Annotated in this window: 102 protein-coding genes, 1 tRNA gene and 1 pseudogene (2 of these 104 only partly in view); 47 read left to right on the top strand and 57 right to left on the bottom strand. The window is 72.5% G+C overall.

Annotation, left to right across the window (positions count from 1 at the left end):
• Both FZ103_RS15245 and FZ103_RS15250 read right to left on the bottom strand, forming a co-directional pair.
• A protein-coding gene (locus FZ103_RS15245; protein WP_156001989.1) for a glycerophosphodiester phosphodiesterase family protein crosses the window boundary here: on the bottom strand, positions 1-369 show its 5' end (the start). It extends 576 nt beyond the left edge of the window; 369 of the gene's 945 nt are visible here — the first part of the coding sequence; it begins with the start codon at positions 367-369; its stop codon lies off the left edge, out of view.
• A 351-nt stretch (positions 370-720) separates the two neighbouring features.
• Positions 721-1,698, bottom strand: a complete 978-nt coding sequence (locus FZ103_RS15250) for a mechanosensitive ion channel family protein (RefSeq protein WP_156001992.1) — start codon at positions 1,696-1,698, stop codon at positions 721-723.
• A gap of 395 nt (positions 1,699-2,093) precedes the next feature.
• On the opposite strand from FZ103_RS15250, the gene FZ103_RS15255 reads away from it, so the two are divergent.
• Complete coding sequence (locus FZ103_RS15255; RefSeq protein WP_156001995.1) at positions 2,094-3,296, top strand: hypothetical protein; 1,203 nt, start codon at positions 2,094-2,096, stop codon at positions 3,294-3,296.
• 254 nt (positions 3,297-3,550) lie between these two features.
• Here FZ103_RS15255 and FZ103_RS15260 read toward each other — a convergent pair whose 3' ends face one another.
• The 7 genes and pseudogenes from FZ103_RS15260 to FZ103_RS15290 form a co-directional block, all read right to left on the bottom strand.
• The gene (locus FZ103_RS15260; protein ID WP_186356354.1) at positions 3,551-3,973 is read right to left on the bottom strand and encodes a hypothetical protein; all 423 of its coding nucleotides are present in this window, start codon (positions 3,971-3,973) and stop codon (positions 3,551-3,553) included.
• A 66-nt stretch (positions 3,974-4,039) separates the two neighbouring features.
• Positions 4,040-5,092, bottom strand: coding sequence for a hypothetical protein (locus tag FZ103_RS15265; RefSeq protein WP_156002001.1), 1,053 nt, complete (start codon positions 5,090-5,092; stop codon positions 4,040-4,042).
• 537 nt (positions 5,093-5,629) lie between these two features.
• A complete protein-coding gene (locus FZ103_RS15270; RefSeq protein WP_186356355.1) occupies positions 5,630-6,808 on the bottom strand; it encodes an NlpC/P60 family protein in 1,179 nt (392 codons plus the stop codon).
• 202 nt (positions 6,809-7,010) lie between these two features.
• Positions 7,011-8,742: pseudogene (locus FZ103_RS15275) on the bottom strand (bifunctional 3'-5' exonuclease/DNA polymerase).
• A gap of 57 nt (positions 8,743-8,799) precedes the next feature.
• The gene (locus FZ103_RS15280; protein ID WP_156002369.1) at positions 8,800-9,705 is read right to left on the bottom strand and encodes a 2-hydroxyacid dehydrogenase; all 906 of its coding nucleotides are present in this window, start codon (positions 9,703-9,705) and stop codon (positions 8,800-8,802) included.
• 129 nt (positions 9,706-9,834) lie between these two features.
• Positions 9,835-10,659: an RNA methyltransferase gene (locus FZ103_RS15285; protein WP_156002004.1), complete on the bottom strand. Its 825-nt coding sequence runs from the start codon at positions 10,657-10,659 to the stop codon at positions 9,835-9,837.
• Positions 10,660-10,719: 60 nt separating this feature from the next.
• On the bottom strand, positions 10,720-11,247 hold the full coding sequence (locus tag FZ103_RS15290; protein WP_156002007.1) for a hypothetical protein: 528 nt from the start codon (positions 11,245-11,247) through the stop codon (positions 10,720-10,722).
• 334 nt (positions 11,248-11,581) lie between these two features.
• On the opposite strand from FZ103_RS15290, the gene FZ103_RS15295 reads away from it, so the two are divergent.
• The 20 genes from FZ103_RS15295 (at position 11,582) to FZ103_RS15390 (ending at position 33,699) form a co-directional block, all read left to right on the top strand.
• Entirely contained in the window at positions 11,582-13,291 is a 1,710-nt protein-coding gene (locus FZ103_RS15295) for a substrate-binding and VWA domain-containing protein (RefSeq protein ID WP_186356356.1), read from the top strand.
• A gap of 269 nt (positions 13,292-13,560) precedes the next feature.
• A complete protein-coding gene (locus FZ103_RS15300; RefSeq protein ID WP_343233548.1) occupies positions 13,561-15,345 on the top strand; it encodes a substrate-binding and VWA domain-containing protein in 1,785 nt (594 codons plus the stop codon).
• A gap of 280 nt (positions 15,346-15,625) precedes the next feature.
• A complete protein-coding gene (locus FZ103_RS15305) occupies positions 15,626-16,210 on the top strand; it encodes a hypothetical protein (protein WP_343233549.1) in 585 nt (194 codons plus the stop codon).
• Positions 16,211-16,282: 72 nt separating this feature from the next.
• On the top strand, positions 16,283-18,367 hold the full coding sequence (locus FZ103_RS15310; protein ID WP_156002010.1) for a hypothetical protein: 2,085 nt from the start codon (positions 16,283-16,285) through the stop codon (positions 18,365-18,367).
• A gap of 236 nt (positions 18,368-18,603) precedes the next feature.
• On the top strand, positions 18,604-19,254 hold the full coding sequence (orn, locus tag FZ103_RS15315) for an oligoribonuclease (RefSeq protein ID WP_156002013.1): 651 nt from the start codon (positions 18,604-18,606) through the stop codon (positions 19,252-19,254).
• Between the two features lie 73 nt (positions 19,255-19,327).
• Positions 19,328-19,403, top strand: a tRNA-His gene (locus FZ103_RS15320).
• A gap of 711 nt (positions 19,404-20,114) precedes the next feature.
• Positions 20,115-21,587 (top strand): hypothetical protein, encoded by a 1,473-nt coding sequence (locus tag FZ103_RS15325; RefSeq protein ID WP_186356358.1) that lies wholly within the window; start codon positions 20,115-20,117, stop codon positions 21,585-21,587.
• A gap of 78 nt (positions 21,588-21,665) precedes the next feature.
• Positions 21,666-22,460, top strand: a complete 795-nt coding sequence (gene cpaB, locus FZ103_RS15330; protein ID WP_156002015.1) for a Flp pilus assembly protein CpaB — start codon at positions 21,666-21,668, stop codon at positions 22,458-22,460.
• Complete coding sequence (locus FZ103_RS15335; protein ID WP_156002018.1) at positions 22,460-24,160, top strand: AAA family ATPase; 1,701 nt, start codon at positions 22,460-22,462, stop codon at positions 24,158-24,160. Before cpaB ends, FZ103_RS15335 begins: the two co-directional genes overlap by 1 nt.
• A complete protein-coding gene (locus FZ103_RS15340) occupies positions 24,157-24,582 on the top strand; it encodes a TadE/TadG family type IV pilus assembly protein (protein WP_156002021.1) in 426 nt (141 codons plus the stop codon). Before FZ103_RS15335 ends, FZ103_RS15340 begins: the two co-directional genes overlap by 4 nt.
• A gap of 55 nt (positions 24,583-24,637) precedes the next feature.
• Entirely contained in the window at positions 24,638-25,993 is a 1,356-nt protein-coding gene (locus FZ103_RS15345; RefSeq protein WP_156002024.1) for a CpaF family protein, read from the top strand.
• A complete protein-coding gene (locus FZ103_RS15350; RefSeq protein WP_156002027.1) occupies positions 25,993-26,922 on the top strand; it encodes a type II secretion system F family protein in 930 nt (309 codons plus the stop codon). The genes FZ103_RS15345 and FZ103_RS15350 overlap by 1 nt, the downstream gene beginning before the upstream one ends.
• A gap of 50 nt (positions 26,923-26,972) precedes the next feature.
• Positions 26,973-27,872, top strand: coding sequence for a type II secretion system F family protein (locus FZ103_RS15355; protein WP_156002029.1), 900 nt, complete (start codon positions 26,973-26,975; stop codon positions 27,870-27,872).
• 107 nt (positions 27,873-27,979) lie between these two features.
• On the top strand, positions 27,980-28,201 hold the full coding sequence (locus FZ103_RS15360; RefSeq protein ID WP_156002032.1) for a hypothetical protein: 222 nt from the start codon (positions 27,980-27,982) through the stop codon (positions 28,199-28,201).
• Positions 28,202-28,220: 19 nt separating this feature from the next.
• Positions 28,221-28,913: a pilus assembly protein TadG-related protein gene (locus FZ103_RS15365; RefSeq protein WP_156002035.1), complete on the top strand. Its 693-nt coding sequence runs from the start codon at positions 28,221-28,223 to the stop codon at positions 28,911-28,913.
• A 197-nt stretch (positions 28,914-29,110) separates the two neighbouring features.
• The gene (locus tag FZ103_RS26065; protein WP_343233550.1) at positions 29,111-29,968 is read left to right on the top strand and encodes an OmpA family protein; all 858 of its coding nucleotides are present in this window, start codon (positions 29,111-29,113) and stop codon (positions 29,966-29,968) included.
• A gap of 15 nt (positions 29,969-29,983) precedes the next feature.
• Positions 29,984-30,535, top strand: coding sequence for a hypothetical protein (locus FZ103_RS25170; RefSeq protein ID WP_222936768.1), 552 nt, complete (start codon positions 29,984-29,986; stop codon positions 30,533-30,535).
• Between the two features lie 104 nt (positions 30,536-30,639).
• The gene (locus tag FZ103_RS15380) at positions 30,640-31,233 is read left to right on the top strand and encodes a C40 family peptidase (RefSeq protein ID WP_156002374.1); all 594 of its coding nucleotides are present in this window, start codon (positions 30,640-30,642) and stop codon (positions 31,231-31,233) included.
• Positions 31,234-31,440: 207 nt separating this feature from the next.
• Positions 31,441-32,988: a hypothetical protein gene (locus FZ103_RS15385; RefSeq protein WP_156002038.1), complete on the top strand. Its 1,548-nt coding sequence runs from the start codon at positions 31,441-31,443 to the stop codon at positions 32,986-32,988.
• A gap of 273 nt (positions 32,989-33,261) precedes the next feature.
• A complete protein-coding gene (locus tag FZ103_RS15390) occupies positions 33,262-33,699 on the top strand; it encodes a hypothetical protein (protein WP_156002041.1) in 438 nt (145 codons plus the stop codon).
• Positions 33,700-33,763: 64 nt separating this feature from the next.
• On the opposite strand, the gene FZ103_RS15395 is transcribed toward FZ103_RS15390, so the two are convergent.
• Positions 33,764-34,366 (bottom strand): SMI1/KNR4 family protein, encoded by a 603-nt coding sequence (locus FZ103_RS15395; protein WP_156002044.1) that lies wholly within the window; start codon positions 34,364-34,366, stop codon positions 33,764-33,766.
• A 143-nt stretch (positions 34,367-34,509) separates the two neighbouring features.
• Between FZ103_RS15395 and FZ103_RS15400 the strand changes: the two genes are divergently transcribed.
• Complete coding sequence (locus tag FZ103_RS15400) at positions 34,510-35,283, top strand: MerR family transcriptional regulator (RefSeq protein WP_156002375.1); 774 nt, start codon at positions 34,510-34,512, stop codon at positions 35,281-35,283.
• On the opposite strand, the gene FZ103_RS15405 is transcribed toward FZ103_RS15400, so the two are convergent.
• The 3 genes from FZ103_RS15405 to FZ103_RS15415 form a co-directional block, all read right to left on the bottom strand.
• Entirely contained in the window at positions 35,280-35,468 is a 189-nt protein-coding gene (locus FZ103_RS15405) for a hypothetical protein (protein ID WP_156002047.1), read from the bottom strand. The two genes, FZ103_RS15400 and FZ103_RS15405, sit on opposite strands and share 4 nt — an antisense overlap.
• 253 nt (positions 35,469-35,721) lie before the next feature.
• The gene (locus tag FZ103_RS15410) at positions 35,722-35,925 is read right to left on the bottom strand and encodes a hypothetical protein (protein ID WP_156002050.1); all 204 of its coding nucleotides are present in this window, start codon (positions 35,923-35,925) and stop codon (positions 35,722-35,724) included.
• A complete protein-coding gene (locus tag FZ103_RS15415; RefSeq protein ID WP_156002053.1) occupies positions 35,922-36,233 on the bottom strand; it encodes a hypothetical protein in 312 nt (103 codons plus the stop codon). Before FZ103_RS15415 ends, FZ103_RS15410 begins: the two co-directional genes overlap by 4 nt.
• 153 nt (positions 36,234-36,386) lie before the next feature.
• Here FZ103_RS15415 and FZ103_RS15420 point away from each other — a divergent pair, with 153 nt between their 5' ends.
• On the top strand, positions 36,387-36,653 hold the full coding sequence (locus tag FZ103_RS15420) for a GntR family transcriptional regulator (protein ID WP_156002056.1): 267 nt from the start codon (positions 36,387-36,389) through the stop codon (positions 36,651-36,653).
• Between the two features lie 68 nt (positions 36,654-36,721).
• Here FZ103_RS15420 and FZ103_RS15425 read toward each other — a convergent pair whose 3' ends face one another.
• The 7 genes from FZ103_RS15425 to FZ103_RS15455 all read right to left on the bottom strand — a co-directional run bounded on the left by FZ103_RS15425 (position 36,722) and on the right by FZ103_RS15455 (position 47,267).
• On the bottom strand, positions 36,722-37,303 hold the full coding sequence (locus FZ103_RS15425; RefSeq protein ID WP_156002059.1) for a hypothetical protein: 582 nt from the start codon (positions 37,301-37,303) through the stop codon (positions 36,722-36,724).
• Positions 37,304-37,648: 345 nt separating this feature from the next.
• A complete protein-coding gene (locus FZ103_RS15430; protein ID WP_186356359.1) occupies positions 37,649-39,367 on the bottom strand; it encodes an ABC transporter family substrate-binding protein in 1,719 nt (572 codons plus the stop codon).
• A gap of 64 nt (positions 39,368-39,431) precedes the next feature.
• Positions 39,432-41,582 carry an ABC transporter ATP-binding protein gene (locus tag FZ103_RS15435; RefSeq protein WP_156002062.1) on the bottom strand — a complete coding sequence of 717 codons (2,151 nt, stop codon included), beginning with the start codon at positions 41,580-41,582 and terminating at the stop codon, positions 39,432-39,434.
• 18 nt (positions 41,583-41,600) lie between these two features.
• Positions 41,601-42,503 carry an ABC transporter permease gene (locus tag FZ103_RS15440; protein WP_156002066.1) on the bottom strand — a complete coding sequence of 301 codons (903 nt, stop codon included), beginning with the start codon at positions 42,501-42,503 and terminating at the stop codon, positions 41,601-41,603.
• Between the two features lie 82 nt (positions 42,504-42,585).
• On the bottom strand, positions 42,586-43,569 hold the full coding sequence (locus FZ103_RS15445; RefSeq protein WP_156002069.1) for an ABC transporter permease: 984 nt from the start codon (positions 43,567-43,569) through the stop codon (positions 42,586-42,588).
• A gap of 408 nt (positions 43,570-43,977) precedes the next feature.
• The gene (gene mgrA, locus FZ103_RS15450) at positions 43,978-45,057 is read right to left on the bottom strand and encodes an L-glyceraldehyde 3-phosphate reductase (RefSeq protein ID WP_156002072.1); all 1,080 of its coding nucleotides are present in this window, start codon (positions 45,055-45,057) and stop codon (positions 43,978-43,980) included.
• A 140-nt stretch (positions 45,058-45,197) separates the two neighbouring features.
• Entirely contained in the window at positions 45,198-47,267 is a 2,070-nt protein-coding gene (locus tag FZ103_RS15455) for a PhoX family phosphatase (protein WP_186356360.1), read from the bottom strand.
• A gap of 716 nt (positions 47,268-47,983) precedes the next feature.
• Here FZ103_RS15455 and FZ103_RS15460 point away from each other — a divergent pair.
• Positions 47,984-48,451 carry an ATP-binding protein gene (locus FZ103_RS15460; protein ID WP_156002378.1) on the top strand — a complete coding sequence of 156 codons (468 nt, stop codon included), beginning with the start codon at positions 47,984-47,986 and terminating at the stop codon, positions 48,449-48,451.
• Between the two features lie 227 nt (positions 48,452-48,678).
• Here the strand turns inward: FZ103_RS15460 and FZ103_RS24900 are convergent, their stop codons facing one another.
• The 3 genes from FZ103_RS24900 to FZ103_RS15470 all read right to left on the bottom strand — a co-directional run bounded on the left by FZ103_RS24900 (position 48,679) and on the right by FZ103_RS15470 (position 53,859).
• Positions 48,679-48,825, bottom strand: a complete 147-nt coding sequence (locus FZ103_RS24900) for a hypothetical protein (RefSeq protein WP_186356361.1) — start codon at positions 48,823-48,825, stop codon at positions 48,679-48,681.
• A gap of 679 nt (positions 48,826-49,504) precedes the next feature.
• Complete coding sequence (locus FZ103_RS15465; protein WP_186356362.1) at positions 49,505-52,795, bottom strand: efflux RND transporter permease subunit; 3,291 nt, start codon at positions 52,793-52,795, stop codon at positions 49,505-49,507.
• Between the two features lie 716 nt (positions 52,796-53,511).
• On the bottom strand, positions 53,512-53,859 hold the full coding sequence (locus FZ103_RS15470) for a helix-turn-helix transcriptional regulator (RefSeq protein WP_156002075.1): 348 nt from the start codon (positions 53,857-53,859) through the stop codon (positions 53,512-53,514).
• Positions 53,860-54,002: 143 nt separating this feature from the next.
• Here FZ103_RS15470 and FZ103_RS15475 point away from each other — a divergent pair, with 143 nt between their 5' ends.
• The 6 genes from FZ103_RS15475 to FZ103_RS15500 all read left to right on the top strand — a co-directional run bounded on the left by FZ103_RS15475 (position 54,003) and on the right by FZ103_RS15500 (position 60,408).
• The gene (locus FZ103_RS15475) at positions 54,003-54,914 is read left to right on the top strand and encodes a cation diffusion facilitator family transporter (protein WP_156002078.1); all 912 of its coding nucleotides are present in this window, start codon (positions 54,003-54,005) and stop codon (positions 54,912-54,914) included.
• Positions 54,915-55,180: 266 nt separating this feature from the next.
• Complete coding sequence (nhaA, locus tag FZ103_RS15480) at positions 55,181-56,440, top strand: Na+/H+ antiporter NhaA (protein ID WP_156002081.1); 1,260 nt, start codon at positions 55,181-55,183, stop codon at positions 56,438-56,440.
• 180 nt (positions 56,441-56,620) lie between these two features.
• Complete coding sequence (locus FZ103_RS15485; RefSeq protein ID WP_156002084.1) at positions 56,621-58,048, top strand: TrkH family potassium uptake protein; 1,428 nt, start codon at positions 56,621-56,623, stop codon at positions 58,046-58,048.
• Positions 58,049-58,099: 51 nt separating this feature from the next.
• A complete protein-coding gene (locus tag FZ103_RS15490; RefSeq protein WP_186356364.1) occupies positions 58,100-58,768 on the top strand; it encodes a TrkA family potassium uptake protein in 669 nt (222 codons plus the stop codon).
• Between the two features lie 161 nt (positions 58,769-58,929).
• Positions 58,930-59,940 carry a metal ABC transporter substrate-binding protein gene (locus FZ103_RS15495; protein WP_156002087.1) on the top strand — a complete coding sequence of 337 codons (1,011 nt, stop codon included), beginning with the start codon at positions 58,930-58,932 and terminating at the stop codon, positions 59,938-59,940.
• Positions 59,941-60,174: 234 nt separating this feature from the next.
• Entirely contained in the window at positions 60,175-60,408 is a 234-nt protein-coding gene (locus FZ103_RS15500; RefSeq protein ID WP_156002090.1) for a DUF397 domain-containing protein, read from the top strand.
• A gap of 149 nt (positions 60,409-60,557) precedes the next feature.
• Here the strand turns inward: FZ103_RS15500 and FZ103_RS15505 are convergent, their stop codons facing one another.
• The 4 genes from FZ103_RS15505 to FZ103_RS15520 all read right to left on the bottom strand — a co-directional run bounded on the left by FZ103_RS15505 (position 60,558) and on the right by FZ103_RS15520 (position 64,525).
• Positions 60,558-61,379, bottom strand: a complete 822-nt coding sequence (locus FZ103_RS15505) for a helix-turn-helix transcriptional regulator (RefSeq protein ID WP_156002094.1) — start codon at positions 61,377-61,379, stop codon at positions 60,558-60,560.
• 257 nt (positions 61,380-61,636) lie between these two features.
• The gene (locus FZ103_RS15510; protein ID WP_343233551.1) at positions 61,637-62,182 is read right to left on the bottom strand and encodes an ATP-binding protein; all 546 of its coding nucleotides are present in this window, start codon (positions 62,180-62,182) and stop codon (positions 61,637-61,639) included.
• A gap of 429 nt (positions 62,183-62,611) precedes the next feature.
• On the bottom strand, positions 62,612-63,370 hold the full coding sequence (locus FZ103_RS15515) for a glycerophosphodiester phosphodiesterase family protein (protein WP_186356365.1): 759 nt from the start codon (positions 63,368-63,370) through the stop codon (positions 62,612-62,614).
• A 399-nt stretch (positions 63,371-63,769) separates the two neighbouring features.
• Positions 63,770-64,525: an amidohydrolase family protein gene (locus tag FZ103_RS15520; RefSeq protein ID WP_156002100.1), complete on the bottom strand. Its 756-nt coding sequence runs from the start codon at positions 64,523-64,525 to the stop codon at positions 63,770-63,772.
• 269 nt (positions 64,526-64,794) lie between these two features.
• Between FZ103_RS15520 and fabG the strand changes: the two genes are divergently transcribed.
• From fabG to FZ103_RS15535, 3 genes are all read left to right on the top strand, one after another.
• Positions 64,795-65,553, top strand: a complete 759-nt coding sequence (gene fabG, locus FZ103_RS15525) for a 3-oxoacyl-ACP reductase FabG (protein WP_156002103.1) — start codon at positions 64,795-64,797, stop codon at positions 65,551-65,553.
• A gap of 42 nt (positions 65,554-65,595) precedes the next feature.
• Positions 65,596-66,801 carry an acyl-CoA dehydrogenase family protein gene (locus FZ103_RS15530; protein WP_156002106.1) on the top strand — a complete coding sequence of 402 codons (1,206 nt, stop codon included), beginning with the start codon at positions 65,596-65,598 and terminating at the stop codon, positions 66,799-66,801.
• Between the two features lie 112 nt (positions 66,802-66,913).
• A complete protein-coding gene (locus FZ103_RS15535; protein ID WP_156002109.1) occupies positions 66,914-68,059 on the top strand; it encodes an acyl-CoA dehydrogenase family protein in 1,146 nt (381 codons plus the stop codon).
• A gap of 116 nt (positions 68,060-68,175) precedes the next feature.
• On the opposite strand, the gene FZ103_RS15540 is transcribed toward FZ103_RS15535, so the two are convergent.
• From FZ103_RS15540 to dhaM, 8 genes are all read right to left on the bottom strand, one after another.
• Positions 68,176-69,186, bottom strand: coding sequence for a low specificity L-threonine aldolase (locus tag FZ103_RS15540; protein WP_156002113.1), 1,011 nt, complete (start codon positions 69,184-69,186; stop codon positions 68,176-68,178).
• 103 nt (positions 69,187-69,289) lie between these two features.
• A complete protein-coding gene (locus FZ103_RS15545; RefSeq protein WP_156002116.1) occupies positions 69,290-70,282 on the bottom strand; it encodes a serine hydrolase in 993 nt (330 codons plus the stop codon).
• Between the two features lie 291 nt (positions 70,283-70,573).
• Positions 70,574-71,182, bottom strand: coding sequence for an energy-coupling factor transporter transmembrane component T (locus FZ103_RS15550; RefSeq protein ID WP_156002119.1), 609 nt, complete (start codon positions 71,180-71,182; stop codon positions 70,574-70,576).
• Positions 71,179-71,931, bottom strand: coding sequence for an energy-coupling factor ABC transporter ATP-binding protein (locus tag FZ103_RS15555; protein WP_156002121.1), 753 nt, complete (start codon positions 71,929-71,931; stop codon positions 71,179-71,181). Before FZ103_RS15555 ends, FZ103_RS15550 begins: the two co-directional genes overlap by 4 nt.
• Positions 71,928-72,614 (bottom strand): biotin transporter BioY, encoded by a 687-nt coding sequence (locus FZ103_RS15560; RefSeq protein WP_186356366.1) that lies wholly within the window; start codon positions 72,612-72,614, stop codon positions 71,928-71,930. The genes FZ103_RS15555 and FZ103_RS15560 overlap by 4 nt, the downstream gene beginning before the upstream one ends.
• A 197-nt stretch (positions 72,615-72,811) precedes the next feature.
• Positions 72,812-73,876, bottom strand: a complete 1,065-nt coding sequence (locus FZ103_RS15565) for a lactonase family protein (protein WP_156002124.1) — start codon at positions 73,874-73,876, stop codon at positions 72,812-72,814.
• 78 nt (positions 73,877-73,954) lie between these two features.
• Positions 73,955-77,905, bottom strand: coding sequence for an ATP-dependent RNA helicase HrpA (gene hrpA / locus FZ103_RS15570; RefSeq protein WP_156002127.1), 3,951 nt, complete (start codon positions 77,903-77,905; stop codon positions 73,955-73,957).
• Between the two features lie 182 nt (positions 77,906-78,087).
• Entirely contained in the window at positions 78,088-78,495 is a 408-nt protein-coding gene (dhaM, locus tag FZ103_RS15575) for a dihydroxyacetone kinase phosphoryl donor subunit DhaM (protein WP_156002130.1), read from the bottom strand.
• Positions 78,496-78,566: 71 nt separating this feature from the next.
• Between dhaM and dhaK the strand changes: the two genes are divergently transcribed.
• Positions 78,567-79,565, top strand: coding sequence for a dihydroxyacetone kinase subunit DhaK (gene dhaK / locus FZ103_RS15580; RefSeq protein ID WP_156002383.1), 999 nt, complete (start codon positions 78,567-78,569; stop codon positions 79,563-79,565).
• 113 nt (positions 79,566-79,678) lie between these two features.
• Here dhaK and FZ103_RS15585 read toward each other — a convergent pair whose 3' ends face one another.
• A complete protein-coding gene (locus FZ103_RS15585) occupies positions 79,679-80,158 on the bottom strand; it encodes a hypothetical protein (RefSeq protein WP_156002133.1) in 480 nt (159 codons plus the stop codon).
• Between the two features lie 307 nt (positions 80,159-80,465).
• Between FZ103_RS15585 and dhaL the strand changes: the two genes are divergently transcribed.
• Positions 80,466-81,092, top strand: coding sequence for a dihydroxyacetone kinase subunit DhaL (gene dhaL / locus FZ103_RS15590; protein WP_343233552.1), 627 nt, complete (start codon positions 80,466-80,468; stop codon positions 81,090-81,092).
• Positions 81,093-81,163: 71 nt separating this feature from the next.
• Here dhaL and FZ103_RS15595 read toward each other — a convergent pair whose 3' ends face one another.
• From FZ103_RS15595 to FZ103_RS15615, 6 genes are all read right to left on the bottom strand, one after another.
• The gene (locus FZ103_RS15595) at positions 81,164-82,180 is read right to left on the bottom strand and encodes an LCP family protein (RefSeq protein WP_156002139.1); all 1,017 of its coding nucleotides are present in this window, start codon (positions 82,178-82,180) and stop codon (positions 81,164-81,166) included.
• 147 nt (positions 82,181-82,327) lie between these two features.
• Entirely contained in the window at positions 82,328-83,206 is an 879-nt protein-coding gene (locus FZ103_RS15600; protein WP_156002142.1) for a polyphosphate polymerase domain-containing protein, read from the bottom strand.
• A complete protein-coding gene (locus FZ103_RS15605) occupies positions 83,203-83,664 on the bottom strand; it encodes a DUF4956 domain-containing protein (protein WP_343233553.1) in 462 nt (153 codons plus the stop codon). Before FZ103_RS15605 ends, FZ103_RS15600 begins: the two co-directional genes overlap by 4 nt.
• A complete protein-coding gene (locus tag FZ103_RS26070; protein ID WP_343233554.1) occupies positions 83,664-83,816 on the bottom strand; it encodes a DUF4956 domain-containing protein in 153 nt (50 codons plus the stop codon). Before FZ103_RS26070 ends, FZ103_RS15605 begins: the two co-directional genes overlap by 1 nt.
• A gap of 258 nt (positions 83,817-84,074) precedes the next feature.
• The gene (locus FZ103_RS15610) at positions 84,075-84,401 is read right to left on the bottom strand and encodes a hypothetical protein (protein ID WP_156002145.1); all 327 of its coding nucleotides are present in this window, start codon (positions 84,399-84,401) and stop codon (positions 84,075-84,077) included.
• 122 nt (positions 84,402-84,523) lie between these two features.
• On the bottom strand, positions 84,524-84,949 hold the full coding sequence (locus FZ103_RS15615) for an Hsp20/alpha crystallin family protein (protein ID WP_156002148.1): 426 nt from the start codon (positions 84,947-84,949) through the stop codon (positions 84,524-84,526).
• 119 nt (positions 84,950-85,068) lie between these two features.
• On the opposite strand from FZ103_RS15615, the gene FZ103_RS15620 reads away from it, so the two are divergent.
• The gene (locus tag FZ103_RS15620) at positions 85,069-85,863 is read left to right on the top strand and encodes a DnaJ C-terminal domain-containing protein (protein WP_156002151.1); all 795 of its coding nucleotides are present in this window, start codon (positions 85,069-85,071) and stop codon (positions 85,861-85,863) included.
• The gene (locus FZ103_RS15625) at positions 85,860-86,144 is read left to right on the top strand and encodes a MerR family transcriptional regulator (protein ID WP_156002154.1); all 285 of its coding nucleotides are present in this window, start codon (positions 85,860-85,862) and stop codon (positions 86,142-86,144) included. The genes FZ103_RS15620 and FZ103_RS15625 overlap by 4 nt, the downstream gene beginning before the upstream one ends.
• Positions 86,145-86,317: 173 nt before the next feature.
• Here FZ103_RS15625 and FZ103_RS15630 read toward each other — a convergent pair whose 3' ends face one another.
• Entirely contained in the window at positions 86,318-87,634 is a 1,317-nt protein-coding gene (locus FZ103_RS15630; RefSeq protein WP_343233555.1) for an MFS transporter, read from the bottom strand.
• 315 nt (positions 87,635-87,949) lie between these two features.
• Complete coding sequence (locus FZ103_RS15635; protein ID WP_156002157.1) at positions 87,950-88,486, bottom strand: NUDIX hydrolase family protein; 537 nt, start codon at positions 88,484-88,486, stop codon at positions 87,950-87,952.
• A gap of 269 nt (positions 88,487-88,755) precedes the next feature.
• Between FZ103_RS15635 and FZ103_RS15640 the strand changes: the two genes are divergently transcribed.
• The gene (locus tag FZ103_RS15640) at positions 88,756-89,841 is read left to right on the top strand and encodes an S-(hydroxymethyl)mycothiol dehydrogenase (protein WP_156002160.1); all 1,086 of its coding nucleotides are present in this window, start codon (positions 88,756-88,758) and stop codon (positions 89,839-89,841) included.
• Positions 89,842-89,886: 45 nt separating this feature from the next.
• Here the strand turns inward: FZ103_RS15640 and FZ103_RS15645 are convergent, their stop codons facing one another.
• The 4 genes from FZ103_RS15645 to FZ103_RS15655 all read right to left on the bottom strand — a co-directional run bounded on the left by FZ103_RS15645 (position 89,887) and on the right by FZ103_RS15655 (position 93,937).
• Positions 89,887-91,065 (bottom strand): aminotransferase class I/II-fold pyridoxal phosphate-dependent enzyme, encoded by a 1,179-nt coding sequence (locus FZ103_RS15645; RefSeq protein ID WP_186356368.1) that lies wholly within the window; start codon positions 91,063-91,065, stop codon positions 89,887-89,889.
• 216 nt (positions 91,066-91,281) lie between these two features.
• Positions 91,282-92,484 carry a glycosyltransferase family 4 protein gene (locus FZ103_RS15650; RefSeq protein ID WP_156002163.1) on the bottom strand — a complete coding sequence of 401 codons (1,203 nt, stop codon included), beginning with the start codon at positions 92,482-92,484 and terminating at the stop codon, positions 91,282-91,284.
• Positions 92,481-92,966, bottom strand: a complete 486-nt coding sequence (locus tag FZ103_RS24905; RefSeq protein ID WP_186356369.1) for a hypothetical protein — start codon at positions 92,964-92,966, stop codon at positions 92,481-92,483. The genes FZ103_RS15650 and FZ103_RS24905 overlap by 4 nt, the downstream gene beginning before the upstream one ends.
• Complete coding sequence (locus FZ103_RS15655) at positions 92,963-93,937, bottom strand: sulfotransferase (RefSeq protein WP_255430037.1); 975 nt, start codon at positions 93,935-93,937, stop codon at positions 92,963-92,965. Before FZ103_RS15655 ends, FZ103_RS24905 begins: the two co-directional genes overlap by 4 nt.
• Positions 93,938-94,489: 552 nt before the next feature.
• On the opposite strand from FZ103_RS15655, the gene FZ103_RS15660 reads away from it, so the two are divergent.
• Genes FZ103_RS15660 through FZ103_RS15670 form a run of 3 tightly spaced genes read left to right on the top strand, consistent with a single transcriptional unit; the run spans position 94,490 to position 96,540 of the window.
• Positions 94,490-95,107: a DJ-1/PfpI family protein gene (locus FZ103_RS15660; protein WP_156002166.1), complete on the top strand. Its 618-nt coding sequence runs from the start codon at positions 94,490-94,492 to the stop codon at positions 95,105-95,107.
• The gene (locus FZ103_RS15665) at positions 95,104-95,619 is read left to right on the top strand and encodes a MarR family winged helix-turn-helix transcriptional regulator (protein ID WP_394350108.1); all 516 of its coding nucleotides are present in this window, start codon (positions 95,104-95,106) and stop codon (positions 95,617-95,619) included. The genes FZ103_RS15660 and FZ103_RS15665 overlap by 4 nt, the downstream gene beginning before the upstream one ends.
• Before the next feature lie 42 nt (positions 95,620-95,661).
• Positions 95,662-96,540 carry an alpha/beta fold hydrolase gene (locus FZ103_RS15670; protein WP_156002169.1) on the top strand — a complete coding sequence of 293 codons (879 nt, stop codon included), beginning with the start codon at positions 95,662-95,664 and terminating at the stop codon, positions 96,538-96,540.
• Positions 96,541-96,558: 18 nt separating this feature from the next.
• Here the strand turns inward: FZ103_RS15670 and FZ103_RS15675 are convergent, their stop codons facing one another.
• Positions 96,559-97,485: a LysR family transcriptional regulator gene (locus FZ103_RS15675; protein ID WP_156002171.1), complete on the bottom strand. Its 927-nt coding sequence runs from the start codon at positions 97,483-97,485 to the stop codon at positions 96,559-96,561.
• Between the two features lie 127 nt (positions 97,486-97,612).
• Between FZ103_RS15675 and FZ103_RS15680 the strand changes: the two genes are divergently transcribed.
• From FZ103_RS15680 to FZ103_RS15695, 4 genes are all read left to right on the top strand, one after another.
• Positions 97,613-99,007, top strand: a complete 1,395-nt coding sequence (locus tag FZ103_RS15680; RefSeq protein WP_156002174.1) for a CitMHS family transporter — start codon at positions 97,613-97,615, stop codon at positions 99,005-99,007.
• Between the two features lie 83 nt (positions 99,008-99,090).
• A complete protein-coding gene (locus FZ103_RS15685; protein WP_186356370.1) occupies positions 99,091-100,428 on the top strand; it encodes an acyclic terpene utilization AtuA family protein in 1,338 nt (445 codons plus the stop codon).
• Positions 100,425-100,793: a hypothetical protein gene (locus FZ103_RS15690; RefSeq protein WP_156002177.1), complete on the top strand. Its 369-nt coding sequence runs from the start codon at positions 100,425-100,427 to the stop codon at positions 100,791-100,793. The genes FZ103_RS15685 and FZ103_RS15690 overlap by 4 nt, the downstream gene beginning before the upstream one ends.
• A 54-nt stretch (positions 100,794-100,847) precedes the next feature.
• Positions 100,848-101,684, top strand: a complete 837-nt coding sequence (locus FZ103_RS15695) for an oxygenase MpaB family protein (protein WP_343233556.1) — start codon at positions 100,848-100,850, stop codon at positions 101,682-101,684.
• 24 nt (positions 101,685-101,708) lie between these two features.
• Here the strand turns inward: FZ103_RS15695 and FZ103_RS15700 are convergent, their stop codons facing one another.
• Positions 101,709-102,704 carry an oxygenase MpaB family protein gene (locus FZ103_RS15700; protein WP_186356371.1) on the bottom strand — a complete coding sequence of 332 codons (996 nt, stop codon included), beginning with the start codon at positions 102,702-102,704 and terminating at the stop codon, positions 101,709-101,711.
• Positions 102,705-103,287: 583 nt separating this feature from the next.
• Between FZ103_RS15700 and FZ103_RS15705 the strand changes: the two genes are divergently transcribed.
• The gene (locus tag FZ103_RS15705) at positions 103,288-104,532 is read left to right on the top strand and encodes a cytochrome P450 (protein WP_156002183.1); all 1,245 of its coding nucleotides are present in this window, start codon (positions 103,288-103,290) and stop codon (positions 104,530-104,532) included.
• Here the strand turns inward: FZ103_RS15705 and tnpB are convergent.
• From tnpB to FZ103_RS15740, 7 genes are all read right to left on the bottom strand, one after another.
• The gene (tnpB, locus tag FZ103_RS15710; RefSeq protein WP_156002187.1) at positions 104,505-105,884 is read right to left on the bottom strand and encodes an IS607 family element RNA-guided endonuclease TnpB; all 1,380 of its coding nucleotides are present in this window, start codon (positions 105,882-105,884) and stop codon (positions 104,505-104,507) included. The two genes, FZ103_RS15705 and tnpB, sit on opposite strands and share 28 nt — an antisense overlap.
• Complete coding sequence (locus FZ103_RS15715) at positions 105,881-106,456, bottom strand: IS607 family transposase (protein ID WP_156002190.1); 576 nt, start codon at positions 106,454-106,456, stop codon at positions 105,881-105,883. The genes tnpB and FZ103_RS15715 overlap by 4 nt, the downstream gene beginning before the upstream one ends.
• Before the next feature lie 142 nt (positions 106,457-106,598).
• Positions 106,599-107,834 carry a cytochrome P450 gene (locus FZ103_RS15720; protein WP_156002388.1) on the bottom strand — a complete coding sequence of 412 codons (1,236 nt, stop codon included), beginning with the start codon at positions 107,832-107,834 and terminating at the stop codon, positions 106,599-106,601.
• Between the two features lie 53 nt (positions 107,835-107,887).
• Positions 107,888-108,511, bottom strand: coding sequence for an ATP/GTP-binding protein (locus tag FZ103_RS15725; protein ID WP_156002192.1), 624 nt, complete (start codon positions 108,509-108,511; stop codon positions 107,888-107,890).
• Complete coding sequence (locus tag FZ103_RS15730; RefSeq protein WP_156002196.1) at positions 108,492-108,857, bottom strand: DUF742 domain-containing protein; 366 nt, start codon at positions 108,855-108,857, stop codon at positions 108,492-108,494. The genes FZ103_RS15725 and FZ103_RS15730 overlap by 20 nt, the downstream gene beginning before the upstream one ends.
• Positions 108,854-109,273: a roadblock/LC7 domain-containing protein gene (locus FZ103_RS15735; protein WP_156002199.1), complete on the bottom strand. Its 420-nt coding sequence runs from the start codon at positions 109,271-109,273 to the stop codon at positions 108,854-108,856. The genes FZ103_RS15730 and FZ103_RS15735 overlap by 4 nt, the downstream gene beginning before the upstream one ends.
• Positions 109,274-109,421: 148 nt before the next feature.
• Positions 109,422-110,870, bottom strand: coding sequence for a sensor histidine kinase KdpD (locus tag FZ103_RS15740; RefSeq protein ID WP_156002202.1), 1,449 nt, complete (start codon positions 110,868-110,870; stop codon positions 109,422-109,424).
• 1,268 nt (positions 110,871-112,138) lie between these two features.
• Between FZ103_RS15740 and FZ103_RS15745 the strand changes: the two genes are divergently transcribed.
• Positions 112,139-112,964 carry the 5' portion of a cytochrome P450 gene (locus tag FZ103_RS15745; protein WP_156002205.1) on the top strand. 506 nt of this gene lie beyond the right edge of the window, so 826 of the gene's 1,332 nt are visible here — the first part of the coding sequence; the start codon lies at positions 112,139-112,141; its stop codon lies beyond the right edge, outside the window.

Consider the following 112,964-nt stretch of genomic DNA (forward strand, 5'->3'; position numbering starts at 1 on the left):
GGCGACCGCGTAGGAGTCGCGGCCGGGGAAGACCTCTTCGGCGTCGGTGGTGCGCTCCAGGGTGGTGTCGTGCATGAGGACGAGTTCGCCGTCGGCGGTGCGCTGGACGTCCAGCTCCACCGTGGTGGCGTCGAGCCGGTGCGCGGCGTCGACGGCCGCCAGCGTGTTCTCCGGCGCATACGCCGAGGCGCCGCGGTGGGCGATGTCGAGGACGGCCGGAACCCGCTGCTTGGGGAGGCCGGCGGCGCCCGCCTGGGGCGTCGCCGGCGGGGCGGCGGATGCGGGGGAAGCGGGCGCCGCGGCTGCGACGCCGCCGCCCGCCAGGGCCAATGCCAGGGCCGCGACCGCGAACCCGGACAGTCGGAACATGTCACTCCCTCGCTTCGGTGCATCACTGACCGTCCAAGACTGACCCCGAACGGTTGCGCCCGGGTTGCGCCGAGGAGAGCCCGCCGTGCCGCGTCCGCGAACTCCGCCGCGCAGGCGATCGCCGGCGCGGCACCGCCGAAACCTTCGGTGACAGGCCGGTTGCGCAGTGTGCGCATCCTAGTGAGGGGCGACCCGCGGGGCCAGCACCCGCCGGACACGGGAGCGCCGCCGGGGAGGACCTCGGGTTCGGCCGCGGCACAGGCTCCCCGGCGCCTGCTGCGTGCGGGCGGCTGCGCGGCGCCGGGGAGGGACGGGCGGAGGGGTGAGTGAACCGGCCGCCGCCCGGAGCCGCTAGGCGCCGGCGGGGTTGACGGGCATCGGGTAGGCCATCCGGATGCCGGCCTCGTCGAAGTGGCGCTTGAGGTGGCCCCGCAGGTCGCGGCCCAGTGCCCACTGCTCGCCGGGCTTGGTCTTGGCGGTGACGCGGAAGGTCACGGCGCCGTTTGCGATCCCGACCACGCCGTTGGCGGTGGGACGCTCCAGCAACTTGCCGGCCTGCTCGGGGTCCTCGGCGAACGCGTCGAGGCTGCGCTCGACGACCTCGCGCACGTGCCCGACGTCGGCGGAGGCGTCCAGCGGCATCTCGACGACCGCGTTCGCCCAGTCCTGGTTCATGTTGCACACGCGCATGATCTGGCCGTTGCGCACATACCACAGGCCGCCGTTGAGGTCGCGGACCTTGGTCACGCGCAGGCTGACGCCCTCGACGGTGCCCACGGCGTCGCCGACGTCCACGGTGTCACCGACCCCGTACTGGTCCTCGATCAGCATGAAGATGCCGGACATGAAGTCCTGCACCAGGCTCTGGGCGCCGAAGCCGATGGCCAGGCCGAGCACCCCGGCGCTCATCAGGATGGGCCCGAGGTTGATCCCCAGCTCGCCCAGCACCATCACGATCGCGACACCGAGGATGACGAACGAGGCGACGCTGCGCAGCACCGAGCTGATCGTCTCGGCCCGCTGCTCCTGGCGCTCGTTCCTGGTCCCGTTGCCCTTCGCGAGCACCCGGGTGCCCAGCTTCCCGTTGCCGATGCGCCGGTGCGAGGCGGCCATGCGCTTGATGGAGTGGTCGATGAGGCGCCCGGCGACAGCGCGCAGGATCACGGCGATGAGCAGAATGAGCACGATCTGCAGGCCGCCGGAGATGAAGACCCCCGAGTTCTCCGAGAGCCAGTCGACGAGGGGGCCGCCCTGGGCCACCAGCGCCGCGTGCCCGCCACCGCCGACCAGCGACGGTGCGGCCGCGTCCAGCGTGTGCTCCCCTGCCATGTGCTCTCCTTCGAATGCGCGGTTCCGCGCCCGCCGGACCGCTGCCGGCTGGGCGGGGGATCGGGGGACAGGTCACCGGCCATCGTGCCATAAGCCCATCTACCAGCCAAAATATTGCCATGATCGAGCAAGCCGGAGCACGCCGCGAAGCTGACCGGCACCGCGGTCGGCCGGCGGGCGCCGAGCGGCCGGGACCCTGTCCCTGCCCGGTCACCGACCGCAGCGCCCACTCCCCTCCCAAGGCCCGCGCGCGGAATCGGCACACGACACGCGTACCGCTTCTTGTGAGCGAATGATTACTCTCCGTGCGATTTTATTGAGTGGTGGCATGCGGGGCGCTGACGCCCCGGCCGGCCACCGACATGCGCTTGGCAAACCGATGGAGAGGTCCGAGCATGCGCAATCACCGGAAGCGATGGATCGCGCTGGCAGGTGCCGCCACGCTGTCCGCGGCGGGCCTGTTAGGGGCCGCCGGGCCCGCGGCGGCGGGCGGACCCGGCGAGCGGCCGGCGGCCCAGCAGCAGGGCTCCACGTACACCATCGACGGGTTCGAGGTGCGGTACCTGCCGCCGGGACTCCAACGGCTGGGAATCCACGCCGTCTCCGCGGCGGACGCCGACGGGCGCTCCTCGGCGATCTCCTGGGTGGCCTCCGACCGGGTCCACGGCCGGGTCACCGTGGTCCGCTCGGCGCGGATCGGCGACGTGGAGGACCTGCGCGCGGCCCGCTACGGCCACCTTGAGGACGCGTCGCTGAAGCGGACGCGGACCAACGGGGCCGCCGCCTACCTGTCGGAGCGGACCGGCGAGATGTTCTGGGTCCCCGAACGCGGCGTGGGCGTGGGGACCTACCTGCGGCCCGCCCGCTGGGACTCCGGGGAGCTGGCCTCCTTCTCCGCGGGGGTGCGGCAGCGCACCGAGCCGGGGGATCCCGGCCAGGACGCCCAGCCCGGCGGGCAGGAGGGCGCAGCGGACGACGGGGCGCCCTCGGGCCCGGTCGGCGGCGCGCAGGGCGGCGACACCGCCGCGGGCACCGAGCAGGGAGGCGCCGCCGGATCGGCTGAGGAGCCTGCCGGTGCAGCGGGGACGCAGGCTCCGCCGGAGGAGAGCGTGCCGATCCGGCGGATCGCGCCGCAGCGGGCCGCGGATCCCTCGCCCGGCGCCGCGGTGGCGGCGCCCGAAGAGCCTCCCCAGACTGGCGCGCAGCCGCCCGCTGCGGCCTCCGGCGATTCGGGCGGGGCGCCGCCCGGTACCGGGGCCGGCGGGAGCGGATCCGCCGGCGCGGAGCCTGCCGGGACCGGCCCGGACGGGCCCGCCTCCGGCATGTCGCCGATGGCCGTGCGCACCTGCCTGGCCGAGGAGCTGCTGCTGAAGGAGTCCGATGCGCGGCCGGCCGAGGTCGCCGCGGACAGCGGCGAACTGCTGAAGCTGTGGCGCTCGGTGGGCTCCGACACCCAGCACGAGGCGGCACGGGTCTGCGCCGCGCGCTTGGGAGCCGAGACGCGCCAGGTGCAGCAGGTCGTCTCCGCCCTGGACACCCGGCTGGACGAGGCGGTCGGCCCGCGGCAGGGCGCCCGGCAGTCCGAGCACGCACGTTAGCGAGCCGCCTTTGCGGCGCCTGGCAGGCGCGGGACCCTGCGCAGGTCGGCTGGTGCGGCGCGAGGCCGCCGGTGCGGGCGCGATCCGCGCCGTTCTCCTGCGCCGACCCGCGCCCTCGGGCCGGGCTGCGGCAGCGGGGCGCTCGGAGACCGGACCCGGGGCTTCGGCCGGCCGCCGGTGCGGCGGCGACCGGCGGGACGGGGCCGCCCCCTGCCGGCACCGGTCGCCCGCGGCGTCGGGCGCCGCCTCGCGCGTCAGCCGTCCGCAGGCTGCAGCGTCGCGCTGACCTCGCCGAGCCGGATGCGCCCGCCGCTCATCCCCTGCGCCCAGGCGCCGATCCGCACGACGAAGTCGGCCACGTCGAAAGGGCGCAGCAGTTCGGCCTCCGACAGCGGAACCAGGTGGGGTTCGGCGGCCGGGCGGCCCTTCTCGTCGGCGAGCATCCCGCTCACCTTGGCCCGGGTGGCGCGCCAGGCGGTCGATCCCCGCGCCATGAACGGGTTGAGAGAGGGCGCCGCGAACTCCGGATCACCCAGCGCGCCGGCCAGGTCGAGCACCCACTCCCCCACGCGCACTCCGACGCGCGGCGGGGCGTCGCCGCGCACGAAGACGCCGTAGGGGAGGTTGTCCGCGCCGTATCCGGCCCCATCGGCTCCGGGCACCCACGTGGTCCGCACGGTCCTCCTCACCCCTCGCCCCCGAGCACCCCGGCCCCGCAGGCCTGCGCACCGGCCCGGGCCGGCTCACACCTCCCAGGCCCCCAACAGCCCCAGCGCGGCGGCCTCGCGTACCGGATCGCCCGTACTGCGCGCGCCGTAGCCCACGAGCAGCTCCCGGGTGCGCAGGGCGGTCACCGGTTGCAGTCCGGCGGCCAGGCGGGCCAGCCAGGCGGCGTCGGTGCCCGCCAGCAGGTCGGGAACGCTCTCGTAGTCGCCTTCCACGACGGCGGCGGTGGCCAGCAGCAGGTTCAGGTAGCCGTAGCGCACCGCTCCGGTGGCGGGGTCGGCGCTGCCCACCGCCTGGGGCAGGCCGCCGCTCGCCACGAAGGGGACGTCGCGCTCCACGCAGGCGGTGACGAAGGCGCCGAGTTCGCGGACGCCGGGCACGAGCTCGGGCCGGGGGCCGCCGCAGCGGATCTTGGCGCCCAGGGGCCGCGCGCCGCTGAGGACGTCGACGGCGTCGAGCCAGCCGGGTTCGCGGACCGGCTCGAAATAGACGATGCGGCCCGCGGCGCCGATGTCGCCGTTGCGGAACAGGGCGGCCACCAGGCGCAGGTCGTCGGCGCGGGCGCGGATCTCGTAGTGGGACACCCGCACCCGCGAGTCGCGCTGGGGCACCTCGCCGGCCATCCCCTCGTCGGTGTCGATGACCAGTGCCGCGTCGATCGGGTCGCTGCCGTCCAGCCGCTTGAGCAGGTCGCCCCACCGGCTCGCCGGGCACAGCAGGCGGTGGGAGAGCATGGGGTGGCCGACGATCCGGTCCGAGCGGTGCCGCTCCACCGCCTGGACCATGGGAAGCGGTCCCGCCGCGGGGCCGGGCGCCCAGGCTCCGCCCGCGGACCGAGCGGGGGGCGGCAGGAGCCCGGCGTCGTCGATGAGCCCGCGCAGCAGGATCTGCGCCGCCGTCTGCTCCTCGGCCAGGGCCAGCGCCCCGTACCCGCCGTCGGCCGCGTCGTAGGCGCGGTAGCCCGCGAAGTCCCCGGCCGGATCCGGCGGGCGGGCGGGCGGTTCGGCGGCGGGCGCCCCGCCGCGGAGCCGCACCGCCGTGTCCTCGGGCCTTCCGATGTATCCCTCCATGGCCCTCCTCCCCTGCTGTGCGGCCCGCAGGCCCCATTCGGCACCGTCCGGGCGCCCGTGTCGGATATGGGCGTCGGTCATGCCTGTATGGCTACTTCTACCCAGCTTTGCCAGCTGAGCGCCCATGGAGAGGAGTAAGAGTGGAATAACCGAGAAATGCGGCTTCTGCCCTGTTTAGCGGCTTGGCCGGGGTGAACTCCGCCCTTGCCAAAACGGCCGGGCACTGCTTACCTTGATCCAGAAGTCGATGGGCCGCTTCCATTCGGGCGCCATCGCCAATGGACCACATGCAGGGCTGGTTTCGCTGGCTCCCCCTCCCTCAGTGACTTGCCCTGCGCCCTCTCCTGTGGAGTCCAGCCACCCCCTCCCGGCTGGGCTCATACGACAGGAGCGAAGGGGCGGTGCCGGCGCGGCGCCGCCCCTTCATCGTCCTCACTCCCGCCGGACCGGCGCACGGCGCAGGCGGCGTACCGCACCGAGGGGCGGGTGCGAAGGCGGCGCGGGCCGCCGTGCGGTCCGGGCCCGCCGGCGGCGGAATCAGCGGTGCACGCGCACGACGCCGGCCATGTTGTCCATGCGGACGTCGGTGATGCGCACGTCCAGCCCCGTGCGGGGCGACTCCAGCATGCGCCCGTCGCCGAGGTAGATGGCGACGTGGGAGATGTAGTCGGGCGCGGTGGGGTCGTTGCGCCAGAAGATCAGGTCGCCGCGGCGGGCATCGGCGAAGTCGAGCTGCTCGCCGGCGAACCACTGGTTGTGGGTGACGCGCGGAACGGACACGCCCGCCTGCTTGAACGCCCACTGCACGAGACCGGAGCAGTCGTAGCCGCCCTCGGACATCGACTCGCCGCCCCACACGTAGGGCACGCCGATCCGCGTCTTGGCGGCCTCGATCGCGGCTTCGAGGGTGGCGCGGTCCAGCGCCTCGCCGGGCGCTCCGGCGGGCCGGGGCCGGGGGTCCTCGGCGAGGAGCTGCAGCGACGCCTCGTCGCCCAGGGCCGTCTTCAGGTCTTCCTGCAGCCGCCACAGGTCGGCCTCGGGCGCGGAGACGATCAGGGCGTTGCCCCGCGGGAAGCCCAGCCGCTCGGCCAGGTTCCGGGAGATCAGCGCGTCGATCCCGGCGACTCCGGAGGTGGCGTGGGTCCACACCTCGCGCGTCACCTTCCCCTCGGCGCCGGCCAGGTCGACCCGGCTGCCCACGTCCAGGCCGCGCTGCTTGCCGGCCTCGTCGGACAGGGCTACGCGGCCCTCGGCGATGCCGCGCCAGATGTCGTCGGATTCGGCGGAGGGCTCGGGTGCGTAGTTGCGGAAGCTGGAGGGGTCGACGCCGAGCACGGCCGTGCTCTCGCCGTCGACGTTCATCCTGGCGGCGTCGACGACCTCGACCGAGTCGACGCCCTTGAGGCCGGCGACCCGCTCGATGCTGCGCTGGGGGATCGACCGGGGCAGAACCGCGAAGTACTCGCGCGAGCGGGCCTTTGCGAAGTCGGCCACCTCGACGTCGTCGCGCAGCTCGCCGGTGTCGCCCACGGGCGGGGAGGACGCGGGGTCGCCGGGTTGCTGCCGGTGCTCGGCGCCGGCCAGCTGCTCCTCGACGGACGGCCGCTGCTGGACCTCGGGCGAGGGGGCGGCCCACACCGGAGCGGCGCCGAAGGCGGTGAACGCCACCGCGAACGCCGCAGTCGTCCCCGCGCACGATTTCCACCGATGCCGCACGTGTACCCCGCTCTCCTGCTATCCGCCGCCGACCGAAGACGTTGCCGACCTTTCGGTCGGCTATAAGCATGGTGTCCCCTCGGTGCCGATTTCAAGCGTCCGAATCGTTAACTGCGGGCGTGTTCGGATCGCCCGCCAGGTCAGCGCCGCCGAACGCGGCAGGAGGGATTTCCACGGCGGCGCGCGGTCGTCGACACAGGGCTCAAGCCTGCGAATAGCGGTCGACGACGGCGATGTCGAGCGGGAAACGGACGGGGGTCCGGCCGAACATCAGCGCCGCCGCCTCGTCCGCGGCGGCGCGCAGAGTCTCGACCGCGGGCTCGGCCAGCGCCCGCGGCACGTGCAGGACCAGCTCGTCGTGCTGGAAGAACACCAGCCGGGCGGCCGGGCCGGAGGCGTCGAGGCCGGCGAGCCCGCGCCGCACCGCCGCCATGAGCACCAGCGCCCATTCGGCGGCCGTGGCCTGGATGACGAAGTTGCGGGTGAAGCGGCCGCGTTCGCGCGCCGCCCGGTCGCTGCGGGCCCGCCCCGGGTCGTCCTGCGCGCCGGCCGGCTCCTGCCAGGCCGGCGGCGGGCAGGTGCGGCCCAGCCAGGAGCGCACCAGCCGCCCCTGCTCGCCGTCGCGCGCGGCGGAGTCGACGTAGTCGACGGCGCGGGGATAGGCCTGGCGCAGCCGCGGCAGCAGTGCGGCTGCGTCGCCGCTGGTCTGCCCGTACATCGCGGCCAGCAGCGCGATCTTGGCACGCTGGCGGTCGCCGCCGAAGGAGCGGGCCAGCCGCGCGTAGAGGTCGTCGCTGCCGGCCGCCGCCGCGAGCGCGGAGTCGCCGGAGACAGCGGCCAGGATGCGCGGCTCCAGCTGGCCGGCGTCGGCGCACACGAGGGTCCGGCCCGGGTCGGCCACCACGGCGCGCCGGAGGGCCTTGGGGATCTGCAGGGCCCCGCCGCCGCGCGCGGCCCAGCGCCCGGAGACCACGCCGCCGACGACGTAGTCCGGACGGAACCGCCCCTGGGAGACCCAGGTGTCCAGCCAGGCCCATCCGTGCGCGGAGTGCAGGCGGGCAAGCTCCTTGTAGCGCAGCAGCAGCGGCACCACCGGGTGGTCGACGCGCTGGAGCACCCAGGCGCGCGTGGAGGGGACCGGGTGTCCGATCGCCTCGAAGGCCCGCAGCAGCTGTGCCGGGGAGTCGGGGTTGACGCTGCGCCCGAACGCCTCGCGGATGCGGGCGGCGAGGTCGGCCAGGACGGGCGGGCGCGCCCCGGCGGACGGGCGCGGGCCGAGGTGCTCGGTGAGGACCGCGTCGTGGATGTCGGCGCGCCAGGGGACGCCCTCGTGGGTCATCTCGGCCGCGGCCAGCGCTCCGGCCGACTCGACGGCGGCCAGCAGCGCGAAGCGCCCGGGGCGGGGCAGCTCGGCGATGCGGCGCTGCTGGTCGGTGTAGACCTCGACCAGCGCATCGAGCGGATCGGTACCGGGCGGCAGTGTCGATCGGTCGGCGTCGAACAGGGCGGGCTGGGGGTGCGCCCCCTCGGCGGCGGCGGGCGCGGGGTCGGGCGGGACCTCGCGGCCGTGCAGGCGCGCCCAGGCCGCCCCCCAGCGAGTGCGCCTCTCCGAAGCGCCCGCGGTAGCCCAGCAGCAGCGCCTCGACCAGGGAGACGTCGTGGCAGCGGGCGATGCGCACGCCGCGCTCCAGCAGCGGCGGATAGAACCGGGCGGCGTCGGCGAGGATCCAGCGCACCGGAGACGAGGAGGCGCCGTCCTTTCCGGCCTGGGGCCGCGGGCGATGCGGCGCGGGGGAGGCGGCGCACCGCTCGTAGTCGGCGACGGCTCCGGCGAGGTCGCCGACCCGCCGCGCGGCGCCGCGCGAGCCCGGCCCGGCGGCCACCTCGCGCAGGCGGCCACCGCCTTCGGTCTCCGCCACCGCCGCGATCCGCATACCCGCAAGTCTGCGCCACGGCGGTGACGAATTCGCCGCGCGGGACCGCCGCGCCGCTCAGCTCCCTGCGCGCACGACGTTGGCCAGCGGCTCGCCCGCGGCCCAGCGCCGCAGCTGCTCGTCGACGAAGCGGCGGGCGCGCGGGTAGAAGGTGTCGGCGCCGCCGGCCACGTGGGGGGTGATGAACACGCCCGGCGCCTCCCACAGCGGGTGGCCGGCGGGCAGCGGTTCGGGGTCGGTGACGTCCAGGGCCGCGCGGATCCGCCCCTTCTCGGCCAGCAGCGCGGCGGTGTCCAGCAGCGCGCCGCGGCCCACGTTGACGACCAGGGCGTCGTCGGGCAGCAGCGCCAGTTCCGCGGCGCCGAGCAGGCCCTCGGTCTCGGGGGTGTGCGGCGCGGTCAGCACCGCGATCGAGGCGTCGGGCAGCAGCCGGTGCAGCTCGTCGATGCCGTGGACGCCCTGATCGGGGCGGGCGCGGCGGGCCACCCGCACGACGTCGCACTCGTTGGGCGCCAGACGCGCCTCCAGGGCGGCGCCGATGCTGCCGTAGCCGACGATGAGGACCCGGGAGTCGGCCAGCGAGCGCGTGTAGTGCGGGGCCCAGCGCTGCGCGGCCTGGTCGCCGGCCCAGCGCGGCAGGTCCCGCTGCGCGGCGAGGATGAGGGCCAGGGCGTGCTCGGCGGTGCTGGCGTCGTGCAGGCCGCGCCCGTTGCACAGCTCCACGCCGTCGGGCAGGTGCTCCAGCGCCCGCTCGTAGCCCGCGGTGAGCAGCTGGACGACGCGCAGCCGGGGCATCCGCCCGATGAGATCCAGCCGCTGGTCGCGGCCGTAGGGAACCACGTAGAACCCGACCTGCGACAGGTCGGCGGCGGGCTCGCCCGCGCCGCCGTAGACGTCGCCGGCGAGCCCCGCCGGCGCGTTCTCCAGGTTCTCGGCCCAGGGCACCAGTACGCGTTCGGCCATCTCTCCCCCACTGCTCGTCGTGGCTGTCATCGCCCGGTCCGGGGCGGACCGCGCCCGCTGTGCCCCACTTCTAGCACCTCGCCGCACTCCGCGGCGGGCGCGGTGGGCGGGGACGGGGCCGCGGGCCCCTCAGCCCGGCCGTGCGGACGGGCGCATCAGCTCGTAGCAGGCGATGGCCGCGGCGGCGGTGACGTTGAGCGAGTCGACCGCGCGCCCGGACATCGGGATGCGCACGCCGGTGTCGGCCTGCTCCAGCCAGCGCGAGGACAGGCCGTCGCCCTCGCTGCCCAGCAGGAGCGCCACCGCTTGGCCGCCGGCGTGCTCCAGCGCGTCGGCGAGCGCGGCGGCCTGCGGGTCGGGGGTCAGCGCCAGCAGGTGGAAACCGCGGCTGCGCAGCTCGTCCAGGCCGCCGTACCAGTCGGCCAGCCGGCTGTAGGGCTGGGTGAAGACCGCGCCCATGGAGACCTTGATCGAGCGGCGGTAGAGCGGATCGGCGCAGCGGGGTGCCAGCAGCACGGCGTCGACGCCCAGCCCGGCGGCGCTGCGGAAGATCGCGCCCACGTTGGTGTGGTCGAGGACGTCCTCCAGGACGACGACGCGGCGGGCGCCGTCGAGCACCTCGCCGGGTGGTGGCAGCGGGCGGCGGTGGAACGACGCCAGTGCGCCGCGGTGCACGTCGAAGCCGGTCAGCCGCTCGACGACGGAGTCGTCGACCACGTAGGCGGGGGCGTCGACCGCTGCGGCGAGGTCGCTGAGCGCGGAGAGGCGGCGCCGGGTGAGCAGCAGCGAGCGGGGCGCGTATCCGGCGGCGAGCGCCCGCCGGATCACCTTGTCGCCCTCGGCCATGAACAGCCCGTGTTCGGCCTCGATGCTCTTGCGCAGGTTGACGTCGCGCAGCCGGACGTAGTCGGCCAGGCGCGCGTCGTCGGGGTCGGGCACCTCGATGACGTCCATGGCCACCGATTATCGGCCGCCCGCGGCGGCCGCGCCGACCGGGCCGACGGAGGGGGCCCGCTAACCGAGCGGGGCGGTCACCGGGCGCAGGCGCTGCCAGCGGGCCTCCTGGCAGGAGTCGGACCGGTCGACCCGGGTGTGGACTCGCTGCCCCTCCCAGGTGCCGGTGATGACGGCCTCCTGGGGCCCGTAGGACTTCTCGGTGCAAACCGCGCCCTCGGCGACCTCGGCGAAGGGGTCGTCGGGTGCGCCCTCGGCCGAGGCGGCGGCCCACTCCGCCGCGACCCGGGCCAGCTCGGCGCAGGCGGCGGGATCGGTCGCGGGGTCGCCCTCACAGGTGAGGTTCTGGATGTAGGCGCGGTGCTCGTCGACGACCTGGATGCGCAGCTGCCCCACCGGGGGCTCCGGGGCGGAACCCACGTCGCTGACGGCGTTGACCGCGGATTCGGTCGCGGGCGGGGGTTCGGGAGCCATGAGGGAACCGCCGACGGCGATGCCGTAGGAGAGGGCTCCGCCCAGGCAGAGGGCGCCCAGGACCGCGGTCCCGACGGAACCGATCACCCCGCGGCGGGGTTTCTGCTTCACCATAGCCGCCACTCTAGGAAGTCGACCAACTACACGGCGCGACTGCGGGACGCGAGTCCGCAACGCCTCCTGCCATCCGCGCTACCCGTGGATGCGCCCGTCGCACCGGGGAACAGGCATCCCGGCGCCGCGCGGGCCGGAGCACTCCGGCCGCAGTGGCGCATGCGTCGCAAGGTACGCAAGATACCGGTCTGAACCGACTACGCATACTAGCCATGTCCGGTAAGAGTGGCCACGCCGGGCTTCCGGTTCGGTCCAGCCTCGACTGTGGCACTTCTCTCCCGCGTTACCTACCAGTAAGGTCACGGCCAAGCACCCGCTCACCCCCGGAGACCACGTGCCCAACGGCCGACACCGCCTGCCCTCGCGCACCCGCACCGCGCTGACCTCCCCCCTGGGGATCACGGCCGCGGTGCTGGCGCTCATCGCCGCGCTGAGCGTGGCCGTGCCCGTCGCCGTGCGCTTCGCCGGGTGCGGCGAGACCCGCTATCTGCGCGTCGCCGCCGCGCTGAGCATCGCACCGGTGCTGCAGCAGGCCGCCGACGAGTTCAACCGGGCCGGACGCGAGTACTCCGGGGTGTGCGTCTTCGCACAGGCCGCCGAGGTGCCGCCGCACCGAGTCATGACCGAGCTCTCCGGCGGGCCCACCGGCCGCTCCACGATCGCGCCCGACGTGTGGGTGCCGGAGTCCTCGGCCTGGATCGAACTCGCCCGCGTCTCGGAGTCGGGCGCGCGCACCATCGACACCGATCCGCGTTCGCTGGTCTCCACGCCCGTCGTCGTCGCCGCTCCCGCCGGAACGGCGGAGTTGCCCGAGCCGGGCGCCGCGCACTGGGAGATGATGCTGCCCGAGGAGCGCCCCGGCGAGCGCCCGCTGGTGATGGTCGACCCCAACCGCGGCACCCCCGGTATGGCGGCGATGCACGCCGTCCGCCGGCACCTGGGCACCGGCGACGCGGCCGACACCGCCATGACCGACTTCGTCCGCGACGCCCAGCCCGACACCGCGTTCGGCGAGATCGATCTGGACGCGGTCTACCCCGTGCCCGCCGGCCCCGCTCCCCTGGCCGTGGTGCCCGAGCGGGCCGTCGTGGAGTACAACCGGGGCGGGCCGCAGACCCCGCTGCAGGCGCTGTATCCGCAGGAGGGGACGGTGAGCCTGGACTACCCTTTCGCCGCGACCAGCGACGACCCGGCCATGCGGGCCGCGGCCGAGGACCTGTGGTCGATCCTGCGCACCGATCCCTACCGCGAGCGGCTGCGGGAGATGGGCTTCCGCGAGCCCGACGGCACCGCCCCGGCGGCGCTGCACGGCGTGACCGGCATCGTCCCCGAGCCGCCGAAGACCCACGGCCTGCTGACCGGCGACGCGCTGCTGTCGGCGGTGGAGGACTGGAACCGGCTGTCCATGCCCTCGCGGTCGCTGGTGCTCGCCGACGTCTCCCGGTTCATGCGGGCCGATCTCGACGGCGGCGACACCACGCGGCTGGAGGTCACCCGCGAGGCGGCGATGCTGGGGCTGTCGCTGTTCCCCGACAACACCGAGCTGGGGCTGTGGCTGCTGTCCAGCCGGCTGGGCGAGTCCGGGCGCGAGGAGGTCGAAGGGCTGGCCCGGCTGGGCAGCGCCGACCGGGGCGACGGAGCCACCCGCCGCGAGGAACTCCAGGAGATCGCCGAGGGCATCGAGCCCGAGGGCGGCGAGCCGCGCCTGTACGACAACATCCTCGCCGCCTACGAGACCGTTTCGGACTCCTATCGCGAGGACCGCATCAACAGCGTCATCGTGCTGACCGCCGGGCGCGACGGCGGCTCCAGCGAGATCTCCCACGACGAGCTCGTCGCCGCACTGCAGGACGGCTTCGACCCCGAGCGCCCCGTCACCCTGTTCATCATCGCCTTCGGCGACCAGCCCGACCGCCAGGAGCTGGCCGACATCGCCGCGGCAACCAGCGGTACCCTTTCGGTCACCGACGATCCGGGCGAGATCGGGGACATATTCCTCAGCTCGATCTCCCGCCGGCTGTGCGTTCCCGACTGCGGCCGATAAGCAGCCCCCCGGTGAACGGCGCGCGACACTGGAGTAACCTCGTTGGCGCTTACGATCGGGTAACGGTGTTACGCGCGGTATCACCTCCTCACGCCGCGCGAGGCCGCTTCGCGGCGTCGCGCGAAGCCCGGCCCACTGGGGCGTTCGCGCCCGAACCATGATCATCGGACACCCGAAATGGGACTTCACGCCCTTTAGAGGTTCTTTAATCCGTGATGTGGAGTTCAGTACCGTTCTGATCCACACCCCCCGCCAGGTAACAGACCCCCGTGAGGAAGACTTTGGGACGCCACCGCGGAAACAACGAAGACGGCGCGGACCTCTGGGACCGCAGTGAGCGCCGGCCCTCCGGCCGCAGTCGGCGCCGCAGGCGGCGCGGGCGCGCCTTCACCGCGCTCGCGGCAGCCTTCGCCATCATCATCGGCCTCGGTATCACCGGCTGGTACGTGCTCGACACCAGCGGCGGCTGCGGCGGGCAGGACGTCCCCCTCAGCGTCGCGGCCAGTCCCGAGATCGCCCCGGCGCTCACGGAGATCGCCGCCGGGTTCAACGAGAACAACGACGGCGTCGACGGGCGGTGCGTGGAGGTCGAGGTGCGCGCCGCGGAGTCGGCCGACATCACCTACGGCATCACCGGCTCGGGCCCCACGGCCGGGGAGACCGAGTCCGACGTGTGGATCCCCGACTCCTCGCTGTGGTCCAACCTCGTCCGCGAGGACTCCGGCGACTCCGCCGCCACCGACACCGGAACCTCGGTGGCCTCCTCTCCCCTGGTGCTGGCGCGTCCGGCCGAGGCCGACGCGCCCGAGGACCGGCCCTCCTGGGACGCGCTCGTGCCCACCTCCGCGCCCACCTCCGACGCCGAGGGCCGGCAGGTGCAGCTGGTCGACCCCATCCGCAGCTCCTCGGGCATGGCCACGCTCGCCCTGGTCGCCGGCGCGATCGGCGAGGAGGAGGAAGGCCGGCCGCAGCTGGTCGCCGCCCTCCAGACCCTGCAGCGCAGCGTCGCGCCCGACCAGGAGGCGGCCTTCAACACCCTGGCCGAGAACCCCGAAGCCTCCAGCGTGCTCGTGCTCTCCGAGCAGGCCGCCTGGGAGTACAACCAGGACCACAGCGACGCCCCGGCGCAGGTCGACTATCCCGAGGGCGGCACGTACATGCTGGACTACCCCTATATCGACCGCACCTCCGACCCGGTGGTCTCGCGCGCGGCCGACCTGTTCCGCGAGGCGCTGACCCGCAAGAAGGCCCAGCAGGTGCTGCTTCAGGACGGTTTCCGCACCGGCGAGGGCGAGGCCGACCCGAAGGTGCTCACCGAGGACGCCGGCTTCCAGACATCGCCCCCCGAGCAGCTGCCCACCCCCTCCACCGAGAACGTGCAGCAGCTCACCCAGGCCTGGAACCGGCTCAACCTCGACTCCCGGATGCTGACGATCGTCGACGTCTCCGGCTCCATGCTCGAAGAGGTGCCGGGCACGGGGATGAACCGGATGCAGACGCTCGCCGCCGCCGGCACCCAGGGTCTGGGCCTGTTCCCCGACGACTCCGAGCTGGGCATGTGGCGCTTCTCGGTGGGAATCAACGGCGACCTCGACTACGAGGAGGTCCTGCCCATCCGCGAGCTGACCGCCGAGGTCGACGGGGGCGCCACCCAAGAGGATGCGCTCGCCAACGCCTTCAACACCATGCAGCCCGTCCCCGACGGCGACACCGGCCTGTACGACACCTACCTCGCCGCCTACCGGCAGATGTCGGACACCTACAAGGCCGACCGGGTGAACTCCATCCTGATGCTCACCGACGGCAACAACGACGACCCCGACAGCATCAGCCTCGACAAGCTGATCGCCACGCTGAAGGAGGAGTCCTCGCCCGTCCGGCCCATCCCGATCTTCACGATCGCCTTCGGCCCCGACATCGACCCGGAGCCGCTGAACAAGATCGCCGAGGTGACGGGCGGAGCCGCCTACACCACCGAGGACCCCACCCAGATCGGCAGCATCTTCCTGGAGGCGTTCTCCCACCGGCTCGACCCCTCCGGCCAGACCGGCTGAGCCCGCCCGCTGCAGGGCACGCGCGCCCGTCCCGATCCCGCCCGCGGCGGGATCGGGGCGGGCGCTCGCTTTGCGAAAGCAAGCGCGACGGATAGACCATCCTTTCCCACCGCGGAGCCCCTATGGACTTCGCCCCTCGCTTCGCGTACTCAAAGGGGGTCGGTATGCGCGGGAGCGGTGAGAGGTGGCTGCTGTGGTCAACGCTTGGATGCCGGGAGCCAAACGAGTCCCCTGCACAAGCCCGGCGGGGGCGCATCTCCAGGGCGGTGCGCCGCGCGCCGTGTGGCTGACCACCGAGTCGGACCCGGGGGCCCTCTCGGCCAGGGCGGTGGCCCAGCGCCTCGTCGGCGACGGCCGCAGCGGGCACCTCGTGTGGAACCCCCGCACCGGCGAGACCGTGCAGCTGCTTCCGGCCACCGCGCCGGCCGGCGGCGAGCTGACCGCGGGTTCCCCCGATCGCGCATGCGAAGGGCGCGTGTGTGTTGTCATCAGAGTGATCGGATGGTCCCATGTCCCGTTCACCGACGCCCCACTGCATGAGCTGACCCCGATCCTGCGCTGGCTGGACTCCTGGGAGATCCCCCGGCGCTGGCCTGCGGGCGCGCCGCCTGCCGTCCTGCCGGTCCGGCGCTCGCGCGCGCAGGAGGAGCGCTTATGGGCGCGCGGCGGCCACTTCGGCCTCTCCCAGGTGCCCGGGGCGCAGGTCGCGGCACCCGGGGCCATCTCACCCCACCGGGTGCTCGCCCCGACCGATCCGCCCCCCGACCGGGCGCGGTCGCTGGCCTCACCCGAGCCGCCCGCGCTGTCGGCGATCGAGCACACGGCCAACGGGGAGCGCCACTACGCCAGCGCGGCGAGCGGCTGACCGCGCGACGGGCACCGGGCGGCGGGCGCCTGCCGGTCGGGGCCGCTCCGCGCACCCTTTAGTCTGTCCGCCATGGGTGGATCGATCGAGCCAGGCTGGTACGCGGATCCGCAGGGCGGGCAGGACCTTCTCCGCTGGTGGAACGGCGACGAATGGACGCAGCACGTACGTTCGCTCGCCGAGCTCCAGGGGGCCGGCGCGGACGCAGACGACGAGGACACCGCTGATCTCAGCGGCTCCCGCGGCGCAGCGGACGACGAGGCCACGGCCCCCGACCTCGGACCCTCGGCGCCGCCTGCCGCCGACGGACCCGGCACGATCCGCCTCGATCCCGGTGGGCGGCCCGGCTCCGCTCCCGGCGGCCCCGCCCAGTCCGGGCACCCCGCCGACCCCGGCCCGGCCATCGGCGACGATCCCGCCACCATGCGCATCGACCCAGGCGGGCCGTCCGCCTCCGCGCCCGGCGGCCCCGCCATCGGCGACGATCCCTCCACCATGCGCATCGACCCGGCACAGCCTGCCCCCGGAGCCGGCTACGACGAGGACGAACCCACCGCCGACCTCACCGGCGGCGGATCCACCATGCGCATCGACCCAGGCGGGCCGTCCGCCTCCGCGCCCGGCGGCCCCGCCATCGGCGACGATCCCTCCACCATGCGCATCGACCCGGCACAGCCCGCTCCCGGAGCCGGCTACGACGAGGACGAACCCACCGCCGACCTCACCGGCGGCGGATCCACCATGCGCATCGATCCTCCGTCCGCATCCGGCCAATCCCACTCCGCGGTCGCCCCCGGCCACGGCGGCGACGAGCGCACCGACGACCTGTCCGGCCACGCCCCCGCCGACGCCACCGCGCGCTTCGACCCCGACGCCACCGCCCTGCCGGGCGCGGGCGGGCCGCGGGGCGAGGAGCGCCCTTCCGAAGCGCCGGGCGCTCCGGCGGCGGGCTCGACGATGCGCATCGACCCCTTCCAGGACAACGACGAGCCCACAGACGACCTGGCCGGCCAGCGGGGCGACGGCGCGCAGAGCGGCGACGCCCCCCGCACCGCGGTGTTCGACCCGAACGACCCGGGCTTCACGCTGGCCGCCGGTGCGGGGGCGGCCGGTGCCGCGGACGCGGCCGGAGCCGGGGCGCAGAGCGCGGCCGAAGGCGGGAAGAAGAAGCGGTTCAGCTTCAACAAACTGCTCGGCGACCTCAAAGAGGGCTGGTCGGAGATCTCCGAGGAGCGCAAGCAGCGCAAGCAGGCCGAGGAGGAAGAGGCGCGCAAGCGCGCCGCCGAGCAGGCCAAGCGCGCCGAGGAGGAGAACGCGCGGCGGGCCGCCGAGGGCCCGCGGCAGAGCCCGCAGGCCGGGCACGGCCCGGGTGCCGCCGCGCCGGGTGCGGCCGAGTCCGGCGGGGCGCCCGAGCAGCCCGCGCCGGCACCGGAGCAGCCCGCGCCCGAGCGCCCCCAGTCGGGTCCGCAGCAGCCGCCCTCGGGTCCGCAGCAGCCCTACACGCCGGGCAGCGGGGCCGCTCCCGGTTTTCCGCCCGCGCCCGCCCAGCCGTCGGGTCCCCAGCAGGGCTACAGCGCACCGCCCCCGCCTGCCCCGCACTCCGGGCCGCAGCAGGGCTACAGCGCACCGCCCCCGCCTGCCCCGCACTCCGGGCCGCAGCAGGGCTACAGCGCACCGCCTCCGGCCTATCCCGGGCCCTCCGGCCCCCAGCAGGGCCGCGGTCCGGGCGGCTACCCGCCGCCGGGGTACCCGCCTCCGGGTTCGCAACCGCCCGCCGCACCGCCGCCCCCGGCCGGGCGGCGCCGCGGGAAGGGACCCCAGCCGCCGGCACCGCAGGGCTATCCGGGCGGCCCGCCTCCGGCGTACCCGCCGCACGCCCAGCCGCCGCGGGCGCAGGGCCCGGGCGGCTACCAGGCGGGCGGCCCCGGCGCTCCGCAGCCCTGGGGCGGTCCCGGCGGCGGCCAGGCACCGTGGGGCAGGCCCGGTGCGCCTGCACCGCAGGCCCGGCAGCCGCGTCAGCGCAAGAAGAAGAGCGGCTGCGGCGGCTGCCTGGGCTGCTTCCTGTTCCTGGTGCTGGCGCTGGTGGCGGCGGTACTCGTCGTCGGCTACCTGCAGTACGCCGGCATCTTCGACTTCATGCGCTACATCGACATGTGATCCCCGGGGTGCGGACGGTCGCGGCAGGCGACCGGCCCCTCTCCGCTCGCGGCGGCGGTGCGGGCTCGCGGGGCGAGGGCAGCCGGTTCGCGCCGCATGCGCGGTGCACCGCCGCCGGGCGGCGGGCCGGCGCGGTCCCTCCCGCACGCCCAACACCGGTGACATGACGTTTCCGAGCCGCCGGGGGCCGGATATCGCGGGTCGTCCGCACGGTGAAACGGCTTAAGCTGGCCGGTATGAACGACTGCTTGGTGTGGATCGACTGCGAGATGACGGGGCTCGACCTCAAGAACGACGCGCTGATCGAGGTGGCCTGTCTGATCACCGACGGCGAGCTGAACCAGCTCGACGAAGGCGTCGACATCGTCATCAAGCCGCCGCAATCGGCGCTGGACCAGATGGGCGAGTTCGTCACGCAGATGCACACCACGTCGGGGCTGCTCCAGGCCCTCGACAGCGGCGTCACCGTGGAGGAGGCCGAGGACCGCGTCCTGGAGCACATCCGGCGCTATGTGTCCGAGCCCAAGAAGGTGCCGCTGTGCGGCAACTCCATCGCCACCGACCGCCTCTTCATCGCCCGCGACATGCCGCGGATCGACGACTTCCTGCACTACCGCATGGTCGACGTCTCCAGCATCAAGGAGCTGCTGCGGCGCTGGTACCCCCGGATCTACTACGCCAGCCCGGAGAAGCACGGCGGCCACCGGGCGCTCGCCGACATCACCGAAAGCATCCGCGAGCTGCGCTACTACCGGGCCGCGGCCTTCGTCGCCCCGCCCGGCCCCGACAGCGCGACCGCGCGCTCCATCGCCGCCGACATCGTCTCCGGGGGCACCGGGCTCGCGGAGCAGCAGTCCGCCTCCGAGGGCGCCGGGGCGGAAAACTGACCGGAGCACCCCCGCACGTGGGCTAGAATCGTCTCGGAACGCAGGCACGGGTTTCCCGGTCCGCGTGCCCATGGTGGGTGTAGCTCAGTTGGCAGAGCACTTGGTTGTGGTCCAAGAAGTCGGGGGTTCAAGTCCCCTCACTCACCCCAGCCGGAAGGCCCCGGTCATCGCCGATGACCGGGGCCTTTCGCATGCGCCGGTCGTGACCGCTTCGCCTGTGTGGACGGCGCGAGTGGGCAGGCTCCCACAGGTTTTCCACAGGGGCGCATCCGGCCCTGCCGCGGACTGGGCGAGCGCGGCTACGATACAGATCCGGTTGGAAACACTGAGCTACCTACCGGTCCGCCGTCCGCCTCGGCCCCACGTGAAAGGAGTCCGCATGGAAGGTCACGCCGCCGCGCACCGGCCCGTTCCCGCGGGCGCTCCCGGCTCCGCGGCCGCGCCCGGACGCTGCCGCACGCTGCCTGGCCGCCCCGCCGGGGCGGGCCGGCCGGGCCGCAGGCGGAACGACGCCGCACACGTGAATCGCCCGGAATCCGCCAACGAGAAAAGCGAATAGCGCACCCGGAACACTCACCCCGGGTTTTCGCCCCTCCGAATGGGAACGCGCCTATTGCCTTGTCCGGCCATTGATCATTTCCGCCCCACCGCCTGCCGAGAGCCGACCGGCCCGCGGATCCGCCGATCCCTGCGGGCATCGGCACCGCCGCCCGCCCGCAGAGAGCGGACTCTAACCCCATTGATCAGAGGCGCACCGTTACCATATGCCGGGACAGTGCACACATGCCCCTTCACCGTCGCACTGCCGAAAAGCCGATCTTCGGCCCATATCCAACCCCCCACCACCGGGAGCCTGTCACGTGAGCCATGACCGGACCAGGTCCGCAAGCGCTGTCGCCCTCCTCGCCGACATCCCGAGCACGGGACACCTCGGCGGCGTGCAGGCGCAGCGCTTCACCCTGGACGGTCCCGACCTCGCCGCGCAGTCCGGCGTGTTCGTCGACTACGCCCGCCACCACGCCGCACAGGGCACCAAGATCGTGGCGCTGTACCCCGACTGGCGCGGCGAGCGCGCACGCCGCGCCGTCGCCTTCGCCCGCGGGGCGCTGCGCGACGACTCCGTGGCGGCCGTCGGCCTGGGCCTGTCTCCCCTGGCGCTGTCCCTCATCGCCGACCAGCTGGCCTACCTGAGCCCCTACCTGCCGGCCGGCATGATCGCGGGCCTGGCCCAGGAGCTCCCCCGCTACACCCTGGCCGGCGGGTGGCTGCGCAGCGTCGCCAACCTCGCCGCCATCCCCACCTCGGTGCCCCAGCACCTGGGCTCGTTCGCTCCCGGTGTCACCTACCTCGCGCTGTGCTCCCCGATCCCGCAGGTGGCGCGGGTGCCCAAGGGCGAGCCCGCCACCCGGCTGCCGTTCCGGCCGCAGGATCCGGTGCAGGTTCTCCACTCCAGCGGCGGCAACGTCGACACAGCGGCGTTCGAGGCGCAGTTCCTGCCCGCACTGGGGGCCGTGGCCTCCCGCCGCCTGCCCGCGCAACCGCTCGGGCCGATCTACTGGGGTTCGCCGAAGTATGTCGAGTTCGTCGCTTTCAGCGCCCACCCCCGCGCCTTGACCGAGCCAGCCCGCACCGTCCGGCCCGCGCCCTGCGCATGGTGCGCGGAACCCACCGTCACTCCGGTGTGCCGGTTCTGCGGCGCCGCCAACACCGTGCCCGCCCAGCGCCCGCACAGCGGGGCGCCCGCCGCGATCCCGAGCGCGCCGGCCGCGCCCGCGCCCGCAGCCGCCCCCGCGTCCTACGCGCACCCGCCCGCCGGTCCCCGCCCGGGCCCGCCCCAGACCCCGGCGCGGCCCGCGCCACCCGCGCCGCAGCCCGACCCCGCCCGCGCCTCCTCCCCAGTCGGCGGCCGCCCCGAGGGCACCCCGCCCCCCGGCGGCGGACAGCCGCCGCAGCCGCACCGGCCGCGGCCCCCCGCTCCGGTCGAGGACGAGGACCTGCCGGTGCCCCAGGCGCTGCCGCCCCTGCCCGAGGACCCCGACGGTCCTCCGCCGGGCGGGCACGCGCCGTCGGCGGCGGCCCACCCGGGCGCCGCACCGCCCCGGTCCGCGCCGCCCGCGTTGCGGCTGCATGCGCCGCCCGGATCCACCGGGCGCCCGGTCTCGGCCCTGCCGTCCGCGGGCGGAGGAGCCGGTGCTCCGCCGCCGTCCGGGCCCGCCGCCGACCACGCCCCTGATCCTCCGGCCGGCCGCGAAGCGCGGCATCCGGCGTCCGCCGAGGAGAGCAGCGATCCGCGGTGGGCGCCGGGCGTGTCCGTCCCCCGTGCCCCCCGATGAGCGCCACGGGGCTGCCCCGCCCCGGCGCCGAGCCCCCCAGCGGCCTTCCGGCCCCCGTCCGCCTAGAAACGGAGCGCCATGAACCCTCGTCAACGGCGCGGCATCCTGCTCATGATCGTCGCCGCCCTCGGCGGCATCGCCGTGTTCGCCACGGTCGTCTCCTACGTGAACACGCTCAACAGCGAACTCGGCAGCTACCGCACGGCGCTGCGCCTGACCCAGGACGTGCAGCCGTACCAGGAGATCACCCCCGACATGCTGGAGGAGTACGAGGTCCCCGCGCGCTTCTTCGACCCCGAGACCTTCATCGGCGGCTTCGATGAGATCACCGAGGAGGCCGGCCGGCTGCCGGTGGCCTCCAGCGCGCTGCGCGAGGGCGAACTGCTGCAGCGCAGCATGGTCATCGCCGCACCGGACCTGGCCGAGGGCGAGCGCGAGATCGCCATCATGGTCGACGCCGAGACCGGCGTGGCCGGCAAGGTGGGCCGCCAGTCGCGAGTGGACGTCTACGCCACCTTCAACGCGGGCGAGGGACAGCCCCAGCCGTGCGCCTACCGGGTGCTGACGAACATCGAGATCCTCGACATCGGCGACGTCGGCTCCACCATCGACGAGACCACGGGCGACACCGACAGCGTCGTCCCGGTGACCTTCAGGCTCACTCCCGACCAGGCGCTGAACCTCACCTACGCCGAGGCGTTCGCCTCCAGCCTGCGACTGGCCGCCGTCAGCCCCAAGGGCGCCGGCGACCCCGGCGGCGCGGAGTTCTGCGCCGCGGACCAGCTCGACCAGATCCAGGCCCAGTCCGACGCACCGGCCGAGGCCGAGTCCGGCGAGCAGACCGAGCAGCCAGAACAGACCGAGGGCAGCTGATGGCCGACTACCAGGTGATGCTCGGCGTCCCCTCGGCCGAGCTGGAGGACGTGCTGCGCGCGCGCTTCGACGGCCTGCTCGACACCGAGGTGGTCGGCGTGCACCGCACCTCCGCGGAGATCGCCGACAGCGCCGGGCAGGTACCCACGCTCGACGTGGTCCTCGTCCACGAGCGGCTGGGGCCCCAGCCGGTCTTCGACCTCATCCGCGACCTCTCCCGCAGTCGGCCGCAGCTCGCCGTCATCCTCGTCGTCGACGAGGTCGACGCCGACACCTTCACCGACGCGATGGAGGCCGGCGCGCGCAGCGTGCTGCCCGCCGACGCCTCGGCCGACCAGATCGGCCAGCGCGTCACCGCCGCCGCCGACTGGTCGCGCACGCTGCGCCGCCACCTGGAGGCCGCCTCGCTCGACGTCCCGATGGACGGCCGCAAGGGGTCGATCGTCACCTTCAGCGGCGCCAAGGGCGGCGTGGGCACCACCACCAGCGCCATCCACCTGGCGCGGGCCGCCGCCCGGTCGGGCCGGGTGGTGTGCCTGGTCGACCTCGACCTGCAGTCGGGCGACGTCCCCGGCTACTTCGACCTCAAGCACCGGCGCAGCATCGCCGACCTCGTCGAGGCCGCCGACGACATCAGCGCCTCCATGCTGGCCGAGACCCTCTATGTGCACCCCGAGGGGGTGCACATCCTGCTCGCGCCACACGACGGCGAGCGCGGCGAGGACGTCACCGGGCGCGCCACCCGCCAGATCCTCACGGCGCTGCGGTCGCGCTACGACCTGGTCCTCGTCGACTGCGGCACCGCGACGACCGAGGCCAGCGCGATGGCGGTGGAGCTCGCCGACGCCGCGGTGCTGCTGGTCACGCCCGACCTCCCCGCACTGCGGGCGGCCCAGCGGGTGGTGGCCATGTGGGGCAGGCTGCAGATCCGCGACTCCCACAACGTCACCGCGCTGCTGATGCGCCACAGCCGCAAGAACGAGATCCAGCCGGACTTCGCCCGCAAGCTGCTGGCCACCCCCATCCTGCGCACGGCCGTCCCGGCCGCCTACCGGGCGGTGGAGGAGGCGTCCAACACCGGCGACCCCGCGCGCATCACCGACGAGAACCTGCTGCGCGCCTTCGCCCAGGTCGCGGCGGAGCTGGGGCTGCTGCACCGGCCCGACTCCCCCTACGACCGCGACGCACCGGCAGAGCCCGCCCAGCACGCGCCGCCCGGATCCTCCGCTGCGCACGCCGAACCCGCCGGACCGCTGGAACGCCGCGCCCGGGCCTGGCGGCGGCGCGGCGACTCCGGAGCGCTGTTCGTGGAGTTCGCCTCCACGCTGCCGTTCGTCGGGCTGGCGCTGCTGCTGACGTGGCAGATCCTGCTTGTGGGGCTGACGGGCATGTTCGCCTCGCACGCGGCCAACGAGGGCGCGCGCCAGGCGGCGATCGACCCCTCCGACCACGAGGCCATCACCGAGGAGGCCGCCAAGCGCATCAGCCCGCCCTGGAACGACGACGACACCCTGCACGTGGAGGTCGTCGACACCGGCGCCGGGCAGGCCGTGCGCGCCAGCATCGCCACCCCGGTGTTCCTGCCCGGCGTGGACGGCCCGTGGGAGATCAGCAGCCAGGCGCTGATCATCGGCGAGGACCCGGGCGAGCCCGCACCGAGCGAGGAGCCCGCCCCCGAGGAGGAGGCCGGCGGCCTATGAGCGGTCCGAGGGGGTGGCCACCCGTGCGCCCGGGCGGACGCGAGGCGCCCGCGGTGCCGCGGCGCACGCGCCGGCGGCGCCGCGGCGACCGGGGCTCGCAGATCCTGGAGTTCGCCGCCTACTTCCCGCTGTTCCTCCTCGTCGCCACGATCGCACTGGAGACCTTCTTCGCGTTCATCGCCGCCGAGCGGATGGAGCACGCGGCCCGCGCCGCCGCCCGGGCGGCGGGCCGCGAGGGCGTCTCCGGCGCCGAGTCCACCGCGCGCGCCGCCCTGCCCGCGTGGCTGAACCAGGCCGACGTGGAGGTGGGCGGCAACGGGCGCGGCGGGTACTACACCGAGATCACCGTCGACTTCCCCCTGATGTTCCCCACTCCCGGCTTCGACCTCGACCTCTCCCGGCGCGTGGAGATGCCGCTATGACCGCCGCGGCCCGCGCGTGCCTCCCCGCGCCGCCGTCCGACCGCAGGTAGGACCCATGGGACTCAAAGACCGCCTCACCGACGACCACGCCAACGAGCACCAGACCGACCAGATCGCGCACTGGCGGCAGCGGCTGCTGCGCGAGGTCAACCTGGACGACATGGCCATGCTCACCCTGGAGCAGCGCCGCGCGCGGCTGGAGAAGGTCGTCGGGCACATCATCTCCCGCGAGGGACCGGTGCTCAGCGACCGCGAACGCGGCGGGCTGGTGCGCCGCGTCGTCGACGAGGCGCTGGGGCTGGGCGTGCTGGAGCCGCTGCTGGCCGACGAGAGCATCACCGAGATCATGGTCAACGGCCCCGACAACGTCTACGTCGAGCAGCGGGGGCGCGTGCACCGCATCGACACGGCCTTCACCAGCGAAGAGCAGCTGATGCAGACCATCGACCGGATCGTCTCGCAGGTGAACCGGCGCATCGACGAGTCGAGCCCGATGGTCGACGCGCGGCTGCCCAGCGGCGAGCGCGTCAACGTGATCATCCCGCCGCTGTCGCTGAGCGGCCCGGTCATCACCATCCGACGCTTCCCCAAGCCGTTCACCATCGAGGAGCTGGTGGCCAAGGGCAGCGTCGACGGCACCACCGCGGTGCTGCTGGCGTCGCTGGTGCGGGCGCGGTTCAACGTGATCATCTCGGGCGGGACCGGCACCGGTAAGACGACGTTCCTCAACGCGCTCTCCAGCTTCGTGCCCGCCGACGAGCGGGTCATCACCATCGAGGACTCCGCCGAGCTGCAGCTGCAGCAGGAGCACGTCATCCGGTTGGAGGCCCGCCCGCCCAACATCGAGGGCGCCGGCCAGGTCACCATCCGCGACCTGGTCCGCAACTCGCTGCGCATGCGCCCGGACCGCATCATCGTCGGCGAGGTCCGCGGGTGGGAGACCCTGGACATGATGCAGGCGATGAACACCGGCCACGACGGCTCCCTGGCCACGGTGCACGCCAACTCCGCCGAGGACGCGGTGTACCGGCTGCTGACACTGGCGTCGATGTCGGAGGTGAAGATCCCCTTCGAGGCGCTGCGCGACCAGATCAACGCGGCCGTCGACGTCATCGTGCACCTGAGCCGCTACCCCGACGGCTCGCGGCGGGTGTCGCAGGTGGGGGTCGTGGCCTCGCAGCGCGACGAGGAGTTCCGGCTGGAGCCCCTGCTGCGCTTCCACCCCCATCCCGACGACGGCAGCGGCTGGGTCAAGGGGGAGTTCCGCCGCTACCGGCTGCCCCGCCACGTCGCCGCCCGCATCCGCGCGGCCGGCGAGTCGGTGCCCGCCGCCTTCGGCGTGCAGCAGGACAACGGCCACCGGCCGCCCCGCCCCGATACCGCCCCGCCCTCCCCGGAGGTCCCCCGGTGATGTACACGGCAGTCATTCTGGCCTCGGCGCTGGTCGTGATCGGCCTGTTCGTCTTCGGCCTGGTGCTCTACATCGACGGCGCCATGCAGCGGCGGCAGCTGGCCTCGCGCAGCGCGCTGCACGAGGTCGAGCGGCGCGCCGGCACCCCGCTGGCCCGGCTCGACGTACTGCTGCGCCGCACCGAGCCGGGGCAGCGCATCGAGTACCGGCTGGCGCGCGCCGGGGTCAAGGTGAAGGTGTCGACGTTCGTGCTGCTGATGGTGTCGGCGGCGGTGCTCGCGGTGGTCTTCGTCTGGCAGGCGCTGGCGCCGGTGTTCGGGCTGGCGGCGGCGGTCGGCGTGGGGTTCGCGTTCTTCGCCTACCTCAAGCGCCAGGAGGAGCGCCGCAAGGAGGCGTTCACCGCGCAGCTGCCCGAGCTGGCCCGTGTGCTGTCCAACGCCACCCAGGCGGGGCTGGCGCTGCCCACCGCCATCGACATGGCCGCCGAGGAACTCGACGATCCCGCCGGCGCGGAGCTGCGGCGCGCCGCGGAGTCGATGAAGCTGGGCCTGTCGTTCGAGGAGGCGATGCACGAGCTGCGCCGGCGCATGCCCTCCCGGGAGATCGGCGTGCTGATCTCCACCCTGCTGGTCTCGGCGCGATCGGGCGGTGCGCTGGTGTCGGCGCTGCGGTCGATCTCGGAGACGCTGGAGGAGCGCAAGGAGTCCCGGCGCGAGGTGCACACCATCCTCACCGAGACCACCTCGACCGCGTGGGCGCTGCTGGCGATGGGGGCGGGTGCGCTGTTCCTCGTCAACGTGATGCAGCCCGACGCGATCCGCACGATGACGCAGAGCGCCGTGGGCACCCTGGTCCTGGCCCTGTCGTGCGGCCTGTTCCTCACCGGGTTCGTCCTCGTCCGCCGCATCACCACCCGCATCGACATCTGACCGGCACACCCGTCGACCGCCCGCAACCCCCTCGACCCGCAGGAGCCCTCATGACCCTCGCGCTCATCCTGGCGCTCGGCCTCGCCGCCGCCGCGGTCGTCGCGGTCTTCTGCTGGGGCCTGTACCTGTTCACCAAGCAGAGCGAGGTGGCCGGCGACATCACCGTGGCGCCGCCCAAACGCCGACGCCAGGCCACGTTCATCCTGAACCGTGTCACCGAACTGATCGGCCGCCCGTTCCTCGGGGTGGTGCGCGAACTCGTGGGCGAGGAGCGCCAGGAGAGCATCCGGCTGCGCATCGAGGCGGCGGGCCGCCCGGAAGGGCTGACGGTGGAGCGCTACCTGCAGCGCAAGACCGGCGAGGTCCTCCTTTACAGCAGCGCGTCGCTGCTGCTGCTGACCCGCGGCCAGACCACGCTCGCGCTGCTGGCCCTGGCGTTCGTCCTGCTGACCGACGCCGAGCTGATGCTCAAGACCCGCAAGCGCCAGGACGACATCCAGCGCGAGCTTCCCGACTTCCTGGACGTCCTGGCGGTCAGCGTCGGCGCCGGTCTCGCCTTCCGCCAGGCCCTGGCCCGGGTCGCCGACGCCATGCCCGGCACCCTTGCCGAGGAGTTCCGGGTGGTCCTGCGCCAAATGGACCTGGGCACCAGCCGCAAGGACGCCTTCCAGGCCCTGCGCGAGCGCAACTCCAACGACGCCCTGGGCAAATTCGTGACAGCCATCCAGCAATCCGAGGAACTGGGCGCCCCGCTCTCCCACACGCTGCTGACCATCGGCCAGGACATGCGCCGCCAAGACGCCCAATACATGCGCCGCAAAGCCCAGCGCATCAACCCAAGAGTCACCGCGATCACCGCGGCCACCATGCTCCCCGGCCTCCTTCTCCTGGTCGGAGGAGCAATGATCCTCGGCTCGGGAGTCGACTTCGGAGGTGTCTTCACTGGATGACTTGTCCACAACCGCCCACCTGCCCCTACCCAACAGGACGCGGCGGCCGTAACTTGATAACAGCCGCAGGGGCACCCACACCCCACAAGCACTTCCGGGAGGGCTGAATGCACAAACGACTGTTGTCCCTGCACATCCGAACACGAGAAATGATCTTGCACCGCCTCGCCACCCACGGGAGCGACAGGGGCGGAAGCCTGCTGGAGTATGCGGCGGTGATCATTCTGGTGGGGGGTGTTGCTGTGGCGATCATGCAACTCGAAGTGTTCAATGAGATCCCCACGCGCATCGCTACGTCCATCCAGGAAGTATTGAACCCCGGGGAGTGAACGATAGGACCGTGCGCCCATGATGCGAGCAGCGCCGACCGCCGCTGAAAGCGAAGACGGCCAGGCCAATCTTTTCTTACTGGTGGGTCTGACGCTATCGTTGATTGCCGTCATGTTGCTCTTCGTGAGACTGGGGAACGCCAACGCCCTCCGAAGCGACGCCCAGAGTGCAGCGGATGCCGCCGCCTTGGCGGCCGCAGGGATCGCCCGCGACAATGCCGCTGAGGCTTTGGCCAATGACGAAATTCCCTACAGCAGGCTATACGAACCGGCACGGGGACGATCCGCGGCGGAGCACTATGCCCAGGAGAACGGCGCGGTGCTAAAAGACATCCGCGCGAGCGACGACAGTCAGGGAAACCTGGGAAACATCGTCCGCGTGGAGGTTTCCACCGAAGCCTGTCAGAACGAATTAGAACAGGACGGCGGCCGGGACTGGACCGACGTCGGCTGCGACAGTGAATCGGAACCCGATTCCTCTCACATCGGAAACGCAGCTGCCATAGCGGAGGTCGTCGTTCCGGAGTGCGACTACATGATCGGCGACATCGATATCATCGGGCTCACGTGCGAGGGCGAACCGGTCCAGAGCTTCAGTCACGCACAGCAACTCATCGATGTGCGCCTTACGGACAGCGAGGGCCGTTACATATACAACCCCCTGGACAGCAACCCCGATTTCGCCGCCTCATCACAAGAAACGACGACATGACATTCCGGGTGCCACCGATATCGAAAGAGCGCGGCCGCCGCCGGAAGTATTTCCTGACCGCTGTACCAGTAGCGGCGGTCATGCTCACTTCGTGCGTAGGCCCAGACTCCGGGAACAATGGAGGCGACGGCAGCAGCGGCGCCGGCCCGACACAGTCTCCGTCGGAATCTGCCGGAAGCGGGTCCAATCCTCCTGTCGTGGCGAGCACGACCACCTCCTCCACCGAACTCGGCAATAACCTTCGCATCGACATCCATTCTCTCCACCGCCAGGACGATCACGTGGTCCTTGACTTCTCGATGACCCATCTCGGCGGAGGAGAAGACCGAGTGCTCGCGCTACTACCGCCCAATTCCGGCGACGGCGCCGCGGACTTTCAACCTTTTTCGCTTATCGACCCGAAGAACGAGAGCAAACACCTTCCTCTTCTCTACACGGATGGCAGTTGCTACTGCAGCGACTGGAAGGAAAGCGGAATCGATCCGGGCGGAAGGATCCGAGCTTGGATGGCCTTCCCCGGCCCGCCCCAGGGTGTTGATTCGATGATCCTCACGTCAGCGATAGCCCCTCCGATCTTCAATATCCCGATCACCGAAGACGGCAAATCAAGACCACCTTCTGGGGACCTTTCGGATCCGCGGATCTGGGACCTCCGATCAATCGAAGAGGACCTGAATTCCGGAACAACACGAGAGGAAACGGCCGACGAAGTCGCCATATCGCTTTCCACGGACGTGCTTTTCGAGGTAGGGGAATCCCGACTCACCTCCACAGCCAGCCAGACACTCCAGCAGGTAGCCCAAGAGATCGAAAGCTCCTCCGGCTCAGTGGTCGAAATCGACGGTCACACAGATGACACAGGCACGGACTCGATCAACGACCCCTTGTCACTGGATCGAGCTGAATCCGTCAAACGGGCACTGTCCGATCTCATCTCCAAACCCACTGTGGAATATAAGGTAGAAGGTCACGGATCCCAGCAGCCGATAGCGACGAACGAAACCGACGAAGGACGAAAAAAGAACCGCCGAGTCACGATCACGTTCCAACGGTAAAAGGGAGCTACCAGCATGCTGCCGCCACGTCTGCTTTCATCGGCGACATTGGTCGTGGCCATATCGGCGTTGTCCCTGCATTCAGGATCGTCTGTCGCAGCCGCTCCGGTCACGACGGCCGAACCTCCACAGGAATCCGCCACACCGCCTGAAATCGCGAGAAGCAACGGCGAAGACGACCACATCAAAGACGCCACTGCGGAAGTCGTCAACATTCAGCGGGCAGACGCCGGAAAATTACTTTCGATAACCCTCAGAATCACAAACGAGGGAACCGAGAATATTCATGACAAGTGGTTCGGAAATCCAGTTTACATCTATCGCGAAGACGTCTTCAGCGGAATAACGCTCGTTGATTCCAACCATGGCTTCCGCCATCACCCCATTATGGATGAAGAGGAGTATTGCAGCTGCTCAGGATACGCCCCTCGAGCGCCCTATGCACCCTTCGTCCGGCCAGGTGACTCCATCGACTACTGGGCGATGTACAGCATCCGCCAAGAAGTCAAAAGCGTCGATATCGAAATCCCCGGGTTCGATCCCATTGAAGACGTTCCCGTCGGGTGACGCTCTTTCGACCTGAGAAGGGTGGTGATTCGGTGACGGTGCCGCGGAAGATGCTCGCTCGGTTGCATGGGAATGGGAGCGAGCGTGGGGCCTCGGTGCTGGAGATGGCCGCGCTGATCACCATCGCCGGCGTCATCGTCATCGGGTTGTCTTCCACCTCGATCGGCGATGTCTTTCATGACGCCACCCGCGAGTACGTCTGCCGTGTGGAGGGTCCCGAGTGCGGGGGCGAGACCTGGGTCGAGCATGAACGGCCGGAGAAGCCCGAGGAGTACACGTGGAACTTCGCCGGTACGTGGAGCGGCGAGGTGCAGGGCGAGGGCAGCGCCAAGGTCGCCATCCAGTTCGCGCTCGCTCAGCAGGGGAAACCGTACGTGTGGGGCGCCACCGGTCGGCAGTCCTATGACTGCTCGTCGCTGATGCAGGAGGCATGGAAAGAGGCCGGGGTGCTGATCCCGCGAACCACGTGGGCCCAGATCGACGCGCTAGAGCAGATTCCCAGGAGCGATCTGCAGCCCGGCGACCTGATCTTCTTCCATACCATGCCGGGCGAGTATCCGCCGCCTACGCACGTGGGAATGTACATCGGCGAGGGGAAAATGGTCCACGCCGGCGATCCGGTGCATGTTGAGCAGGTCCTCGGCGTCCCGCAGTGGGAGTCGATCTGGGTGGGCCAGGCTCGGGTCCCCCAGGCTTAATCCGCTCCACGCCTCCTCGGCCCGTGGCACCGCGGCCGTGTGCATGCCCCCGGATGACCGCGCCACCCCGGCTCCCCCTGATCGCACGTGAAACCGGGTGCCGCCCCGCGTTCTCCATAGCGCCGCTCCGTCGGCTGCCGCCTTTGTGGACAACGCCGCCCAGCCCCGACCTCGCATCCTTCATCCTCTCCTCCTGCGAGGCCGAACATGGCTGCTCGACCGATCCGTGTTTGCATCCCTCCTCCGAACACCACCGATCGCGGCGGAACCCTGCTCGGCTATGCGGGTGTCGTCCTCGTCGTCGGCGCGCTCGGTGTCACCCTGTTCGCATCCACCGACTTCGGCGGGCGGATTGTCACCGGGATCGAGCGGGCCGTTTGCGCCGTGCTGGATCTTGGCGGCTGCCCACCCGGCCGCGGTGTCGCCGAGGACTTCCTGCCCGAGCCGTGCACGACCGACGCGCAGCAGCTCAGTGCCTCGGTGAGCATCTCAATCGCCGCCAGCCCGAGCGGACGGGTGCGCATCGGCGAACGGGTCAACAGCGACGGCACGGCGGAGGTCTCGCTGACCCATGCCCTGCACGGCTCCGCCGACGCGCCGAGCCCGCTGCGCTGGGGGGCGGACCTGGGCCCGCTCGCCGACGCCCATGCCGGAGTGGGCGCGGGTATGCACGGCGGGCTGGCCGCCACACGCACGTGGACGTTCCGCACCGAACGCGCCGCCGACCGCTTCCGTAAGCGTGTCGCCCGCGCGGAGCACCTGCAGAACCTAGGTTCCGACAGCGGCGCCTTCGACGCGCTCGGTGCCCGGATCGTCGGAGTCGCCGCCGACCGCCTCGGCGGCGACTCCGCAGGAGACCTCCCGCCTCCGGACCGCCGGGAGGTCTCTGTGAACGCGGGCGTCCACCTGACCGGAGAAGCGGGCGCGAAGTTCGGCCTGCGCCGCTCAGGCCGATCCGCCGAGGCCGGGCCGCACGGTCCCACCTCCCCTGCCGATGGCCGCACCGCCGATCCCGGCAGCACCGACGCCGATACGGGCGGCGATCCATCCGCCGATCCTGGGAGCCGCCGCGACGGCGTGTCCAGCAGCTTGAACCTGCTTCACCTGGTCTCGGCGGGCGCCGAAGGCGAAGCGGTGCTCACCGAGTCCGTCGACGAGCGCAGCGGCACCGTCTCCCAGACCGTGGGGTTCACGTTCGCCGAGGCCGGCGAGGTCGGCCCGCTCATGCCCAAGTCCGTGCTGAGACCGCGCGACGCGCGCGACCGCCTCGCCCGCGCTTCCCTCACCACCACCCGCGACCGCGCCACCGGAGAACTCGTGGCGATCACGATCGAGACCGTCAACACCGACGAGGACCGCGGGCACATCGCAGGCACGACCCGTTTGGAGGTGACCGGCGCCAACAGGGCGGCGGTGCGCCGCTGGCTCGCCGGCAGCCGACCGCTGGCCGCCCTGGAGTTCCTGGCCACCACCGGCCGCCCCAAGGACATAACCTCACCGGCGGCGCAGCGCAGCGATGACATCGGCGAGTTCGACCGCCTGCTGTTCAGCGAGGCCACCTACAGCACCGTCCGCTACGCCGCCGAGTCGAACGGCCGCGAGTTCGGCGCGGACGCCACACTGAGCGGCTGGACGTTCGGCGGCGCCACCGGATGGGAGTCGCTGACGCGCACGGCCACGGGCGCCCGCTACCTCGCGGGGCCGGGACCGGCGGGGCGGCGCGAACTCGTCCCGTTCGAGGACTGCGCCGACTGATGACCGGCGCCGCCCGTCCCTACCCAGGGCCGCGTTCCGCAGGGCGCCGGCCGACCACCCCCGCCCGGACCCCGGGAACGCCGCCTCCCGGACCGATGCGGCGTGCAGTCGAGGCTCGTGTCCCGGCTCTCCCCTTACCTCGCCCCTCGCGTCGCTCTCCGCCGGCGAAGCGCCAGCTACCGCGGCCCGCCCACACCCCCCGTAAGCCGCGAACACGCGGCCGCGACGACCGCCCCACGACTCTCCGCGCGACCACGGAAACGGAGCCCCCTCATGGACCTGCTGCGCGCCTGGACGGCCGGAGCCGCCGCCTGGCTGGCCTGGGCCTTCGCCAGCGCCCTGCTGCACCTCTGGCTCTTCCCGCTGGGCGCCCTCTCCATACCGCACCTGCGCCTGCCGTGGATCGCCTGCACCACGCTCACCGGCTACACCCTGGTCGCTCTCGCCGCCGGCCTGGCGCTCCCCCGCTCACGCCGAGCCCGCTCACGACGACCCCCCTCACGCCCACCCCGCCCCGCCCGCCGCCTGGTCGCGGTGTGGACCGTGCCCGCGATCGGCGCGGTGCTGGAGGCCGCCGCAGCCCTCTCCCCCAGCCCATCGGCGGCGAACGCGGCCGCCCTGCTCATCGCCGCCGCCATGATCACCACCGGTACCGCGCTGGGCTCCGCCCTGTCCCGCAGGATCCGCACCAGAGCCGATAACCGGGCCTGATCCGGACGCCGAATCGAGCCTCCAGCGTCCGGAGTCGGGACGGTACGCGGGGCGCTCCGCCGTCTCAGTCGTCCTCGGAGCCCAGCCAGCCGAAGACTCCGTTCTCGGTCTCAGCGGGACGCAGGTCGGCGCCGTCCATCCGGCAGGGCGGTGACTTCAGGACCTCCGCGATGTAGGCGAGCATCGCGCCGACACCGCCCCAATCCGGGGGCCGCACCCCGTCGTCGTGGTGGAACCTGGCGACGCACCCCCGCATGGCACCCTCCCGCTGGTCGACCACCAGATAGTCGCCGCCGTAGTCCCGGCCGATGGGGAACAGCGCACGGCAGAAGCCCAGAATCCGCTCCCCGGCCGCGGAGCGGTGCGTTCCGTCCGCCCGGCAGCAGTCCTGGTCGCCGAACCACGGTTCGGACGCCCACTCGGTGCGCGCCTCCTGGACGGACAGCAGCCGGTAGAACGGCGGTATGAGCTCCGTGTCCTCCCCGGTGCCGTCCACGCACAGCCACAGCGACCGCAGTTCCTCCGGCAGCTCCCGGCCGAACATGCGCTCCGTGTAGCCGATCTCCGCCGGATCCGCCGGCGGCATGACCCTCGCCGCGGACCGCGGTGCCTTCTCCCGCAGCCACGCCTGAATCCGGTCCCATGATTGCTGCACAGATGCGGTCATAGGGGGACCGTTCCAGACGGCGCCGACATCCGCGACCGCGCGGCCGTGGGCCGGTGCTGCCCCACGTCATCCGCGACTGTGCCCGCCTCCGCGGCTTGACCTTGAAGCCGACTCGAAGGTCTAGCGTCGGGTCCGTGGAGACCATGAGCATTTCACAACTGGCCGGACGCTCCGGCGTCGCGGCCTCCACGCTGCGCTACTACGACGAGCGCGGGCTGCTGCCCGCCCGACGCACCCGCGCCGGCTACCGGGTCTACGACCCCGCCGACCTGCGGCGCCTGGAGCTGATCGTCACCGCGAAGCGCCTCGGGCTGCCGCTAGACGAGATCGCCGAACTCCTCGACGTCTGGCGGCAGGGCGCCTGCGCGCAGGTCAAGGCGTCGCTGCGCCCGCGCCTGGCCGCGCGGCTCGCCGCCGCCCGGAGCCGGGAGGCGGAGCTGGCCGAGTTCACCGCAACGCTCCGCGGCACCCTCGACCACCTGGACGCTCTCCCCGACTCGCCCGGCCCGTGCGGCCCCGAATGCGATCTCATCGACCTGCGGCACCCCCTCCCCCAGCCGGCACCTGCGGAGAACGAACCGGAGCGAAGCTCACCGGTCATCGCCTGCTCCCTGGAGTCGTCCGCGGACATGCACGCCCGCATCGACCGCTGGCGGACTCTGCTGGACGGTGCCCATCGCGAAGACATCGCGGACGGCGTGCGTGCCGTACTGCCGGCCGACCGCGCCGCCGAGACCGCAGAGCTGGCCGCCGCCGAACAGCGCTGCTGCCCGTTCTTCTCCTTCACGCTGCACTTCGCCCACGACTCGGTGAGTCTGGACGTCCGGGCGCCGAGCGACGCGGAGGCGATGCTCGACGAGATCTTCCGCCCGCACGATTCCGGCACCGCGGCGGATCCGGCTACCGGATGCTGCTAGTTCCGCTTCTTGACGCCGATGGCGATGAACACGGCTCCGAAGACCACGAAGAACGCGATGAAGCCGTAGAAGACGCCCATCCCCTCCTCGATCCCGCTGTTCAGCATCTGGACGGTGTCGATGGTCGTCATGCCGGCATAGACCAGCGCGAGAATCCCGACGAAGAAGAAGATCCAGCGAGGCATTCGCTCCCTTTCCCAGTGCTGGTCGCCGCTGCGCAGGTCGAGCCCGCCTGGCCCTGCGGCCGGGCGGACTGCCGACCGGCCGGGCTGCGACTCGCGCCGCGGACCGCGGTGCGGCCTCCTGTGCCCACTCCCGACCCCCGGGCCGCGTCCCATGCCTCTTCCACAGACGCCTACACCCGGGGATCCGTTCCAGCGGACGCCGAGGCTGGCGCCCAACTCGCCACCGCAACTTCTCAGCCGCAGGGCGGCCCGCTCAGTCGCCGCTCTCCAGCATCGCGCCCAGCCGCCGCTGGATCTCCAGGGCCGTCTCGCGGACTCGGCCCAGCCAGAAAACACGGTCCTCGGTGGCCGAAACGAGTTCGTCCACCAGGTCTTGCAGTTCGGTCCGCTCCGCCGGGGTCAGCTCGAACCCGTCCCGCTGCCGGGGTACGAGCGGCTCCGCATCGTGCGCGCTCATCGGCCCACCCCCGCGAACGCGGCTTCGGCGACCCGGTCGAACTCGGCCTGCCAGTCGGTGGCGCCGATCCGGATGTGCGCGAGCCCGCAGGCCGCATAGGGCCGCACCCGGGAGGCGGCCCGGAGCCGCGGATCCGGCGCGTTCGGCACGGCGGTGAACGCGGCAGACCGGGGAGCATAGCCCCTGACGCGCGCAGCGGACCGCCGCGACGTCCGGCGAACTCGGGAAGTGGATGGAGGCTTGAATACGGACACGGCAGTGCGCCCGACGCCCACACGCCGCAGCACACGCTCGATAAGCTCGGTCATGTCATCAGCTCCTGCATAGCTGGTGGCCGCGCCCCCGGACGCCTGCCAGCGTCGCGGGGGTCTTCCTATGTCCACCGTAGCCCAACAGTGACATGCCATGCCATGCCCTGACTCGCCAATGTTCGCTGTGATGTGGACTTCTAAAGTGATTCCATGGCAGAGATCCCCCGCGGCTACGGACCAGACGATGAGATCGACCACGAAGCCCCGGATCCGGTGTATCTCCAGCTGTGCGCGATCCTGGTGGCCAGGATCGACAGCGGACGGTATCCACCTCGGCGTGTGGTTCCAGGCATCGAGCGCTTGGTTCAGGAGTTCGGCGTCGCCCGCGGTACGGCCCGAAAGTCGCTGCTCTTGCTTTCCGATCTCGGATATCTGCGCATAGTGCCCGGCAAGGGCGCATACGTCAGGCAAGAATGATGAGGCACTGAGTTCTCACGATCCCGGCGATCTTGTACCCCCGGAGATCTGGCGCGGTGCCGAGCCGACTACGCCGACCGGCGCGCCTCGTCGGCTTCTCCCGATTCCGCCTCTGCGGACTCGTCCCCTGCGGACTCCGCCGCTTCCCGGCCCTCCCCGGCCTTCCCGTTCTCCGCGTCATCGCGGGGCTCGGTCGCCTCCGTGCGGTCCCAGTAGGTCTTGGGGACGCGCAGCCGCTCGCCGGTCGGGGACTCGACGACGGCGGGGCGCTGCAGGCGGCGCATCAGCAGGAAGGCGAGGACGGCGCCCGCGAGGGCGATTGCCGTCCAGCTGCCGAACAGCGCCCAGTTCACCTCGGAGCCGGTGAGCAGCCGGGCCGTGTCCACGGCGGTGCCCGCCGCCGGGGCGGCGAGGACCGCGATCGCGTTGCGGCCCAGGTCGTGGCGGTCCGGCGCCCGGTGGACGAGTGCCGCCGCGACCGCGGAGAGGAAGTAGGCGGCGAACCCGATCCCGCCCAGCCACAGCAGGGCCCAACCGAAGCTGCGGACGTGCTCGGCCGGGGCCAGCAGCTGGAATGCCAGCGCTCCGATGTTGGTCAGCATGAACCACGCCACGGCGCCGATGATCCACGCCCGGATGAACTCCACCATCGCCTCTCCGCCGACTCCTGCCGTCGTCTCCCGTGATCCCGCCGCGGTCACGCACCGGCGCCGGACGGGCGCGGTGCGGCGGCCCCTGAGTCTAGACCCGAACCCGTGAAGATCGGCAGTCTCGCCCGCCTCCCGAACCCCGTGTGATCCGGCTCCCGCGGTCCCCGGCGGCGCGCTTCTCGCCCCCGCCCCGGCCCCGCCGCATCGCCGCGGAGGCCGCAGCCCCTCCCCGCACGCAGCACCGCCCCCGCCCGGCGAACCGGGCGGGGGCGGTGGCGGGGCCGCGGGGCCGGCGCCGTGCGTTGCGCACACGGCCACCGGTCGGCCTGCGTATCGCCTGTTCGCCTACTTGACGAAGCCGATGTCCGCGTAGGGGATGGAGGCCAGGCCGTTGGCGCCCCAGTTGGCGATCTTGGGGTCGACCGCGTAGAGGCCGGGCCGCTGGAAGAGCGGCACCGCCATGCTCTGCTCCCAGAGCATCCGGTCGATCTCGTTGGCCTTGGCCGCGTACTCCTCGGGATCGGTCAGGGTCGACAGCTCGTCGAACGCCTTGTTGATCTCGTCGGTGCTGAAGAAGTGCAGGTTGTTGCCCCAGTTGACGTTGCCGTCCTCGTCCTTGCCCACCGGGCCGACGAAGTTCTCGGCGAGGTCGCCGCCGTAGGGGTTGGTGCTGGAGTACACGAAGGTCGTGGCGTCGTAGTTGCCCGGAACGATGTACTCCGAGAAGTAGGAGTTGATCGGCACCGTCTGGATCTTGACCCCGACGCCGACCTCCTTCAGCTGCGCCTTGGCGATCTCGGCCTCGTCGGCGGTGTTCTGCAGGTCGCTGGGGATCACCCACTGCAGCTGCAGCTTCTCGCCGTCCTTGGTGCGGATCGCGTCCTCGGACTCCCGGGTCCAGCCGGCCTCGTCGAGCATCTCGGCGGCCTTCTCCGGGTCGTACTCGCCGTAGCCCTCGCCGTTGTACTTGAACCCGGTCTGGGTGGAGACGAGCATGCGGTTGGCCGTGGGGTCGGTCGGCCAGTTGACGCCGCTCAGAGTGGCGTTGGCCATCTGCTTGCGGTCGATCGCGTGGACCAGGGCGTTGCGCAGCTTCTTGTCGGCGAGGACGCGCCCCTTGCCGCCGTTGAAGGTCATGTGGCGGAAGGCGTTGTCGATCGCCTTGGTCAGCCGGACACCCTCGGCGTCCTTGAGCTGGTCGTAGCCCGCAGCGTCGTAGCCGAGGTAGAAGCCGTCGATCTCACCGTTGTTCATCACGCCGGCGAGAGCGTCGTTGCCGTAGGTGTGGTAGACGATCGAGTCCAGCTTGGCGGGCTCGCCCCACCAGTCCTCGTCGCGGTTGACGGTGATGGTCTGGGCGGTCTTGTCGAACTTCACGTCGCCGAAGGGACCGGCGGTGACCGGGAAGGCCTGCTTGTAGGCCTCGTTGAACTTCTTCGGGTCCTCCATGTACTTCTTGGGGTAGAGGACGTCGAAGAGGCGCGGCCACTCGGCGAAGGGCGTCTCGAAGTGGAAGATCACCTCGAACTTGTCGGCGCCCTTCTCGACGTCGCTGATCCGCTCGTAGCCGGTCGTGTCGCCGATGTCGAACTTCGAGGTGTTGTCGCGGTGCCCGCCGACGGTCTCGACCTGGGCGGCGTAGTCCTCCCAGGTGATCGGGTCGCCGGTGGACCACTTGGCGTCGGGGTTCAGCTCGAAGGTCAGCGTGCTGCCGTCCTCGCTGACCTCGCTGGAGAGGACGTAGTCCTCGTCGGGGTGCGGCTGGCCCTTCTCGTCGAACTCGTGGGCCTGCGGCATGACGGCGTTGGCGACCCGCACCGCGTTGGCCAGGTTCCCCTGCGTGTGGAAGACCTGGTACTGGGGCGGGAACTCGTTGATGCCCCAGTGGAACGTGCCGCCGTCCTTCAGCTCGGAGCGGTCGGTCTTGTTGATGTCGATCGCGGGGATGTCGGCGAGGGTCTCCTCGTTGTTCTGACTCTCCTCGCCGCCCCCGCCGCAGGCGCCGGCCGCCAGGACCAACGCCGCAAGCGGGGCGCCGACCTTGGCGGCGCGTTTGATTCGCACGGGGATTCTCCTCACTGGTCTGTTCTCAAGGGGATCGGGTGGGTGGGGCTGGGCGCACGGACGGTCAACGCGACCCTTCCGTGTCCGCGTAGTGGCAGGCGGCGGCCTGGTCGGCCGCCCCCTCGACCCGGTGCCGCAGCTCGGGCTCGCGCTCCCGGCAGGCCGAGCGATCGTCCTCGCTGAGGACGGCGAACTTCTGGCAGCGGGTACGGAAGCGGCACCCGGACGGCGGGTCGGCCGGGTTGGGCAGGTCGCCCTGGAGCACGATGTGCTCGCGCCGCCGCTCCTTCTCCGGGTCGGGCAGCGGGATGGCCGACAGCAGCGCCTTGGTGTAGGGGTGCGTCGGCCGCCGGTAGATCGACTGCACATCGCCGATCTCCACGATCTTGCCGAGGTACATCACCGCCACGCGGTCGGCGATGTGGCGTACGACGGACAGGTCGTGGGCCACGAACAGGTAGGAGAGCCCCAGCCGTGCCTTGAGCTCCTCCAGCAGGTTGATCACGCCGGCTTGGATGGACACGTCCAGCGCGGATACGGGTTCGTCCAGCACCAGCAGCTTCGGCTCCAGCGCCAGTGCGCGGGCGATGCCGATGCGCTGCCGCTGCCCGCCGGAGAACTCCGCGGGCGAGCGCGTCACGGCGGAGCCGTCCAGGCCGACCAGCTCCATCAGCTCCAGCACGCGCGAGCGGATCCGGTCCTTGGCGTAGCCGTGGGTGCGCAGCGGCTCGGCGATGATCTCGAACACCCGCATGCGGGGGTCCAGCGAGCTCATGGGGTCCTGGAAGACGACCTGCACGTCGCGGCGCACGTCGAAGCGCTCGCGGTTGGAGAGCCGGCCCGACTCCTTGCCCAGCACCTCCACGGTGCCCTGCTGGGGCTTGTCCAGGCTGAGGATCTCCATCAGGGTGCTGGACTTGCCGCAGCCGGACTCGCCCACCAGCCCCAGGGTCTCGCCTTCGCGGATGTCGAAGCTGAGTCCGTCGACCGCGTAGACGGTGCCCACCCGCCGCTTGAACAGCGCGCCGCGCATCAGCGGGTGGTGCTTGGCCAGACCCTCCACGCGCAGCACGGTTCCGCGGTCTTCGCGCGGCACCTGGGAGACGGGGTCGTGTGCGATCTCGCTGACGGGGTAGACGTCGTGCGCCGTCCACGAGTTGGACTCGATCTCGCCCGCGCGGATGCAGGCGGCGCGGTGGCCTTCACCGCCGACCTGCTCCAGCGGCGGCTCGCCGGCGTCGCACGCCTCGACCGCGATCGGGCAGCGGGGCGCGAACGGGCAGCCGGGGGGCATGTCGGTGAGGCTGGGCGGATTGCCCTTGATCGGGATCAGCGGGCTCTTCTCGTCCTGGTCCAAGCGCGGGACCGACCCCAGCAGGCCCATGGTGTAGGGCATGCGGGTGCGGTAGTAGACGTCGTCGACGGTGCCCGTCTCGACCAGCCGCCCCGCGTACATCACCTGGACGCGGTCCACCAGCCCGGCGACCACGCCCAGGTCGTGGGTGATCATGACGATGGCGGCGCCGGTCTCGCGCTGGGCGGCCTTGAGCACCTCCAGGATCTGGGCCTGGATGGTGACGTCCAGCGCGGTGGTGGGCTCGTCGCAGATGATGACGTCGGGGTCGTTGGCGATGGCGATGGCGATCATGACGCGCTGGCGCATGCCGCCGGAGAACTCGTGCGGGAAGGACCGCTGCCGGCGCTCGGCGTCGGGGATGCCCACCAGGGTGAGCAGCTCGACGGCGCGCTTGTGCGCCGCGGCGCGTGAGATCTGCGGGTTGTGCACCCGCACCGCTTCGGCGACCTGGTCGCCGACGGTGTAGACGGGCGTCAGCCCCGACAGCGGGTCCTGGAAGACCATGGAGATGGCGTGGCCGCGCTTGCGGGCCATGGTGCGGTCGTCGAGCCCCAGCAGCTCCTCGCCGTGGAGGCGGATGGAGCCCTTGACCTGCGCGTAGTCGGGCAGCAGCCCGATCGCGGCCAGGGACGAGACGGACTTGCCCGAGCCGGACTCCCCGACGATGCCGAGGATCTCGCCGCGCCGCACCTCGTAGCTGACGCCGCGCACCGCGGTGACGCCGGCGTTGCCGCGGCCTCCGGGAAAGGACACCTCCAGGTCGCGGACCTCGAGGACGGGGGGCTCGACGCCGTCGGGCCCGCGGGCCGCGCCGGTCTGCTCCTGCTCGGCGGCGGCGGTGCCGCTGGTTGCGCTCATGGCGGTTCGATCCCCCTCTTAGGTCCTGCTCTTGGAGTGCGGGTCCAGCGCGTCGCGCAGCCCGTCGCCGACGAGGTTCACCGCGAGCACGAGCACGATCAGCAGCCCGGTGCAGAACCAGAACGTCCACGGGAAGGCCAGGGCCTGGCGCGATCCTTCGGCGATCAGCGAGCCGAGGGTGACGTCGGGCGGCTGGATGCCGAATCCGAAGTAGGACAGCGCGGTCTCCAGGATGATTGCGGAGCTGACGTTGATGGTGGCGTCCACGATCAGCAGCGAGGACATGTTCGGCAGGATGTGGCGCAGGATGATCCGGCCGTGGCTGACGCCCATGTAGCGCGCCGCCAGCACGTACTCGCGCTCCTTGAGGGAGATGGTCATGCCGCGCACCATCTTCGCGGTGACCATCCACATCAGGCAGGCCAGCAGCAGGACGAAGACCAGCCATCCCTGGTCGCGCAGGACCGGGTAGAGGATGGCCAGGATCAAAAACTGCGGCAGCACCAGGAATAGGTCGGTCACCCACATCAGTGCGCGGTCGGTGAACCCGAGGTAGTAGCCGGCGAACGCGCCCACGAGGGCGGCGATCACGGTGGTGAACAGCGCGGCGCAGAGCCCGATGAGGATGGACTTCTGCAGGCCGACCATCGTCATGTGGAAGACGTCGCGGCCGGTGTTGCCGGTGCCGAACCAGTGGTCGGCGGTGGGCGGGCTGCGGAAGGCGGTGAAGTCGCGTTCGTCGAAGCCCCACGGACTGAGCATCGGGCCGATCCACGCCATGGCGATCAGGCCGAGGATGATCGCGAGCCCGATGACGACGCGCCGGGTGGCCAGCAGTTCCTTGGCCAAGGACGACCACCGGCCGGAGATCTCCGCGGCGGCCTCGGACGTGGTCGCCTCGCGCTCGGCGGACAGGCTCATGGGATGTACTCCAGCACGGTGAGCGGGGACGGGCAGGGCCGGATCGGCGCGGCGCCGCGGGGCGGGCGGGTGCGGCTCATGGTCAGCTCACCCGTACCCGCGGATCCAGCCATGCGTAGAGCACGTCGGACAGGAAGGAGGCTGCCATGACGCACACGGCCATGAAGAACGTGACCGCGGCGACCGCGTTGACGTCCTGGGTGGAGATCGAGTCCACGACCCAGGCCCCCATGCCGTGCCAGCCGAAGATCTTCTCGGTGAAGGTCGCGTTGGCGATGAGGATGCCGAAGGTGAACGTGAAGTAGGTGATCGTGGGGATCAGCGCGGTGCGCAGAGCGTGCTTGATCATGGCGGCGCGGCGGGTCAGCCCCTTGGCCATGGCGGTGCGCACGAAGTCCGACCCGAGGACGTCGAGCATCATGTTGCGCTGGTAGCGGCTGAACGCCGCGAACAGCGAGAGCGACAGCGCCATGGTCGGCAGGATCGCGTGCTGGACGCGGTCGAGCAGCGTGCCCCAGAACCCCGCGTCGAGGTTGGCGCTGTACTCGCCGCCGTACTCCAGTAACCGCATGCCGCTGACGTCGTTGATCCACACGGCGATGACCTGCAGGGTGACGGCCACGACCACGGCGGGCACCGCCAGCAGGAAGAACGCGGCCACGGTGGTGACGCGGTCGAACCTGCCGTACTGGCGCACGGCGGCGTAGGCACCCATGGCCACGCCCAGGGTCGCGCCGATCACGGTCCCGGCCACGATCAGCCGCAGCGAGACGCCGGCCTTGCGCGCGATGGCCTCGTTGACGCTCTGGTCGGTGATGGTCTGGCCGAAGTCGCCGACGGCGACGCCGGCGACCCACGTGGCGTAGCGCTCCGCCAGCGGGGTTTCGGGGTTCAGGTTGAGCTTGTCCAGCTGCCGCTCGATGGCCTGGTCGCTCGGCGGGGGCTGCTGCTGCTCGAAGTAGGCGCGCGGGCTCAGGGTCGTCGCAGCGATCAGATAGGCGATGCTCGACGCGAGAAAGATCAGGACGAGATAACTCAGTAGTCGCCTGACCAAGAACTTCGCCAACTGGTGCCCCTAGCTCACATCGCCCGGACGGACAGCATCGGATCAACCGCGGTGAACCGGCGCGGGCCTGTGTGCCCGCCAGGTATGGCGTAGTCGCACAGACGCAGTCGGCGCAAGGGGAGGATGTCCGGTTACCGCCGGAGGGTCGGCTCTGTGCGGTGACCGCATCCCGCTTACATCCGATTCACGGTCAGTGATCCGAATTCACACGAGTTTGGGCTGTTTGCGGACACTGCGGGGTTACCGGCGCATCAAGAAAGCGCAACGGGGGTTACTTTCCTGCAAATCACCGCACCGCATAGAAGGATAATAACCGCTCTTGAACGCACAGTGGTCGGGAAATCACACAGCGACGGTCCGCAGCGGCGGCCCGATGCGGCCGCGGCTGCGGACGGCGCCGCCGGCAGGCTAGTGCTCGCTGGAGCGCCGCCAGATGTTGACGCCCAGGTCGACCGCGTGCCTGTCGATCTCGGCCAGCTCGTCCTCGCCCAGCGCCGGGCCGCGCACCGCCGCGAGGCTGTCCTCCAGCTGCTCGACGCTGCTGGCGCCGATGAGCGCCGAGGTGATCCGGCGATCGCGCAGCACCCAGCTGATCGCCAGCTGCGCCAGCGTCTGCCCGCGCCCGCGCGCAACCTCGTTCAGCGCGCGGACGCGCTCCAGGTTGCCCTCGGCCAGCCACTCCCGCGAGAACGACCCGCTGCGGCTGGCCCGCGAGCCCTCGGGGACGCCTTCCAGGTAGCGGCCGGTCAGCAGCCCCTGGGCCAGGGGCGAGAACACGATGCAGCCCGCCCCCGCGCTCTCGAGTGCGTCCAGCAGGCCCTGCTCCTCGATCCAGCGGTTGACCATCGAGTACGACGGCTGGTGGATCAGCAGCGGCACGCCCATCTCGCGCAGCAGGGCCGCGGCCTCGGCGGTGCGCTGGGCGGAGTAGGAGGAGATGCCGGCGTACAGCGCCCGGCCGGAGTGCACGGCGTGGGCCAGCGCGCCCATCGTCTCCTCAAGGGGAGTGTCGGGGTCGAAGCGGTGGCTGTAGAAGATGTCGACGTGGTCCAGGCCCATCCGCGCCAGCGACTGGTCCAGGCTGGCCAGCAGGTACTTGCGGGAGCCGCCGCCGCTGCCGTAGGGGCCCGGCCACATCTCGTAGCCCGCCTTTGTGGAGATCACCAGCTCGTCGCGGTAGGCGCGGAAGTCCTCGCGCAGGATCCGGCCGAAGTTCAACTCGGCCGCGCCGGGCGGCGGCCCGTAGTTGTTGGCCAGGTCGAAGTGGGTGACCCCCAGGTCGAAGGCGCGCCGCAGGATGGCCCGCTGCGTCTCCAGCGGCTGGGCGTCGCCGAAGTTCTGCCACAGCCCCAGGGACACCTCGGGCAGCCGCAGGCCGCTGCGCCCGGTCCGCCGGTAGGGCATGCGGCCGTCGTAGCGGCCGGCGTCGGCCCGGTGGACTCCGGCGCTGGGGACGTCGAGTCGGGGAATGTCGTTCTCTCGCACCATGGGCCCCATCATCCCACCGCACTCCGGGCTGCGTGCCCACACGCGGCGGTCCCGGCCGCACACGCCCGCGGCCGGCGTCCGCACCGGGGTGCGGACGCCGGCCGCGGCTACGGCGTGCGCCGGTGGGAGCCGGCCGCGCCTCAGCTGCCGATGTCCTTGCCGCGGCTGTGCCAGATCGACACCACCGAGGGGCGCGGGAAGCCGTTGCGGTCGGGCCAGGTGCTCTGCGGCTGCTCGTAGCTGCCGTCGTCACCGGGGTGCTGCGGTGCGATGAAGACGGTCTTCTGGTCCTCGGTGATCAGCGGGCCGCAGCACTCGGCGCCGTTGGGCACCCGGGCGAACATCTTCAGCTCGCCCTTGTAGCGGCCCTCCACCGGCACGGCGAACAGCCCGTCGTTGCCCCAGGCCATGCCGTCGGTGGAGATCCACAGGTTGCCCCGCTCGTCGAAGGTCAGGTTGTCCGGCGAGGAGATGGCGGTGACCTTGGACTTGTCGAAGCCGGCGAAGTAGGTGCCGGGGTCCTCGGGGTCGCCGCAGACGATCGGCACGTCCCAGCGGAACCGGGTGGCCGCGGCGTCGTTGTGCCGCTCGGTGATCTCCAGGATGTGGCCGTAGCGGTTGGGGCCGCGCGGGTTGGGCTCGTCGGCCTGGCCGGGCTCGCGGGCGCTGTTGTTGGTCAGCGCGCAGTAGATCTTGCCGGTGGCCGGGCTGGCCTCGATGTCCTCGGGCCGGTCCATCTTGGTCGCGCCGGCCTTGTCGGCGGCCAGGCGGGTGTGCACGAGCACCTCGGCGACCGTGAATCCCTCGACGAAGCTCTCCTTGTCGCTGCACAGCGCGATCCACTCGCCCCAGCCGTCGAACGCGCCGTCGGAGGGCAGCTCGCCCGAGCCGTCGATCTCGTTCTCCGGGCTGTCGCCGCGCAGCTTGGCCACGTACAGGGTGCCGGAGTCGAGCAGGCGGCTGTTGCCGCGCCGGGAACCCTTGCGGTAGCGGCGCTCGCTGACGAACTTGTAGATGTAGTCGAACCGCTCGTCGTCGCCCATGTAGACCGCCACGCGGCCGTCGCGGGTGATGCGGATGTTGGCGCCCTCGTGCTTGATGCGGCCCAGCATGGTGCGCTTCTTGGGCGTGGAGCCGGGGTCGTAGGGGTCGATCTCGACGACGTAGCCGAAGCGGTTGGCCTCGTTGGGGTGGCGGGAGAGGTCGAACCGCTCGTCGACCCGGTCGAAGCGGCGGTTGCCCTCGCGGGTGTCGCCCTCGGTGGCGATGCCGTAGCGGGCCAGGGCCGGCTTGGCGTCCTCGGGCGCGTTCTCGCCGCCCACGAAGTACTGGTTGAAGTTCTCCTCGCAGGTGAGGATGGTGCCCCAGGGGGTCGTGCCGCCGGCGCAGTTGTTCAGCATGCCCAGCACGGTGGTGCCGTCGGGGTCGGCCTCGGTGCGCAGGAGTTCGTCGCCCGCGGCGGGTCCGGTGAGCTCCATGGGGGTGGAGGCGGTGATGCGGCGGTTGAACGGGCGCCGCCCGCGGGAGAGCCGCCAGCCGCCGGTGCGCTTGCCCCAGCCCCGGCCGCGGCCCTCGCGCTCGCGGCGGATCTCCACGATCGAACCGCCGTGGGCGGCCATGGCGATCTTGATCTGCTCGGGGTCGGCGTCGTTGCCGTCGGTGTAGCCGGCGAACATCAGGTTCTCGTTGGTGTACTCGTGGTTGACCCACAGCAGCCCGCGGTCGCGGCCCAGCGGCTGGAACCCCACGAAGTCGCAGTTGTAGCCGAACTGCTTGGCCTGGGCGTCGGCGGTCTGGTTGCGGAAGTCGAACTCCGGCGCGCCGGGCAGCACCGGGTCGCCCCACCGGACCACCACACGCTGCTCGTAGCCCTCGGGGATCTCGACGGCGTCGGTGGAGCCCGGCCGGAGGCCCTGGAAGTCCAGCCGCGGGTTGCCCCGGCCGCGGCCCTTGTCGGCCAGCGCCGGCGCCATGCCGCCCAGTCCGGCCGCGGCGGCGGTCGCGCCCGCACCGACGGCGCCGACCCGCAGCAGGTTGCGCCGCGAGAGCGCGGCGGCGGCGATGTCGCCGAAGTAGGCGTTGCCGCTGGTGTTGGGCGCGTCGTGGAAGCAGGCGTCGCCGCAGCGGAACCGGCAGGTCTGGCGGGAGCGGCCACCGCCGACCTGCCCGATCAGCGGGAGGGGGCGGCGATGGGGGACGGATTGCGGCACTGGGTCCTCCTATGGCTTGCGGGGATGACCGGAGGCCGGGAAGCGCGGCGGGATCGCGGGGGCCGCGCACGGCCGGAGGGAGTCGGGGCCGGTGGGCAGCCCGGACCTCCATGACCTTGGCCGATCAGTCGTTCGGCGGCGTGAATTCACCGTGAATGGTCCGCCAATTCCGCGACACACGTTTCGGTGTGTCCGCAACCGCACGCCCGCGCAGAACGCGCAGTGCACGCCGCCCGCTCCGCGTGGTGGTCCGGGCGTCCGGTTCCGGTCATGGATGGCCATATCCGTTCTCCTTACCCGCTTGCCCACCCTCCCGGACCCCGGCAGAGGAGCCGAGTGTGTCGACCGGCGTGCAGAACGTATCTACCACCCCCACCTGTCTCACCAGAAGTCAACCCGCGTATTCTGACCGTGGATGTGACCTCAGAGGCTGAGAGGTCTGGCTCCACCGACCCCGCACACCGCACGACACCGATCCCACGAGCGATCACTCGCGTTTGCCATGTGCGTCGTGACCCGGCAGCGGGCACGAACGTCTCCGGCAGGCGCCGCTCGACGTCACCGCGGCACGTTCGCGGCGTGGCGCCCCAACGTCACAGGGGAGTGAGACCCGCATGCCCGACACCCCTACGGCGGGACCGCAAGGCCGCATCGGCCCGCGTACCCCGCCCGTCCCCGCGGGCAGCAACCGTCCGTCCACCGATCCGGCCAACATCATGGAAGAGCGCCAACCGCCATCCCGTTCCGAGGTCCGCGGGCCGCTCGCGCGGCGCCGGTTCCCCGGACTCCCCAGCCAGATCCAGCACGCGCGCCGCTTCGTCGAACGGATGCTGGCGCCGTCCCCCGAAATCACCACGGCGACGCTGCTCACCAGCGAACTCGCCACCAACGCCATCACCCACAGCGCCTCGGGAACGCCCGGCGGCAAGTTCGAGGTCACGGTCGACCTGGCGGAGGGCTGGGCGCGGGTGGAGGTGCGCGACCTCGGCAGCCCCGAGCAGCCGCGCGCCCAGCACCGCGATCCCTACGACACCAGCGAGCACGGGCGCGGCCTCGACCTGGTCGACGCCCTGGCGGCCAAATGGGGCACCGAGTCCCGCCCGGACGGATTGGGCCGCCTGGTCTGGTTCGAGCTGGTCTGGGTTCAGGAGTCCGGCGGCCCGGCCGCGGACCCGGCCGAATAAGCGCTCCCCGGCGCACCGCGCGAGGGGCGTGCGGACGCCTCCGGCCGCGCGGGCGCCGGCGGAGCGGCGGTCAGCGTGCGGGCGCGTGCCGGCATGCCGTCACCGGCGCCGGAGGCCGGGCCGGCGAGCCCCGGCATGACGAAGGGCCTCCCGCTCGGGGAGACCCCGGTCGTCGTCGTGGGCTCGATCGGCAGGTAGCGCGACAGGCTGGGCGAAAGCCCATGCACTCAGTTGTCCTCCTCGGTGTCGGGAGGGGTGCTCGGCAGCCGGTACTTCTCGTAGAGCTCGCGCGCGTAGTCCTTGGCTTCCTGGGAGGGCTCGTCGCCCAGTTCCTCGCGGACGAGCGCGTCGAGTTCGTTGTCCTTGCTCTCCATGACTGCAGCTTGCCTTTCGTGGGGGCTCGATCACAAATCAGCGCTCCGAGCGGCGCGGAACGCGGACGGGACGCCGCGGTAGGGCCCCGGCCGTCTTTCGAGCGTGCCAGGGCGCCCAGCGGGACGCGAGGGCGGGATGGCCTTGGCCGCCGGAGGGCCGGTCAGCGTTCCGAGAAGGCGCGGGACGCACCGCTTGGCAGGCACCACCGGGAACCGCCTTGGGCGGCCACCACCGGGTTGCGGCAATGGGCGCGCTTCGCGAAGCGCGGCCCGCCCGTCAGCCCGCCACCACCCCAACGGAGACGCTGCGCGTCACTTGTTTTCTTGCCGCCGAGCGCACGCCGAACCTGCCAGATGGAGCCGTGCCACCGGTGGCGGGCCTTCTACGCAAAGGTGCACCGCCGCTCGGCGGCAAGCCGGCGCAGAACAAGTACGTGGCGCGAAGCGCCTCCGTTAGGGGCGGTGGCGGGTGACGGGCGGGCGCTACGCGCATCACAGCCCCATTGCCGCAGCCGTTGTGGTGCTCGCCGCGGATGGTTCCCGGGGGGTTCCTAGGTCCGCCAGGGCAAGGAGGCACCCACCGGGAAGCCCCTTACAGGGTGCACGCGAACGGCGGCGGCCGCCGCGGACGGGGTCCGCGGCGGCCGCACTGTGCTCGGGTCGCGCCCGATGTCCTGCGTCAGCCCTGCGAGCCTCCGCTCACGTCGGCGCCGGACTCGGCGCCCGCGGGCGCGGGAGTCCGCTCCTGCTCGGCCCGCTCGCGGGCCTTCTGCAGCGCGGCCTCGCGCTTGGCGCGGCGCCGCTCGGCGCGCCGCTCCTTGCGGCCCTCGGCCATGGTGTACAGCACCGGGACCAGCACCAGGGTCAGCAGCGTCGAGGTGATCAGGCCGCCGATCACCACTATCGCCAGCGGCTGGGAGATGAACGCCCCGCCGCCGGTGATGCCCATCGCCATCGGCGTGAGCGCGCCGATGGTGGCCAGGGCGGTCATGAGGATGGGACGCAGGCGGTGCCGCGAGCCCTCCACGACCGCCTCGCGCAGGTCCATGCCGTCGTTGCGGTACTGGTTGACCAGGTCGATCAGCACGATGGCGTTGGTGACGACGATGCCGATCAGCATCAGCATGCCGATCATCGCCGCCAGTCCCATCGGCTGCCCGGTGAGCAGCAGCAGCCCGATCGAACCGGTGGCCGCGAACGGGATCGACACCAGCAGGATCAGCGGCTGCATGAGGCTCTTGAAGGTCGCCACCATGATCAGGTAGACGATGGCGATCGCGGCCAGCATGGCGATGGCCAGCTGGGTGAACGCCTCGCTCTGGTCGGAGCTGACGCCGCCGATCTGGGCGCTGGCGCCCTCGGGCAGGTCCAGCTCGTTGAGCGCCTGGCTCAGCTCGGCGGTGACCGCGCCCAGGTCCTCGGCGGTCGGCGAGGCCGAGACGGTCGCACTGCGCACGCCGTCGGAGCGGGTGAGCTCGGGCGCCTGCATGACCCTCTGCACGTCGGCCACGGCCGCCAGACGGATCTCCTCGCCGGTGGCGGTGGTGAGCTTGAGGTCCTTCAGGTCGCCGACGCTCGTGGGCTCGGGGATGTCGCGCACCACCATGTCGTGCTGGGTGCCGTCGATGGTGGCGGTGCCGACCTCGGAGCCGCGGAACGCCTGGGAGACGGCCTGGCCGATCGCGCCCTCGCTGAGGCCCTCTTCGGCGGCCTTTTCACCGTCGACGTCGACGTCCAGCGCCGGCTGGGAGGCCGCGATGCTGTTCTCGACGTCGGCGGCGCCGGGGATGTCGCGCACCGCGCTTTCGACCATGTCGGCGGCCTCGACCAGGGTCTCGCGGTCGTCGGCGCGGACCTCGACCTCCAGTGCCGTGCCGCCCATGGCACCGGCCGCGGCGACCCGCAACTCGGTGTCGGTCTCGACGTCGGCCATGGCCTCGCGCAGCCGGTCCTCCAGCACCGACTGGTCCTGGTCGGGGTCGGCGGTGATGGTGTAGGTGACGGTGTCGGCGCCGCCGCCCATCATCGCGGCCATACCGCCGCCTCCTCCGCCGCCGATGGAGGTCTGGTAGGACTCCACCCACGACAGGCCCTCCAAGGCCTCCTCGACCTTCTGCGCCTCGTCGTCGGCGGCCTCCAGCGAGGTGCCGCGCGGCAGCTCCTGGGTGACCGCGTAGGTGTTCTGCCCCTGGTTGCCCAGGAAGCTGGTCTGCAGCCCGCCCGAGGCCACGACGGTCCCGACCAGGATGAGGACCGAGGCGATCAGCGTGGTGATGCGGTGCCGCGTCGTCCAGCGGATGACCGGCAGGTACATGCGCTGCAGCGGGGTGCGCAGCTCGCGCTGGTGCTCCTCGGCCTTGATCCGCTCCAGCTCCTCGGGCGGGACCAGGCGCGGGCGCATGAACCAGTAGGCCAGCACGGGGATGATGGTCAGCGACACCAGCAGCGAGGCGCCCAGGGCCAGGCTGACGGTCACGGCGAAGGGCCGGAACAGCTCGCCGGTCTGCCCGCCGACGAAGCCGATCGGCAGGAACACCGCCATGGTCGTCAGCGTGGCCGAGGTGATGGCCGTGGCCACCTCCCGCACGCCGGTGAAGACCGCGGTGAACTTCTCCTCGCCGTAGGCCATGTGCCGCTTGATGTTCTCCAGCACGACGATGGAGTCGTCGACGACGCGCCCGACCGCGACCGTGAGCGCGCCCAGGGTCAGCAGGTTCAGGGAGTAGCCGAACGCCTGCACGCCGATCATGGCCACCAGCAGCGAGACCGGGATGGACACGGCGGTGACCACGGTGGAGCGGATCGACAGCAGGAAGACCAGGATCACGATGATCGCGAAGATCAGGCCCAGGCCGCCCTCCTCGGCCATCGCCACGATGGAGTCGTTGATGTAGGGCGCCTGGTCGAAGACCACGGTGACCTCGGCGTCGTCGCCGAGCATCGGCTCGATGTCGTCGATCGCGGCCCGTACGGCCTCGGAGATCTCGACGGTGTTGCCGTCGGGGGTCTTGGTGATCATCACGCCGAGGCTGGGGTTCCCGTCGGTGCGGGTGATGCTGGAGGCCTCGTCCGTACGCAGCTCGACGTCGGCCACCTGGCCCAGCCGCACCGGGTCGGGGCTCTGCGGGGCGCCCGCCATGCCCGCGGCGGCGCCCGCGCCAGCACCTGCGCCGGCTCCGGGGGACGCCGCGGCGCCCGCACCGGGCTGGCCGGCGCCGGCCGCACCCGCGGCGGTGACCCAGACGTCCTCGACCTCGCCGACGGACTGCAGCTTGCCGCCGGTGGTGACGGTCAGGGTCTCGCCGTCCTGGGTGACGTCGCCGCCGGGGGTGAGGGTGCCGCTGGCCTGCAGCGCGCTGGTCAGGTCGCTTACGGAGAGGCCCTCGTCCTCCAGCTTGTCGTCCTTGGGCGTGATGACCACCGAGGACTCGCGGATCCCGGTGACCGTGGCCGCGCGCACACCGTCGATGGACTCCAGCTCGGGCACGACCTGCTCCTGCAGCGGGTCGGCCAGCGCCTGCTCATCGCCGTCGCCGGCTCCGGCGGCCAGCATGACGACGGGGATGTCGTCGGTGCCGAAGGCCATCACCGAGGGGTCGACGTCCTCGGGGAGCATGGCCTCGGCCTGGTCGACGGCCTGCTGCACGTCGCGTACGACGGCGTCGCTGCTGTCGCCGTAGTCGAACTCGGCCGTCACCTGCACCGAGCCGGTCTGCGAGGTGGAGGTGTAGCTGACGACGCCGGGGACGCTCTGCACCGCCTGCTCCAGCGGTTCGGCGACCTCGGTCTCGACGACCTCGGGGGAGGCGCCCTGGTACTGGGCGTTGACCATCACCATCGGAACTTCGATGGAGGGCATGAGCGCGCGCTCGGTGTTGACCGTCGCGAGGGTGCCGAACACCGCGGCGGCGATCGTGATGAGCAGGATCAGCGCCCGATTGCGCAGGGAAAGCCGTGCCAGCCGGTTCACGCCGTCCTCCTGAACCGCTGCGCGCCCGTACGTGGGGATGGGGCGGATGGGACGCCAAGAGGGCACTTGGCAGATTCGGACATGAGAGTCGTTACTCCTCAGAAAGGCTTCTCGCGCTGCAAACGGCACCGCTTCGACGAGCGGTAGACGATGTGATGTGCCGTGCGGCCGTCAGAACGGGGGGCCGCACGGTTGCTGCCGGGCACGCAAGCACCACGATACTTCGCGACTTCGCCGGAATTCACCGTGTGTAAGCCGACATCAGGTGCCTGTCAGGGGCGTGTCAGGGCGGTGTCAGGGTCCGCCCCGCCCGCTGTGAGCGGGGCGGACGCCCCGCGGGTCCCCGCATCGGGCGCGCCGCGGGCGGCGGGGTTCCCGGCGGGCCGCTATCGGCCAGCGCGGCGCGGAACCGCCGGTTCGAGCACGGAGTGCGAGCGGGTGTGCGGGGCGCGGCGCCGCTTTCCAGGAACCCACCGGGCATCCCCTGGGGCGGCCACCATCGGGGCTGCGGCAATGGGTGCGCCTCGCGAAGCGCGGTCACAGCTTGCCGCCGAGCGCACGCTGCACCTGTCAGACGGAGCCGTACCACCGGTGGCGGGCCTCCGAGGCAAAGGTGCGCCGTGCGCTCGGCGGCAAGCCGGCGCACAGCGCTACGCGCAACCCAGCCCCATTGCCGCAACCTCCTGTGGTGACCGACTCCTTTTGGGCGGAGGCGGTCAGCCGGTCGGGACCGGGGTGCTCTCCCCCGGCGGAACGTGCTCGGCCGCCACACCCCACACCACGCGCAGCAGGTCGTCCAGCGCGTGGGCGAGCGAGTCGTCCACGAGCGTGTAGCTGACCTGGCGACCGTGCGCGGTGGTGGCCACCAGCCCGCATTCCCGCAGGCACGCCAGGTGGTTGGAAACGTTCTGCCGGGTAAGTCCCAGGTGCTCGGCGAGGTGGGCGGGGTAGTCCGGCCCGTCGAGGAGGGCGAGCAGGAGACGGCAGCGGGTGGGGTCGGCCAGCGCCCGGCCCAGGCGCTGAATGGCGGCGAGGCGCTGCTCGGCGGTCAACATGAAAACCATTTTACAGCCTTTACTGTACTGACAGCCTAGACTGTATAAACAGTCGAGACTGAACAGTGTTCGACGGCGCCGAGCGGCGCGCACGCCCCTCGATGGCGCCGCGCGGCGCCGCCGAGGACCACGAGAGCAGCAGGAGGGACGGAATGGGCCACGGACACGGCCATGGCGGCGCCACCGCCGCCGCAGCCAACCGCAGCCGTCTGGCGATCGCACTGGCGCTGATGCTGGCGGTCGCGGCGGTGCAGCTGGCCGGCGCCGCCGCATCGGGCAGCCTGGCGCTGCTCGCCGACGCCGGACACACCGTCACCGACTCCTTCGGCGTCGCCCTCGCCCTGGTGGCGGTGTGGATCGCCAACCGCCCGCCCAGCGCCGAACGCACCTTCGGCCTGCAGCGGGCCGAGGTGCTGGCGGCCGCGGTCAACGCCCTGACCCTGTTCGCGCTGTGCGTCTTCGTCGTCTACGAGGCGGTGCGGCGGCTGGCCGATCCGCATCCGGTGTCGGGGCCGTGGATGGTGGCCGTGGCGGCGATCGGCCTGGCGGCCAACGTGGTCGCACTGCTGGTGCTGCGCGGCGGACAGAGCAAGAGCCTGAACGTGCGCGGCGCCTACCTGGAGGTGATGGGCGACGCGCTGGCCTCGGCGGGGGTCGTCGTCGGGGGCGCGGTGATCTGGCTGACCGGCTGGACCGTGGTCGACTCGCTGGTCTCGGCGGGCATCGCGGCCTTCATCGTGCCCCGCGCGTGGAAGCTGCTGAGCGAGGCGGTCCACGTGCTGCTGGAGTCGACTCCGCGCGGGGTCGATCTGGAGGAGGTGCGCGAGCACCTGATGACCCAGGAGGGGGTCATCGACGTCCACGACCTGCACGCCTGGACGATCACCTCGGGCGTGCCGGTGATGTCGGCGCACGTGGTGGTCGAGGAGCACCGCCTCGCCGACGCCGGCCGGGTCCTCGACGAGCTGCACGCGTGTCTGTCCGGGCACTTCGACGTGGAGCACTCCACACTGCAGTTGGAGCCCGACGGCCACGTCGACCACGAAGGGGCCCGCCACGCGTGAGGCGGATCACACACACGGGTCGCCGGCTGCTGCTCCCCGGAGCGGATCCCGCGGCGAAAACCGGAGCTACCGCCCTTGACCTGGACAAAATGTCAAAATATCTGGCAAAGTCGTCGCTCGGGCTTGGGCGATCTTGATCGTGCGCCTCATGGCTTGGCATCGGCGACCTGACGGATCGGGAGTGTGCCGGGCCCCGCGGTCGGCGATGAAAAGGGCGTAGACGGCGAAGCGAGAGATCGGGCCAGCCTGTGGGGGAGACGCGACACATGACCAACCGACCGAGCCTCAGCGGATTCGCCGACGCCCTCCGTGAAGACGTCATCAGCGGATTCCTCCTCATCGCCGGGGCCGCGGTCGCACTCCTGTGGGCCAACTCCGCCTGGGGGCACTCCTACGAGGCCGTCCGCACGCTCGCCTTCGGACCCGAGAGCCTGCACCTGCACCTTTCCCTGGAGGAGTGGGCCGCCGACGGGCTGCTGGCCGTCTTCTTCTTCGTCGTCGGCAACGAACTCAAGCAGGAGTTCGTCCACGGCGAGCTGCGCAATCCGCGCCGGGCCATGCTGCCCATCGTCGCCGCGATCTGCGGCATGGTCGTGCCCGCGGTGCTCTACGCACTGATCAACGTCGGCCAGGGCCCCGCACTGGCCGGCTGGGGCATCCCCATGGCCACCGACATCGCCTTCGCCGTGGCCATCCTCGCCGTGATCGGGCGCTACCTGCCGCCGGCGCTGCGCACGTTCCTGCTGACGCTGGCGATCGTCGACGATCTCGGCGCCATCGTCGTCATCGCCGTCTTCTACACCGACCACCTGGCCTTCACGCCGCTGCTGGGGGCCATCGCGCTGCTGGCCGTCTTCGGCTACCTGCAGCGCGGCCGCGGGGCGGCCGCCGCCCTCGACCGCTCCCCCGTGCCCGGCTGGGCGGTCTACATTCCGCTGGCCGTCGCCATCTGGGCGCTGATGCACGCCAGCGGCGTGCACGCCACGATCGCAGGCGTCGCCATGGGCATGCTGATGCGCACCACCGCACTGCCGGGCGAGGACGCCTCCCCCAGCCACCGCGCCGAGCACGCGGTCCGGCCGTGGTCCTCCAGCCTGGTCCTGCCGATCTTCGCGCTGATGTCGGCCGGCGTGGCCTTCACCGGGATCGACGCGATCTTCACCGACACCGCGGCCGTGGGCATCATCGTCGGCCTGGTCGTGGGCAAGCTCCTGGGGATCTTCGGCGGGGCCTGGGTCACGACCAAGATCACCAGTGCGGAGCTCAACCCCTCGCTGCGCTGGATCGACATCTGCGGCATGTCGCTGCTGGCCGGCATCGGCTTCACCGTGTCGCTGCTGATCACCGAGCTCTCGTTCTCGCAGCACCCGCACATGCTGGAGGACGCCAAGGCCGGCGTGCTCATCGCCTCCCTGCTGGCGACCGTGCTGGCCGCCTGCGTATTGGGAGTGCGCAGCGCCCAGTACCGCAGAAGGGACCCCTACCACCGGCGCCGCGCCGACTCCCCCGGCCCCGGACACCAGTAAGGCCTCCGCCCGCGCGGCCGGCACGACACGCCACCGCCGGAGCGCGTAGGCGGACACGTCGCCGACACGGTTACATGGGGGGCGGCACGGTCCTGCGGGACGCGGCCCCTTCCACCGGTACCCTCCGGCGGCGCCCCCCGCCGCACGGCGGCGACCTCACGGCGATACGTCAGGACGACGATGGAATCGAACACGCCCACGCTCGGTCCGCGCGTGCGCAGCCTCGTCTCCCGGAGGCTGCGGCGACTGCGCCGCCCGCGGCTGCCGCACGGGCTGCGCCGGGTGGTGTGGGCCAGTCCGGCACGGCTGTTCGTGGTGCTGTTCCTGGTGGTGGACTTCATCGGCACCGGCGTGCTGCTGCTGCCCGTCTCCCATGCCGACGGCGAAGAGCTCTCCTTCGTCGAGGCGCTGTTCACGTCCACGACGGCGCTGGCGGTGTGCGGTCTCAGCGTCATCGGCATCGGGTCGGAGCTGAGCGTCTTCGGCCAGGTGGTGGTGGCACTGCTGATCCAGGCGGGCGGCATCGGCATCATGACGCTGGCCTCGGTGCTGGGCGTCGTGGTGATCCACCGCTTCGGGCTGCGGATGCAGCTGGGCGTGCAGGCCGAGACCCGCAGCCTGAGCGTCGGCGACGTCGGCGGCGTCGTCGGCCGGGTGGTGCGCGCCAGCCTGGTGTGCGAGGCGGTGCTCGCGGTGATCCTCGTGCCCCGGATGTGGCTGGGCCACGGGATACCGCCGGGCGAGGCGCTCTACAGCGGGGCCTTCCACGCCGTCTCGGCATTCAACAACGCCGGGCTCTCCCTCTACGACGACAGCCTCACCCGCTTCTCCGGCGACGGCTTCATCCTGCTGCCGGTCGCGGTGGCCACCATCCTGGGGGGCCTGGGGTTCCCGGTGCTGCTGGAGCTGCGCCGCCACGTCGCCAGCCCGCGCTCCTGGACTCTGCACGCCAAGCTCACCGTGAGCACCAGCATGCTGCTGTTCGCCGCCGGCATCGCGGCGATCACGGCGATGGAGTGGACCAACCCCGCCACCCTGGGCCCGCTGAGCGTGCCGGCCAAGCTGGTCGACGGCGCGTTCCACGGCATCATGCCGCGCAGCGGCGGGTTCAACACGCTCGATGTGGGAGCGATGGACCAGTCCACCCTGCTGGTCACCATCATGCTGATGTTCGTGGGCAACGGCAGTGCCGGCACGGCCGGAGGCATCAAGGTCGCCACGCTGGCCGTCATCTTCCTGGTGGTGTGGACGGAGATCCGCGGCCACCCGCACGTGCACGTCTTCGGCCGCCGCCTGTCGCCCGCGGTCATCCGCGAGGCGCTGAGCCTGCTGTTCCTGTCGATGACGGTGGTGGTGGCCTCCACCGTCGTACTTCTGGTCAGTACGCCTTTCCAGCTGGACCAAGTGCTCTTCGAGGTAGTCTCGGCTTCCGGGGTCGTGGGCCTGTCGACGGGGATCACCGCCGACCTCCCCGCGGCCGCCCAACTACTGCTCGTGGTGCTCATGCTGGCCGGACGCATCGGACCCATCACGTTCGCCTCGGCACTGGCGCTGCGCGAGCACACGCGGCGCTACGACCTTGCGGAATCGCGGCCGATCATCGGTTGAGCCGGCCCCGCACCGCGAGCGAGGGGCGCAGACGAGGAGACGGAGAAGACAGTGCAGCGCAGCAGGCCCCACGACAAGCGAGTCCTGGTGATCGGGCTGGGGCGGTTCGGCGGCTCCCTCGCTCGGGAGCTCGTCGCCCACGGCTGGGAGGTCCTGGGCATGGACTCCAGCCCCCGGCTGGTGCAGATCCATGCCGAGGCGCTGACCCACACGGTGGTCGCCGACGCCACCGACGACGAGGCGCTGCGCCAGGTCGGAGCCCACGAGTTCACCCGCGCGGTGGTGGCCATCGGCACCCATCTGGAGGACAGCATCCTGGCCGCCTCCCTGCTGGTGGACATGGGCGTGCCGCACATCTGGGCCAAGGCCACCAGCCGCCGCCACGGGCGCATCCTCCAGCAGATCGGCGCGCACCACGTCGTGCTGCCCGAGCACGACATGGGCGAGCGCGTCGCGCACCTGGTATCGGGGCGGATGCTCGACTACGTCGAGATCGAGGAGGACTTCGCACTCGGCAAGACCCGCGCCCCCCGGGAGATGATCGGCCGCAAGCTCGGCGAGACGAAGGTGCGCACCAAGCACGGCATCACAGTGGTGTGCATCAAGCGCCACGGCGAGCAGTTCACCTATGCCACGGCCGACACGGTCCCGCAGAAGGGCGACGTGATCGTGGTGGCGGGCAAGACCGACGACGTCGAGAAGTTCGCCGAGATCGCCTGAGCCGGCCGACCGGCTGATGCGGGCGCGCGGCGCCGCCCGCGGTCCGGGGCCTGCGCGCGCCCGCGCCCCGGCGCCCGTCCTGGCACTTGCCCGGATACGGCGTCCTATGCCCCCATATGCCGGAAATTGACAATCATTTTCATTGTCCTCATGATAGGTGCATGCGAGGACGGAGCTTTGCCAAGGCGGCCGCGCTGTGCGCGGTCGGGGTACTGATGGCCGGCGGATGCGGCGGCACCCAGGAGGGCGGGACGGACCGGCTGAGCGTGGTCACCGGCGTCTACCCGCTGCAGTGGCTGGCCGAGCGGGTCGGCGGCGACCACGTCGAGGTCGAGAACCTCACGGAGCCGGGCGCCGAGCCGCACGACCTGGAGCTCACACCGCGCCAGATCGGCCGCGTCGGCCAGGCCGACGTCGCCTTCTACATCAGCGGTCTGCAGCCGGCGGTCGACGACGCGGTCGCCGCCCAGGGCGGCGACAACGCTCTCGACGTCGCCGACCTGGTCGACCTGCGCAGTGCGGAGGCCGACGCCGAGACGGCCGAGCACGGCCACGGCGAGGAGGGCCACGGCCACGAGGGCGGCGGGCACAGCGAGGAGGGCCACGGCGACGACGGCGGCGGGCACAGCGAGGGCGGCCACGGACACGGCGAACTCGACCCGCACATGTGGCTCGACCCGGTGCGCTTCGCCGAGACCGCCCAGGGCCTGGCCGACCGGCTCGCCGAGGCCGACCCCGACCACGCAGACGACTACGCCGCCAACGCCGAGTCGGCGGCCTCCCTGCTCGACGACCTCGACACCGAGTACTCCGACGGCCTCGCCGAGTGCGAGAGCCGCGAGGTGGTCGTCAACCACAGCGCTTTCGGCTACCTGGCGGCGCGCTACGACCTGCACCAGATCAGCCCCGCCGGACTCGGCTCCCACTCCGAGCCCTCGCCCGCGCGCCTGGCCGAGGTCGCCGCCACCGTGCGCGAACACGACATCGGTACCGTCTTCACCGAGCCGATGGGCGACTCCGACGCCATCACGACCATCGCCGCCGAGACCGGAGCGCAGACCGCGCTCCTCGATCCGATCGAGGGCATCACCGACCGCTCGCCCGGCGAGGACTACCCCTCCATCATGCGCGCCAACCTGGAGACCCTCACCGAGGCGCTGCACTGCTCCTAGCGCGTTGCACCGCCGGGCCCCGGTTGTCCGAGGCCCACCGCCGCGTCGCCGAATGGCCGGGTTTGCGGGCGAACCCGGCCATTCGGGCGTTCCGGGTCCGTGAAAAAGCCGCTCAGCAGGGGCGGACAGGAAGATGCACGTGCGCTATCCTGCTCAAAGTACGGTGCTAATGCACGTGCATCGGATAGTGCAGCGGGGCGTGCACCCAATCGCTCCCAGAGAACAGGAGTCTCCATGAGCGCCTACAACGGCATCGCGGCCACCGAACTCCAGGACGTCGCCTGGCAGAAGAGCCGGCGGAGCAACTCGCAGGGGGCCTGCGTCGAGATGGCGCGGCTGACCGACGGCTCCATCGCGATGCGCAACTCCCGCTTCCCCGACGGTCCCGCGCTCGTCTACACCCAGGCCGAGGTCGACGCCCTCATCCTCGGCGCCAAGGACGGCGACTTCGACAACCTGCTGAGCTGATACCCCCCTCGACGCCGGACCGAAGCCGCGCCCCCGACAGCCACTCGGCGGTCCGGCGGCACACCTGAGGAGCCCCGCGGTGCGGCGACCGTCTCGGCCGCCGCACCGCGGGGCTCCACGCGTCGGTACGGCCCTGCGCGCCCGGCCCCTTACAGGTCGTCGAGCATGTCGCGGAGGATGTCCTTGGTGTGGCTGGGCGGCTCGGCGATGACGCTAAGCCGCTCCATGGCCATGGTGTAGGCGTCGATCTCCGACCGGCGGTCCAGGCACATCGAGCCGGTGAGCTGCTCCAGGTAGATGATGTCGGAGAGCCCGAAGTCGGGGTAGCGCAGAATGGTGAACGACCCGGCCTCGGCGGCGTGCGCGCCGGCGCTGAAGGGCACGATCTGCAGCGTGATGTTGCGGCGCTCGCTGAGCTTGATCAGCCGCTCCAACTGCCCCCGCATGATGTCGCGGCCCCCGACGGGGCGGCGGACCGCGGCCTCGTCGATGATGGCCCACAACTTGCAGCCGCTGTCGCCCTCGATGTGGCGCTGGCGCCGCATGCGCACCGCCACCCGGTCCTCGGCGGTGGGGTCGGGAACGGAGCGCCCGGCCGCGATGACCGCGCGGGCGTATTCCTCGGTCTGCAGCATGCCCGGGACGAACTGCGCCTCGTAGACGCGGATGCGGGTGGCGGCCTCCTCAAGGCCGACATAGACCTGGAACCAGTTGGGCAGCGACTCGCCGTAGGCCTGCCACCAGCCCGGCTTCTTGGAGTCGCGCGCCAGCCCGACCATGGTCTGGATCTGTTCTCTGTCGGTGACCCCGTATAACTTCAGCAGATCCTCGACGTCGCGGACCTTGAATCCGACGCGTCCCAGTTCCATCCGGCTGATCTTGGATTCCGAACCGCGAATGTAGTGGCCCGCCTCGCCGCGGGTCAGCCCGCGCGCCTCGCGGAACTTGCGCAATTCGGATCCGAGCAGCATACGGCGGACTGTGGGACCGCTCCCCCGCTTCAGACGAGCTATGTCCACAGCCGCTGCCTCCCTACTCGTCGCTCCCCGCGGCCCGACCGGAGTTCAGGGGCCGCCGCGCCGCGCGGAACATCCACGCACTCCCCACGATATCGCCGATCCCGCCGCCGGCTCGATGGCCCGCAGCGGGAAACCGCAAGGATTGCACACGAGTACCCCGGGGCGCCGCCCGCCCGGCGCGCGCCCCGGGGACCGCGAAACGCACCGGATCACCCGAATCGGGCCCAGACGTGCTTTCCCGAGGGCAGCACCGGAAGAACACCCCATCCACTGCAGAAGGACGCGACGAGGTGCAGACCCCGCCCGCTCTCGAACTGGAAGTCGGGATCGCGCCGCTGGGGCATCCGGTCGCTGCGGTCGCGTACCGCGCAGACCAGCTCCGGGCCGCGCCGCAGCATGCTGACGCAGATGGGGTCCTCGGCGGCGCCGACGGCGTCGTGGCCGCGGCGCCCGTGCCGCAGGGCGTTGGTGACGAGTTCGGACACGACCAACTCGACGTCGGCGGCGCGGTCGGCCATCTCCCACTGGCCCAGCACGCCGGTGCAGATTTCGCGTGCGATCGCCGCCGCCCCGGGCTCGGCCGCCAGGCTCCAGGTCAGCGCGGTGACACGGGACGAACGCGGACTCGGCGCCTCCAGCGACCCGCTCAGCAGCGCGGAGGTCCACCACGCTCTGGGAGAGGGCGCCGAGACGGGCCCCGGACACTCCCCGTTTCCGAGTCTTCCCATTGATTCGCGGGCTGGCTGTCCGGTCACCGCGATCTCCTCGCAGTCGTCGTGTCGGGCCCCGGAGCCGGGACGGTCGCCCCGAAGCCTTCTTGCGTGCGCATGCGCATGAGCCATATGCACGTGCATTCTCCGCTTGCAGGCATCCTAGGACACCGATGGGCCACAGGTCAGAGAAAGCGGGGACTTCGACACAGTCTTTTCTCAGCAACCGAGCGGTCGTGCGGGGCGCGGCGCCGTCTTCCCTCCTCGCTCCCTCGCTCGTCAGTCCAGACGGCGCCGCGCCCCGCACACCCGCGGAAAACACACCACCGCAAAGCGCGTACCTGTGCGAACGCGTCCGCGCCCGCAGGGCGCCGCGGGCCTTCCGGGCGCGGCGCGCCGGTGCCGGTGGGGCGCCCGGCCGCCGGGCGGCGCCTCGAAACAAGCGGCGCGAACGCCGCAATGGGCCCCCGGCCCTCAGGCGGCCGGCAGCGTGCTGTGGACCCGGTCGGGGTAATCGGTGATGATCCCGTCGACGCCGTCGCGGATGAGCCTGCGGATGGCCTGGGGGTTGTTGGCGGTCCAGCCGAACATCGCCAGCCCCTGGGCGTGGACGTGGCGCACGTAGGGCGCCGAGACGCGCAGGTGGTGGGGGTTGATCAGGCGCGCGTACCGGGCGATGCGGCGCAGGCCGTAGCGGCCGTAGGTCTTGCCCAGCGCCGCCGTGTGCAGGCCGGGGACGTCTCCGGCCATGGCCCGCAGCGTCACCCAGTCGAAGCTCTGCAGGATGAGCCGCCCCTGGGCGCCGGCCGCGCGCCAGTGCGGGTCGGCGCGGAGCTCCTCGGCCAGGCGGCGGGCCATCTCGCGGTCGCGGCGCTGCACCTTCAACTCCACCAGCGCGCCCAGCCCCTGGTCGCGCAGCACCTCCAGGCACTCCTGCAGGGTGGGCACGCGCTCCCCGGCGAACTCGGCGCCGAACCACGATCCCGCGTCCAGGCGGCGGATCTCCTCCAGCGTGAAGTCGCCGACGTTCCAGCTGCGGCGCCGCGGAAACACCTCGGCCACGTCGGTGGTGCGGCGCAGCGAGGCGTCGTGCAGCACGACGAACGCGCCGTCGGCGGTCTGGCGGACGTCGATCTCGGCCATGTCGGCGCCGCGCTCGCGGGCCAGCCGCAGGGCCGCCAGCGTGTTCTCCGGCGCGTGTCCCGACGCGCCGCGGTGAGCCACGACGATCACGGCCGCCACCCCCGCCGACCGGAGCCGATCCCCGAAACCGCCGTGCCGGCCCGCAGGTCCGTTCCGGGCGCCGTGCGCGCCGGGCTGCCGGCGAGCGACATGACCACCGCCTCTTTCTCTTCGGTCCCCGTGGAGGCGCCTCCAGCCTCCCCCCTCCCGGCCAATACCGGATGGCCGAGGAGTGATCGCCCGATGGAGCGTGCCGGACGGTCGCCGGGGCGCTATGCCGTGCGGTGCGGCGCGCGGCCTCTCCAACGAGGTGACGGGCGGGCCGCGCCGGGCCGATTCACAGCGTCACCATACAGCCGAAGAGGGCGGAAAACCGGCTACGCCGGGTAGTGACCGGCAAGCCCCACCGGCGAGGTGGTGCCAGCACCCGGACCCGCGGGGGTGCCGCTGTCACCGCCTGCCCGAAGCGGGCAGGCCGTAGAAGTCGCGCGCGTTGGCACCGAAGGCGGCCGCGGCCTGCTCCGGGCTGAGCGCTTCGGCGATCAGATCCAGGTCGGCGGGCTCGAAGGGGCGCGGCGCGCGGGTGCTGGGCAGGTCGGTGCCGGCCATCAGGGCCGCGGGGTTGACCTCGGCGACGGCGCGCAGGGCGGCGGGCACGTCCAGATCGCCGCGGCCGAATCCGGTCGCCTTGACCCGGGCTCCCGATCCCACGAGCGCCAGCAGGGCCGGAAGCCCTTCCCGGGAGAGCCCGACATGGTCCACGCCGATCCGCGGCAGCGGCGCGATGCGCGGTGCCAGGGCGCGCAGGTCGCGGGAGTCGACGTAGATCTCGGTGGGCCAGTTGAGCAGTTCGGCCGCGCGCCGGCCCAGCTGCACCAGGGCGTCGAGGTCGTCGGTGCCGCCCCGGTACAGGTTCAGCCGCAGGGCGCGCACGCCCGCGGAGTGCAGGTCGCGCAGGTGGGAGTCGGAGGTGTCGGGCGGCAGCTGCGCGACGCCCACGAACGACGGCCCCAGTTCGCGCAGGGCCGCCACCAGGTGGTCCTGGCCGGGGCCGCTGAAGGAGCCCGCGACCACGGCGCCACCGGTGACCGACAGGTCGGCTACCCGGTCGAGGTAGTCGGCGACCGTGAAGGGGTCGGGGCGGTACCCGGCGTCGCCGGGCGCGGGGAAGCGGGGATCGATGATGTGGAGGTGGGCGTCGAACAACGCCGTTTCCTCGATTCGGCCGGGAGTAAGGACGTCCGCACAGGCGGGTTCGGGCTCGGCAGCACGCTGTGCGGTCCGCTCGGCCCCCGACCACGCTAGCGTCTTCGCCGCCCCGCCCGGTCAGGGACGTCGGTCCCGGGATCCGGCGGAGGCGCCGCGCCGAGGGTATGGGCGCCCCCGGATCGCAACCGGCCCCACATACCACCCGGTCGGTATGAAGCGGATAGGATCTCCTCGATGTGTCCCGGACCACCGAATCGGAGGTAGCCATGGCAGAGACCCGACGTGTCGCGATCGTCACCGGAGCCGCCCGCGGCATCGGCGCCGCTACGGCGCGCAGGCTGGCCGCTGACGGGCGCGCCGTCGCCGTCGTCGACCTGAAGGAGGGCGACGCGCAGGCCACCGTCGACCGCATCGCCGCGGACGGCGGCACCGCGATCGCCGTGGGCGCCGACGTCAGCGACTCCGACCAGGTGGCCGCCGCCGTCGCCCAGGTCGCCGAGCGGCTGGGCCCGCCGCAGATCCTGGTGAACAACGCCGGGGTGATCCGGGACAACATGCTCTTCAAGATGTCCGAGGACGACTGGGACACCGTCATGAACGTGCACCTGCGCGGCAGCTTCCTGATGTCGCGCGCCGCACAGGAGCACATGACCTCGGCGGGGTGGGGCCGCATCGTCTCCCTGTCGAGCACCTCGGCGCTGGGCAACCGGGGCCAGGCCAACTACTCCACCGCCAAGGCCGGTCTGCAGGGCTTCACCAAGACCCTCGCCATCGAACTCGGCAAGTTCGGCGTCACCGCCAACGCCGTCGCGCCCGGCTTCATCGAGACCGACATGACCCGGGCCACCGCCGAGCGCGTCGGCATGGACTTCGAGGAGTTCAAAGCCGCGGCCGCCGCCCAGATCCCGGTGCGCCGGGCCGGCCGGCCCGAGGACATCGCCGCCACGGTCTCCTTCCTGACCGGCGAGGAGGCCGGCTTCGTCTCCGGCCAGGTGATCTACGTCGCCGGCGGCCCCCGCGACTGACCCCACCCGACACCGGCTCCACCTGCCTCAACCGGAGGTTCCATGACAACGGCTCCGGCGGGAGCGTCGCTCGACGCCTCCGCACTGCGCCAGCGGGTCGCCGACTTCGTCGCCGAGCACGACCCCCAGACCACCGATCAGCACGAGTTCCTGGCGGCGCGCTTCGACGCCGGCCTGGCGTGGGTGCACTTCCCCGAGGGGGAGGGCGGCCTGGGCGCTCCGCGCGCCCTGCAGCCCGTCGTCGACGCGGAGTTCGAACGGCTGGGCTTCACCCCCGTCGGCCGCGAAGGGCTGGTCATCGGCCTGGGCATGGCCGCCCCCACCATCCTCGCCTTCGGCACGCCCGAGCAGCGCGCCCGCTACCTCAAGCCGCTCTACACCGGCGAGGAGATCTGGTGCCAGCTCTTCAGCGAGCCCGGCGCCGGCTCCGACCTGGCGGCGCTGGGCACCCGCGCGGTGCGCGACGGCGACGCCTGGACGGTCAGCGGCCAGAAGGTGTGGACCTCGCTGGCCCACCGCGCCGATTTCGCCATCCTCGTCGCCCGCACCGACCCTGATGTGCCCAAGCACAAGGGGATCACCTACTTCATCTGCGACATGTCCGCCGAAGGCGTGGACGTGCGCGCCCTGCGCCAGATCACCGGTGAGGCGGAGTTCAACGAGGTCTACCTCAACGACGTGCGCATCCCCGACTCCCAGCGGCTCGGCGCCGCGGGCGAGGGCTGGCGCGTCGCCCAGACCACGCTGATGAACGAGCGCGTCTCCATCGGCGGCCACCCCGAGCCGCGCGAGGGCGGGCTCATCGGCGTGGTCAGCGGGATCTGGCGCGAGCGCCCCGAGGTGCGCACCCCCGGGCTGCACGACGCGCTGCTGCGGCTGTGGGTGGAGGCCGAGGCCGCGCGGCTGACCAAGGAGCGGCTGCGCCAGCAGCTGGCGATCGGCCAGCCCGGCCCGGAGGGGTCGGCGGCGAAGTTCTCCTTCTCCCGGCTCAACCAGGAGATCTCGGGCCTGGAACTGGAGATGCTGGGCGGCGAGGGGCTGACCTACGACGACTGGACGTTCCGCCGCCCCGAAGGGGTCGAGTTCGCCAAGCGCTCGGCGGGATTCCACTACCTGCGCAGCAAGGGCAACTCCATCGAGGGCGGGACCTCCGAGATCCTGCGCAACATCATCGCCGAGCGGGTCCTGGGCCTGCCTTCCGAGCCCCGCGTGGACAAGGACGTGGCCTGGAAGGACCTGCCCAAGTGAGCGGCGGGGCGGCCGGCGGACCGGCGACCGCGGCGCGCGGCGCCTGGGCCGCAAGCGGACACGGCAATCAGAGCACGGCGGCGCGCCCGGCGCGCCCGGACCGGGGAGCGCGATGAGCGAGAAGCAGCTCGACCTGCTCTACAGCGAGGTCGAAGAGGAGCTGAGAGCGAGCGTCCGCTCGCTGCTGGAGGACAAGAGCCCGCCCGAGTCGGTGCTGGCGCGGGTGGAGAGCGACCAGGTCACCGACACCGCCCTGTGGAAGGAGCTGGCCGGCATCGGCGTCACCGGCCTGCCCCTGCCCGAGGAGCTGGGCGGCGCGGGCGCGAGCCTGCGCGAGAGCGCGGTGGCCGCCGAGGAGCTGGGGCGGGGCGTGGCGCCCGTGCCGTTTTTGGGCAGCGCGGTGCTGGCCACCGCGGCCCTGCTGGAGGCGGGGGCGCAGGCCGATGGTGAGTTGGGCGCGCTGGCCTCGGGAGAGTCCACCGCCGCGCTCGCCGTGCCGTTCGCGAGCGCGCCGGGTTCGGCTTTCCCCGAGGCGGTGCGCGAGCAGGACGGGCGGCTGCGGGGCACGGTGGGCGGGGTCGTCGACGCGCCGGCGGCCGACGTCCTCGTCGTGCCGGCAGTCGGCGGGCAGGGCCCGGGACTCTACGCGGTCCCGGCGGCCGAGGCGCGCGTCGCGACCGTGGTCAGCCTGGACCTGACCCGCCCGTTGGCCGACGTATCGCTGGAGGGGGCATCGGGCCGGCTGATCGCATCCGGGGCCGATGCCGAGCGGGCGCTGCGCCGCGCGCTGGTCACCGGCGCGGCGCTGCTGTCGGCCGAGCAGCTCGGTGTGGCCCAGTGGGCGCTGGACGCCACGGTCGACTACACCAGGACGCGCACCCAGTTCGGCCGCCCGATCGGGTCGTTCCAGGCGATCAAGCACCGGCTGGCCGACCTGTGGATCGCGGTCTCCCAGGCGCGTGCGGTCGTGCGCAGCGCGGCCAGCGCCGCCGCGGCCGCCGGGGAGCCGGGCGCCGGCGCCCAGGAGGCGGCCGAAGCCGAGCTCAACGCCTCACTCGCCCAGGCGTTCGTGTCGGGCGTGGCGGTCAAGGCGGCCGAGGAGGCCGTGCAGCTGCACGGCGGCATCGGCTTCACCTGGGAGCACCCGCTGCACCTGTACCTGAAGCGGGCCAAGAGCGACGCCATCGCGCTGGGCACGGCCGACCGGCACCGGCTCGCCCTGGCGGGCATGGTCGACCTGCCCGCGGCGCCGGCGTAAGGCGGCGCGGGCAGGCAGGCCCGGGCCGACCCGCGGCTCGGGCCTGCGGCCACCGGTTCGAGGACACCCCCGGCGCGACCGGAGTGCCGCACCCGCCGGGAGGATCCCCCAGGCGCTCAGGCCGCGGCCGCCGCCTTGGCGATGCGGTCGGCGGCGGTGCCGATGTCGGCGTCGGAGACGTCGAGGTGGACGACCAGGCGCAGCAGGTCCTCTCCCAGCGGCACGCAGCCCACCCCTTCGCGCGCCAGCAGGTCGGCGTAGTCGCGGGCACGGCCGGCCGGAGTGGTGACGAGGACCATGTTGGTGTGCGCCTCTGCGGCCAGCGGCGGGGTCTGGGCGATGCGCTCGGCGAGCCGGCGGGCGCGCTCGTGGTCCTCGGCGAGGCGGTCCACGTGGTTGCGCAGCGCATACAGCGCCCCCGCGGCGATGATCCCGGCCTGGCGCATGCCGCCTCCCAGCAGCTTGCGGGCCCGGCGCGCCGCGTCGATCGCCTCGGCCGGACCGGCCAGCGCCGAGCCGACCGGGGCGCCCAGCCCTTTGGAGAAGCACACCGACACCGTGTCGGCGGCCTCGGCGATGCGCGCCGGCGCCTCCCCCAGGGCCACGGCCGCGTTCCACAGCCGGGCGCCGTCCAGATGCAGTCCCATGCCGCGGCCGCGGGCGAAGGCGGCCACCCGGTCCTGCTCCTCGGGCGGGACGACACGCCCGGTGAAGGTGTTCTCCAGGCAGACCAGGCTCGGCCGGGCGCGGTGGACGTCGTCGGTGCCGCGCGCCCACTCCTCGAGCAGGTCCGCGTCGGGAACGCCGGTCGCGGAGTCGAAGGTGCGGGGCAGGACCCGCGCGAGCACCGACGTCCCGCCCTGCTCGTTGGCCACCACGTGGCTGCGGCGGTGCGCCCAGACCTCCTCGCCCGAGCGGGTCGCGACATAGACGGCGATCTGGTTGGACATGTGGCCCGAGGGCACGTACAGCGCCGCCTCCTTGCCGAGAAGCGCCGCGGTCTCCTCCTCCAGCTCCCGGACGGTGGGGTCCTCGCCGAACACGTCGTCGCCCACCTCGGCGTCGGCCATCGCCCGCCGCATTCCTGCGGTGGGTCGGGTGACGGTGTCCGAGCGAAGATCGATCATGCGGGGGTGCTCCGTTCTGCCCGATAACTGCCGTTGAGACCGGTTCCCTACTCTAGGCACCGTTCCCCGCGGGGACGTGCCCGGCCGCCGGGGACCCGCCGCTTCACTCCAGGGCGCGGGCGATGGCCTCGACGGCCAGTGCGGCGGCGCTCTCGACGGTCTCCACGCCTGCGCCGTAGCCGGGCTGCCGGTCGGAGAGGACCGCGATCAGGTACTCGCGATCGCCGCGCAGGATGCGGCCGGTGCTGTGGACGACCCACCGCCCGCCGCCGCCCGCCGCCGGCGCCCACCCGTTCTTCACCTCCGCCGAGTCCGCCGGTTCGGCGGCGGCGCTGATGCCCCACGCCTGCTCCGGCGCCACCGCGGCCATCAGCGAGCGCACGTACGTCCGGCCGCGCTCGCTGAGCGGGCTGGCCGGGGTGAAGACCGCACGCAGCAGCCGGAGCCGGTCGGCGGCGGTGGTCGTGCCCAGCCCCCAGGCGCCGCCCGTGTCGGGGCGGGTGCCGGTGAGGCCGAGCCGCCGGGTGGCGGCGGTGAACCCGGGGGTGAAGCCGTTGTGCTCATAGGCGGTGTCGGCGGCGTCGTTGTCGCTGTAGCGGATCATCTCCGCGGCGAGGGCGGCCTCGCGGTCGGTGAGGAAGCGGTCCTGCTCCTCGGCGCGCAGGAGCATGTGCACGACCAGGTCCAGCTTGACGACACTGGCCGTGCGGAACACGGTGCCGGCGCTGTATCCGAAGGCGGCGCCGGTGCGCAGCTCCTGCACCGCCAGCGCCAGGCGCCCCGGGCGGCCGGCGAGGTGGTCGTCGAGCAGGCCGGTGATGCGGGCCCGGTCCGCGGGCCCCAGCGCGGCGGCCGTCTCGATCGCGGCCTCCACCGCGGGGGCGGCTCGAACGGTGCCTGCGGCCCGGGAGTGGACCGGCGCCGGCCACACCGCGGACAGGGCCGCTCCCAGGAGCGCGGAGACGACCACAGCGGCGAGGAAGGCCAGGCGCGCCGGTTGCTCGGCGGGCCGCCCCGCCGCGCCGGCGCCGCTCGTGCGTAACCGCGGCGGGCGCCACACATAGCCGGACCCGGGGCCGGTCGGCCGCCGTCGCATCGCTCGTTCCTCCACCGTCACCGCCGCGGCTCGCGTCCTGGAGCGCCCGCGGCGACGCCGTCTGCCGCGGCGAGGACCGCTCAGGCCGCCTGGGATGGCCCGAATATGCCATTCGCGGCGCTTGTGCGCTAGGCGGTTGATTCGGATGGGACCGGAACGCGCCCTCCGGGAGACCCCGTGCGGCTCCGGGAGGTTTCCGGCGATTCGCAGGCCGGTGTGTTCGGATCGCGTGCATCCGTGCGTCCATGCGGAGGCGCTTCGCGGCCGCTCCCGCGCACGCCCCGGACCGGCTCAGTCGATTCCGCGGGCTGTGAGTGCCTCGCCCAGGGCGTCGGCGGAGCGCAGCATGCCCACGATGACCGGGACCACCATCGCATCGGGGCGGCCGCGCAGGCCGCGGGCGATGTAGGCCTCGCGCGAGGCCCGCCACGCGGAGGCGACCAGCGGGATGCAGCGGATCGTCAGCGCCAGCACCAGTGCCACCCGGCGCGGATTCGCGCCGAAGCGCGCCAGCGGGCGCGCGAGGCGCTCGAACAGGTCGAGCATCTCGCTGACGCGGGTCGAGGCCGTCACCAGGGCGGCCAGCAGTGCCGCCGCCGCCAGCTGCCCGCTCACCCGCGCCGCGGCCTGCCAGTCCCCGGCCAGCCACTGGAACAGGGCGATGGCCGCCAGGAAGGGCGCCAGCGCCCGCAGCGTGCGCAGCGCCGTACGCACGCCCAGCCCGCACAGCGGGTGCAGCAGCGCCGCGGCCGCCGCCGACGCCGGAGCGACCGCGGTGTCGGCGGCGGCCACCAAGGCGCACACGGCCACCAGGAGCGCGAGCAGCTTGGCCCCGGCGGGCAACCGGTGCAGCACCGCCCGGCGGGAGCGCGCCGGAACGTAGAGGGCGGCCATGGTCATGGCCGGTAACCGCCTCCCGACCTGCGCGGCCCGGATCCGGCGCCCCCGTCGGGCCGCGCGGCGCCCGCATCGACGCCCATGAGTGCGGTGTAGTGGGCGACCGCATCGGCCGGTGCCCCGTCGAACACCACCCGCCCGTCGTCCATGACCAGGACCCGGTCGAACCCGGAGACGGTATCCAGATGGTGGGTGGCCAGGACGACCTGCTGGGGCAGTTCGCGCAGCGCTTGGGCCACCACCGCCGTGTTGCGCAGGTCCAGCAGTGTGGTCGGTTCGTCGCACACCAGCACCTCGGGCTCGGTGACCAGCACCGACGCCAGTGCGAGCATCTGGCGTTGGCCCCCGGAGAGCAGGTGGGCCGGGTGGTCGCGGTGGCCGGCCAAGCCGTGGCGCTCCAGAACGGCCTCCACCCGCGCCCGCTGCTCGGCGGCGCCCAGCCCGCTGCGGCGCAGGCCGATGGCGACGTCCTCGGCCACCGTGGGCATGACGATCTGGGCGGAGGCGTCGGAGAAGACGAACCCCACCCGCCGCCGGATCTCGCGGGCGTGGCGGCGGGTGTCCAGGCCGTCCACGAGCACGCGGCCGGAGTCGGGCAGCACCAGGCCGTTGAGGGTGCGCGCCAGGGTCGACTTGCCCGAGCCGTTGGCGCCGATGAGCCCGATGCGGTGCTCGCTCAGCTCCAGGTCGACGTCGCGCAGCACCGGCCGCCCGTCGTAGGCGTGGGAGACCCGCTCCAGCCGCAGCGTCATGCCGACCGGTCCTGACCGCCGCCGCCTCCGGCGTCCTCGGCGCCGCCGGAGGCGCCCGAGGCTCCCGATGCGCCGGAGGATTCGGCGCCCACCGCAGCGACCGGCCGTCCGGCGGGCGGGACCGGGTAGGCCCGGTGCACCGCCGCGGCGATCCCCGCGGCCAGTGCGGCCTTGGCCAGGTCCCCGGGCAGAAACACCCCGGCGCCGATGATGCCCGCCAGCAGCTCGTCGCCGAGCGCGACCGCGCTCCACGGCACGCCGATCAGGTAGACCGCGCCGATCCCGCCCAGGATGTTGGCCCCCAGGCCGGGCCAGAACCGGTAGCGGGGCAGCATGAGCTGCACGAGCAGCCCGATGACCAGGGCGCCGACCACCCAGCCGAGCATGTAGCCGCCGGTCGGTCCGACGAACGGCGCCGGCCCGCCGCGCCCGCCCGGCAGCAGCGGCAGCCCGGCCACGACCAGGGCCAGGAACGTCAGCACCGCCAGCGTCCCGCGCTTGGCGCCGAGCAGGCTGGGGGCGAGCATGACGCCGAGCGTCTGCAGCGTGATCGGCACCGGGCCGACCGGAATCGAGAAGGGCATGCTGAGCACGGCCAGCAGCGCCGCGAACACGCCGATCAGGGCGATGTCGCGCGCGGTCAGCCCACGATGGCGAACCCGGTTGTTCGGGCCTTCGGGCATGGGGGTCCGATCCTTTCCGTGCGGGTCATGGCGGCAGCGCCACCCCCATTGTCCCGGATGCCGGAAAAAGCGGGACGCCGCGCGCCTCCAAGCCGCAGCCCGCCGATCTTGTACCTGCGGACACTTGTGATCGCGCACAGTGACCGCAGGTACAAGATCGGCGGCTCCGGGGCCGCGGGCGGGCCGCGGCCCGTCCGTCAGGCCGGCAGGACGCAGGCGGGGTCGCCGACCGCAAGGCGATGGCCGGTGTCGGCCGGAATCCCGTCGGCGTCCAGGCGCAGGGACGACAGTTGGGCCGACCGCTGGTTGGCGACGACCAGGTGGCCGTCGGTCAGCGCGAAGTGGCGGGGCCACGCGCCGCCGCAGGGGGTCTCGGCGATGCGGTGCAGCGCCGCGCCGCCGTCTGCGATCTCGAAGGTCGCGATGGTGTCGGCCCTGCGGTTGGAGACGTAGACCCGCTCGCCGTCCGGCGACAGCGCGATCTCGCCGGGGTGGTTGGAGCCCTCGAAACCGGTGGCGTCGACGGCCGAGACGGGCACCGCCCGGGCCCGGTCGGCGTCCCAAGCCAGCACGTGCACCCGGGAGTCGAGTTCGCCGGCGACGTAGACGTGCCCGCCGGGGTGGACGGCCAGGTGCCGCGGCCCGGCCCCCGGCGCCAGGCGCGCCGCGACCGACGGCGGGCCCACCGGCTCCTCGGCACCGGCGTCGAAGGCGTGGCAGCGCAGTTCGTCGGTGCCCAGATCGGCCACCAGCAGGTGGCCGCCGCCCGGAGCGATCGCCGCCGAATGGGCGTGCGGCCCCTCCTGGCGCGCGGGGTCGGGTCCGCCCCCGGAGTGCTCCAGCACCGCGACCGCCTCGCGGGGCGCGCCCGACTCCGCGAGCGGGTGGACGCCGACCCTGCCGTCCGCGTAGTTGGCGGTGATGACGTGGCGGCCCGCGGGGTGGACCAGGACATGGCAGGGCGAGGCGCCGCCGGTGGGCGCGCCGCCGAGCCCGGCGAGCTCGGGCGGGCCGCCGCCGTCGCTCGGGCGCACGGCGAATCCCGCGACCGCGCCCTGCTCGCCTTCGCTGACCGCATACAGCACGCCGGTGTCGGGGTGCGCCGCCAGGAAGGACGGGCTGGTCGCCTTCGCCGCGGCCTCTCCGCCGGTGAGCGCGCCGGTGCCGGGGTCCAGCCAGGCGCGGTGGATCCCGGACCCGGCGGCCTCCGGGTCGGAGTCGGGGGTGTAGGTCCCGATCCACAGCAGGCGGGGTGCGGTCATGGGTGCCCTTCCTTTGCTCGCGGGTGCGGTACGGGGCGGCGATCGTCCGCCGGCGCCGGCGCGGGCCCCGGGGCCGGTTCAGCCTCTGGCCGCCTCGATCGCCTTGAGGATCCGCTTCTCCGAGACCGGGTAGGCGGCGCCGATCTCCTGGGCGAACAGGCTGACCCGGAACTCCTCCAGCATCCAGCCGATCTCGCGCACGTCGGCCTCCTGGGCGCGGCCGGGCGGGAGCTCGCCGAGCAGCTTGTCGCGGGCCTGGCGCATCTGCTCGACCTTGGACATGTTCACCTGGTCGCGGCGGGGATTCTCGGGCAGCTTGGCCAGCCGGTACTCCACGGCCCGCAGGTAGCGGTGCAGGTCGGGCAGGCGAGCAAGCCCCGCCTCGGTGACGAAGCCGGCGCGGACGAGCCCGGCGATCTGGCCCTGGATGTCGTTCAGCGAGGGCAGCACCGCCAGGCTGGTGGTGCCCTTGAGCTTGCGGCCGAGCCCGTGTGCGGCCTGCAGCACCCGCGCGGCGCCGGCGACCGCCTCCTCGAAGGTGTCGGCGAGTTCGGCGCGCACGTGCTCGCGCAACCGGCCGAAGGCGTCGGGGTCCCACTCGCCGCCGGACGAGGTGAGCGCGTCGAGTCCGCCACGGGCGGCCATGAGCGCGTCGGCCGCGCACTCCAGGCAGTCCTGGAAGAACGCGGGGACGCTGCCGTGCGGGTTGTGGCCCAGCGCGAGCTTGGTGCGGTTGTCGAGGCTGCGCTGGATGACGGCGACCGGCGAGGGCACCTGCAGCAGCAGGAGCCGCCGGGCGCCGCGCCACATCGCCTGGCGCTGCTCGGCCGCGGTGTCGAAGAGCCGCACCGCCACGGTGTCGCCCTCGTCGACGAGCGCGGGGTAGCCCTTCACGGTCGGCCCGGCCGACTTGCGCTCGAAAACCTGCGGGAGCGGCCCGAAGTCCCATTCGGTCCGCCCGGTGCGCTCGATGCCGCGCGCCTCGGCGGAGATGGCCTTCTGCAGCCGCGGCTTGAGCCGGGCCCGCAGCGCGGCGAGGTCCTTCTCCTCGGCCAGGGTGTGCTGCTTGTCGTCGACCGCGCGGAAGGTGATCCGCAGGTGGTCGGGCACCCGATCCCAGTCGAAGTCGCCGGGCGAGACCCGCTCGCCGCTCATGGCGCCCAGTTCGCGGCTGAGGGCCTGGGTCAGCGGCTCGGTGTAGGGGGTCAGGCGGCCGAGCACGGCGCGGGCGGTGTCGGGCACCGGAACGAAGTTGCGCCGCAGGGGCTTGGGCAGCGAGCGGATCAGCGCGGTGACCAGCTCTTCGCGCAGGCCCGGGATCTGCCAGTCGAAGCCGTCCTCACCGACCTGGTTGAGCACGGTCAGCGGGATGGTGGCGGTGACGCCGTCGGCGTCGGCCCCCGGCTCGAACTGGTAGCTGAGCGCGAAGGCGAGCTCGCCCTGGCGCCATCGGTCGGGATAGTCCTCCTCGCTGACCCGGGCGGTGCCCTCGTTGATCAGCATGGACCTCTCGAAGTCGAGCAGGTCGGGCTGCTTTCGCCGGACCCGCTTCCACCAGGTGTCGAAGTGGGCGGCGGAGACGGCTTCGGCACCCACCCGCTGGTCGTAGAACTGGAAGAGGGTCTCGTCGTCGACGAGGATGTCGCGCCTGCGGGCGCGGTGCTCCAGGTCCTCGACCTCCTCCAGCAGCCGCCGGTTCTCGTGGAAGAAGCGGTGCCGGGTGTTCCAGTCGCCCTCGACGAGGGCGTGGCGGATGAACAGCTCGCGGGAGACCTCGGGGTCGATGGCACCGTAGGCGACCTTGCGCTGGGCCACCAGCGGCACCCCGTAGAGGGTGACGCGCTCGTAGGCCATGACGGCGCCGCGGTTCTTCTCCCAGTGCGGTTCGCTGTAGCTGCGCTTGACGAGGTGGGAGCCGAGGCGCTCGGCCCACTCGGGTTCGATGCGGGCGACCATGCGCGCCCACAGCCGCGAGGTCTCGACCAGCTCTGCGGCCATGACGTAGCGCGGCTGCTTCTTGAACAGCGAGGAGCCGGGGAAGATCGCGAAGCGGGCGCCGCGGCCGCCCAGGTACTCGTGCTTCTCGGGGTCCTTGAGCCCGACGTGGGACAGCAGCCCCGACAGCAGCGAGATGTGGATCTCCCGCGGCTGGGGGCTGCTGGTGTTCAGTGTGGCGCCCATGGTCTTGACGACCTGCTTGAGCTGGCTGTAGATGTCCTGCCACTCGCGAACCCGCAGGTAGTTCAGGAACTCGTCGCGGCACATGCGGCGGAACCGGTTGCCCGACAGCGCCCGCTGCTGGTCCTGCAGGTAGTTCCACAGGTTCAGATACGCCAGGAAGTCCGATTCCTTGTCGGCGAAGCGGGCGTGCTGCTCGTCGGCGGCCTGCTGCTTGTCGGCGGGGCGCTCGCGCGGGTCCTGGATCGACAGCGCCGCCGCGATGATCATGACCTCGCGCAGGCACCCGTTGTCCTCGGCCTCCAGCACCATGCGCCCCAGGCGCGGGTCCACGGGCAGCTGGGCGAGGCGGCGGCCGATGGCGGTGAGGCTCTTGCCGGGGTCGGGCTCGCCGGGGTCCAGCGCGCCCAGCTCCTGCAGCAGCTGCACGCCGTCCTTGATCTGGCGGCGGTCGGGGCCCTCGACGAACGGGAACGCGGCGACGTCGCCCAGGCCCAGCGCGGCCATCTGCAGGATGACCGAGGCGAGGTTGGTGCGCAGGATCTCGGGGTCGGTGAACTCCGGGCGGGAGAGGAAGTCCTCCTCGGAGTAGAGCCGGATGCAGATGCCCTCGGCCACGCGGCCGCACCGGCCCTTGCGCTGGTTGGCCGAGGCCTGCGAGACCGGTTCGATCGGCAGCCGCTGCACCTTGGTGCGGTGGCTGTAGCGGGAGATGCGGGCGGTTCCGGGGTCGATGACGTAGCGGATGCCCGGCACCGTCAGCGAGGTCTCGGCGACGTTGGTGGCCAGCACGATGCGGCGCCCGCTGTGCGGGGCGAAGACGCGGTGCTGCTCGGCGGCGGAGAGGCGGGCATAGAGCGGCAGGACCTCGGTGCCGCTCAGCTTGCGCTTGGTGAGCACGTCGGCGGTGTCGCGGATCTCGCGCTCGCCGCTGAGGAACACCAGGATGTCGCCGGGCCCCTCGGCGCACAGCTCGTCGACCGCGGCGCAGATCGCCTGGGTCTGGTCCTCCTGCTCGGACTCCTCCTCGTCCATGGGGCGGTAGCGGACCTCGACCGGGTAGGTCCGCCCGGATACCTCCACGATCGGGGCGTCGCCGAAGTGGCGGGAGAAGCGCTCGGGGTCGATGGTGGCCGAGGTGATGATCACCTTGAGCTCGGGGCGGCGCGGCAGCAGCTGCTTGATGTAGCCCAGCAGGAAGTCGATGTTCAGGCTGCGCTCATGCGCCTCGTCGATGATCAGGGTGTCGTAGCGGCGCAGCATGCGGTCCTGCTGGATCTCGGCCAGCAGGATGCCGTCGGTCATGAGCTTGACGAGGGTGTCGTCGCCGGAGCGGTCGGTGAAGCGGACCTTGTAGCCCACGGCCTCGCCGAGGGGGGTGTCGAGCTCCTCGGCGATGCGCTCGGCCACCGTGCGCGCGGCCAGCCGGCGCGGCTGGGTGTGGCCGATGGCGCCGTGCACGCCCCGGCCCAGCTCCATGCAGATCTTGGGCAGTTGGGTGGTCTTGCCCGAACCGGTCTCGCCGGCGACGATGACGACCTGGTTGTCGCGGATGGCCGCGGCGATGTCGTCCTTGCGGGCACTGACCGGCAGGGGCTCGGGATAGCTGATGCGGGGGACGGCGGCGGCGCGGCTCTCGACGCGGGCCTGGGCGGCGTCGATCTCGGCGGCGATCTCGGCCGTGACGCCGGCGCGCTTGGAGTCGGTGCGGATCTTCTGCAGTCCGTCGATACGGCGGCGCAGCCGGTGCCGGTCGGCCAGCATCAGCGAGGAGAGGCGCCGACGGAGTTCGCGGGGATCGGCGTCGGAGCGGGAACGGGAGTCGGAGGGGGCCGCGGGCGACGTTTTCATACCGGTCCCAGGATATGCGGCAGCGCCAAGCCCGCCCGTCACCCGCCACCACCCCAACGGAAGCGCTCCGCGCCACCCACCCGCAAGCGCTCGTCCACAGGTGCGGCGGAACGCCCCCTCACGGCCCCTCCGCCGGTCCCGGCGCGCCGCGCTTCCGCGGTGGGCGGGCCTCGGGCGCGGCCTCAGGCCGGGAACTTCGGCTGGCCGCTGGCCTCGCGGGCGGCCTGCGCGACCGCGGCCAGGTCGCCGCCGGTCGCCGCCGCCACGGCCGCGGCCACCGCGCCTTCGACGAAGGGCGCGTCCACGACCAGGGCGTCCTCGCGCGGCTCGTCCTCCAGCACCAACCGGGCCGTGAGCACCGCGCTGCCGATGTCGGGCAGCACCACCACGCCGGCCCCGGAGTCGGCTGCGGCGACGGCGGCGCCGACCCGCTCGTAGGAGGTGCCGATGCCCTCGTCGTCGGTGCCGCCGGCGCAGAAGACGCGCCCGCCCGCCGATCCGAGCTGGTCGATCAGTTCCCGCAGCCCTTCGGCGAGTTTCCTGCTGTGCGACACGAGCACGATCCCGACTGCGGAGTCACCGTTTTCCATGGGGGCTTAGGCTACCCACCGGAAGGCGCGCTGTGGCGCACGTCACCGAGGCCATCGCGGGAGCGAGTCGTATGAAGAAGTTCATCAACACCGCCGACACCTACCTCACCGACGCGCTGGCCGGCTTCGCGGCCGCTCATCCGGAGCTTTCGGTGAACCTGGAGTCGCACGTGGTCACCCGCGCGCGCGGGCCGGTGGCCGGCAAGGTGGGGCTGGTCTCCGGAGGCGGATCCGGGCACGAGCCGCTGCACGTCGGGTTCGTCGGCGAGGGGATGCTGGACGCCGCCTGCCCCGGCGAGATCTTCACCTCGCCCGTGCCCGACCAGGTCCTGGAGGCCGTGCGCGCCGCCGACAGCGGCGAGGGCACGGTGCTGGTGATCAAGAACTACACCGGCGACGTGATGAACTTCGAGATGGCCGCCGAACTGGCGGGCGAGGAGGGCCTGCAGGTCGAGACCGTACTGGTCAACGACGACGTGGCCGTCGAGGACTCCACGTTCACCGCGGGCCGGCGCGGTACCGGCGCCACTCTGCTGGTGGAGAAGATCGCCGGAGCGGCGGCGGCACGCGGGGACTCCGTCGCCGGCGTCGCCGAGGTCGGCCGCCGGGTCAACGCCGCCTCCCGCTCCTTCGCGGTGGCGCTGACCGCCTGCACGACGCCCTCGGCGGGCCGGCCGGGCTTCGACCTGCCCGAGGACGAGATCGAGGTCGGGGTGGGCATCCACGGCGAGCCGGGACGGCGCCGCGAGAAGCTGCGTTCGGCGAGCGAGATCGTCGCGGACATGGTCGAGGCGATCTTCGAGGACCGCCCACTGGAGAGCGGCTCGGAGGCGATCGTGGTCGTCAACGGGCTGGGCGGCACCCCGCTCAGCGAGCTGTACCTGGTCTACGGCGAGGTCGCGGCGCTGCTGGAGGAACGCGGCGTCGCCATCGCCCGCAGCGCCGTCGGCGACTACGTCACCAGCCTGGACATGGCCGGCTGCTCGATCACGGTGTGCGAGGCCGAGGAGGACTTCCTCGCGCTGTGGGACGCACCGGTGAACACCCCGGCGCTGCGCTGGGGGGTGTGACGCGGCGCGCCTGAGGACGGCCGAGAGTGCCCTCGAAAACGCATCCGCCGCCGGGAGTGTCGCTGAGGACACCCCCGGCGGCGGGCGCCGGACCCGCCGGACCGCTGAGTTGGTTAGTCGCAGTAGTTCCAGCTCTTGTCGCCGTTCCCGCGAATGTCATTGTTGCGGATGTTCTGGACCTTGCCCCAGTATCCGACACAGCGGTTTTGCGCGGGAGCCGCCACCGCCGCGTAATGGGAGTAGTCCCATCCGGAATCCCACCTGTTGCGGCGGCCTTTGATGAGCAGGTTCGCGGCCGCATATCCCTCGACCCCGTGCAGGAAGTTCCACCTGCGGGTCACCACGCAGTTCTCGGCCGGGTTATCCCCTTTAGAGCTCCACAGCAGGTCGACCCGGCCGATCTTCGTACCCCCGGTCGTCCGGATGTAATTTCCCTCCAGTTGGCGGTAGTCGTAGCCTCCCCATCCGCATCCATCACTGGATACGACAGCCTCGTGCAAGGTGTGCGCTGCGGCGGGAACCGCCGTGAGCCCCAGCACGAAAGCGGCTGCGGACACCGCAACCGCGAAACGGCGGAGACTCCTCTTCAGCACCGAAGACAATCTTATTCCCTTCGTTCGTTCATCACTTCGGGAGGTCCTGCCGACGTCAAGAGTAAGTCCTGCGGCATTTTCCAAGAAACCCCGAAGAGATCGACATGAAATGAATTCACCAGCGGCGGCAAGTGTGCCCTGTGCCGATGCGTCCGGTTTACACGGCGTCCGCATGCGGCCGAAGAAAGCTTGCGTCGACCCCCGTCCTGGCGGCCACTTCCGCATCGCGGCGGCGGACGCGGCCAAGGGAGTGAAGAGAGTGAAGAGGGTACGGACAACGCGAAGGAACCGACGTTGGGAGGAACCGGTGGACATCGAACTCGCCCGTGCCTGGGTGCGGGGCATCAATGCGGCCGTCGAGCGGGACCGGGAGCGGCTGGGCGAGCTGGACGCCGCCATCGGCGACGGCGACCACGGCGCCAACATGCAGCGCGGCTTCTCCGCGGCCGCGGCCGCGGTGGCCGACCTCGACGCCGCAACCGTCGGCGCCGTGCTGACCAAGACCGGCACCACCCTGGTCTCCAAGGTCGGCGGCGCGTCGGGCCCGCTCTACGGTTCGGCCTTCCGCGCTGCGGGCAAGCGCCTGGACGCCCCGCAGGCCGCGGCGGCCGACGTCGGCGCCGCCCTGTCGGCCGCGCTGGAGGAGGTCCGGCGCCTGGGCGGCGCGCAGCCCGGCGACAAGACGATGGTCGACGCGCTGGCCCCCGCCGTGGACGCGTTCGTGCACAGCGCCGAAGGCGGCGGCGAGCTCGGGGCGGCGGCGCGTGCGGCCGCCGACGCGGCCGATGAGGGAGCGCGCGCCACCGAGCCGATGCAGGCCCGCAAGGGGCGCGCGTCCTACCTCGGTGAACGCAGCATCGGCCACCTGGATCCGGGAGCCGCCTCCACCGCGCTGGTCTTCCGGGCGCTGGCCGAGGCCGCCGCGGAGGCGTGAGCGCCGGCGGGCCGGCCGATCACCTCGCGCGCGCCGGGCGGCGGGCGCGGGACCCGGCCGGCCCCGCGCCCTCAGTCCATCCGCTCCACGTCGTTGGCCAGGTCGTGCTTGCCGATGTAGGCGGCGAGCCGGTCGTCCTCCAGCGCCGCGAAGAGCCCGTCGTTGACCGGCTCGTCCAGCAGCAGCACGTTCTGGTCCCCGATCCAGGCGCTCTTGGTGACGGCCAGCGTGACGTAGACGGTGTTCTCGGGGCCGGCGTCGAGCAGCCGCAGCGCGGCCGCCCGCAGGGTCGCCCCGTCGACCCGGTCGTCGACGGCCATGGACCTGCCGACCGCCCGCAGGAACGCGTCGAGGCGGGGGGGATCGGAGGCCAGGCCGGAATCGGCCGCCTTCTCGGCCATCGCGTTGAGGAACACCTGCTGGCGCTCCACCCTGTCGATGTCGCGGCCGGAGAGCCCCTTGCGTTCGCGGACGAAGCGCAGCGCCTCCTCGCCGTCCATGTGGTTCTCGCCGGCCGGCCACGACCAGCCGTTGGTGGGGTCGTGGATGGCGTGCGGCAGGTCGAGGGTGACACCGCCGAGCGCGTCGACCATCCGCTCGAAGCCGCGGAAGTCCACGGCGGCGAAGTGGTCGACGGCGACGCCGCTGAGCTGCTCGACGGTGCGGACCAGCAGGCGGGGGCCGCCCTGCCTGTAGGCCTCGTTGATCTTGTCCTCGCCGTGGCCGGGGATGTCCACCCACGAGTCGCGCGGGAAGGAGATCGCATAGGCGCGCTCGGAGTCCTCCGGCATGTGCAGCAGGATGATCACATCGGCATCGGACTCGCCCCGGCGCCACTTGCCGATCGTGGCCTCGCCGCGCAGGTCCGAGCCCACCAGCAGCCAGTTCTCACCCGGGTCGGCCGCAGCGGAGCTGCGGTCGGTGGGCAGGGCGTCGGAGATCCGGTCGATGTCGGCCTGGTAGCCCTCCAACCGCCAGGCGACCACGCCCGCGGCGGCCGCCGCCAGCACCAGGGCGGTGGTGAGGGCGATCAACCCCGCCTTGAGCGCGCGGCGGCGTCCCCGGTGCCTGCTGTGCGACTCGCCCATGCCGCCGTCCCGCTCGGATCGCCTGTCCGGACCCCGATTCCAGCATTCCCGGCGAGGGGCCTCCTTCACCCCCATCCGCCCGCAATTACGGCGAAAAGGAGAATCAACGGCATTTTGCGCCGGGCGCGGTCGGCCCGGGGCGGTGGTTCACCACGCGCACGCGGCCCGCTCCTCCGCGGCCGCGTCCGGGCCGGGGACGGCGGCCTCCGCGGCCCGGAGCGCGACGGGCCCGGGCGGCCCCGGTTCGCCCGCGCCGCGGCCGAACCAGGTGCGCAGCGCCCGGTTCCACGGATTGGCGCGCACCCCCGGATGCAGCACGGCCACCGCCAGGCAGTACTTGCTGATGCGCAGAGGGCGGGCGCCCAGGGCGCGCAGGATCCGGTCGGCCGCGCTGTCGCCGCCCGCGGACTTGCACTCCACCACCGCCCACCGGGGATCGGCCGCCGCACTCGCTCCCCGCGCCGTGCACACGAGCCCGGTGTCGCAGGTGACGCGGGCCGCTCCGGAGAGGTCCACGAGCGTGCGCCGCCAGTAGGCGGTCTCCGCCGCAGGCGCCAGCTCCGCGGGCGGCAGGGTGCCATAAGCCTCGGTCAGGGCCCGGACCAGGAACGACCGCGCCTGGGCGGTCAGCTCCGCGCGCTTGTCGAAGGGGTGGGCGATGCGCTGCTTGACGGTGGTCTCGCGCGAACCCTCCAGCTTGACCTCGAAGGAGCTGGAGGCGGTGTCGAGGTAGCTGCGGGTGCGGATCTTGTAGCGCCGGCGCCGGTCCTGGCGGTGCAGCCGGAAGGTGAGCAGGTCGGGTGTGTCGAAGTAGGTGGAGGTGTAGCGGAAACGGCGCGACCCGCCGATCTGCAGCACCGCCCAGTCGCGCCGGTCGGCCAGCGCGCCGAAGAGGCGCAGGCAGTCCTCACGGCGGACGAGGTACTTGCGATCGCGGCGGGTCTGCAGTCCGGCGAGGTCCAGCACCTCGCCGAGGCCGATGCCGGGCAGGCGCCCGATCGCGGCCGTCTCGGCCCCCGGGCTCACCGCGGCACACGCTGCCGCTCGGCGCGTCCGGGCCGGAAGCCGCCGGAGCGGGAGGAGGGCCGCGGCTCGGCGCGGTAGCGCACGTCGACCACCATGGTCTCGCGGACGTAGTCGACCTCGGAGACCACCGCCCTGCGCACCGGCGCCCGCAGCCGCCGCTCCAAGTCGGCGCGTAGGGCGGTCTCGTCGTCGTGGACCACCTCCAGCACGACGATGCGGCGCCGGTCGCGTCCGGTCAGCGCCGGGTGGTCGGCGGCGTACATCGTGGCCAGCAGCAGCGCGTCCAAGCCCAGCATGAGCGCGAACGAGTCCTTGCCGAGGGCGTTGACCAGGCCCAGCGCAAGAGCGATGAAGTAGTAGCCCACCTCGCGCTGGCTGATCTCGTCGGAGCGCAACCGGATGATCGACAGCACCCCGAAGAGCCCGAACCCGATCGCCAGGCCGGTGCGCTGCCCCATCAGCAGCGGCAGACGGCGAACACCCCGGCGTTCAGAGCGATGTAGCCGAACATCAGGTCGGCTCGGCGGTGCCTCCGGTAGTAGATGGCGCAGGCCAGGACGGCGATGGCGACCGCGTCGGCCGCAAGTGCCGCGAAGAGCGTCGTGTTCACGCGAACCTCGGCTTGTCGTGTTCCGCTCGGTGGCGGCGCCGGGTCCGGCGGACCCGGCGCCGATGTCGACTCTCCGAGGCCGCGATGAACGGGCGGTGAGCAACCCATGAGGAAAATTTCATGGGGTACCGGGGGCGCCGGCGCGGAGGGATCGACGGGCGGGGGCCGGCCCGAGGCGAGGAGGCGCCGCGCAGGCGGAGACGGCGCGGGCGCGCACCGAGGGGCGCTGCGGTGCGGAGGGGTTCGCGGAGGCCGGCCTCAGCCCGCCAGGAGTTCGGGTTCGCGCCCCAGGCTCGCCCACAGGGCGCGCGCCAGGCTCTCGTCGAGTTCGCGGACCGTTGCGGCCACCGGCACCGACACCGGTCCCGAGCCGCGGGCGCCGGCGACCACCCGGGCGGTGGCGGTGCGCAGGCGCTCCAGCCGGGGGCCGATCTCGGCGGGGTCACCGCCCACGGCCTCCTCATAGGCCTTCAGCGCGTGCAGCAGGTCGAGCAGGCGCAGGTGGGCGCCGTCGGTCTTGGCCTCGCGCAGCGCCTGCTCGGCGGCGGCGCGGGTCTTGCGCAGGGTGTTCATCGTGGTGGGCACGGGTCTCCTTTCATGACAGCGGGGCCGCGGTCGGCGGCGCGGCGGTGCGCATGCGCGACGGGCAGGGCCGTGCGGCGGTGTGCGCCGGCCCTGCCCGCCGACCGCGGTCGCCGAGGCTTCGGTCAGGCCTTGATCTCGCGCGCCGAATCGCCTCCGCTGACGCTGATCTTGCGCGGCTTGGCCTGTTCGGCCACCGGGACGCGCAGGGTGAGGACGCCGTCGGCGTAGTCGGCGGCGATGTTGTCGGCGTCGAGCGTCTCGCCCAGGAACAGCTGCCGGGAGAAGGTGCCCGATGGCCGCTCGGACACGACCATCTCCCGCCCGTTCTGCGCGGTGTCGGACCGTTCGGCCTTGACGGTGAGCACGTTGCGCTCGATCTCGAGGTCGATGGAGTCGGGCCGGACGCCGGGCAGATCGAAGTGGATCACGAACGACTCGCCGTCGCGGTAGGCGTCCATGGGCATCGCCGCCGGACGGGCGGAGTCGCCGAGCAGCCGCTGGGTGATCCGGTCGAAGTCGCGGAAGGGGTCCGTACGCATCAGCATCATGGTCACCTCCACTGTCGCTCACATAACCTGATGCGATCAGACGCAGGTTTTATACCACGATCGAGAGAGAATAAACACCAGCAACACCAAGAAAAAGTCATTGCCGGGGAGGAGGAAACATGGCCTCGGACGAGGACCCCTACGAGGTCCTGGGCGTGGACCGATCAGCGGGCCCGGCGGAGATCTCGCGCGCCTTCCGGATGCTGGCCCGCAACCACCACCCCGACGCCCCCGGAGGCGACAGGGCCGCCTACGCCCGCCTGCGCAGCGCCTACGAGGCCCTGTCCCCGGGGCGCGGAGCCGGGCCGGCGCAGGACCCCGGGCCGCGCCGCGGCGTGTCCATCCCGGTCCGCGTGCGCCGGTCACGCCCCCGGCGCGGCCGCGACATGGCCGCCGAGCTGCGCGTGGAGCTGGCGCAGGCGGTATACGGCGGCACCGCCGGGCTGCGCCTGGACGACGGCCGCCGCGTGGAGGTCGCGGTGCCGCCCGGCACCGAGGACGGCACGCGGCTGCGGCTGCGGGGCCGCGGGGCGCCGGGCGCTCACGGTGGTCCGCCCGGCGACCTGGTGGCCGCGGTGCGCGTGGCCGAGCACCCCCTTTTCCGCCGCGACGGCCGCGACCTGCGCGCCCCTCTCGTGCTCGGCTACGCCGAGGCGGTGCTGGGCGCCGAGGTGCGGGTGGCCGCGCTGGACGGGTCCGAGACCACCGTGGTGATCGCTCCCGGTACCCTTCCCGGCAGCACCGTGCGCGTGCCCGGCCGGGGCGTTCCCGCCCGCGGCAGCGGCGCCGCCGGTGCCCTGCTGCTCGACGTGACCCTGGACGTGCCCGCCGAGCCGCTGACCGCGCAACAGCGCACCGCGCTTGAGCGGCTGGACGAGGCGTTCCCCCCTCCGCGGAAGGACCCCCGGCTATGACCGACGGCCGCCCCGATCCGGACCGGGCCCTGTACACCATCTCGGTGGCCGCCGAGCTCGCCGGGGTCTCGGCGCAGTCCCTGCGCCTCTACGAGCAGCGCGGCCTGCTCGCCCCGGCACGCACCGACGGCGGCACCCGCCTCTACAGCGACAACGACATCGCCCGGCTGCGCCGCATCAGCGAACTGGTCGACGAAGGCGTCAACCTCGCCGGCATCGCCCGCATCCTCGACCTGCAGGAGGAGAACACCCGCCTGCGCAGCGGCGGCGAGCGGACCTGACGCCGGCGGCGGAGGGCTCGAAGCTATGCGGATCGGTTCCGGTGTCCGGTGGTTGGTGCATGCGACGACGGGCGGTGAGGGCGGCGGTGGCGGGTCGCCCGGCTCCCGGCGCGGGAGTTCCGCCGCCCTCACCGCCCCGGCGCCCAACGCCACCGGCCGGCCCGGCCCCGCTCTCACCCCGACGCGGGCGGCTGCGGCAGCGCGGCCGGCCGCGCATCGGCGCGACGAGGCCGGCGGGCGAAGGGGGCCGCCAGGGCGACGGCGGCCGGCAGCACGGCCAGTGCGAACGCGGCGGGCACGTAGGAGTCCGCCAGGTCGTGCCCCAGCGACAGCAGCAGCGGGGCGACCGCGGTGGAGGAGACCGCCACCGACTGGGTGAGCCCGCGCAGCGTGCCCAGGCTCGCGGTGCCGTAGTAGTAGGGGAAGGCCGCGGCCTCCACCGAGCGGGCTCCCGATGCTCCCGCGCCCAGCGCCATGCCGTAGACGACGGCGGTCGGCCCCGGCCCCACGATCGGGAGCATGCACAGCGCCGCCGCCTGCACCGCCATGCAGGCCATGATCAGCAGTTTCGGCGAGAAGCGGTCGGTCGCGGCGCTGAAGGCGAAGGCGGCCAGCAGCCCGGCCACGGTCTGGGGGAGGAAGTTCGCCGCGGCCTGGGTGGGGGTCAGGCCCTGCTCGCCGAGGATGGAGATCTGGTGGAAGAACATCGCCGTGGTCACCAGTCCGCTGCAGGCCACGGCACCGGTGATGAGCCAGAACATCGAGGTGCGCACGATGGAGCGCAGCGGCCAGGCCTCCCCGCCCGCGCCGCCGCCGTCGCCCGCGCCCGCCTTTGCGTCGCCGCGGCCCCCGCGCACGCCGCGCAGTCCCCAGATCGCGATCGGCAGCACGACGGCCCACACCACGGCCGCCTCTCCCAGAACGGCGGCGCGCCAGCCGAATTCGGCGATGACACGCTCGGCGGCGACGGGGACCAGCGAGATCCCCGCCGTGCCGGCCGCGGTGGTCAGGCCGATGGCGGTGCCGCGCTTGCGTGTCACCGCGATCGCCACGGCGGTGGTGGCGACCAGCGTCATGCCGCCCTGGCCCATCGCCCGCGCGCCCACGAAGGCCACGGTCAGCCCGACGATGCCCTCGACCAGCGAAAGCAGCGTCAGGAACGCGCCGAAGGAGAGCGCGATTCCGGCGAGGACGGGCCGCACCCCGAACCTGTCGACCGCACGCCCGATCCAGGGCAGCGCGAGCGCTCCGCACAGAGTGCCGACGAGGTAGGCGGTGGAGACGGCCGATCGGCTGACCTCCAGATCGGCGATGAAGTGGTCGATCAGCACCGACATCCCGGCGGTCTGCCCCGGCCCGCTCAGCGCGAGGACGGTCCCGCACAGGGCGACGGCCACGGCCGGGTGGGCCGCAGGACGGCCGCGCGCAGCGGTGCCGGACTCGGGGGCGGATCGGGGGGCGGAGTCGGGGTGCGAGGACAGCGAGGACACCTGCTTTCGGTGGGAGGCGCGTGCAGGGGGCGGCCCGGCCGGGCGCGGGCGCACAACGGGCGGAACGTGGGGCGATCATCGGATGTCTGCGGACGCTCGGCGCGCCCCCGTCCGCACCGGCACCCGGCCTCGGGCATCACTCCGTGATCACGCGGGCGTCACGGAGGGATACGGTATCCCACCCCCTCGGCCCCGCAGCGCCCGGCCCCGCTCCCTGCGGCGGCCGGGGCGCGGCGCCGTCTGGACCGACGAGCGCGGGAGCGAGGAGGGAAGACGGCGCCCCAAGCGCCCCGCACACCCGCCGAAAAACACGCCTCAGGGGACCAGGCCGACGTGGGCGAGCGCCTGGCGCAGCAGCACGCCCTGGCCGCCGCTCATCTCCTGCTGGACGCCCTCGCCGGCGGCCTCCTCCGGGGAGAACCAGACCAAATCGAGCGCGTCCTGGCGGGGCCGGCAGTCGCCGGTCACGGGCACGACGTAGGCCAGGGAGACGGCGTGCTGGCGGGGATCGTGGAAGGGGGTGACGCCCGGTGTGGGAAAGTACTCGGCCACCGTGAAGGGCTGCGGCGAGGCCGGAACACGGGGCAGCGCCACCGGCCCCAGGTCCTTCTCCAGGTGGCGCAGCAGGGCGTCGCGGATGCGCTCGTGGTAGAGCACCCGGCCCGACACCAGCGACCGGCTGATGGTCCCGTCGGGCGCGACGCCCAGCAGGAGGCCCACGCTGGTCACCGTCCCCGACTCGTCCACCCGCACCGGCACCGCGTTGACGTAGACGATGGGCAGGCGTCCGCGCGCGTCCTCGATCTCGGTCCGGGAGAGCCAACCGGGCGAGGTGTCCGTCGTTTCAGTCATGTCCCCGTCCTACCCCATCGGCACCACCGGCACCGCGGGCCTCCCGGTGCCCACCCGTCCCATGCCGCTTCCGGCCGGCCGGGCCGGGCTCGGGCGGAGGCGATCGGGCGCCGACCGCATTCTCTTCGGAACGGGTGGTGGACGCGGTGGGGGTGACTGGACACCATGGCCTCAAGGAGCGGCGCGCAGACCGCGCTTCGGCCCCGCACCCGACCGGGCCGGCAGCGCTCCTTCGGCGACAGGGCGGCAACGAAAGAGGGCATGGCTTCATGACGCAGGAAGTGCGCGGGGTCGTCGCGCGGACCAAGGACGCACCCGTCGAGACGACGACGGTCATCATCCCCGATCCCGGCCCCGGAGAGGCCGTGGTGCGCGTGCAGGCGTGCGGGGTCTGCCACACCGACCTGCACTACAAGCTGGGCGGAATCAGCGACGACTTCCCCTTCCTGCTCGGCCACGAGGCGGCGGGGATCGTGGAGTCGGTGGGCGAGGGCGTCACCGACGTCAAGCCCGGCGACTTCGTGGTGCTGAACTGGCGGGCGGTGTGCGGGCAGTGCCGCGCCTGCAAGCGCGGCCGGCCCTGGTACTGCTTCGACACCCACAACGCCGCCCAGCCGATGACCCTGGCCGACGGCACTCCCCTCTCCCCCGCCCTGGGAATCGGCGCCTTCGCCGACAAGACCCTGGTGGCCGCCGGCCAGTGCACCAAGGTCGACCCCAAGGCCGCCCCGAGCACGGCCGGGTTGCTGGGGTGCGGGGTGATGGCCGGCATCGGCGCGGCGATCAACACCGGATCGGTGGGGCGCGGCGACAGCGTCGCCGTGATCGGGTGCGGCGGTGTCGGCACGGCCGCCGTGGCCGGCGCCCGCCTGGCCGGGGCGGCCAGGATCATCGCCGTGGACCTCGACCCGCGCAAACTGGACTCGGCCGCGGCCCTGGGCGCCACCCACACCGTCGACGCCCGCGAGCAGGACCCCGTCGAGGCGGTGCGCGAGCTGACGGGCGGCTTCGGCGCCGACGTCGTCATCGAGGCCGTGGGGCGGCCGGAGACCTACAAGCAGGCCTTCTACGCCCGCGACCTGGCCGGCACGCTGGTGCTGGTGGGTGTGCCCACCCCGGAGATGACCCTGGAGTTGCCGCTGCTGGACGTCTTCGGCCGCGGCGGCGCGCTGAAGTCGTCCTGGTACGGCGACTGCCTGCCCAGCCGCGACTTCCCGATGCTGATCGACCTCTACCTGCAGGGCCGGCTCGACCTGGACGCGTTCGTCTCCGAGACCATCCCGCTGGACGGCATCGAGGACGCGTTCGCCAAGATGCACCGCGGCGACGTGCTGCGCTCGGTCGTGGTGCTGTGAACCGGTGCCGCGGCCCCGCGCGGGGCCGCGGCACCCGGCCCGGGCTCAGACCGTGCCGGACCCGCCCACCGCAGCGGCGATCCGGGTGATGAGCCGGCGGAGGATCGGCCGCGGGGTGGCGAAGTTGAGGCGGGCGAACCCGCGGCCGGGTTCGCCGCACTCGGGGCCGTCGACCAGCACGATCCCGGCCCGCTCGTGCAGCACGCGCCCGGGGTGGTCGCCCAGTCCGAGCCCGCGGAAGTCCAACCAGGCCAGGTAGGTGCCTTCGGGCGGGGTGTAGCCCGCGCCCGGCAGGTGTTCGGCCAGCAGCTCGCCCAGCGCGCGCCGGTTGCCGTCGAGGTAGGCCAGCACCTCCTCCAGCCAGGGGCCGCCCGAGGTGTAGGCGGCGGTGGCGGCGGCCACGCCCAGGTTTCCGGCGCCGTGGGCCAGGACGGGGCCGATCTCGGCCAGCACGGCGGCGTCGGCGGGGTTGCTCACGATCAGCTGGGCGCACTTGAGTCCTGGCACGTTCCAGGCCTTGGACGCCGAGGTGGCCGTCACCGCGTGCCCGGCCGCCGCCGGCGAGACCGAGGCGTAGGGCACGTGGCGGTGCCCGGGGTAGGTCAGCGGCGCGTGGATCTCGTCGGCGAAGACGCGGCCGCCGTGGCGTTCCACGACCTCGCTGAGCGCCGCGAGCTCGTCGGCGGTGAAGACGCGGCCCAGCGGGTTGTAGGGGTTGCACAGGGTGAGCAGGTGCCCGCCCGCGCGGAAGGCGCGGTCGATCGCCTCCAGGTCGAAGACGGCGCGGCCGCCGTCGTCGATCATCGGGACCTCGATGATCTCGCGGCCGAGGCTGTGCGGCACGGTGAGGAAGGGCATGTAGGCCGGCGTGGGCAGGATCACGGGGCTGCCCGGCCGGGAGAGGTGCTCGATCGCGGTCTCGAAGCCCTTGACCACGTCGGCGATCGGGTGGACGTCTGCGGGGTCGACCGCCCAGCCGTAGCGGTCGCGCTGCCATCGGGCGCAGGCGCTGCGCATGTCGGCGACGGCGCGCGGCGGCAGGTAGCCGAACTCCATGCCGTCGACCGCGGCGTGCAGCGCCTCGGTGATCGGCGGCGCGGTGCCGAAGTCCATTTCGGCGATGAACGCGCCCAGGGTGTCGCCGCCGTGCAGCGTCCACTTGATGCCGCCGCGGGAGCGGAGGGTGTCGATCGTCACCGCGTCGAACTCGCTGGCCAGGCTCACCGACCGTCCTTTCCGGGCGTGGGCGCGCGGCCGCGGCCGCCCGGTGCGAGCGGGCCCCCGCGGGGGCGCGCCGGGCGGCGGAACCGCGACGTGGACACGGCTGCGGGCGGCTCAGCGGGAAACGCGCCGCCCTCGCCTGCGATCCACTCTAGGCCGCATGCGCGGCGCCGGCGCAGGGGACTCCCCTGCCGGCTCGCCGCGGTGAGCGGGGGCCGGTCAGGACTTCGCGGGCGCGCCCTTCGACGCGTTGTTCGCCAGGTCGGTGAACAGCTCCTCCCACATGACGTGGACGTGCTCGGGCGCGTAGCTCTGCGCGGTCTTGAGGGCCTCGGCCCCCATGGACGAGCGCAGCTCCTGGTCGTCCATCATCTTCGAGATCGCCTCGGCCAGGGCGTCGACGTCCTTGGGCGGCACGAGGATCCCGTCCTTGCCGTCGGTGATGACGTCGGCGGGCCCGGTGGGGCAGTCGAAGCTGACGACCGGCAGCGCGTGGGTCATCGCCTCGATGACGACCATCGGCAGCCCCTCGAACCGGGAGCTGAGGATGTAGAAGGACGACTTGGCGAGCTCGCCGTCCATGTCGTCGGTGTGGCCCATCAGGAACACGTGGTTGTAGAGGTGGTGCTCGTCGATGAGCGCGCGCAGCTCGGCCCTCTTCTTCCCGGTGCCGAAGATCCGCAGCTGCCAGTCCGGATGGCGCTCGGCGACCTTCTTGTAGGCCGGGATCAGCATGTCGAAGCCCTTCTGCGGGGAAAGCCGTCCCGCGGCGAGGGCGATCTTGCTGGTGTGGTCGGAGGGCTCCTGCTCCATCGAGTGCACCGCGTTGGGGATGCGCACGACGCGGGTGCCGGGGAGCAGTTCCTCGTAGTCCTGGCGGTCGCGGTTGGTGAGCACGGCGACGGCGTCGAAGCGCGGGTAGTGCTTGCGGATCGCCCGCCGCACGTCCTTGCGGTGCGTGGCCAGGTTCATGTGCTCCTGGGCGACGCGGATCAGCTGCGGGTCGGCGTAGCGCGCGGCGAGGATGTTCAGGCCGGGCCGGGTGGTGACAAGGACGCCGTCGTGCACCCCTTTGAGGTAGCGGATGATCTCGCGCTCGACGTAGCGGTTGAACGCGTCGGCCGCGAACTCCCCGGTCGGGATGACCGAGGGACCGAGCTTCTTGAGCCGCTCGCTCTCCCAGGCGCGGTAGCGGGCGACGGGGCCGAGCCTGGGTGCGTCGGCCTTCGCGGGGCGCTGGTCGACGATGGCGCTCAGCTTCACCCGCTCGTCCAGGTCGAAGTTGGGATCGTCCCTGTGTCGGATGACGCTGACGATCTCGACCTCGTGCCCCAATCCCGCCATGGTCTTGGCCTGGGTGAACACGGTACGGATGGTTCCGCCGGTGCCGTAGGCGTTCAGCAGCAGGTAGCGGATCCTCATGGAGATTCCTTGCCGGATGAGTCGGACGGGCTGGGCACGCAGTCGACCGAGAGGTTGTTGTAGATCGTGTAGAAGGGCTGCACCGCGGCGCGCACGCCTTCGGCCTGGGCCTGTTGGGCGGGGAAGACCATGATCTTCTTCTTGTTGGCGATGTCGTCGAGGTGGCGGCCGATGCGCAGCCACTCCTCGACGCCCTGCTCCAGCCGGTCCTCGGGGACCGCGAAGAGGTCCCACTTGGCCCCTCCGTCGGGGAACCCGCCGGAGGGCACGAAGTCCTCCACGGGCACAGAGACGTCGAAGCGTCCGCCGTCGAGGGGGAGTTCGTAGCGCAGGCGGGTGTCGGTGTCGCGCAGTACCGCCACCAGGTACCAGGAGGCCGGTTCGGCACCGGCGCCGTGGAGGTCGCCGACGACGCGGACGCCGCCGTCGCGCGGCCAGATCTCGGCGACCTCGGCGTGGGGGGTCGTGCTGGGCGCGTTCACGAAACCGCCGCCCCTTCGCGCTCGCCGGTGCCGGAATCGCCGCCGCTGGAGTCGCCGTCGAGGTAGCCCCACTGCTCGCTGATCGTGCGCAGCATGTCGGGGATCTCCGCGGCGTCGGGCAGCTTGCGGCCGGGCTGGACGCTGCCGGAGCGGATCTTGTCCTTCCAGTCGCCCAGGCCCTTGGTGAAGTCGCCCTGGGTGCTGTCGCCGTACTCCAGCATCTGCGGCTCGTACTCCAGGCCGAGGTGGTCGCAGATGCCCTGCAACTGACCGGCCGGGTCGGCGGTCAGCTCCTCGTAGCGCACGGTGTAGGCGTTGGGCAGGCCTTCGCGCGCCCGCTGGACCGCCTTCATGTAGCGCAGCGCGTCCTCGGCGGCCTCGTCTGCGGTGCGCTTCTCGGGGTCGGCCTCGTGCCAGGACTTGGCGATGGAGACGGGGTGGCGCAGCAGGCAGATGAAGCGGGCGTCGGGCCAGCAGGCGGCGATGCGCTGCCAGACGAACGCGTTGCTGGGGGTCTTCTCGACGATGAACTCCTTGCCGGAGCGGACGAGCTCGCGGTGCATCACCCGGTCCCACAGCAGGTGCTCGATGTCGCCGCGCTCCAGGCCGCAGGCCTCCATCGCGCGCTGGGAGAGCTTGGTGCGGAAGTGCACCTCCAGCCGGCGGATGTGCAGCTCGTGGGGGGCGTGCAGCTTGGAGTGCGCGTTGAGCAGCAGGCGCAGCAGCGTCGACCCGGACCGCACCGGGGAGATGACGAAGACCGGCCGGTCCAGCAGGCGGTCCAGCTCCGGGTTCTCCGGCGGGCGGAAGGGGACCTTCTCCTTGGGCTTCTTGGTGACCGCGGATCCTCCGGCGGCCTTGGGCTTGGGCTTGGCGGCCGCCGGCGCCTGCTTCTTGCGGGCTCTGCGCAGCTCAACGCCCAGGGTCGCGCCGAGCGCCGAGTTGATTTTGCGTGGAAGATCCATGCTCATGGAACTTATGGCTCTTTTCGACTGGGAGCAAAGGTAACGGTCTGTCTTCGTTAACGCCGCAGCCGACCGCCGGCCACCGCCGGGCCACCTCGCCTCAGGAGACTGCCTGCGGCGAGATGCGGTTCCGCGGCGGCGGCCGCGGAGGCGCGCCGTGCATACACGAGGGGGCATGCGCGGAGCCGCCCGAAGGCCGATCCGATCGGCGGCCGAAGCCGTGGACAGCGCGAAACGAAAGCCGCGGGAAGCGCACCGGCATCCGCTTCGGGGACCCCGGTCGTCCGCCGGAACCCGCCGGGCCGTGGAGTCGATGACGCGGCCACTGCCACGATAACCGCCGCCCGAGAGCCGATCGAGCAACCGCGGCCGTCCGCGCCGGCCGCGGCGGGCCGTCGACCCGCGCGTGCGAGTACAGGTTCACATAAAACTCACAGCATTGCACTCCGCGCGGCTTCGCGTGTCCGACCGGCGCGGCGCGCCGCGGGTCGCGCCTTGCGGGGCCGCAACCGGCCGGAACCTATTGACAACACCCTGTCGAATCGACAATATGTTGTCATGAATACCGCAACCGTCCATCTGGCGGTCTACAACACCCTCGCCGACTGGGAGCCCGGCCACGCCCTGGCGCACCTGCGGACCGGCTCCCCCGGCAAGGAGGCCGACTACGGCGTGGCCACCGTGGGGCCGACCGCGGATCCGGTCACCACCATGGGAGGCGTGCGCGTCCTGCCCGACATCGCGCTCGCCGACCTCGACCCCGCGCACAGCGCGATGCTCATCCTGCCGGGCGCCGAACTGTGGGACGCCGACCCGCCGGCGCTGGCACCGTTCGCGCGCGCCGCCCGCGGCTTCCTCGACGCCGGCGTGCCCGTGGCGGCCATCTGCGGGGCGACGGCCGGCCTGGCCCGCGAAGGGCTGCTCGACGACCGGCCGCACACCTCCGCCGCAGCCGAGTACCTCGCCGCCACCGGCTACGCCGGCGCCGACCACTACCGCGACGAGCCCGCCGTCAGCGGCGGCGGCCTCATCACGGCCGGCCCCACCGCGCCGGTGGCCTTCGCCCGCGAGATCTTCGCCGAGCTGGGGCTGTACCGGCCGGCGGCGCTGGACGCCTGGTACCGGCTGCACGCCCACAGCGACCCGGCGGCCTTCGCGGAGCTGATGTCGTCGTGAGCGCACCGCCGCCGGACGGCGGCGGGGCCTCCGGTGAGTCCGACGAGGACGGCCTCCAGGCCCTGCTTTCGGCGGCGGCGCTGGCGTCCTTCCGGCTCAACGGACGGTTCCTGTCCGCCGCCGAGGAGCTGGCGCGCCCGGTCGGCCTCACCGCGGCCTGGTGGCAGGTGCTGGGGGCGGTGCTGGCAGAACCCCTGCCCGTCGCCGGCATCGCCCGGGAGATGGGCATGACGCGGCAGGGGGTGCAGCGCGTCGCCGATCTGCTGGTCGCCCGCGGACTCGCCGAGTACCGGCCCAACCCGGCCCACCGCCGCGCCAAGCTGCTGAGCCCCACCGCCGAGGGCCGTGCGGCCCTCGCCCGCATCCACCCGGCACACCGCGATCTCGCCCACCGCCTGGCCGCCGAGATGGGCCCGGAGGGCCTGCGCGCCGCCGTGGAGTCGCTGCGGGCCCTGAACACCGCCCTGGACGCCGTCGCCGCCGAGGAGGCCGCCGCCGAACCGCGAGCCTGAAGTCCGTACCGGGATCCGGCGGATTCTGGGAACATCCGGAGAATGCGCGTTTCGATCGGGGACGTCTCCCTGTTCTTCGACGTCGAAGGCTGCCGACTCGTCCCCGAGGGGCCGGCCATGGTGGAGCGGCCGGTGGTCGTCGCCTTGCACGGCGGCCCGGGAGCCGACCACTCCCTGTTCAAACCGGCGCTGTCGGCGGCCGCGGAGTTCGCCCAGGTCGTCTATCTCGACCAGCGCGGCAGCGGGCGCTCCGACCGCAGTTCGCCCGAGCACTGGACCTGGGAGCGGTGGGCCGACGACGTGGCCGACTTCTGCGACGCCCTGGGCATCGCCGATCCGGTCCTGCTGGGCACCTCCAGTGGCGGCTGGGTCGCACTGCTGGCCGCGCTGCGCCACCCGGCGCGGGTGGCGGGCCTGGTGCTCGACAGCGTGATCCCCGGAGCGACCGAGGAGCGCCTGGAGATCATGGAACGGCTCGGCGGTCTGGCCGCCCGCGAGACCGCCCGCCGCTACTGGGCCGGCGAGGACACCGACGAGGTGCGCCGGGCCTGGCGGGAGACATGCCTGCCGCTGTACTCCCGGCGGCCGGGCGGCGCCGAGACCGAGCACACCCTGCGCCGCATCCGCTGGAACGAGGACGTGCTGGAGCACTTCCGCCACGTCCTGGCCGCGCGCTTCGACCACTTCGACCGGCCGGAGGGGCTCGCCTGCCCCGCCCTGCTGCTGGCCGGGGAGCACGACCCGGTCGCCACGGCCTCCGCGGCGCGCCGCTTCGCCGCGCGCCTGCCCGCAGCCCGCACGCGCCTGCACGTCCTGCCCGCCACCGGCCACGGCGCCTTCCGCGAGAATCCCGCCCTCGCCCACGGCCACCTGCGCGACTTCCTCCAGGAGTTCACCCCCGCCCGCCCCGAGCCGGCGTAGGCCCGGCCGGGCGCGGCCTCAGTCCACCCAGCGCACGTCGGCCGGCAGCGGGTGGCCCTCCTCGCGCAGGCCGCGCAGGCACTCCAGGAACCCGCGGGCCGGCGGCGGGACGCGGCGCTCGTGCGGCAGCACCACGCTCAGCCGCCGGTCCAGCACCGGACGCACCAGCGGCAGGCGCACGTAATCGGCGAAACTCATCAGGACCTCGACCAGCGCGGGCATCGCCGAGACGCCCAGACCCGCCGCGAGCAGGCCGCCGACCGTGGAGACGTTGCCCGCCTCGGTGACACCGGCCGGCCGCACCCCGGCCTCGGCGAAGGCGCGGTCGGTTCCCGCCCGCACGCTGGAATCGGCGCCCACGGCGATGAACTGCTCGCCGGTGAAGTCGTCCCAGGCCAGCTCGGCCGATCCGGCCCGCGGATGGCCGGGCGGCAGCACGGCGAAGAAGCGGTCCTCGGCCAGCGGGTGGGCGCGCAGGCCGGCGGGCAGCCCTTCGGCCGCGGTGATCGCCAGGTCGGCCGCACCCGAGGAGAGCCGGTCCAGCGCCGCCTCGGACATCCCGTCGAGTATGCGCACCGCGACGTCGGGCCGCTGCTCGCGGAACCGCGCGATGACCGGCGGCAGCAGCGCAGCCGCGACCGAGGGCAGCGTCGCGATGGTCACCAGGCCGCGCTCCCCCGCCAGGTACCGCTCCAGGTCGGCCATCTCCGCGCGGTGGGCGGCCAGGACGCGCTCGGCCGCCTCCAGCAGCCGCTGGCCCTCGGGCGTGCGCCGCATCCGCCGGGTGGTGCGGTCGAACAGCCGCACGCCCAGCGTGCGCTCCAGCTCCAGCACGGTGCGGCTGAGCGACGACTGCGCCACCCGCAGCTGCCGAGCCGCGGCGGTGAAGCTCTCGGCGCGGGCCACGGCGGCGTAGACGCTCAACTGGCGCAGCGACAGGTCCATGCACACCGAGCATAGATCCTTGCCGGATTGATGTTGGACGCGCAACCGAGGCTCTTGCCAGCATGAATGAGCAGCATCACGTGAGGCACACCACACCCCCCGGTCGCCTTCGCAAAGGATCGTCGTCATGCTCACCGCAATGGGTTTCGCCGCCATCGCGGCCGTACTGGCCCTTCTGCTGTCCAACCGGGTCTCGGCCGTCGTCGCGCTCGTGGGCGCACCCGTGGCCGCCGCGCTGATCGCCGGCTTCACCCCGGCCGAGATCGGCGAGTTCGCCGCCACAGGAATCTCCGGTGTCGCCGGCACCACGACGATGTTCGTCTTCGCCATCCTCTACTTCGGCGTGATGCGCGACGCCGGGTTGTTCGACCCCGTCGTGCGGCGGGTGCTGGGCTTCGCGGGCAGCAACCCGGTGACCATCGCGCTGGCGACCGTGGTGCTGGCGATGCTCACCCACCTCGACGGCGCCGGAGCCACCACCTTCCTCATCACGATCCCGGCGATGCTGCCGCTCTACGACGCCCTGGGCATGCGCCGCCTGGTGCTGGCCGCCCTGACCGGGCTGGGCGCGGGGATCATGAACATGGTGCCCTGGGGCGGCCCGACCGCCCGGGCCGCCTCGGCGACCGGCATCGACGCCAACGCCCTGTGGGTTCCGCTGATCCCGGCCCAACTGGCGGGGATCGCCGCCTGCCTGGCGATCGCCTACCTGCTGGGGCGCCGGGAGAAGGGCCGCATCGCCGCCGCCGCATCGGCTCCGGCCGCGGCCACCGCTCCGGCCGCCGCCCCCGTCGGCGGCTCGGGCGCGGCCGACGGGGGCGCGCCCGAACCGGACGGGCATCCCGGTCCCGCCGGTACGCACGAGCCCGCGGGCGAGGCGGCCGCACTGCGCCGCCCCCGGCTGTTCTGGCTCAACGCCGCCCTGACGGCGGCCGTCGTCGCCGTGCTGATCTCCGGCCTGCTGCCGCCCGAACTCGTGTTCATGCTGGCCCTGGTCGTCGCACTGCCGCTGAACTACAGCGGCCTCAAGGCGCAGACCGAGCGCGTCAACGCCCACGCGCAGGGCGCGATCCTCATGGCCAGCACGCTGCTGGCCGCGGGCGTATTCCTGGGCGTCATGGAGGAGAGCGGCATGATCGACGCGATGGCCGAGGCGCTCACGGGTGCCATGCCCGAGGCGGTCGGGCCCGGCCTGCCGCTGCTGGTGGGGGTGCTCGCCGTGCCGCTCAGCCTGCTCTTCGGTCCCGACGCCTACTACTTCGCGGTGATGCCGGTGCTCACGGCGGTGGGCGACTCCTTCGGCGTGCCCGCCGCCGCCATCGCCCAGGCGTCGATCGCGGGCGAGGAGACCGTCGGTTTCCCCATCAGCCCGCTCACCGGCTCCTTCTACCTCCTCACCGGACTGGCGGGCGTGTCCATCGGCCGCCACATCCGCTTCCTGCTGCCCTGGGCCTGGCTGGTGAGCCTCGTCGTGCTGGCCGCCGCCGTGCTGAGCGGAGCGATCCCGCTGTGGGCGGGCTGAGCACCGGCCGCGGCGGTGCGCCGCCCTGAATCAGCGCGCACCGCCGACCCACCGCACCACGAGCAACGGGGGAAACAGGACACGTGAGCACAGGACAAGCCCGGATCGGCTGCGGCGCGGGGTTCGCGGCCGACCGGATCGAGCCCGCGGTCGACCTGGTCGAACGGGGGGAGCTGGACGTCATCGCGCTGGAGTGCCTGGGCGAACGCACCGTCGCGCTCGCCGCGCTGCGCAAGCTGTCGGATCCGGCCGCGGGCTACGACCCCATGCTGCGCAAGCGCATGGCCGCGCTGCTGGAACCGCTGAACCGCACCGGCACCCGCCTGGTGACCAACGCCGGCGCCGCCGACCCCCTCGCGGCCGCGCGCATGGTCCGCGACCTGGGTGCGGAGCTGGGCGTGCCCACCGCGGTCGCGGCCGTCACCGGCGACGACGTACTGGACCGCATCGACCTGTCGGCGCCGGCGTGGGAGGACGGCGCCCCGCTGGAGTCCCACGGCGAGATCGTCTCGGCCAACGCCTACATCGGCGCCGACGCGCTGCTGCCGGCCCTGCGCGGCCCCGCGCCGGTGGTGATCGCCGGGCGGGCGGCCGACCCGTCCCTGTTCCTCGCACCGATGATCCACCTGCTGGGCTGGGAGACCGGCGACTGGACACGCATGGCCGCGGGCACGCTCGCGGGCCACCTGCTGGAGTGCGCCGGCCAGGTGACCGGCGGCTACTTCGCCGACCCCGCCCGCAAGCCCGTGCCCGGCCTGGCCCGCCTGGGCTACCCCCTCGCCGAGGTCGGCGCCGACGGCGCCGCCGTGATCACCAAGCTGCCCGGCACCGGGGGCCGCGTCGATCGGATGACCGTGGTCGAGCAGCTCACCTACGAGGTCACCGACCCGCGCGCCTACCTGACCCCCGACGTGGCCCTGGACATGAGCGCGGTGGGAGTGCGCGAGGAGGGTGCCGACCGGGTGGCGGTGCGCGGCGCCCGCGGCCGGGCCCGCCCCGAGGAGCTCAAGGTCAGCGTCGGCTACCGGGTGGGCTTCCGCGGCGAGGGCGAGATCTCCTATGCCGGGCGCGGCGCGCTGGAGCGCGCCCGGCTGGCCGCCGAGGTGGTGCGCGAGCGGCTCGCGGGCGCGCTTCCCCGGCTGCGGGCCGACGTGATCGGGCACAGCGCGCTGCACGGGGACGCGCTGGCGCAGGGCCCCGATCCCTATGAGTGCCGGCTGCGCGTGGCGGGCATCGCCGCCGACCGGGCTGCGGCCGAGGCGGTGGGCGAGGAGGTGAGCGCCCTGTACACCTCGGGCCCGGCGGGCGGCGGCGGACTGCGGGTGACCACCACCGAGGTGGTCGGCGTGCTGTCCACCACGATCCCGCGCGAGCGGGTCGAAACGGGAGTCGTCGTCCTGGAGGGGAGCGCCGCGGCATGAGCGTCCGGCTGTACGACATCGCCCACGCGCGGGCCGGGGACAAGGGCAATCTCATCACCATCGCGGTGATCCCCTACGACCCCGACCGGTATCCGCGGCTGTGCTCGGTGCTGACCGCGCAGCGGGTGGCCGACCACCTGGCCGAGCGGGTGGCGGGCGACGTGGTCCGCCACCGCCTCGACAACCTGCCCGCGCTGATCTTCGTCTGCCCGCGTGCGGCCGACGACACGGTCACCACGTCGCTGTTCCTGGACTCCCACGGCAAGAGCCTGGGCTCGGCGCTGCTGGAACTGGAGCTGGAGTGGGACGCGGAGCCGGAGGGGGCTGCGGACGCGGCGCCCAACGGAGGGCCGAACGAGCGGTGAGGGCGCCGCGGGCCGCGGCTTCGTGAGCCGGGGCCGCGATCTAGCATGGGAGGCGTGGAGCAACGGCGCACTTCGCACGCGTCCCCGGCGCACCGGGTCTACCGCGAGGCCGTGATCCTGGGGGCCGCCGCCTACGCGATCCTGCTGCAGATCGCCAATCCGGGTGTGGGGCGCGGCGTCCGCGACCACAGCGACTTCGCCCACCGGCCGGTGGACCGGCTGCGCGGCACGATGGTCTTCGTCTACGGGGTCGTGTTCGGCACCGAGGAGGAGGCCGAGCGGGTCTCGCGGATCGTGCGCGCGGTCCACAAGCGGGTGGCCGGTCCGGGCTACAGCGCACAGGACCCCGACCTGCAGGTGTGGGTGGCGGCCACACTCTACGCCTGCGACGTGCACGTCTACGAGCTCGTCTGCGGCCCGCTGTCACCCGAGGACAAGGACGAGATCTACCGCTGCGCCGCGGTGTTCGCCACCTCGCTGGGCTGCCCGCCGGAGCGCTGGCCGGCCACCCGCGCCGACTTCGAGCGGTACTGGGCGCGGATGATCGACTCCCTGGAGGTCGACGACACCGCGCGCGCCGTCGCCCGCGACCTGTTCCACCCCGCCAACCCGTTCGTGCGGGCGCTGATGCGCATCCAGCACCTCCTCGCCGCCGGGCTGCTGCCCGCGCACGTGCGCGACGGTTTCGGGCTGGAGTGGGGGCCGGCCCGTCGGCGCCGGTTCAACCGGCTCGTCGCGGTCGTCCGCGCCCTCTACCCGCGGCTGCCGCTGGCCGTACGCACGCTGCCGCGCGACTACTACCTGCACGAGTTGCGCAGGGATGCGGCGCGCGGCGGACGCCGCCGGCGCTCCCTGCGCCGCCGGGGCGCCCCGGCGGCGCAGCGCAGGTAGGGCGGCGCCCGCGGGACCGGGCGCTCAGGCCGACTCGGTCGGCTCGGCCGCGTCGGTCGGGCCGGCGGAGCGGGCCGGCCCCGCCGGATCGGCCGACCCCGCCGGCGACCGCAGCCACCTCGGGTCGAGGCCGGTCGGCTCCGGCGCGCCCAACTGCTCGACCGCATAACCGCCGGGCCAGCCCGGGTAGGTGCGGTTGCGTTTGTCGGCGGCGAGCCGGGAGACGCGCCGCGGCGGGAGCTGGGCGACCGCGCGGGCCCGCAGCCGCAGCGCAGCGTCGACCATCCGGCGCAGCCACCGCGGCGCGGGCCGGAACCCGAACGCCTCCAGCATCGGCTCGTCCAGCAGCGCCCGCACGCCCGCATCGGCCGCCGGCCGCAGCGGCGCGGGGAACCACGCGCGGAAGATGTCCAGGGTCGCCTGCCCGACGCGGGCGTTGGTGTCGGCGTAGCGGAAGTGCTCGCGCTCGTATCCCTCCTTGAAGGCCCGGAAGGACTCCAGGTCGGCGGGGATGTCGCGGATGTTCATCCGCCGGCCCACCGCCGTGTAGTAGTGCAGGGCGGCCTGCCGCTCCGCTTCGGTGAGCCGGCGCCAGCCGTACCTGTCGAGCCAGTCCATGGGCTCGAACACGAAGGTGGAGAGCACGTAGAGCATGTCGTCGTTGGAGATGGCGAACCGGTTGTGCATCCGGTTGATGTTGCGCAGGCTCTGGCGGCCGCGCTCGGAGTCGACCCCGTGCTCGACGATCTCGCCCATCAGCAGCGAGGTGTCGTCGTAGCGCTTCTGGCCGCGGCGGCCGAACTCGCCGGTGGCGTCCAGCAGCGCCGAGATCGAGGGGACGCAGTAGGTGCGGTACAGCGCCAGCTCCAGCGCGCGGTTGTAGTCCCAGGGGAACTCGAAGCCGGCCGAGATCCGGTAGATCTCGTGGTAGTCGGTCTCGGGGTCGAGCTCCTCGATGCGCCGCAGCCAGCGGAAGCGGTCGCGGCCCAGGACGGACGGGAGCAGCGGCGGACGGGGCATGGTCGAAGGCTCCTTCGCTTGCGCGGCGGTGCTGCGGAGTGATCGGGACACCGGGGCGCTCCGGCAGCCGGACCGGGCGGCGCGTGCCGGGAGCGCTCGTCCGGCTCCTCCTGGCCGACTTTAAGCCCCGGAGTGGCCGACCGCGCAGTCGGTAGGCGGAAATCCACCGCGCGGCCGTATGGCGGAATGCCGCGGTAGGGCCGCTGGACCGGATTCACCAGGGCATTTCGGCCCGGGTTTCCGGCGGCGTCACAGGATTCACTCCCTTACCACGGGAACCGCCCCCACCTTGCCTCTCCCTCGCACCGGCATTGTGACCGGGATCTCTCCGGGCGGCCGCCGGCGGCCGCCCGGATCCGGTACGCCGCAGGGCCTCTGGCACGTAGATCGCAGAACCGAATCCACCACCGAACGCGACCGAAACCCGTTCCGTCCGATTCGCCATCAATGAACGCGCGGCCGGGGAGATCCCGGTTGATGGCATTTGCCACTGATTCACGACAGACACGCCTGGATCACCGGGAGTGACTTCCCTACTCTGGGACGCGTCGATCTTCGTCCCCCCTTTCAGTGAGGCGCAGACATGACCATAGTCCCGGACACCCCCGGCATTCCCGACATCCTCTCCGCGGAGTTCCAGGCCGACCCTTATCCCGCTTACCGCATCATGCGCAGCGCGGCCCCGCTCATCTGGCACGAGCCGATGCAGAGCTACATCGTCTCCCGCTACGAGGACGTCCAGCGGGCGTTCAAGGACGAAGTGTTCACCACCGCCAACTACGACTGGCAGCTGGAGCCGGTGCACGGCCGCACGATCCTCCAGCTCAGCGGCCGCGAGCACGCGGTGCGCAGGGCGCTGGTGGCGCCGGCCTTCCGCGGCAGCGAGCTGCGCGAGAAGTTCCGGCCGGTCATCGAGCGCAACGCCCGCGAGCTGATCGACGGCTTCCGCGACGCCGGCTCGGTGGACCTGGTCTCCCAGTTCGCCACGCACTTCCCGATCAACGTCATCGTCGACATGCTGGGGCTCGACAAGGCCGACCACGACCGCTTCCACAAGTGGTACACCAGCATCATCGCCTTCCTGGGCAACCTGGCCCAGGACCCCGACATCGCGGCCGACGGCCTGCGCACCCGCGAGGAGTTCGCGGAGTACATGATCCCGATCATCCGCGAGCGCCGCGAGAACCTGGGCGACGACCTGCTGTCGGTGCTGTGCCGGGCCGAGATCGACGGCACCTCGATGAGCGACGAGGACATCAAGGCGTTCTGCAGCCTGCTGCTGGCGGCCGGCGGCGAGACCACCGACAAGGCGATCGCCGCGATGTTCGCCAACCTGCTGACCCACCCCGACCAGTTGGAGGCGGTGCGCGCCGACCGCTCGCTGATCCCCAAGGCCTTCGCCGAGACGCTGCGCTACACCCCGCCGGTGCACATGATCATGCGCCAGCCCGCCGAGGACGTCACGTTCAGCGGGGGCGAGGTCCCGGCCGGCAGCACGGTGACCTGCCTGATCGGGGCCGCCAACCGCGACCCCCAGCGCTACGCCGACCCCGACAGCTTCGACATCTTCCGCGAGGAGATCGACGCCTCGACCGCCTTCACCGCCGCGGCCGGGCACCTCGCCTTCGCACTGGGCCGGCACTTCTGCGTCGGAGCCCTGCTGGCCGAGACCGAGGTGGAGGTGGCCACCAACATGCTGCTGGACGCGATGCCCGACGCGCGCCTGGCCGACGACTACGTGGCCGAGGACAAGGGCGTCTTCACCCGCGGCCCCGCGCGGGTGCCCATGGAGTTCACCGTTCAGGAAACGTGTGAAAACGTGCCCTGAGCCGTCGCCTTGCGGCGCGGCGTTGACCCCGCCCGGGCGGGCGGGGTCTTCCCGTGACGATACCCATCGCCAGCAAGGCTGGGCTTACGCGGGTTTCCAGCGGGCTCGTTTATCCTCGCCCCGCAACTCGGGGAGGAGGCGGCCTCGGCGAGGCCGGCGAGATTGCGGGCGGCGTTGGCGTCGCGGTCGGCCACCGCCCCGCACACCTGGCAGGCGAAGGTCCGCTGAGACAGGCGCAGTTTGGCTTTCACCGCGCCGCAGTCGTTGCAGGTCTTGGACGAGGGGAACCACCTCTCGGCCACCACCAGGCGGCGGCCGGACCAGGCGGCCTTGTACTCCAGTTGGCGCCGCACCTCGCCCATGCCGACATCGGCCACCGCCCGGGCCAGGCGCCGGTTGGCCACCATCCCGGCCACGTTCAGGTCCTCGATGACGATGGTGTCGAAGTCGGCCACCAGGCGGGTGGTGAGCTTGTGCAGGTGGTCGCGGCGGGCGTTGACCACCTTCGTGTGCAGCCGGTCGGCGGCGGCGCGGGCCTTGCGCCACCGCCCCGACGGGGTCTGCCCGGTGCGCCGGTCGGGGCCGCGGCGGCGGGCGACCCGCCGCTGGGCGCGCCGCAGTTTCCGCTGAACCTTCTCCAGGTGTTTGGGGTTGGCCACGGTCTCACCGGTGGAGAGCACCGCCAGGTGCGTGATGCCCAGGTCGACGCCCACGGCCCCGCCCCGGGTGGCCGGGGCCGGTGCGGGGGTGGTCTTCTCCACGGTGAAGGACACCTGCCACCGGCCCCGCCGGTGGGACACCGTGGCCGCCAGGATGCGGGCGCTGCCCCGGTGCAGGTGGCGGGCGAGCTTGCGGGTGGACTCGCCCGTGCGCACCCGCCCGATACGGGGCAGCTTCACGTGCCGGTTGCCGGCCCCGTCCAGCCCGAAGGACCCGGTGGTGATGCGGAACGACCTGCGGGACCGCTTGGACCTGAACCGGGGGAAGCCCGCCTTCCTCCCGGCGCGCTTGCCGGTGCGCGAGGCGTTCCAGTTCTTCAGCGCCACCGAGAGGTTCGCCAGACCCGAGGCGTAGGCCTCCTTGGAGTTTGCGCCCCACCAGGGCGCCACCGCGTGTTTGGCGGCGTTCCACTGCTTGCGCAGCCCGTAGGCCGACCGGTCCAGCGCGGGGGTCAGTTCCGCCTCGGCCAGCCCGTAGGTGCGCTCGGCGGCGCGCTGGGCCAGGTTGGTTTTGACGCGGGCCAGGCCCCAGTTGTAAGCGAACCGGGCCGCCCCGCAGTGCGAGGCCAGCGCCTGCGCCTGCTCGGGGGTGGGCTCCAGCGCGAACACATACGCCTGGTGGTGGGTGCTCACGCCGACCCCTCCTGCGCGCGGGCGGCCTCCAGGGCGGCGCGTGCGCGGCGCTGGGCTGATCGGCGCCCGTCGAGCCGGGCCCACAGCGACGTCAGCACCTCGGTGACCTCGCGCACCAGCTCGTCCTCGACCTCGGCATCGTCGAGCACGACCAGCGACCGGCCCGAGGCGGCCAGGGCCGCTTCCACGTGCTCGACCCCGAAGCGGGCCAGCCGGTCGCGGTGCTCGACCACGATCACCGCGACCGACGCATCACGCAGCAGCGCGCGCAGTTTGGGCCGGTTGCCGTTGAGGGCGGAACCGGTTTCGGTGACGGTGCCGTCCAGGGCGATGCCGCGCCGAGTGCATTCGGTGGCGACCCTCCCCGCCTGGCGCTCCAGGTCGGGTTTCTGGTCGGTGCTGGAAACACGGCAGTAGGCGACGGTGCGGCCGCCGGTGCGGACCGGCTCCTCGACGAGGATGGTGCCGGTGGCCAATTGGCGGGCGGGAACGGGCAGCGTCCCCGCGTGGAACCAATTCAGCGCACTTCGGTACGAGACGCCCTGCGTGCGCGCCCACTCCGCCAACTTCATGAGGAACACTTCACCATGGCATTACTCGTTCTTGCACATTCAAACGAACAGTTGCTGACCCCCCGCAACCGGGCCGTCCAGGCGGTCTGAGGGCTCGGTCGCCCGGGGCGGCGCGGATCCGCCGCCCCGGGCGCCGAGCTCCCTACAGCTCGCGGCCGTCGGTGGGTACGGTCGGCGTGAACTCCACCGGCAGCGAGTACAGCCCGCGCATCCACACCGACGGACGCCACTCCAGCTTCTCGGCCGGCACGCTCAGCTCGACATCGGGCAGCCGGTCCAGCAGCACCTCGACGGCGTTGCGCGCGATGACCTCGGCCAGCTCCGGCGCGGGGAACGGACAGCCGTGCTCGCCGTGCCCGAACGACATGTGGGCCCGGTTGGCGCCGGAGTCCAGGTGCTCCTCGGGCTGCACCCGCGGGTCGGCGTTGGCCGCCGCAAGCCCCAGGACCAGCAGGTCGCCGCGCTGGATGCGGCGCCCGCCCAGCTCGCAGGCCTGCACCGCCCAGCGGCCGATGAAGTTCTGGGTCGGGGTGTCGCGCCACAGCACCTCGTTGAGCGCCTGCACCGCGCTGCTGCGCCCGCCCTGGAGGCTGACGGAGAACTTGTCGTCGACGAACATGTGCCGCAGCGTGTTGGCGATCCAGTTCCCCGTGGGCGCCTGCGCGGCGGCCATCACCACCAGCAGGTCGATGACGATCTCGTCGTCGGTGAGCTTGGCGGGATGCTCAAGCAGGCGGGTGGGCACGTCCTGGCCCGGCCGCTCGTGGGCGTCGGCGACCAGCCGCTGCATGCGCTCGTGCACCCGGCCGTGCGCCTCGGCCGCGTTGCCCTTGACGTCGAGGGAGTCGAGGATGTCGCGCACCAGCGCGGGGACGTCGGCCGGCGGCAGCCCGAACATCTCGGCGATGACGCGCGCCGGGATCTGGTGGGCGTACTGGGAGACCAGGTCGGCGCTGCCGTCGCCGCTGAAGTCGTTGATCAGGTCGTCGGCCACCCGCTGGCAGATCAGCGCGAGCTCGGTGCGGTCCACGGCGTCCAGGGCGTCGCCCAGGGCCCCGGCACGGCGCTGGTGCTCGTTGGCCTCGGCGAACATCACCGAGGGCGTCCAGCCGACATAGGGCATCAGCGGCCAGTCGTCGGGGATGTGGTCCCACATGTTCCACCGGCGGCAGTCGCGGGCGAACCACTGCGGGTTGCTGGTGACGTAGTGCACCTCGCGGTAGCCCATGACGAACCACGCCGGGATGTCGCCGTCCAGCAGGATCGGCGCCACCGGGCCGAAGCGCCAGCGCATGTCGTGGTACAGGGTGGAGGGGTCCACGGCGATCTGCGGGCCGTAGAAGCGGACGGCCTGGTCGTGTTCGGGATAGCCGGCCATGGCGGCCGCGGGATCCGGCTGCCGGGCGGACCCGGTGGAGTTGGAGAGGTCGGTCACGGCGTGCCCTCCCTGGCGGGCGACGGTGCGTACAGGTCGTTGAGGTGGCGGACCAGGGAGATCAGCACGGCCTTGCAGTCGTCCCTGCTCCGCGCGTCGCATTCGACGAGCGGGACCTCGGCGGGCAGTGAGAGCGCGTCGCGCAGCCGGTCCAGCGCCGGTCCCGGCTCGAACCGGTTGACCGCCACGACGAACGGCATGCCGTGCGCCTCCAGCCGGTCGATCGCATACCAGGAGTCCTCCAGCCTCCGGGCGTCCACGAGCACGACCGCACCCAGGCTGCCGGCGAAGAGCTGGTCCCACAGGAACCAGAAGCGCTCCTGGCCGGGCGCGCCGAAGAGGTAGAGGATCTTGTCCTCGGTGATCGTGATGCGGCCGAAGTCGAAGGCCGCCGTGGTCGTGGTCTTGCTGCGCACGCGCGACGGGTCGTCGATGCCCACGCCCGCTTCGGTCATGACCTCCTCGGTGCTGAGGGGCCGGATCTCGCTGACCGCTCCCACCATCGTGGTCTTGCCCACGCCGAACCCGCCCACGACGACGATCTTGAGCGCGTCCTGGGCTTCGGCTGACAGCGGCGCGGGGGTGTGGTGTGCGGGGGCTTCAGAGGCGTTGGAGTGCATCGAGCACCTGCTTCAGGGTCTCGGGGGCTGGGGGCTGCGCCTGGGCGGCCGAAGACGCCGAGGACGGGTGGCGGACCGTGATCCGCCCGGTGTCCAGCAGGTCGCGCAGCAGGATCTTGACCACGCTCACCGGCATACCGAGGTCGGCGGAGATCTCCACGACCGCGGTCGGCCGCTGGCACATCCGCAGGATCCGCGCGTGCTCGGACTGCATGCCCTCCTTGGGCTCGCACTCGCTGACCACGAGGGTCACGCTGTCGAACGTGCCCTCGTCGGCGCGGCTGCGGCCGCCGGTGACGGTGTAGAGGCGGTCCGGGTCCTCGCGGTCGATCGGTTTGGGGTTCATGACGCGGGGTCACCGCTGTACTGGGGCGTTCGCGGGTCGGCGGTGAGGTAGGAGCCGATCTGCTCGACGAGCTCGTTCATGTTGTGGCCCACGATGCCGACGTCGGTGTCCTCCTCGGCCACCACCGCCAGGTGGGCGCCCGCACCTGCGGGGACGATGAGCAGGACCCCGCCGGCGAACTCCACCATGGCCTGGCCGGAGGTGATGCCGTCCCCGAACTCGGCGGAGGCGCTCAGCGACAGGCTCTGGATCCCCGCGGCGATGGCGGCGAGCTGGTCGGCGCGGTCGGCGTCGAGCTGGGAGCTGAAGACCATCTTCAGGCCGTCCCTGGACAGCACGAGGGCGTGCCGCGCGCCGGGGGTCTTCGCGAGCAGGTTCTCAAGCAACCAATCAAGGCCGCGGTCTGCGGTGCTCATGGGATCTGTGCCACTCCTTGTTCAGGTCATGCGGGCGCGGGGCGCCCGGACGTTGGGCTCCGTGGCCGGCGGCGCCGGCCGGCGGCCGCGCCGGACGGAGGATGCGCGCGGGCCGGACGTCACCGGGAGGCGTCCGTTGGCCCGGGCGTCACCGCGGGGTGTCCTCGGGAGCGGTCTCGCGTCCGCGGGTGGCGCCCGACTGGCGGAATGCGGCGAAGCGGGAGCCGGGATCGCCGCGTTCGCGCTTGCGCTCGGTACGCGGCGCCGACTGCTGGCGCTCGGCGTTGGCCAGGGTCTGGCCGCGGCGCCGCTTGGGCAGGTCGTGCAGGTCGCCGCCGCTGTCGCCGCCGCTGCCGATCGCCGGCGAGGAGGCGGAAGGCGACGCCGTCGAGACCGCGGCGGGCTCGGCGTCGGCGGGCATCGGGGGCGGCGCAGGGGGCATGTCGAGTTCCTGGCGGGGGCGGGTGATCAGGTGCTGGGGGATGAGCACGACCGCGCCCGTGCCGCCGCGCGAGGACGGCCGGAAGTTGACGGTGAGCCCGTACTTGGCGGCGACGCGGCCGACCACGGCCAGCCCCATGCGGCTGCCGGGCAGGTTGGTGAGGTCGTGGGGTTCGGAGACCAGCTGGTCGGCGCGGCGCCGCTCGCGGGGGCGCATGCCCAGACCGCTGTCCTCGACGGTGACCATGACACCGGTGTCCTCCTCCTCCACGTAGACGTGCACCTCGGTGTTGTGGGCGGAGAAGTTGGCGGCGTTGTCCATCAGCTCGGCGAGCGCCTGCATCACCCCTTCGGCGGCGTAGCCGACGACGGCGGCGGTGCTGGTGGAGTGCACGCGGATGCGGCGGAAGGCGTAGATGCGGCCCATGGCGCCGCGCAGGATGCTCTCCATGACGATGGGCTTGGTCCAGCGGCGCCCGGAGCGGCCGCCGCTGAGCAGGGCGAAGCTGTCGGCCAGCCGGCCCATCTGGGACACCTGGTGGTCCAGTTCCAGCAGGTCGGCGAAGACGCCGTCCTGGTCGCCGTAGCGGTTCTCCAGCTCACGCAGGTGGGCGAGCAGGCTGGTCACCTGCGCCTGGACGCGGGCGGCGGCCCCGGCGCAGGCCGCCATCGCGGCGGCGCCGCGCCGCTCGGCCTGGCCCAGAGTCTGGCCGAGCTGGACGATCAGGGAGCGCAGCGCCTCCTGGGAGGGCTGGGCGGTCTCGGCGATGGCCGCGTCGGTGGTGGAGCCCTGGCGGATGCGGCGGCGCAGGTCGGGGATGCCGTCGTGGGCGAACTGGCGCAGCTCCTGCTCCAGTCCGGCGGTTCTGTGCTCGGCCTGGGCGACACGCTCCTCGGCGCGAACCGCCCGCTCGCGGGTGTGGGCCGCCGCGGCGAAGTGGTAGGCGGAGGCGGCGATCGCTCCGGCCAGCAGCAGGCCCATGACCGAACCGACCACGATCAGGAGTGTCTGCGCCTCGGCGGGCACGGCGGCGATCACCCAGTACCAGGCGAAGGCCAGGACGACGGCGGCGGCGCAGAACGCGAGTACGGCTTGCAGGCTCGGGGAGTTCGGCGAGCGCTGCGACGGATTTCCTTCGGATACACGTACTGACATCGATCAGGTCCTCGGTCAGGTCCTCGTCGGCGATTGAAGGCAGGCGAACCCGGCCCGCGTCGAACCCTGATCCGGCACACGGCTGCTGCCGGCGGATACAAGGCAGGCCGACCAGGCCCGGGGGCAGCCTGTGCGACGGCCACTGGGGGTGATCCGGAACTTACCGTAGACACTCCCGACACGCAGGGGCAATCGCTTCCCAAATCCGCAATCGGCGAGGATTCTTTCGTTTTATTTCCGACAATTCAGGCTTATAAGACAAACGACGCCGCGGCGTGGCCGGAAGGCGTTCCGGCGCGCTGGCCGTCTCGCCGAGTGCGGCCCCCAGCGACACTCTCGGTGCCGAGAGTGGCCTCGCGGACACCCTCGGCGCGGAAACCGACACGCGGACGTTCGACACCTTCGAGACGCCGCTGGGGCGACGAGACCCACCGCGCCACGACGCGGGCGGGCCACCGGCCGCCCCCCTCGCCGCGCGGGCAACCGGCGGGCGCCGGGACCGATCCGCGCAGGCCCCGCCCTCCGCCGGACGTCGCCGCCCCCGCGGGGCGACCAGCCATCCGCCTCCGCCAACCGGTGACCGCCCGCCCCGGCCCCCGCCGCCCACCGCCACCGGGCGAGCACCCGAACCGCTGACCGCGGCCCCAACCGCTTGTGGCCGTCGTCGCTCTCGTCGGCAGGCGGCCGCCCCGCTGCTGTCCGCCCCCGGGGACGCGAACCGGGCGCGGCGCCGTTCCACCACGTGGGGAGGGCGGTTCAGTCGGCCTGGCACCGCCGCCGCGCGATATCGGTTCCTTTCCTCAGGTCGGAAGGGCTTATGCGATTCTTCCCGTCCGCTTCCCCGGACTTACCGCCACACAGGCCGATGTGGCCACAAATGGTCACGCCGTATCCATGGATTACGGCGATGAGCCCCCCACTTCCTCGCCGGTTCCCCTGCGCTGGAAGTTCGCCCAGGCAGTCGTTCAGCAACCGATCGAGGAGGCCACCGGGGAGAACCGGTGCCGCTGAGAGAGAACCCACATTCCGGCTGGTCGTGGATTGAGCCGGCGGAGGATTGTCCGGCTTGCGCCGTCTGCGGGGAATTCGACAGACTTCCCGGCGGCGTCGGCCCGCGGGTGCTCGGTGGGCGGAAAACCCGTGCGCCGACCCGATTCGTCGACGAGCCGCAGAGGACGGTGCCGCCATGCCCCATCCCCGCGAAAACATTTCCCGACCTGCGGCTCCGGTCCCCTCCCCTCCCCCATTCCGCACGGAGTCGCACCGCGATGACGCACCCGATCCAGCATCCGACCGACGCCCTCCGGCTCGACGACCCCAAAGCACTCGCCGACCCGCAAGCGACATGGGACCGGCTTCTGGAGCGCTACCCCGAAGGGCTCGCGCCCGTCTTTCTCTCCAAGGGCGTGCCGGCCTGGCTGATGCTCACGCCGGACGTGCACCAGCAGGTTCTGCAGGACCCCGGCACCTTCGCCCGCGACGTCGACCACTGGCGTGACCTCCACAACGGCGTCGTGCCCGAGAACTCCCCGCTGCGCGCCATCTACACCAAGCGGCGCAACGTCTGGAACGCCGACGGCGCCGAGCACAAGCGCTACCGCGAGATCGTCGTGCGCGCGCTGTCCAACATCTCGCAGAACGAGATCATGGCCCACATCGACGAGGTCGTCGACCGGGTCGTCGACACGTTCTGCACCGAAGGCCGGACCGATCTGGTCACGCGCTATGCCGGCGTGGTGCCGCTGCTCGTGCTGTGCCGGCTGTACGGCATGGACGCCCGGGAAGGCGTCGCGGTGTGCTCGGCCCAGCGGCAGGTGTGGGACGGCACCGACGACGCTCTGCACGTCCACGCCCAGCTGCAGCGGCGCATGACGGCGCTCGTCGAGCGGCGCCGCGCGGCGCCGGGTCGCGACCTGGTCTCGGAGCTGATCGCCGCGGGACTGGACGACGAGGAGATCCGCGACCACCTCACCTTCATCACCGCGGCGGCCCACGAGCCCACCGCACACACCATCGCCCATGCCCTGTGGCTGCTGCTGGGCCGCAAGAACGAACTCGTGCAGCTGAACTCGGGCCGCACGGTTCGCGAGGCGG

The organism is Streptomonospora sp. PA3 (assembly GCF_009728995.1).
GTDB lineage: Bacteria > Actinomycetota > Actinomycetes > Streptosporangiales > Streptosporangiaceae > Streptomonospora.

What these genes read in the sequence shown, in the direction of transcription:
- FZ103_RS15250 (WP_156001992.1), bottom strand. Translation starts at nt 1,698, where the DNA reads ATGGCAGGGGAGCACACGCTGGACGCGGCCGCACCGTCGCTGGTCGGC.
- FZ103_RS15255 (WP_156001995.1), top strand. Translation starts at nt 2,094, where the DNA reads ATGCGCAATCACCGGAAGCGATGGATCGCGCTGGCAGGTGCCGCCACG.
- FZ103_RS15265 (WP_156002001.1), bottom strand. Translation starts at nt 5,092, where the DNA reads ATGGAGGGATACATCGGAAGGCCCGAGGACACGGCGGTGCGGCTCCGC.
- FZ103_RS15280 (WP_156002369.1), bottom strand. Translation starts at nt 9,705, where the DNA reads ATGGCCGAACGCGTACTGGTGCCCTGGGCCGAGAACCTGGAGAACGCG.
- FZ103_RS15285 (WP_156002004.1), bottom strand. Translation starts at nt 10,659, where the DNA reads ATGGACGTCATCGAGGTGCCCGACCCCGACGACGCGCGCCTGGCCGAC.
- FZ103_RS15290 (WP_156002007.1), bottom strand. Translation starts at nt 11,247, where the DNA reads ATGGTGAAGCAGAAACCCCGCCGCGGGGTGATCGGTTCCGTCGGGACC.
- FZ103_RS15310 (WP_156002010.1), top strand. Translation starts at nt 16,283, where the DNA reads ATGGGTGGATCGATCGAGCCAGGCTGGTACGCGGATCCGCAGGGCGGG.
- orn (WP_156002013.1), top strand. Translation starts at nt 18,604, where the DNA reads ATGAACGACTGCTTGGTGTGGATCGACTGCGAGATGACGGGGCTCGAC.
- cpaB (WP_156002015.1), top strand. Translation starts at nt 21,666, where the DNA reads ATGAACCCTCGTCAACGGCGCGGCATCCTGCTCATGATCGTCGCCGCC.
- FZ103_RS15335 (WP_156002018.1), top strand. Translation starts at nt 22,460, where the DNA reads ATGGCCGACTACCAGGTGATGCTCGGCGTCCCCTCGGCCGAGCTGGAG.
- FZ103_RS15340 (WP_156002021.1), top strand. Translation starts at nt 24,157, where the DNA reads ATGAGCGGTCCGAGGGGGTGGCCACCCGTGCGCCCGGGCGGACGCGAG.
- FZ103_RS15345 (WP_156002024.1), top strand. Translation starts at nt 24,638, where the DNA reads ATGGGACTCAAAGACCGCCTCACCGACGACCACGCCAACGAGCACCAG.
- FZ103_RS15350 (WP_156002027.1), top strand. Translation starts at nt 25,993, where the DNA reads ATGTACACGGCAGTCATTCTGGCCTCGGCGCTGGTCGTGATCGGCCTG.
- FZ103_RS15355 (WP_156002029.1), top strand. Translation starts at nt 26,973, where the DNA reads ATGACCCTCGCGCTCATCCTGGCGCTCGGCCTCGCCGCCGCCGCGGTC.
- FZ103_RS15360 (WP_156002032.1), top strand. Translation starts at nt 27,980, where the DNA reads ATGCACAAACGACTGTTGTCCCTGCACATCCGAACACGAGAAATGATC.
- FZ103_RS15365 (WP_156002035.1), top strand. Translation starts at nt 28,221, where the DNA reads ATGATGCGAGCAGCGCCGACCGCCGCTGAAAGCGAAGACGGCCAGGCC.
- FZ103_RS25170 (WP_222936768.1), top strand. Translation starts at nt 29,984, where the DNA reads ATGCTGCCGCCACGTCTGCTTTCATCGGCGACATTGGTCGTGGCCATA.
- FZ103_RS15380 (WP_156002374.1), top strand. Translation starts at nt 30,640, where the DNA reads ATGGCCGCGCTGATCACCATCGCCGGCGTCATCGTCATCGGGTTGTCT.
- FZ103_RS15385 (WP_156002038.1), top strand. Translation starts at nt 31,441, where the DNA reads ATGGCTGCTCGACCGATCCGTGTTTGCATCCCTCCTCCGAACACCACC.
- FZ103_RS15390 (WP_156002041.1), top strand. Translation starts at nt 33,262, where the DNA reads ATGGACCTGCTGCGCGCCTGGACGGCCGGAGCCGCCGCCTGGCTGGCC.
- FZ103_RS15395 (WP_156002044.1), bottom strand. Translation starts at nt 34,366, where the DNA reads ATGACCGCATCTGTGCAGCAATCATGGGACCGGATTCAGGCGTGGCTG.
- FZ103_RS15400 (WP_156002375.1), top strand. Translation starts at nt 34,510, where the DNA reads ATGAGCATTTCACAACTGGCCGGACGCTCCGGCGTCGCGGCCTCCACG.
- FZ103_RS15405 (WP_156002047.1), bottom strand. Translation starts at nt 35,468, where the DNA reads ATGCCTCGCTGGATCTTCTTCTTCGTCGGGATTCTCGCGCTGGTCTAT.
- FZ103_RS15410 (WP_156002050.1), bottom strand. Translation starts at nt 35,925, where the DNA reads ATGAGCGCGCACGATGCGGAGCCGCTCGTACCCCGGCAGCGGGACGGG.
- FZ103_RS15415 (WP_156002053.1), bottom strand. Translation starts at nt 36,233, where the DNA reads ATGACCGAGCTTATCGAGCGTGTGCTGCGGCGTGTGGGCGTCGGGCGC.
- FZ103_RS15420 (WP_156002056.1), top strand. Translation starts at nt 36,387, where the DNA reads ATGGCAGAGATCCCCCGCGGCTACGGACCAGACGATGAGATCGACCAC.
- FZ103_RS15425 (WP_156002059.1), bottom strand. Translation starts at nt 37,303, where the DNA reads ATGGTGGAGTTCATCCGGGCGTGGATCATCGGCGCCGTGGCGTGGTTC.
- FZ103_RS15435 (WP_156002062.1), bottom strand. Translation starts at nt 41,582, where the DNA reads ATGAGCGCAACCAGCGGCACCGCCGCCGCCGAGCAGGAGCAGACCGGC.
- FZ103_RS15440 (WP_156002066.1), bottom strand. Translation starts at nt 42,503, where the DNA reads ATGAGCCTGTCCGCCGAGCGCGAGGCGACCACGTCCGAGGCCGCCGCG.
- mgrA (WP_156002072.1), bottom strand. Translation starts at nt 45,057, where the DNA reads ATGGTGCGAGAGAACGACATTCCCCGACTCGACGTCCCCAGCGCCGGA.
- FZ103_RS15460 (WP_156002378.1), top strand. Translation starts at nt 47,984, where the DNA reads ATGGAAGAGCGCCAACCGCCATCCCGTTCCGAGGTCCGCGGGCCGCTC.
- FZ103_RS24900 (WP_186356361.1), bottom strand. Translation starts at nt 48,825, where the DNA reads ATGGAGAGCAAGGACAACGAACTCGACGCGCTCGTCCGCGAGGAACTG.
- FZ103_RS15470 (WP_156002075.1), bottom strand. Translation starts at nt 53,859, where the DNA reads ATGGTTTTCATGTTGACCGCCGAGCAGCGCCTCGCCGCCATTCAGCGC.
- FZ103_RS15475 (WP_156002078.1), top strand. Translation starts at nt 54,003, where the DNA reads ATGGGCCACGGACACGGCCATGGCGGCGCCACCGCCGCCGCAGCCAAC.
- nhaA (WP_156002081.1), top strand. Translation starts at nt 55,181, where the DNA reads ATGACCAACCGACCGAGCCTCAGCGGATTCGCCGACGCCCTCCGTGAA.
- FZ103_RS15485 (WP_156002084.1), top strand. Translation starts at nt 56,621, where the DNA reads ATGGAATCGAACACGCCCACGCTCGGTCCGCGCGTGCGCAGCCTCGTC.
- FZ103_RS15495 (WP_156002087.1), top strand. Translation starts at nt 58,930, where the DNA reads ATGCGAGGACGGAGCTTTGCCAAGGCGGCCGCGCTGTGCGCGGTCGGG.
- FZ103_RS15500 (WP_156002090.1), top strand. Translation starts at nt 60,175, where the DNA reads ATGAGCGCCTACAACGGCATCGCGGCCACCGAACTCCAGGACGTCGCC.
- FZ103_RS15505 (WP_156002094.1), bottom strand. Translation starts at nt 61,379, where the DNA reads ATGCTGCTCGGATCCGAATTGCGCAAGTTCCGCGAGGCGCGCGGGCTG.
- fabG (WP_156002103.1), top strand. Translation starts at nt 64,795, where the DNA reads ATGGCAGAGACCCGACGTGTCGCGATCGTCACCGGAGCCGCCCGCGGC.
- FZ103_RS15530 (WP_156002106.1), top strand. Translation starts at nt 65,596, where the DNA reads ATGACAACGGCTCCGGCGGGAGCGTCGCTCGACGCCTCCGCACTGCGC.
- FZ103_RS15535 (WP_156002109.1), top strand. Translation starts at nt 66,914, where the DNA reads ATGAGCGAGAAGCAGCTCGACCTGCTCTACAGCGAGGTCGAAGAGGAG.
- FZ103_RS15540 (WP_156002113.1), bottom strand. Translation starts at nt 69,186, where the DNA reads ATGATCGATCTTCGCTCGGACACCGTCACCCGACCCACCGCAGGAATG.
- FZ103_RS15545 (WP_156002116.1), bottom strand. Translation starts at nt 70,282, where the DNA reads ATGCGACGGCGGCCGACCGGCCCCGGGTCCGGCTATGTGTGGCGCCCG.
- FZ103_RS15550 (WP_156002119.1), bottom strand. Translation starts at nt 71,182, where the DNA reads ATGACCATGGCCGCCCTCTACGTTCCGGCGCGCTCCCGCCGGGCGGTG.
- FZ103_RS15555 (WP_156002121.1), bottom strand. Translation starts at nt 71,931, where the DNA reads ATGACGCTGCGGCTGGAGCGGGTCTCCCACGCCTACGACGGGCGGCCG.
- FZ103_RS15560 (WP_186356366.1), bottom strand. Translation starts at nt 72,614, where the DNA reads ATGCCCGAAGGCCCGAACAACCGGGTTCGCCATCGTGGGCTGACCGCG.
- FZ103_RS15565 (WP_156002124.1), bottom strand. Translation starts at nt 73,876, where the DNA reads ATGACCGCACCCCGCCTGCTGTGGATCGGGACCTACACCCCCGACTCC.
- hrpA (WP_156002127.1), bottom strand. Translation starts at nt 77,905, where the DNA reads ATGAAAACGTCGCCCGCGGCCCCCTCCGACTCCCGTTCCCGCTCCGAC.
- dhaM (WP_156002130.1), bottom strand. Translation starts at nt 78,495, where the DNA reads ATGGAAAACGGTGACTCCGCAGTCGGGATCGTGCTCGTGTCGCACAGC.
- dhaK (WP_156002383.1), top strand. Translation starts at nt 78,567, where the DNA reads ATGAAGAAGTTCATCAACACCGCCGACACCTACCTCACCGACGCGCTG.
- FZ103_RS15595 (WP_156002139.1), bottom strand. Translation starts at nt 82,180, where the DNA reads ATGGGCGAGTCGCACAGCAGGCACCGGGGACGCCGCCGCGCGCTCAAG.
- FZ103_RS15605 (WP_343233553.1), bottom strand. Translation starts at nt 83,664, where the DNA reads ATGGGGCAGCGCACCGGCCTGGCGATCGGGTTCGGGCTCTTCGGGGTG.
- FZ103_RS15615 (WP_156002148.1), bottom strand. Translation starts at nt 84,949, where the DNA reads ATGATGCTGATGCGTACGGACCCCTTCCGCGACTTCGACCGGATCACC.
- FZ103_RS15620 (WP_156002151.1), top strand. Translation starts at nt 85,069, where the DNA reads ATGGCCTCGGACGAGGACCCCTACGAGGTCCTGGGCGTGGACCGATCA.
- FZ103_RS15625 (WP_156002154.1), top strand. Translation starts at nt 85,860, where the DNA reads ATGACCGACGGCCGCCCCGATCCGGACCGGGCCCTGTACACCATCTCG.
- FZ103_RS15635 (WP_156002157.1), bottom strand. Translation starts at nt 88,486, where the DNA reads ATGACTGAAACGACGGACACCTCGCCCGGTTGGCTCTCCCGGACCGAG.
- FZ103_RS15640 (WP_156002160.1), top strand. Translation starts at nt 88,756, where the DNA reads ATGACGCAGGAAGTGCGCGGGGTCGTCGCGCGGACCAAGGACGCACCC.
- FZ103_RS15650 (WP_156002163.1), bottom strand. Translation starts at nt 92,484, where the DNA reads ATGAGGATCCGCTACCTGCTGCTGAACGCCTACGGCACCGGCGGAACC.
- FZ103_RS15655 (WP_255430037.1), bottom strand. Translation starts at nt 93,937, where the DNA reads ATGAGCATGGATCTTCCACGCAAAATCAACTCGGCGCTCGGCGCGACC.
- FZ103_RS15660 (WP_156002166.1), top strand. Translation starts at nt 94,490, where the DNA reads ATGAATACCGCAACCGTCCATCTGGCGGTCTACAACACCCTCGCCGAC.
- FZ103_RS15670 (WP_156002169.1), top strand. Translation starts at nt 95,662, where the DNA reads ATGCGCGTTTCGATCGGGGACGTCTCCCTGTTCTTCGACGTCGAAGGC.
- FZ103_RS15675 (WP_156002171.1), bottom strand. Translation starts at nt 97,485, where the DNA reads ATGGACCTGTCGCTGCGCCAGTTGAGCGTCTACGCCGCCGTGGCCCGC.
- FZ103_RS15680 (WP_156002174.1), top strand. Translation starts at nt 97,613, where the DNA reads ATGCTCACCGCAATGGGTTTCGCCGCCATCGCGGCCGTACTGGCCCTT.
- FZ103_RS15690 (WP_156002177.1), top strand. Translation starts at nt 100,425, where the DNA reads ATGAGCGTCCGGCTGTACGACATCGCCCACGCGCGGGCCGGGGACAAG.
- FZ103_RS15700 (WP_186356371.1), bottom strand. Translation starts at nt 102,704, where the DNA reads ATGCCCCGTCCGCCGCTGCTCCCGTCCGTCCTGGGCCGCGACCGCTTC.
- FZ103_RS15705 (WP_156002183.1), top strand. Translation starts at nt 103,288, where the DNA reads ATGACCATAGTCCCGGACACCCCCGGCATTCCCGACATCCTCTCCGCG.
- FZ103_RS15715 (WP_156002190.1), bottom strand. Translation starts at nt 106,456, where the DNA reads ATGAAGTTGGCGGAGTGGGCGCGCACGCAGGGCGTCTCGTACCGAAGT.
- FZ103_RS15720 (WP_156002388.1), bottom strand. Translation starts at nt 107,834, where the DNA reads ATGGCCGGCTATCCCGAACACGACCAGGCCGTCCGCTTCTACGGCCCG.
- FZ103_RS15725 (WP_156002192.1), bottom strand. Translation starts at nt 108,511, where the DNA reads ATGCACTCCAACGCCTCTGAAGCCCCCGCACACCACACCCCCGCGCCG.
- FZ103_RS15730 (WP_156002196.1), bottom strand. Translation starts at nt 108,857, where the DNA reads ATGAACCCCAAACCGATCGACCGCGAGGACCCGGACCGCCTCTACACC.
- FZ103_RS15735 (WP_156002199.1), bottom strand. Translation starts at nt 109,273, where the DNA reads ATGAGCACCGCAGACCGCGGCCTTGATTGGTTGCTTGAGAACCTGCTC.
- FZ103_RS15740 (WP_156002202.1), bottom strand. Translation starts at nt 110,870, where the DNA reads ATGTCAGTACGTGTATCCGAAGGAAATCCGTCGCAGCGCTCGCCGAAC.